The following is a 114345-nucleotide window of genomic DNA, read 5'->3' on the forward strand; positions in this document are numbered from 1 at the left end:
GTACTCTCGAAAGAGAGCGGGGATTGACCCCAGCCCGTTGACGCAGTCCAAGCCCAAAACCCCGGATGAGTGGGACGCGGTGCGCCTCGCTTTTACTAGTTTCGGATGAGACGTTCCGCGTCCCACTCCCGCTCTGTCGCAAACCTCGGAGGCAAAAGCCTGCCGGGCCTGCTGCGGTGGAAGGCTGCACCTCCTTGTGCTGTCCCGGCCGGCCCGCCGGCGCGAGGCAGAGAATGATCCGGGACCTCCATGCCAAATGCGAACAGGCCCCGGATCAGCCCACCGGCGCGAGGTAAAAAGCGTCCGGGGCGGCCCGGGAGGATGCACCCCCGAGCCCTCACCCTGAGCTTGTCGAAGGGCGAGGGCCTGAGGCGAACGCCTAAGCGGCCAGCGTGTCCTTCCGTGCGGACGCCACCCGGTCAGGCAGCGCGCCCGGATTGGGGCGGGCGCGGATGATGAGTTCGGCGATCACGATATTGATCGTCCAGCAGCCCCAGGCAGCAATCAGGTAGCCCTGGGCGAAGGAAAGACCCGCAAGCCCGCTGATCGGCAGGATGAGCCTCAGGGTGATGGCGGCTGCGGTCAGGGCATAGGAGCGGATCATCCAGCGCCGGTGGCGGGCGAAGTCCCGGTTCCGGGCGAAGCGATAGGCATTGTAAGTGGCGGCGAACCACAAGACCGCGAGAATGGCGAAACCGGAGCCTACCAGCGGGCCCATGGTGGTGGTGAAGGCGATGCCGAGGCCTGAAGCCGCGCCGAGCAGGCAGAGCAGCACGTAAAGCCGCCCCGACCAGCGGTGCCAGGCCGTTCGCCGTGTCGCCGGCAGGAACTGGAAGACGCCGAGCAGCAGAGCAAAGGGCGAAACGGTTGTGTGCAGGAAGAACAGGAGCGGATTGCCCAGGAGGTTGGCCCTCAGCTCTTCTGCCAGAACGCCCGGATCGAATGTCAGGAAGCGCATGGAAACAAGGGAAATTGCAACCGCCAGAAAGGCGAGCGCGAAATAGCCAATTCGATTGAGAACCAGGGTCCCCTCCACGTGCCGTTCGGATATGTCCGGGTCGGAAATATGCCAGCCGAGTGGCAGGGCACCCTGCCCCGCCATCAATGCGGAATATGTGAGCGTGCGCCAAAAGTCGCGCAAGCGCGAAAAACCATGGTCACGCGCATTTTCACGCTTGCCCGAGGCGGCCGCGCTTCCCATTTGCGGGAGTTGCTCCGGTGAAGGGGGACGCTTTACGCCTCGAAATCATTGTCGCTGATCGCCGGCAGGCCATAGAAATTCTGCACGACTTCCCAGCCCTGCTTGGCGCTGTCGACGATGGTGAAAAGATCCGGATCGGAAGGCGAGATGGTGCCTTCTTCCGCCAGCGCTTCGAGATTGATGACCCGCTCCCAGAACTGCCTGCCGAACAGAAGCACCGGCACCGCTTCCATGCGACCGGTCTGGATGAGCGTCAGGGTTTCGAAGAATTCGTCGAGCGTGCCGAACCCGCCAGGGAAGATGGCCACGACCTTCGCCCTGAGGAGAAAATGGATCTTGCGGGTCGCGAAATAATGGAAGTTGAAGCACAGCTCGGGGTCGACATAGCGGTTGGGCGCCTGCTCGTGCGGCAGAACGATATTGAGCCCGATGGACGGTGCGCCATATTCGGATGCGCCGCGATTGCCGGCCTCCATGACACCCGGCCCGCCGCCGGTGACCACGATGAATTCCTTGTATTCAAGCGCTTCGGCGGTGCGCGAGGCGTAGCGCGCGAACAGCCGCGCCTCGTCATAATATTTGGAATTGCGCTCGAGGTTCTTCTTGGCGATCGGGGTCAGGGCCGCCCAGGCTTCCTCACCCGGCGCGGGGATGCGCGCGCCGCCGAACAGCACCACCGTCGAATTGATGCCGCGTTCCCTCAGCCACATTTCGGGCTTGAGATATTCGAGCTGGAACCTGACGCCGCGCAAATCCTGCGAGGTCATGAATTCCTCGTCGGTGAAAGCCAGACGATAGGCGGCGGCTTCGGTCTGCGCGGTGCGCGGCACGTGCCGGGTGGTCTCGATGTCCTCGACCGAGCTTCTGAGCGATGTGTGCCGGCGTTTCACCATTTGGCGGTCTCCTTTGCGCGGGATGCCTTTCCCTGCATCATGGCAGCGACAAGTTAAAGTCAAATGCGCGATATCCCCGATCAGTGCTGCAATGTTGACAGGGGGGGCGGGCCCGGTAATGTCGCGCGCAATCCAGCCCAATGCCTATTTTCGGAGCAGACCATGAGCCATGCCAACCTCGCCCAGGCGATCGACACCGCCTTTGACAATCGCGAGAGCGTGACCCCCGCCACCACCGGCGACGTGCGCGACGCCGTCAATGAAGCGCTGGCGCTTCTCGACAGCGGCCAGGCCCGTGTTGCCGAAAAGGCCGCCGACGGGAACTGGACGGTCAATCAGTGGCTCAAAAAGGCCGTGCTTCTCTCCTTCCGCCTCAACGATATGGAAGTGATCGAAGGCGGCCCCGGCGGCGCGGTGTGGTGGGACAAGGTGCCCTCGAAGTTTGTCGGCTGGAACGAAGCCAATTTCCGCGAGGCCGGTTTCCGGGCCGTTCCGGGCGCCATCGTCCGGCACTCGGCCTTTATCGGCCGCGGCGCCGTGCTGATGCCGAGCTTTGTCAATCTTGGGGCCTATGTCGATGAATCAGCGATGATCGACACCTGGGCGACCGTCGGCTCATGCGCCCAGATCGGCAAGAATGTACATCTGTCCGGCGGGGCGGGGATCGGCGGCGTGCTCGAGCCGCTGCAGGCCGGGCCGGTGATCATCGAGGATCACTGCTTCATCGGCGCGCGCGCGGAAGTCGCCGAGGGCGTGATCGTGCGCGAAGGCTCGGTCCTGTCGATGGGGGTCTATCTCGGCGCCTCGACCAAGATCGTCAATCGCGAGACCGGCGAGACTTTCCGGGGCGAAGTGCCGCCCTATTCGGTGGTGGTGCCCGGCTCCATGCCCGGCAAGCCGCTGCCCGACGGCATGCCCGGCCCTTCGCTTTATTGCGCTGTGATCGTCAAGCAGGTCGACGAACGCACCCGTTCAAAGACCTCGATCAACGAATTGCTGCGGGACTGAAGGAGAGCCCTTGGAATACCGTTGCGGTCAGAAACGATCTACCCAAAAGCCATCTGTATTCCGGGACTCGGTCTCTCCACTAGGTTCTGCTTCGTCCCGACTGGACTTCAATGGTCGGGGCGGAGAGGCCTGCCAAGCCCTGAGGTGCTGGCCGGCCATGTCGTAAAAATCTGGAACCACACACTCCAAGTCTTCAATAAAGGTCCTTCTGCCCGAGAACCTTTTCCCCAGTGTTTCAATCATCAAAACCTCAAATGAATGAGGCGCAGCCTGAGAATTGTCGACCTGGAGCGCATCGGGTCGATCTCGCAAGACGTTCAGGAATTCTTGGGTGGGGGAGGTACGCCCCGGCCAGTGGGCTCTGACAACCAGCCGGGGGTCATCGTCTTTGAGCATCCGCAATAACCAGTTAACGCGTGCCTTGGTTGACTTCCGGTCAGTTGGTGCCTTCAGCCGCATGCCGACTGAGACAGATCGGCGAGCAATGTCTGCAATTATTTCGAGGTCCGCTGCGCCATCCGGAATTCGCAAAACACTCTCCAAGACAAAGTCTTCAACTAGGCGTGACGCTCCATTTCTCAGCCTGGCGGAGGGGTCATCCTTGAACTTCCTTTCGACAACCGTCTCGATTTCCCGACCAACGTGTCTCGCCAGTTGAAGACAGAGATCTCTCTCCTCCTCAAACCAGGCAGCCACGCCTTCTTCGACTTCGGGCGATGTCTTCTTAAGGTTGCCTTGGTGCGCAACAGCTCGGACAAGGTCGCTCCAATCCTTGTTCATCTGAGTGAACCGCTCAACGCCGGTGCCACTATGGCGCAACAACCTGATGAACTCTGACAATAGATACTTCTGCTCGTTATCCTCGATCCGCTCTTGATGGGCCATAATTTCGCTTTGAGTGAGAATGGACACCCAAGACCAATGATAGAGATTGCAGCGCCGAAGAAGGGACTTCGGCACTTCGACCGGAGATTGTTCTGCGGTCCTCACGAACTCGTTGGAGATCGTAATAACCGCATCGATCCCGTTAAGTTTTGCCAGTTCGAGGTATCGCTCAACCTGCCCCGCATCAATTTGAGCTTTTCCGATTTTCGCCTCTATCAAGGCACTCCAACTGGATTTTCCGTTTGAAATGACCAGCAAACCATCTGGTCGCTCCTTTATGCTTCCTCGCTGTTTGAAAACGACCTCGGTGAAGGTGGCAATTTGGGCCCTTTTTCCAGCATTCTGTCCCACCGACCCAAGCATGGCCTTGGCCAACGGTCTGACTTGGGTGAGCAAGGCCAGAAATATGGATGCCATGCGCATTTCACGGCTGGTGTCGGCTAAAACGGGAAACAGACGAGCCGTTTCACCGCGTTCGAGCATCTCTGGTAGTTCGGCCATCGCTTCTCCCCTAATCCCATTGCAATGCTAGACAACACCCAAGAACCTGGTCATCCGGATTTTCCGAATCCTATGCCTTTCAAACCAGCTTACCAAAGCCTGCAATTCCCGTCTCAACTGCATCATTGACTCGCGCACCCGATTATGTAACTTCTGGATTACCGTAATTCTCATGTTACCAATGGAATCGCCATTGCCCACCGCCGCCGCACACCGCCTCGCCCCTGCCGAGACAACGCTCGATGCGCTGGGCAACCCGGTGCGGCGGGAGATTCTTGGCATGCTGATGGATGAACCGCAGCCCGTCGGTGAGATCGCGGCGCGGTTCCCGATCAGCCGGCCGGCGATCTCCAAACACCTCAAGCTGCTCGAGCAAGCCGGGCTGGTCGCCCATGAGGCGCAGGGCACGCGGCGGGTCTACCGGCTCGAGGCGACCGGTTTCGAGGCGGCGCGCGTCTGGCTCGATACATTCTGGGCCGAAGCGCTCCACCGGTTTCGCCTTGTGGCCGAAAACACGGCACCAACAAAAGACGCCGGGAGCACCGATGACTGAGGCGCTGACCCGTTCAATCACCGTCGATTGCCCGCTCGAACACGCCTTTGATGTGTTTACCGGCAAGATCGATCTGTGGTGGCCGAAAGGGCATCGCCGGTTCGAGGCCTCGACACTGACGCTCGAGCCGCGTGCGGGCGGCCTCTTTCTCGAACGGGCGCATGACGGGCAGGAGGCGGTGCTGGGCACCGTGATCGATTGCGATCCCCCGCATGGGATCCGCTATTCGTGGAACCCGGGAAAGATCACCGAACCGACGGTGGTCGCGATCCGGTTCGAGCGAGTGGCCGAAGGCACACGGGTCGATGTCGAACACAGTGCGGCGGCCAATGCGGTCCCCGGCGAGTGGAGCCAGCGGGTCGCGTTATTCGAAAAGGGATGGGCCACCATCCTGCCCGCCTTCAGCGAATTTGCGGCACCATCTGACAAGGGAAGGTCAAACCCGTGAACATCGATTTTGCGTCTTTGAACTGGCTGGCGGTTCTCGTCAGCATCGTCGTCGGCCAGGCGTTTCTGACCGTCTGGTTCTTTGTGCTGTTCGGCGAGCCCTGGGCGCGGGCCTATGGCGCAGCGAGCAAACAGGAGCACACCAGCCAGGTTCCCGGCTACACCTATGGCATCGGGGTCGCCTGCATGGCGTTGCTCACCATCGGCCTGGCCGTCAGCCAACGAGCCTTCGGGGTTGCCGGCATCGCAGACGGCATCGTGTTCGGTCTGGTCTTCGCGGTATGTTTTGCCGTCGCGACCGCCCTGCCCGGCTATGCCTTTCTCAAGCGCTGGCAGGCAGGGGTTCTCGCCATTGGCAGCCAGAGCGTTCTGATCCTTGTTCTTTCTCTGATCCTTGCCCTCTGGCAGTGACTTGACGGTTATCCCCCGGTCTTGAAGGGATGCGCTGACGCGGAACCGGGAATCCGTTAATCTTCTTGGCGTGGCGCAACAGGCGCCATGCTGCGGAGGACGAATTAATGGATTTCAAATCACTCTACACATCCTATGACGGCCGGATCGGCCGGCAGAAATTCTGGATCGGGGTCATCATCCTGATCGTGGCGGCGATCATCGTCGGCGCCATCGTGAATGCGATCCTCGGGGTCAACATGTTCGGTTATCCCGAAATCGGCAGCACCGATCCGCAAGACTATGTGGATCTCATCATGGGGCTGGCACAGAAGGCGGCCTGGGCCAACATCATTACCTTCGTGATCTTCGTGGTGCCCTGGACTGCGTTGATGATCAAACGGGCTCATGACCGGGATTCGAGCGGCATGTTGGTCTGGGCGGCAGTCGGGATCTCGGCCATCACTCTTCTGATGCAGGCCTTCGGCCTTTATTACACCATGATGGATATGGGTGGCGGCATGGTCATCCCCGCTCCGAATGTGGTGGGCTGGGTGCTGGGCCTCGTGTCCTTCATCATCGGCGTCTACCTGCTGATCGTGCTCGGCTTCCTCAAGGGAACCCAGGGCCCCAACAGCTATGGCGAAGACCCGCTGGCCTGAGCCCCGCACCCCTCCTTGGAATAGCATTCCGTCTGCAAGTCGAAATGCCGCCTTCACTGGCGGCATTTCTTGTTTCACCGCGATCAAACAATCCTCACCTTTGCGCGATGCGCTATTCTTCAAGCTGACGTGAGAACGTCCCCGGGCTAGTCTTTGTTGCTGCTGAACGCACAGAAGTTTATCGGTTGAGATCGCAAAATGTCACCGCTATCGCTTTACACATCCTATGGCGGGCGCATCGGACGCCGCACTTGGTGGATTTACACGCTGGTGCTGGGTGTCGCCGTCGTCATCGTCGCTGTCGTACTGGCGCTGACCATCGCCAATAATGACCCGGCAACCACATTCATCGAGCCGGACGCTGCGATCGCCTATGCGCTGAGGCATGTTTGGGTGAACGTGATCGTGTTCGTGTTGTTCCTGGTGCCGTGGACGGCGCTCGCGGTCAAACGCCGGCACGACCGGAGTGCCAATGGCTTACTGGTCTGGATCGCGGCGGGGCTGACCGCAATCTTTCTGGGCATGCAGGTTACGGGCCTGTTCTACACCACAACCTCACTTGGCGATGGTTTCGTCGCCGTGCCAACGCTTGCGGGCAGCATCGTCTCGGGTGCCGTGGTGGTCGCCGACTTCGTCTTGCTGGTCGTTCTGGGTTTTCTCAGAGGCGATCCCGGCCCCAATATGCATGGTGCAGACCCGCTAGGCTGACCGTTTCAACTGACGAACATTGCAAAGCTCAAAGGCCGACTTGCATAAACCCCTAATCCATTTGCACTACATATATATTTCAACATTCGGTCGTTTACTTGCAATTTTCCTTTTCAACACACCAAAGCGAAAGACTTCCCCCTTATTCCCGACGACAACATCTGCAGATCGGGAGAAACGGGAATGCGCTCCATCATCTATTGGCTGACATCGTTCGAGGGACGGATCAGCCGAAAGGAATTCTGGCTGGCCAGCTTGACGCTGGGACTGCTCGGCTTTGTCTACGCAATTGCGGTATATGCGGGGGTAGTCTTCGTGGTCGGCAGCGCCGGCATTCCCGACGCACCGGCAAACATGCGCGGGATCATGCCATTGTCCGACATTCCTCAGGCTCTTGCGGTTCTGGAGTGGAGTGGCTGGATCGAGTTCATCATCGCGGCACCCTTGCTTGTGCCTCATGCAGCGATCATGATCAAACGGGCCCAGGACCGGGACTCCTGGGGGCCGCTGATCTGGACAGCACTCAGCGTTACTGGCCTTGTCCTGATCGCCAAGCCATTGGGCCTTCACTACAGCTATGTCGAGATCGCACCGGGCCAGGCCATGGTTTCAGTCGGGATGGTCGGCATCGCGCTCCAGATCATCTCCGGTTTGATCTTCCTTGTGCTGCTCATCCCGCTCGGCTTTCTGCGCGGCACCGACGGTCCCAACATCTACGGCCCCGATCCGCTGACCGGCGAGGACATCAAGTTCGCCTACTAGGGCCAACTCACTCCCTCGGGCGAGTTGCATACCGGCGCGCTTCCGCGTATCGCCTTTCCTCCAAAGACAGACTGCAATGGCGATACGGGGAGCAGGGCATGGCACAGAAACAGGGCAATCAGGGCGAGGTGGCTGTTTCCCTGCTGAAAGATCTGATCCGTTGCCCCACGGTAACGCCGGATGCGGGCAGCGCGCTCGATGTGACCCAGCGCTTCCTCGAGGGTCTCGGTTTCACCTGCACAAGGCTGACATTCGAGGGTGACGGCTCCTATCCGGTCGACAATCTGTTTGCGACGCGCGGCTCTGGCGGCAAGCACCTCTTGTTCTGCGGCCATGTCGATGTGGTCCCGCCGGGCGACGAAGGCGCATGGACCCATCCACCCTTCTCCGCCGAGGAAGCCGACGGCACTATCTGGGGGCGCGGGGCAGTCGACATGAAATCGGGCGTCGCGGCATTCTGCGCAGCGTTGGCCGATATCCCCGAAGGCGCAGGCACAATCTCGCTGGCCATCACTGGCGACGAGGAGGCTGACGGCATCAATGGCGTCAAGAAGCTGATGCAATGGGCCGATACCCAGGGCCATCGCTTCGATTTCTGTCTGGTGGGCGAACCGTCAAGCGTGGCCGAGATGGGCGACATGATGAAGATCGGACGCCGCGGCTCGCTGAGCGCCATCGTCACCGTGACGGGCGTGCAGGGTCACGTTGCCTATCCCGACCGGGCCCGCAATCCGCTGCCGCTGTTGGCGCGCATCGCCGATGCCCTCGATGCAGCCGAACTCGATCAGGGGACCACGCATTTCCCGCCGACCAATCTCGAACTCGTCTCCATCGATACGGGCAACACCGCTTCTAACATCATCCCCGCCTCGGGAACCCTGCAGTTCAATATCCGGTTCAACGACACCTGGACGCCGGACAGCCTTGCCGAATGGATCAGGGCCGAGATCGCCGCGGTGCCGGCAGATGAATGCGAAGTTTCCATCACGATCAAGCCGGGCACCTCGCCGGTATTCCTGAGCGCCGACGCGCCGGCAATCGACATGCTGGCCAACGCCGTCACACGTGGTACGGGGCGCGAGCCGGTGCGCTCGACCACCGGCGGCACTTCGGACGGGCGCTATATCGCGCCCTATTGCCCGGTTGCCGAGTTCGGACTTGTCGGCGCCACCATGCACAAGGTGGATGAACGGGTGCCTGTTGCCGAGGTCGTGACCCTCACCGGCATCTACACCGACTTCACCCGGACGTTTCTCTCGGATGAGCGCGCATGACGCTTCTTGAAGAGGCGCTGCTGGCAGCCCGGGGCTGGCTGGCCGTCTGGCGCCGTGATTCGCAGGCGCGGGCGTTTTTCGGTGACGGGCAACGAGCCCTTGTCACCTCGCTGATCGCGGTCGTGGTGCTGCATGCGGTGACCGTCACCCTGGCAATGGCCGCCGGCGAGCCCGATGCCACTTTGCGCGCCTATACCGATGTCGCGCAGTTCGCCGGAGTCGTTGGCGGGCTCTACCTCTACATCCGTGCCATGGGCCGGGAACCGGATTTCCTCCAATACCTGACGGCCAGCAACTGGCTTTCGGTGTTCCTGGTTCCGGTGAATCTGGGGTTGGTCGCGCTTCTGGTTCACGGCAGCGCCGCCCCGCCAGCCAACGCCGGGATGGCGGATCTGCTGGTACCCCTTGTCAGCCTGACCGTCGTGCTCCTGATCACCATCGCGCTGATCCTCATTCAATTCCGCGCCACGCGCCTGTTTCTCGATTTCGGTGTGCTCAAAACCATCGGCTTGCTGCTTGCCGGGCTGATCGGCGGCGTGGTGGGCGCGATCCCTTACTGGCTGCTGGCCGGGCCGGTGGCTTAGGCTGCCACTGCTTTGACTTTGCACCCAACAATTCGATCCATGCTTTTCACACCGATCTTACGGGCGGTAGACTTCAACAGTAGCGTGTGGGGGATGGGCGCCAACCCATTGTCAACTCTGCCGCAGCCGAAGTGGTTGATCTCGCCGCCGAAAATGCCCACCTTGTCCCCATTCTAGGTGTATTGTGCGGCGAATGACCTTTTCAGAAGAAATCCAGTCTGCCTTGCGCGGCTGGTGGGCGGTCCTCCGAAACGACCGATCCGCTCCGGACCAGTTCGATCTTTCCCTTCGGGGCTTCGTGACCTCCCTGATCCCGGTGGTCGCGCTGATGGTGTTCGTGCAGCCGCTCAATCTCGGCGAAACCGCCGAGGGCGTGTTTATCGTGCCCGCCTATGCGCTCGTCATCCTGCAGGCCTATCTCTATGCGGCCCGGGTGATCGGGGTTTACGCATTCCTGCGGCTGGTCAAGCGCGAACGGGCGCTGGTGCCGCTCCTCACCGTTTGGAACTGGAACGATGTGATCGTGACCGCGGCCGCGCTGGTCCTCACCCTTGTGGGGCTCAACGGCATGTTCTTCATCGTGGTCGTGTATTCGGTGCTGCTGTTCTATTTCGTGCGTTCGAGCCAGATGATCGCAGGGCTCGACGTGCCGATGATCCTGGGCATGGGGATTGCGATGTTCGCCGCAATGATGATCGCCATGATGCCCTTCGCCCCGTTCATCGCCGAGCACATGGCCGCGCTCGGAAACATGCAGACGCAATAGGCGCTCAGGGGTAATCGACGCGGATGAGATATAGGCCGTCGGGCGGGGCAACCGTACCGCAACGGGTCCTGTCGGCGGCGTCAAGCGCTGCGCGCATCTCCGCAATCGGCCATTTGCCCTCGCCGACCAGCTTGAGCGAACCGGCAAGCGAACGCACCTGGTTGTGCAAAAAGCTCTGGGCCGAGGCGCGGATCACCACCATTTCCCCTTCCCGCGAAACATCGAGCCGGTCGAGGGTCTTGATCGGGGATTTCGCCTGGCACTGGGCGGCGCGGAAGGTGGTGAAGTCGTGCTTGCCGAGGATGGTCTGCGCCGCCTCATGCATGGCGCCGGCATCGAGCGGTTGAGGCACCTGCCATACCCGGTTGGCCTCAAGCGCGGGGCGGGCGCGACGATTGAGGATCAGGAATTCATAATGCCGGGCGGTGGCAGAAAATCGGGCCTCGAAGGTTTCTTCGACCTGCTGGCAATCGATGATGATCACCGGATCGGGCTTGAGGTGGTGATTGATCGCTTCGGCGACGCGAAACGGGTCCCACTCGCGGGTGAGATCGATATGGGCGACCTGGCCACGCGCATGCACGCCCGCATCGGTGCGACCCGCCGCCTGGCTCGTCACGTCCTCGCCCGAAAAGCCGAGCACCGCCTCCTCGAGCGCCTGCTGGACGCTGGGCCCGTGCGCCTGGCGCTGCCAGCCCATGAAGGGCGTCCCGTCATATTCGATGGTCAGCTTGTAGCGGGGCATGTAGTTTTCTGTTCGACTCACGGAGGGGAACGGGAATGGCACTCATTCGAAAATTCGAGCCGCTCTCATTGCAGAGAAACAGCCTTCATGACGAGATTGAAGCGCGATATGCGATTTTGGAGCAAGATGGCAAGGCATTGGTGCAAATAAACACCGTCGGACGGAAGACCCGCGAAATGCCCGGTAAAACCAGTCAGTCACTGCAGCTAGATCGGCAGAGTGGGAAGCAACTCTACGACATCCTGAAAAAGGCGTTTCAATTCGACTGATGCCTTCTGGAATCACCTCAGATTACGTCTCGCCCCTCTGGGCCCGGCCTTTCTTCATCATCATCGTCGTTGCGGCGGTTACCGCCTTCAAGATCTGGCTGGCCGGCGCGACCAATCTGGTTGCCGATGAAGCTTATTACGCCATGTGGGCCGAGTATCTTCAGCCCGGCTATTTCGACCACCCGCCCATGGTGGCGCTGTTCATCGCCGGCGGACAGGCACTCGGCATGGAAGGCGAATTCGGGGTGCGGCTTTTTGCTGTCGGCGCGGGGGCGCTGGTGCCGCTCCTTCTCTATCGCATGGCGGTGGCGCTGTTTGCCGACGCGCGGGTCGGGGCGCTGGCCGCCATATGGTCCCTGTTCACGCCATCCTCGGCGCTGGGACTGTTCCTCACTACGCCCGATGCGCCCTCGATCCTGTTCTGGACGCTCGCTCTGTGGGCGGTGGCCGAACTCGCCCAGTCACGGCATCCGCGCTGGTGGTATGCGGTGGGGCTGTTTGCCGGGCTCGGGGTTCTGTCGAAATACACCAACCTGTTTTTCGGTGCGGGCCTTGTCCTGTGGATCCTGATCCGCCCGGCTCGCTGGGGCTATCTAACCCAAAGGCAACTCTGGCTCGGCGGATTGCTGGCCGGGTTGGTGGTCGCTCCGCATCTCCTGTGGAGCGCGGCGAATGATTGGCCGAGCTTCACCCTGCAGTTCGGGCGGTCTGCCGACCTCATCGACGGCCAGGGGCCACCGGCCAATCTCGGCGAGTTCCTCGCCAGCCAGGTGTTGATCGTCGGCCCGTTCCTGTTCGTGCTCATCGTGCTTGGTTATGGCCTGCACCTGCTGCATCGCTGGCGGATGGATCGCGAGGGCACTTCCCTCCTCGTCTGGAGCAGCCTGCCGATCCTTGTCTATTTCCTGGTTCATGCCGCCGGGTCGCGTGCAGAAGCGAACTGGACGCAACCAGTCTGGCCAGCGCTCACCCTGCTCGGCGCATGGACGGCCGTCACCATAGCGGACAGCCGCGGTTTCCGCGCGCTCGGCCAGATCCTTATCGGTGGGCGCACCATCGCCGGCATCGCACTGGTGGGGTTGATCTATGCCCAGGCCAGCCTGCCGCAGGTTCGGGTGGCGGGGACCGACCGCACCGATGAATTGCATGGCTGGGAGGCAGCTGCCGCGCGGATCGATGAGCTGGCGGAAAGTCAGAATGCAAGCTGGATCGGGGTCAGTGGCAGCTATGGGCTGACCGGTCTTGTGCGATTCTACGTCGGCGGGGGTGAGGGCCGGCTGGTCCTGCCGGTCGATGACGGCGCGCGCTATGGCTTCCTGCCCAAGCTGGACCTGCCAGGCGGACCGGCCCTTTTGGTGGTCGATGCCGATGCTGACCGGGCGCCGCAGCTCCCGGCTTCACTCGCCAACCGCGCGCGGTTGATCGAAATTGTCAGCCGCGACTGGGGCGGAGAGCCCCGCGATTTCTATGCGGTGTTCCGAGTGGAAGACGGGGCCTTGGCCCCGGCGCGGCGATGAAGCTGGTCAGGACACGACTTTGGCGATCCTGAGCCCGCGGGCGAACTCACTGGCCTGCATCGGTTTCGAACCCGCGCGCTGAAGTTCGGTGATGCGCACTGCGCCCTCCCCGCAGCAAACAGTGACACCCTCGGCGTCGATGACCGCGCCGGGTTCGCCATTGCCATCGACCGTGACGGCGCGCAGCGCCTTGATGCGCTGGGGTTTGCCCCCCTTGTCCCCTTCCGCCTCGAACCAGGCGCCGGGAAAGGGCGAGAGACCGTTGATATGCGCCCGGACCGCGTCTGCAGGCTGCGCAAAATCGATTCGGGTCTCGGTCTTGTCGATCTTTTTGGCGTAGGTTGCGCCATCCTCAACCTGCGCGGTGAAACTCAACCCGCCACGCTCCAGGGCGGCAAGGGCCCGCCCCATCATGTCCGCGCCGAGCACCATCAACTGATCATGGAGTTCACCGGCCGTCATTTCCGGTGTGATGGAGACGCGTTCGATCAGCCCTACAGGCCCGGTATCGAGCCCCTTTTCCATTCTCATGACCATGATGCCGGTTTCGGTGTCTCCGGCCATGATCGCCCGCTGGATCGGCGCGGCGCCGCGCCAGCGCGGCAATAACGACGCGTGCAGGTTCAAGCAGCCATATTCGGGGGCGTTGAGCACGGCTTCAGGCAACAAAAGCCCGTAAGCGACAACCACCGCCACATCAGCATCGAGCGCGGCGAAGGCCTCGCGGTCCTGTTCCGCCTTGAAATTGTCGGGGGTGCGCACCTCGATGCCGAAGCCTTCGGCGGCCTCGTGCACCGGCGATTTTCGTTCGCCCTGCCCGCGACCCGCCGGGCGCGGCGGCTGGGTGTAAACCGCACACACGTCATGGCCGCGCGCCACCAATTCGGTCAGCGTCGGCACGGAAAATTCCGGCGTGCCCATGAAGATGATGCGCATATCGACTTTCGGCTTTCGCCGGCGCGCTAGCTGGCGCGCTTGGCGAGCTTGTTGAATTTCTTGATGACGCGGTCGCGTTTCAGCCGCGAGATATGATCGATGTAAAGCACGCCGTTGAGATGGTCGATCTCGTGCTGGACGCAGATTGCCAGCCGGTCGGTACAATGCCGGGTGACGGTTTCACCGTTCTCGTCGGTGAATTTGACGGTCACCTCGGCCGCGCGCTCGACATCGTAGTAGATCTCGGGAATCGACAGGCACCCCTCCTCGGACACAACGCGATCCTCGGATTCCTCGACAATCTCGGGATTGATGAGCGCGATCGGGCCGGTCTGCGGGTCGTCCTCGCGCTGGATATCGATCACGACGATGCGTTCGAGCACACCGATCTGGGGTGCCGCCAACCCGATGCCAGGGGCGTCATACATGGTGTCGAACATGTCCTTGATGAGGGTCCTGGTGTCCTCATCGATCGTCTCCACCGGCTTGGCGACTTCTTTCAGTCGCGGATCGGGGATGACGAGTATTTCGCGTAGGCTCATCGTGTCCATCCTTTGCGATTGTGCAATATGGGCATTCAACCGGTTTGGTCAACCGCTCAAACCCCGGCGCAAGCGCGGCGAATCGGCTAGTTTCACGCGATGGATTACGAAGTGTTCGTTTTGGGCGGGACCCCGGTCACCGTCGCTCATCTCACCATTGCCGGGGTGGCGCTGGCGCTCGTGCTGTTGGCGGCGATCATCGTCATCATCACGCGCAGTTCGCGCCAGCGTACCGAAGAGGCCGCGCAGGCGGCCACCGATGCGCTGCGCACAAGTTTCAATCAGCAGATCGCGGAACGCGATACGCGGCTGAGAGAAGCCGCCGAACGGCTCGACGACCAGTTCACCCGCATCACCCAGTTGGAAGCGGCCAAGGCCACGCTCGAAACCCGCCTGGTCGAACAGGCCCGGCACAACGAATCCGCCGAAAAGCGCAACCAGCAGGCGCTGGAAGAGATGTCCGAGCGCTTCAAGGCGATCTCGGGCGAAATCCTCACCCAGCACGGGGAGACCTTTTCTCGCCAGAACCGCGAACAGGTCGATCTGCTGCTCAAGCCGTTGCGCGAGAAAATCACCCAGTTCCATGAGGGCCTGTTGAAAGACCGTGCGGCGCTTGGGGCAGAGATCAAGTCGCTTACCGAACGCACACTGCAAATATCGTCCGATGCAAACAACCTCACCCGGGCCCTCAAGGGCAGCGCCCAGACCCAGGGCGCCTGGGGCGAAATGATCCTTTCGACCATTCTCGAACGGTCCGGCCTGCGCGAAGGCGAACAATACCGCATTCAGCAGTCCCATACGGCGGAAGGTGGCGGTCGACTGAGGACCGATGTCGAAATCCTGATGCCGAACGACGATGTGCTGATCATCGATTCCAAGGTCTCGCTGACCGCGTTCGAGACCTTTACCAATGCCAGCGAAGACCATGACCGGCAGGCCAGCCTCAAGGCGCATATCGATTCGATCCGCACCCATATCCGCACCCTTTCGGACAAAGAATATCAGCGCCACACGGGCTCTGGGCTCGACTATGTGGTGATGTTCGTGCCCATCGAGGCGGCGCTTGGCGCTGCGGTGGGGGCAGATCGTGATCTTATCGAATTCGGTATCACCCGCGGCGTGATGCTGACGACGCCGACCACGCTCATGACCATATTGCGCACGGTGCGCAATCTCTGGGATGTGGAGAAGCGGCACCAGAATGCCGAGGAAATCGCCAACCGGGCCGGCAAGCTCTATGACAAGGTCGAGGGCTTCCTGACCAATATGGACAAGATCGAAAAGGGCCTCGAAAGCGCCATGAAAGGCTACTCGGATGCCCGCAGCCAGCTTGCCGAGGGGCCGGGCAATGTCCTCAGACAGGTCGAGATGCTGCGAGAGCTGGGCGCCAAGACCAACAAGCAATTGCCGCCCAAATGGTCCGTGGAACCGGATTCGCCGGCCGAGGACCAGACGCGTCGAATCGACCCGCCCGCCTCCGATAAAACTGAGCGCGAAGACATCGGGTGAGCGACCAGTCAATCATCGTTGTTCAACGATGTGAAACAGCGCGATCCTATATTTCGCCCTTCAGAACGAAACCGGAAGCGCCATCTATGCGTAGTATGGTTAGGTTGCATTGGAGGTCGCGATGGCTCAGCGCGCATATCCCGGCACGAATCCGGCACGCCAGCATGGCGGGTCCGCCGATCCGGACGCCCTGATCAGGCCGATCCGGCAGGCAGAAGTACGTGACCTGCTCTACAATACCGACCGGCCGTTTTCGGAGCGATTTGAAGCTCTTATGTCGTTGCGCACAGAACTGAACGCCGCTGTGAATGGCGATGGCGACGGTGAAATCACTCAGAAACTGGGCGAAATCGATGTTGCCTTGGCGCTGATGGAGCGGACCCGAGGGGTGATGATGCCGCCGGGTGCGGAACCGCGTCGACCGCGCCAGTGATTGCGCATTCACTTCAGGATTGACGCGCACAATTTTTCCACGCGCTTCCCAATTTTTCCACGCGCTTCCATTGTATCGCCCTCACCGAGCCCCATCTTGGTCATACTCGATGGCTAGTGTCCGACACGTCCGGCACAGTCGAACGCCGGCCAGTTATTGATTGAAACGGGCGACGCAAGACTCGCGCGTTTGTGCATTTCGTTTTACTTTCCTGCGTTCCTCGTCATGGGGGGAGACATTTCATGACGGACCAATCGAATACTGAGAATTCACCGCGCATCACTCAGGAGATGATAGCGCTTTACGACGATTACACGCATCTCTCGCTGGATCGGCGCAAGTTCATGAACCAGCTTGCAAGGCTTGCAGGGTCGGCCACCGCGGCCACCACCGCTGCAGCAATGATGGCGGCGGATGCGCAGGCCGAATCCATGGTATCGCACGCCGATCCGCGGCTGGAGACGGACACGATCCGTTGGGGCGTGCCAGGCGGCGACATGCAGGGATATTGGGCCCGGCCGGTCGACGCTCAGGGTCCTCTGCCTTCAGTGATTGTGGTGCACGAAAACCGGGGCCTCAACGAACACATCAGGGATGTGGCGCGCCGCGTGGCGCTTGAAGGCTTCAACGCGCTGGCGCCCGATTTCCTGTCACTTCAGGGTGGCACACCCGATGATGAACTCGCCGCCCGCGGCATGTTCCGCGATCTCGATCCGCATCAGACAACCAAATCCGGCGTGGCGACGGTGATGTTTCTCAAGGACCATCGGCTCGGCAATGGCAAGGTCGGTGCCATGGGGTTTTGTTGGGGTGGCGGCACGGTCAATCAGATCGCGGTGAATGCCGAAGGTCTTGATGCCGGGGTTGCCTATTACGGTGCCCAACCCGCTGTTTCCGATGTGCCGAATATCAAGGCGCGGATGCTTTTGCATTATGCGGGGCTCGACGGGCGTATCAATGCGGGAATCGAACCGTTCCGGCAGGCGCTCGATGCCGCCGGTGTCGACTACGCCCTGCATGTTTATGAGGGCGTCAATCACGCCTTCAACAATGACACGTCGGAGGCGCGCTATGACCCGGAGGCGGCCGATCTCGCCTTCATGCGCACCATCGACTTTTTCAACGAATCGCTGCGCTAGCAGCCTACAACCGGCAGGGTCGCGCTCCGTGGGGGCGGCGCGGCACTGCAAGCCCAGGAAAGGCCCCCACCATGACCATGATCGTTGCCGGCAAGCTGTTCGTGCCCCAGGGCCGCGAAGACGAGTATATCCAAGCGCATAAGGGGATGGTCGAGCGCGCGCTCTCGCAGCCGGGATGCCTTGAATTCTTCCTCTCCAAAGACCCTGTCGTGCGCGGGCGGATCAATCTGTTCGAGCACTGGCAGAGCCCGGCCGATTTCCATGCCTGGAAGGCGGAGACCCAGCCACCGCAGGTCGATATCGACATTCTCGATGCCGAGGTCGCCCATCAGGTGATCGAAGATCCGAGGGTTGCGGCGGACTAGGTGCGTCGGGGTTGGAGGGCGGTTGCACGCTTGTCAGAACGTGCCGGCACACTCTCCCCGGTCATTGCCCGACTTGTTCGGGCAATCCAAGTTGGACCACCCGGACAAGCCGGGTGGTGACGACGGTGTGTGAGATTCGATCGCAAGACGGCATTCGGATTGGCGCGGACTACGCGGCGCGCTTGCGAGCCAGCAGCCAGATGGAATCATCTGCAGCCAGCTCCGAATAGCTCTGCATCTCGATGATCTCGAAATGCGGCTCGAAGACCTGCCTCAAGCCGTCCTCGGTCCAGTAGACCGAGGTCACGCCGTGATGGTTCTCGATCCCCTCACCGCGCCAGAAAGTATGAAACACATAACCCGGCGCGTTCAGAAGCGCCGGCTGGCGGGCGACCGATGCTTCAAGCTGATCGGGCAGCAAATGGATCAGCACCTTGTTGGTGAACAGGGCGTCGAAGTTCCGGTCGGTCTCAAGCGTCACCGCGTCGAGCTTCAAGAGGTCGGCGTCGGGATGGGTTTTGCGGTAGAAATCGAGGAAAGGCTGGGCGCCGTCGGATCCGGTGACCGTGTAGCGCTTCGACAGGATGTCGAGGTCGATGCCTGGCCCCATACCCAGTTCAAGAATGCTGGCCCCCTCTGGCAACACGGTCTCGAGGATCGGGATCAGGTCCCGCCCGTCATAGCCCTCGGCCATGCGGATATAGGCGCGGGCGTTCTTCTCGTCGTTGAAATAATCCAAGGCTGCTCTCCGTCATGAGGGAGACCGAAGATACCGGTGCAACGGTGGCTTGGCTAAGTGTTTTGGTCCCCGAAGCGGGTGCGGGCCTTGAGCGCCTGGGACAGCGTGCCCTCGTCGAGATAGTCGAGTTCGCCACCCACCGGCACGCCATGGGCGAGCCGCGTGACATTGACACCGAAAGGCGCCAGCCGGTCGGTGATGTAGTGGGCCGTGGTCTGGCCTTCGACAGTGGCGTTGACCGCCAGCACCACTTCCTTGACCTCACCGGTCTCGACCCGTTTCACGAGCGCATCGATCGAAAGGTCTTCGGGGCCGATGCCATCAAGCGGAGACAAAGTGCCGCCCAGCACGTGATAGAGCGCCATGCCGATGCCGGCACGCTCCATGGCCCAAAGGTCGGCTACGTCCTCGACCACGATCAGCAGCCCCTGCTCCTTGCGGCGCGGGTCGGCACAGATGCCGCAAGGCGAGACCGTGTCGACATTGCCGCAGATCTCGCAGGTCTTGACCGCATCGACCGCCCGCGCCAGGGCGGCGGCGAGCGGGGACATGAGGCTGTCTTTTTTCTTGATGAGGTGCAGCGTGGCGCGGCGCGCAGAACGGGGGCCGAGCCCGGGCAACCGGGCCAGCAATTGAATCAGCTGATCGATTTCCGGCCCGCCGGTGCGCGCACTCATGTGGCGTGACCTAGAACGGCAGCTTCATGCCCGGCGGGATGGGCAGGCCGGCTGTCAGCTCTCGCATCTTTTCCTCGGCCGCCTGCTCGCCCTTCTGGCGCGCGTCGGCGTGGGCGGCGACGATCAGGTCTTCAAGAACCTCGACATCGTCCTCCTTGAACATGGAGGAGTCGATCTTGACGCCGCGCATGTCACCCTTGGCGGTCAGGGTCACCGAGACCATGCCGCCGCCGGCGGTACCGGTGACCTCGGTGTTCGCCAGTTCGTCCTTCATCGCTTCCATTTTTTGCTGCATTTCCTGGAAGCGGCCCATCATGCCCATCAGGTCTTTCATCAGTCATCCTCTTGAAAATCGTCAAGGCCGGGGTCGGCCTCCGGCGGGTTGCCGGGATCCATCTCGTTTTCGGCTTCGGCGGATACCGCATAGGGGCGGATATCGACAAGCCGGGCGCCGGGAAACAGGTCGAAGACCTTTCTGACCACGGGGTCCTGCCGCGCCTCGTCAATCTCGGCCTGCCGTTTCGCCTCGTGCTGCTGTTTGATCGTGGTGATCGGCGCGCTGCTCGAGACCGATATCATCCAGGTGCGGCCGGTCCATTCCTTCAATCGGGCGGATAGTGCCTGAATGATGTTGGGGTCGGCATCCGGGGTCAGCGCCACCTCGATCCGGCCGGTCTCGAAGCTGACCGGGCTGACCTGGGCTTCCAGCGCATGCTGGAGAAGGATTTCGCGCTTATCGCGCGCCAATGCAACAAGGTCGGTGAAGCTCGATAGCTGAGGACCGGCCTGTGCTTGGGGGGCACTTGACGGCGCCGGCTGGCGCGCCAATGACGCACCACCGCGATAGCTCGCGGATGGCCCGGACGGCGCCTGTGCGTGCCCGGCCATGGCCGGCGTTGCGCCATGGGCCACTCCCTGCGCCGACCCATGCGGCTCGGCATTGAGCTTTTCGATCAGTTCATCGGGCGACGGCAGATCGCTGGCATGGGCGATGCGGATCAACACCATCTCGGCTGCCGCCAGCGGATCGGGCGCGGTCTGGACTTCCTGAAGCCCTTTGAGAAGCATTTGCCAGGCGCGGGAGAGAATGCGAATGCCCAGCTTCTTGGCGAATTCACCGCCGCGGTCGCGTTCATCGGGGGTGAGGCCCGGGTCCTCCGCAGCGCGGGGCACGACTTTCAGCCGGGTCACCAGATGGGTGATGTTGGCAAGGTCGGAAATCACGGTTACCGGGTCGGCGCCGGCGTCATATTGGGCGCGCAGCGCCTCGAGGGCTTTTTCGATTTCACCCTTCATCAGCGCCTCGAACATGTCGAGGCCGATGGCGCGGTCGGCGAGCCCGAGCATGGAACGCACGGCCTCTGCATCGATCTTGCCGCCGCCATGGGCGATCGCCTGATCGAGCAGGGAGAGCGCGTCGCGTACCGAGCCTTCGCCCGCGCGCACCACAAGGGAGAGCGCATCGGCCTCATAGCCGATACCTTCCTTCTCGAGGATACCGCCCAGATAGGTCGTCAGCGTATCCGCCGGCACCCGGCGCAGATCGAAGCGCTGGCAGCGGCTGAGGATGGTGACCGGCACCTTGCGGATTTCGGTGGTCGCGAAAATGAACTTCACATAGGGAGGCGGCTCTTCCAGCGTCTTCAGCAGGCCGTTGAAGGCGCTTTTGGACAGCATGTGCACTTCATCGATGATGAAGATCTTGTACGGCGCTGAAACCGGACCATAGCGAGTCGAATCGATGATCTCTCGGATATCGTCGATCCCGGTATGGGAGGCGGCGTCCATCTCGACCACATCGACATGCCGGCTTTCGATGATCGCCCGGCAATGCGTGCCTTCTTTTTCAAGGTCGAGGGTCGGATGCGGCCCGCTCTCATCGGCATAGTTGAGCGCGCGGGCGAGAATGCGGGCGGTCGTGGTCTTGCCGACCCCGCGCACGCCGGTGAGCATAAAGGCATGGGCAATGCGGTTGGCCTTGAAGGCGTTGGTGAGGGTCCTCACCATCGCGTCCTGGCCGATCAGGGTTGAGAAATCCTGTGGGCGATATTTGCGCGCCAGCACCAGATAGGAAGATGTGCCGGTCTCGTTCGCTGCCATTCGCTCTCGCCTGGTGATCCCGCCGCGCCGGGCATCGGGCCCGTTCCGCTCTTTACTCGAGCGATTGCGCCTTGCGTAAGGCGGGAGGCTGAACCGACCCGTGTCGAAACTCGTTAGGGCTGCTTCCTTCCGGACCTGACCCGGTTGGCGAGGAACACGTCCGGCCAACCTCCCTGGCCCCTATGTGAGCCATCGCGCCACGATATGCAAGGGGGCGGCGGCCCTGCACTGTCACTGCCCACAAGGGCCCGCGCCCGGGGGGCATTTCCGGGGTTGCTCATGCATCCGCTGCATCTGCCGACGGCGCAGGCATGTCGATCACCACGCTACCGGTCTTGTGCCGGGTTTCAACCCGGCGATAGGCGTCCACGATATCGGCCAACTGGTAGCGGCTGTCGATGATGGCGCGGATTGCGCCAGAAGCGGCAAGATCGCGAACCGCTTCGAGATCGGCCTGGCTGTCGCCATTGACCCGCAGCAGAAGTTTCTTGCCGCCAAAGACCGAAGTCCAAAGCGCGGCAAACGCGTCGGCAATGCCGAATTCGAGGGGCAGAAAGATGCCATCGGACTTGAGGATGCGCCTAACCGCACCGAATTTCAGCGTGCCGGCGGTATCGAATACCAGATCGAACTCCTTGCCGCCGCGGGTGACGTCCTGCTTGCGGTAGTCGATGACGTGATCAGCGCCGAGCGATTGCAGCAAATCGTGGTTTCGGGCGCTGGCGACCGCGGTGACTTCGGCACCGAAATGCTTCGCGATCTGCACCCCATAGACACCAACCCCACCCGAGGCTCCGCCAACCAGTACTTTCTGACCGGGTTGGACCGGCGCGAAATCGCGCAGGAAAACCAGGGCACACACCGCGCCGAACGGCAGGGCCGCAGCATCAGCGAAGTCGAGGTTCTCGGGCATGTGGGCGATCGCACCGGTTTCCGGCACAGCGATATATTCGGCATGGGCACCGAATTTCGGGCTCATTCCGAACACGCGATCGCCGGGCTTGAAGCGGCTGACATTGGCGCCAACAGAGTCAACCTGACCGGCGAACTCGGAGCCGAGCACCTTTCGGCGCGGCGCCAACGGGCCCGCCATCAGGCGCCCGGGCAGCCACAAGGCACCGGGGAAGGCAGAGGCGCGAAAGCGCCAGTCTGCGGTAGTGACGGTGCCGGCGGCGGATCTCACCAAAACCTCGCCCTCACCGATCTCCGGGCGGGGCATGTCGCGGATCTTTACGACATCCGCGGCGCCATAATTTTCATAATGAGCGGCCTTCATGAATAGGGATCCCTGTGCGGTTCAGCCATGCCTTTTGGGCCGAGTATGCCGCATCCGGGCGCAACGCGGGAGTGAATTGACTGATTTCGTTGGCTTTCCTTGCGTTTTCACAAGGATTTACGGCAGAAACGGCCGCTACCGCACCGGTGAAAAGGCAGTGCTCGCCGCCGGGCAGACGCGGGCTTCGGGCACGGATTATCCACTGCCGGGGCTTTCCCGCGTCGCATCCCCCTTGCCGCCCAGCGCCCTGATGACCTCGGGCAACAGCTTTACAGGCAGGCTCGGATTGCTCCGCCAGGGTGCATAACCAAGCGTCAAGACCACACCGAACAGCGCCAGCATGAGCGTTGGCAGGGCCGCTTCAGCATTGAAGTCCCCATGCCGCATGACGCCGAAAAAGAACAGCGCGAGCGAGCCCGCCAGGCTGAGCGCGCCGATGACGAAGATCGCGATCTTTGCGCCGCCATGCTCGCCAATCGTCACCGGCAGGTCCGGATTGATGTCGGCAAGGTCCTCGCCCACGGCCTCGAGCAAGGCGAGATGGGTGGTTTCCGCCTCGCCGCCCGGCAAGATGTCGGCGGTGCTGTTGATCCCGATATGGTGCTTTTGCCCCTTGGCGATCAGATCGAGCCGGCGGTAGCGCACACCGCGCACGGTCTGATCGACGAGCGCTGCACGGGTGACCCCGCGGAGATCGAGTGTCCAGTTGACCTGTCCACCTGGCCGGTAGCAGGTGAGCGCATGATCGGCGAGCACGAAGCGGATGGCTGCGGCAGCCATCGCAGGCTTGAAGGTGAATTCTCTTGTGTCCCGCTCAGCGGCCATTGTTCCCCGGCGCCGGCGCTTCGGGATAAACGCCGAGGATCTTCACGAAGTCGGTGAAAAATCCGAGTTCCTCAAGCGCCAGATGAACGCCGCGATCTTCCGGGTGCCCCTCGATATCGGCATAAAACTGTGTGGCGTTGAAGGAGCCATCGACCATGTAGCTTTCGAGCTTGGTCATGTTCACGCCGTTGGTCGCGAAGCCGCCCATGGCCTTGTAGAGCGCGGCTGGCACGTTGCGCACGCGGAAGACGAATGTCGTCTTGACCGGGCCATTATTCGCAGGCGCCTCGTCCTTTTTCGGTGACATCACCAAAAAGCGGGTGGTGTTGTGGCTTTCATCCTCGATATCCGGGGCCAGGACCTCGAGCCCATAAGTCTCTCCAGCCAGCCTTGATGCGATTGCGGCGACCGACTTGTCGCCTTTCTCGGCGACAATGCGCGCCGACCCGGCTGTATCGACGGCATTTATGGTGGTCAGTCTGTGCTTGTTGATGAAACGTCGGCACTGGCCGAGCGCCACGTTGAGGCTCATGACCGATTTGACGTCTTCCAGACTGGTCCCCGGCAAGGCCAAAAGGTTCATGCGGACCCGGTGGTAATGCTCGCCGATAATGAAGAGGCCGCTCTCGGGCAGCAGGTGGTGGATATCGGTGATGCGGCCATAGAGCGAATTTTCCACCGGAACCATGGCGAGATCCGCCGCCCCGGTCTGGACCGCTGTGATCGTCTCCTCAAAGGTCACGCAGGGAAAGGGCTCGTCCTCGGGAAACCGTTCGGCGACCGCCGAATGCCCGAATGCCCCCAACTCGCCCTGAAACGCGATCTTGCGCATAGCCTACATCCTGATCATCAAATGGCGCGGCACTATTGACGGGCGGCCCACGCCAAGTCAATTGCGGCCAACGCGGCCAGGTCAATCGCGCCCTGATCGGGTGCAGGCTTTGCAAGGGCTGGAAAATCCGGGGGAATTGTCGCACCCTCGGGGCGGGATATTGCACCGCTCAAGGCTTGACTATATGGTCCGCGCGCGGCGCGAAAGCCCCGCAAACAATGGCGCTTGCCTTGAGGTGAGTCGCTGCTTAGGCCGACACTCTCCGGCAATCGGACAAATTGGGTTGGGAGAAACCGCGAAAATGGATTCCTTTGAGTGGAACAAGATCATCGGCGCTGTTCTTGGCACGCTGCTTTTCGTGATGGGGGTCGGCTTTATCGCCGAAGCCATCTACCACCCGATTGAGGACCGGGGCGTGGGCTACGCGCTGCCGGGCGAAGAAGAGGGCCATGGCGGCGAGGCCGTCGAGGAAGAGCCCGAGCTTCCCCTGCCGGTTCTTCTGGCGAATGCCGATGCCGGCGCTGGCGAACGCCAGTTCGCCAAATGCAAGAGCTGCCACGACCCCGCCGAGGGCGGCGCCAACAAGGTTGGCCCGGGCCTGTGGGATGTGGTCGGCCGCGAGATTGCGAGCCATGAAGGCTTCTCCTATTCGACGGCCATGGTCGAACATGCCAATGACTATCCGGCATGGACCTATGAGGCGCTCGACGAATTCCTGGCCTCGCCCAAGGATGCTGTTCCGGGCACCAAGATGAGCTTTGCCGGCCTGTCGGACCCCGAAGATCGGGCTGATATGCTGGCCTATCTGCACACGCTGTCGAACAATCCGGTCGCCTTCCCCGAACCCGAGGCCGCGCCGGCCGAAGAGGGAGCGGCCACGGACGAGGCTGCGGCCACTGAAGACACTGGTGACGAAACCATGCCTTCCGAGACCAGCGAACAGATGGCTGAGGAATCCAGCGAAGCGTCGGCGGAAGATATGGCCGCCGAAGAGGAAGCCGAGCCTGCACCGGCAGATGTCGTGACCGAGTCGCCCGCCTCGACCGAGCCCACCGAAGGTGAAGCGGTGAGCGAGGAAGTGGACGCAGCCGGTGAAGCCGCCGACAGTGCGGCTGCCGAAGAACCTGCGATGGCAGAAGAACCGGCGATGGCAGAAGAGCCCGCAGCCGCTGATGATGCCGCCATGGCTGAAGAGGCGCCCGCTGAAGACGCGGCGGCTCAAGACACGGCAACCGAAGCACCTGCTGCAACCGAAGCACCTGCTGCAACCGAAGCACCTGCTGCAGCTGACGACGCTGCGATGACTGAAGAAGCCCCTGCTCAGGCAACCGGGCTCGCAGCTCAGGTCGCCAGCGCTGATGTCGCCGTTGGAGAGCGGCAGTTCGTCAAGTGCAAGGCCTGCCACGATCCTTCGCAGGGTGGCGCCAACCGCGTCGGCCCGCCGCTCTGGGACGTTGTCGGCAATGAAGTTGCCTCGCATGACTATGCCTATTCGAGCGCAATGAGCGACTATGCGTCCGAGCAGGGCACCTGGACCCTTGAAGCGCTGGATGCCTATCTGACCGCGCCGCGTGATGTGGTTCCGGGCACCAAAATGACTTTTGCCGGGCTGAAGAAGGAAGATGAGCGGCACGCCGTGCTGGCCTATCTCCACTCGCTCTCGGAGAACCCCGCCCCGCTCGAATAGGGCTGGCAAATCCTCTCCCGATCTGGTTTCAAGGGCCGTGGCGACACGGCCCTTTTGTTTTGCGACAGGGGGACCATGGCGCCGATCGAGGTCCAACGGAATAAAGGGATGCCCATGAGTCTGCTTCTCTGTCTTGGTGATATCGATCCGGTCAATTGGCGGAAGGCATTCAAGGCGGCCCTGCCTGATCACGTGGACGTCGTGACCCGCGACGATGCCGATTTCGACCCGTCGGCCGTGCGTTACATGTATGTCTGGAAGCCGGCAGCGGACGCCTTCGACGGGCTCGACAATCTCGAGGTGATCTTTTCGCTCGGTGCCGGGGTTGACCCGATCGTCGCGCATCCGAAACTGCCGCGGAACGTCCCGCTATCGCGCTTTGTCGACGAAGACCTGACGACACGGATGACCGATTACGTGGTCGCGCAGGTGACCCTGCATCAACGTCAGACCACCTATTATATGGCGCTGCAGAAGGCGCGCGAATGGGTGCAGTATTACCCGCCGGCGGCCAATGAATGCCGCGTGGGGATCATGGGACTGGGCGCGCTCGGCGCAGATGCCGCCGAGAAGCTTGTCGGCCTTGGTTTCACGGTTCTCGGCTGGTCGCGCAACCACAAGGATCTGCCGGGTGTTGAAAGCTTTGCCGGTCCCGGTCAGCTCGACGCGTTTCTGTCAAAGACCGATATTCTGGTTTGCCTGTTGCCCCTCACCGAAGATACCCGCGGCATGCTCGACTATGAGCTATTCACGAAACTGCGGCGGGATGGTCTCAAGACCGGGCCAGTGGTCGTCAATGCCGCGCGCGGAGGGCACCTGATCGAAAAGGACCTGGTGCGCGCGCTTGAGGACGGCACGCTCGGAGCGGCCAGTCTCGATGTGTTCGAGGTTGAGCCGCTGCCGGGTGACAGCCCGCTCTGGGCAATCGAAAACTGCCTGATCACCCCGCATATCGCCGCCATCTCGTCGGTGCATCGCGGGGTGCGCTTCGTGGTCGACGGCATCGCCCGGCACGAGGCGGGCGAGCCGCTTGAAAACCTTGTCGACCTCGATGTCGGCTACTGATCCCTAACTGGCGGGATAGCGCTCCTTGAGCACCTGGTAGGCGGCGCGCAGGCCCTGATCCATGCCGCCGACCGTGCGCCCGGCACGCGGTTCCGGGGTCCACGAATAGATGTCGAGATGGGCCCAGGCCGGGGTGTTCTTGACGAAGCGCTTGAGGAACAGCGCGGCAGTGATCGCGCCGCCATAGCCTCCACCACCGGAGATGTTGTTGGTGTCTGCAACTTTGGACGCCAGCAGCCGGTCATAACCCGGCCAAAGCGGCATGCGCCACAGCGGGTCGTCGACATCGAGGCCGGCTGCCATCAACTCTTCGGCAAACACGTCATCGGTCGAGAACAGGGCGCCGATATCGGGACCGAGCGCCACCCGGGCCGCGCCGGTCAGCGTTGCCATGTCGAGGATCAGCTCGGGAGATTCACTGTCGGCCAGCGTCAGTGCATCGGCGAGGACCAGCCGCCCCTCGGCATCGGTATTGCCGATCTCGACGGTTTGCCCGCCCCGTGCCGTCAGAATGTCCCCGGGCCGGAAAGCGTTGCCCGAGATCGCGTTCTCGACCATTGGCACCAGCACCTTGAGCCGAAGCTTCAGACCTGCCTGCATAATGGCCTGCGCCAGTCCCAGGATATTGGCGGAGCCACCCATATCCTTTTTCATCAAGAGCATGTTGGCGGGCGGTTTGATGTCCAGCCCGCCCGTATCGAAGGTCACACCCTTGCCCACCAGGGTGACCTTGGGATCGCTTTCCTGACCCCAGGTCAATTCGACTAGCCGGGGCGCTTCCGCAGATGCCTTGCCGACGGCATGGATCATCGGGAAATCCTCGGCCAGCAGATCTTCGCCCTTGATCACCCTGATGCTGGCGCCGCAACGCTTGGCGAGCTTGCGGGCTTCGGCTTCGTAGTTTTCGGGGCCAAGGTCATTGGCCGGGGTGTTGACCAGATCGCGGGCAAGGGCCGCCGCGTCATAAAGCCGGTTCACTTCATCGGCGTCCGCGCTGTCGGGCAGATCGAGCTCGATGGCCCCCTCACCCTTCTTGTAGCGCTCGAAGCGATAGGCCCCGAGCCTGAAGGCGAGTGCTGCCTGGGTGGCATCGCCGATATCGCCATCAAGCGCATAGCGACCGGGCTGCAGATTGAGCGACGCCAGGCCAGCGACCATAGGGCCGCGCTCCTCGGGCTTGCCGATGCCGAACAGATAGCCTGCGCAGTGCCCATTCGCATCCGGCAGAGGCAGGAGCCGCCCGAACTGGCCATCGAATTTGAGGCGGGCCGCCCACAGTTTTTGCGCCTCGCTGAGACTCGAATCGGCAAGGTCGCCAGCGGCGACAAAATGAATAGGCAGGGCTTCGGGCGTGTCGGGCATGAGGGGACTCGCTAAGGGATAAGGGGGAACAGGCGGGGTTGAGATGTAACGCCGCTGGAGGGCCGAGGCAAGCCGGCGCAAGATCGCGGGCAAGCCCATTTAACCGAGTGTTAGGGTTAATGATCTATTGCTGGGTGATGCCGGCGATCCTGCCGGCGCGTTGGTATCGAGGCCCAAGTGCTGAGCGTAAAACCCTTCCCCAGGCATAGCCTGCGCGCCATGGTTCTGGCCGGTGTTGCCGCCGTGGCGCTGAGCGCCTGTGCCAGCAATCGCAGCCAGGTTGCGTCCCCCGATTTCTCCGGCATCAGTGCCGAACAGGCCCGCACAAGCGTTGCCCAGCTACAGCAGCAATACGAGGCCAACCCGCGCGACAAGCGCGTGGTGATTTATTACGCAGCGGCTTTGCGCGCAGCCGGACAGCCAGGTCAGGCGGTTGCCGTTCTCCAGCAGGCCACGCTGCAGCATCGCGGCGATACCGATATCGCTGTCGCCTATGCCAAGGCGCTGGTGGCCGCTGGCAATTTCCAGCAGGCGCTCGAAGTGATCGACCGCGCCATCCGGCCCGAGGCACCCGACTGGAACGCGCTCAGCGTCAAGGGCGCAGTGCTTGACCAGATGGGTCGGAATGAAGAGGCGCGCGCGCTTTACCAGCAGGCGCTGGTCACGGCGCCGAATGAAGCGTCGCTCTATGCCAATCTCGGACTTTCCTACGCCATGACCGGCGACCTCGTCGCCGCGGAGCGCAATCTGAGGAAAGCCGCCTCCATGCGCGGTGCCAGCACCCAGGTGCGCCAGAACCTGGCGCTGGTCGTCGGGCTCAGCGGTAATTTCGAGGAAGCCCGTTCACTTTATGCGCGCGAGCTACCGCCCGAACAGGTCGAAGCCAATATGGCCTATATCCGGGCGCTGCTGACCCAGCAGAACCGTTGGGACCTGATCAAGGGCGAAGGCTGAGCGTCAACCTCCCCTTACCTCGGCAATGCACAAGTTACCTCGGCAATGCACAAGGCGCCGCAAGCGGCGCCTTTTTTGCGTCAGGATCGCCAGGGGTGATCCGCGTCAGCCGAGATAGCCGCGGTTGACCAGGTCGATCATTGCCGGGGCAATGATGACGATGAACAATACCGGCAGGAAGAACAGAATCAGCGGCACGGTGAGTTTCGGCGGCAGTGATGCTGCCTTCTTTTCAGCTTCCGACATGCGCATTTCACGGCCTTCTTCGGCCATCACGCGCAGCGCGGTGCCGATGGCCGTGCCGTAACGGTCGGCCTGGATAAGGCTGGTCATCACTGTCTTGACGTTGTCGATACCGGTACGCCGTCCAAGGTTCTCAAAGGCGCGAGTCCGGTCTTCGAGAAAGGACAGTTCTGCAGTGGTGAGGGTGAGCTCTTCGGCCAGCTCCGGGCTCTCGAGGCCGATCTCCTTGGAGACGCGCTTGAAGGCGTGCTCGATCGACATCCCGGCCTCGACACAAAGCAGCATCAGATCGAGACAGTCAGGCCAGGCCCGTTTGATCGATTGCTGGCGCTTGATGATCCGGTTCTTCAGCAGGATGCCGGGCAGGTAATTGCCCAGAAGGCCGATCCCCAGCGCGTAGAGCAGCACGATGAACAGCGCTGCATCGCGCAGCACAAAAAACTTGAGGTAGACGAAAGACAGCGCGAACAGCGCCAGCGGGGTGACAGAGCGCAGGAACAGGAACGTGGTCAACGGCCCCTGCCCGCGCATGCCGGCATTGGCCAGCTTGTCGGCCGTGGTCCCATCATCGAACGCTTTTCTCAGCGAGAAGCGCTCGACCACCTGCTTCATGTAGCCGCGAGAATCGGCGTTCCGGACGCTGCGCTTTTGCTGGTTCTCGCCGCGCAGGCGCGCGATTTCCTGACCGCGCAGGCGTTCGCGTTCGAGCGCGACCTTGCGAATGCGGCCCTTCATGTCGGAACGGTCGAAGAACTGCGCTCCGAAGGTGAAGACGACGGCTGCCGCGGCAATGGCGGCGAACAGGGCAACCAGAAAGTCAGGATCGGTCAGACGGTCGACAATGCTCATGGGGTCCCGCCCTCGCCCTTACACATCAAACTGGATCATGCGGTTCATCACGAAGATCCCCAGGGCCATCATCACGGCGGCAACACCGAGCCAGAGATAGCCGAGTGTGGTGGAGATGAGTGGCGCCATATAACCGGGAGACACCAGCGACACGAGGCCCGCCACAACGAAGGGCAGTGCGCCGATGATCATGGCCGAGGCCTTGGCCTCGGAAGACATGGCCTTGACCTTGGCGTGCATCTTCTTGCGGGCGCGCAGCACATTGGCGAGGTTCGACAACGCTTCGGAGAGATTGCCGCCGGCCTGTTGCTGAACGGCGATCACCACGACGAAGAAATTTACCTCAGGCAGCGGCACCCGGTCATAGAGGATCTCGATCGCCTCGCTCATGGGCTTACCCACCGACTGCTGATCGAGAATGCGGGCGAATTCGGTCTTCACCGGTTCGCGGGTTTCCTTGGCCACGACCTTGATCGAATCGTTCAGCGGCAGGCCCGATTTCACGCCACGCACGATGGTTTCCACCGCGGTCGGCAATTCATCGAGGAATTGTGCCTGGTAGCGCCGGGTCTGACGCTTGAGGAACCACATGGGACCGAGATAACCCCCTGCCAGGCCGAAAACCGGCACGAAGTAGAGCGGAATTTCGATAAACCAGGCGATGACGCAGATGACGAGGCCGAGGATGACGGCATTGCGCACAAAACTGCGGGCCCGGATCTTCATGCCGGCCTGATAGATGCGCTGCTGCAGGCCCGCTTTCTTGCGCTTCTTCTCAAGCGCCTCATTCTGGGTCTTGAGCGCCTGCTGAACGGTGCGCCGACGGGTATCGCGCTGTTTCAGATTGGCCTGGGCCTGACGCAGGTCCCCGTTATCGCGCTTGAGCGCTTCCTTGCGTTTTTCAGCCCGGGAATCGCCCACCAGTCCCGGCACCAGCGCAAACGCCAATGCGCCGATGGAAACGGCAGCGAGGAGGGCGAGAACAAGGGGCGACATGAGGGCGGTATCCGATCAGGCGATGTTCTGCTGGTGTTCGATGTTCGAGGATTCGAGCGCTTCGACGAGCGCCGCTTCCTCGTTGAAATAGCGAGCTTTTTCGGTGAAATGCGGCTTGGTGATACCGGTCGAGTGGTGATAACCGGTCAGGTTCGAGTTCTGGTCCTCGCCGGTGATCTTGTAGAGGAACACGTCCTGGGTGACGATCACGTCCCCTTCCATACCCAACACCTCGGAGATGTGAGTGATGCGGCGCGACCCGTCACGCAGGCGAGCGGCCTGAACGATCACGTCGATCGAAGAGACGATCATCTCGCGAATGGTGCGTGAGGGCAGCGAATAGCCACCCATGGTGATCATGGATTCAAGGCGGCTGAGGGCCTCGCGCGGGGAGTTGGCGTGCAGCGTGCCCATGGACCCGTCATGGCCGGTGTTCATGGCCTGCAGAAGGTCAAACGCTTCCGGGCCACGCACCTCGCCGACGATGATGCGCTCAGGACGCATACGCAGGCAGTTCTTGACGAGGTCGCGCATGGTGATCTCGCCTTCGCCTTCGAGGTTGGGCGGGCGGGTTTCGAGGCGAACCACATGGGGCTGCTGCAATTGCAGTTCTGCCGAGTCTTCGCAGGTGATGACGCGCTCGTCCTTCTCGATGAAGGCGGTCAGGCAGTTGAGAAGCGTCGTCTTGCCCGAACCGGTACCGCCCGAGATCAGGATATTGGCGCGGACCCGCCCCAGCACGCGCAGCACCTCGGAGCCTTCGGGTGAGATCGAACCGAACTTGACCAGCTGATTGAGGGTCAGCTTGTCCTTCTTGAATTTACGAATGGTGAGCGCGGGACCATCGATCGAAAGCGGCGGCGCGATCACGTTGACACGAGAGCCGTCCGGAAGGCGCGCGTCGCAGATCGGCGAGCTCTCGTCGACCCGGCGGCCGACCTGGCTCACGATGCGCTGACACACATTCATCAGGTGAGAGTCGTCGCGGAAGCGCACATTGGTCAGGCGCACGCGGCCGCTGACTTCGATGTAGCAGCGCTGGGACCCGTTGACCATGATGTCGGCGATGTCGTCGCGCGCCAGCAGCGGTTCGAGCGGCCCGTAGCCGAGAACATCGTTACAGATATCCTCGAGCAGGTCCTCCTGCTCGGCGATCGACATGACAATCGATTTGAGCGAGATGATCTCGGCGACGATGTCGCGGATTTCCTCGCGCGCGGATTCGGAATCCATCGTCGCGAGCTGACTCAGATCGATCGAGTCGATCAGCGCGTTGAAGATCGAGGACTTGGTCTGGAAATACTCGGCATCATGCGAACGCTCGGGACCGGAGACGTCGACAACGTCCTCCGATTTCGGCTTGCCGGTGGCGGGCTTGGCGGCCGCCGGGTCGGCGGCGCCGGGTGCCGGGGTTTTTGCAGCGGGGGCCTTTTCCGCAGGCGGCTTCATGGGCGCCGGTTTGGGCGCGGCCGCATTCTGCGTGTTGCCTCCGAAGCTTGTGCGTTTGCCGAACATTTGAACTCGCTACTCGCTTGTGTGGATCAGGCCAGCTTCAGCTTCTTGAGGAAGCCGGGGAGCTTGCGGCCGGACCGTTGATCGGCGGTGCCTGCGGAACGGCCGGCCACGCGCATCGCAATGGTGTTGAACGTGTCGTTGATCTTGTGGCTCGAGGAGACCTCGGCAATCATCTGCCCATTATTGGCGGCGGTGCCGAACAGGGCCGGCTCGAACGGGATGGTGCCCACGAGCTGCACGTCGATCGAGGACGCGAATTCCTTGGCCGAGATTTCCGGCCGTTTGGGAATACCGGCCTGGTTGATGACCAGGGTCGGCTCGGTCTCGGTCGGGCGCATCGCCTTCAGGATGTCGACCAGGTTCTTGGCGTTTCTCAGATTGGCGAGATCCGGCTCGGCCACGATGACCACTTCATCGACAGTCGAGAGCGTGTAACGCACCCAGGCGTTCCAGGTGTGCGGCAGGTCCAGAATGACGGCAGGCACCTGCCGCTGTGCGATCTCTACAATGTGCTCAAAGTCCCGCTCTCCGAAATCATAGGTGCGGTCCAGCGTGCCCGGAGACGTCAGCAGATTGATGTGATTGGCGGCCTTGGACATTAGCCGGTCGATCATCACATCGTCGATCTTTTCCTGTGCGAACACTGCGTCAGCCAGCCCGTTGGGCGGATCCTGGTTGAAGTTCAACCCCGCAACGCCGAACGGAAGATCCATGTCGAGGATCAGAACATCCTGCCGCACGGTCTGGGCCAGCGCCCAGGCGGTGTTGTGGGCAATGGTCGAACAACCCGAGCCGCCCTTTGCGGAGACGAAGGCGATCGTGCGGCCGATCGGGGATGCCCCGTCGGCGACGAACAGATCGGCGATGGTGTTCACCAGCGTCGCCACATCGGTGGGCATGACGAGGTATTCGGAGACCCCCGAGCGCACCAACTCGCGATAGAGCATGACATCGTTGGTGTGGCCGATGACCACGACCAGCGTATTGGGGTCGCAGACCTCGGCAAGGCGCTGCAGCGCACCGAGGATTTCGGCTGCGGGCAAAGCCGTCTCGAGGATGATCAGGTTGGGCGTGGGGTTGGTCTTGTAGACCTCCACGGCCGCATCGATGCCCCCGTTGTGGGTGGTCAGCGCCACTTTCGACATGCGGCGGTCATGGGCAGCGGATTCGACCAGCTGCGCGGTCTGCGAATTCTGGCAGAACGCCTGGATGGTGATCCGCGGCACAAGCCGTGCGCCGGTTGTCATTTCTGCCTGGTTGGGGTCGTTCGGTGATCCCTGCATCGCGTCCGTACTCTCGTTCCTGGTCCTGTGGTCGGGGGGGTCTGTGCTCAGTCGAGCACGAAGCCGACCTGACCCTGATAAACTCCGCTCTTGGTGCCCTCGATGCCGTAGACCGATTCAATGTGCCCGAGGAAAGCCGCTTCCGCATCGCCGGCCAGCTGCACCTGCTCGGTGGGCAGGGTGAAGTCTTCGCGCCGGCCCGGCTCGGTCAGATAGGGGGTCACAAGGATCAGCAGTTCGGTCTGCGAGTGCACAAAGTCACGCGAGCGGAATAGCGCCCCAAGGATCGGAATACGCCCGATACCGGGAAGCTGGTTGAGCTGCTGGCGCACCTTGTCCTGGAACATGCCGGCGATGGCCAGCGTGCCGCCTGAGGGCACCTGCACACTGGTCTTGGCCCGACGTTCCTTGGTTGCGGGGATGGTCAGCGCCCCGGCAGAGAAACCGCCTTCGGTGGTGGGTTCGGAAACCGAGGTATCCACCTCAAGCGAGATCATGTTGTTGGTCTCGACCACCGGCGCAAATTTCAGTTTGACCCCGAATTCCTTGAATTCGAACAGGATGTCATTGCCGTCGACACCGGTCGGCACGGGGAACTCGCCACCGGCGAGGAATTCGGCCTCTTCGCCCGACTTCGCGGTCAGGGTTGGAGAGGCGAGCGTGCGCACCGCGCCGTTCCGCTCGAGCGCCTTGAGGGTCGCTTCAAGCGTGAAATTGCCGATGCCGAGATTGGCCGACAGGGCGTTGGAAGTGACGACATTCGAGGCACCGCCAAGACCCGGGGTGGAGACAAGGCCCGTCGTCAGCGCGCCGGCATTGACCGAAGCGTCGAGATTGATACCGAGCTGGCGGATTGCTTCACGCGAGACCTCGGCGACCATGACCTTGAGCATGACCTGCTGCGAGCCGTCCACCGAGATCACCGAAACCACATTGTCTTCGCTGCCCGCGAACTGGGCGGCGATCTTGATGGCCTGGGATTCGTCATTGGTGGTGCGGGCGCGCCCGGACAGAACGATGCGATTGTCGAAGGTGTCGACGCGCACCTGAACACCGGGCACCAGCCGCTGGATCGTGGCGGCGAGCCCGGTCGCATCCTGGCCCACGCTGACATCCACAACGGCGATCGTGTTGCCGGCTCCATCGAGGAAGAACACATTGGTTTCCCCGATCGAGTTGCCCTGCAGGATGGCGCGGCGCTTGGAGCGCATGATCGCGCCGGCGACCTGCGGCTGGGAGACAATCACCTCCTGCGCACTGACCGGCAGGTCGATGATCACCGATTTATTGAGCGGTACATCCACACGGTGCTGACCACCTGTATTGGCGACCCGCAGATGGCTCGAACTGGCTTCAGCCGGCACAGTGGCGACGATGCCCGTGGCGGAAAGGCCCAGAATGAGGGCCGCTAGGGTTCCGCGCGCGGGCCGCAGCAGCGGCCGGATGAGGCTCGAAATGGAAGGAATACGCATCTTCATTTTTCGTGCTCCTGCCCGATCACTGCAAGGCCGGGGGTGGTGGCGTTTCGTTGCCGGCTGACGACGGCGGAGGCGGCGGCGGGGGCACATCGCCCGAACTGCCGCCCGGTGCGCCGCTTGCAGGCGGGGACGCGGGATTGAAGATCTGCGGCGCGATGGATTCGTCCTGCGGCGCCTGTGTCGTGGTCTGCTGTTCGGCGCGGGTGTCGGCCTGGATGGCCTGCTCGACGCCGTAGCGGATCAGGCGGATGGCGGCACCGCTGCCATTGGCGCGGTTCAGTTCGGTCGGCTCGCCGAAATCGACCACCGAGCGCAGGACCAGCGATAACGTACCGATCGAGCGGGCATTGATGATCACCTCGGCCTGGCGGGGGTCGAGTTCGAGGGTGGCGATGGTGGTCTCCGAGAAACGGCGGCTGCGCGGCGTTTCGGGATCTTCTTCATCGTCGACCGTGCCGGTGGCCCCTGCCTCACCGAGGCGGGACCCGATGGCCATGACGCGAACATTGGCGAGAATGGTCTCGGAAACTTCGCCATTCGGCGTGCCGCGGGTCAACACAACGTCGACGCGGTCATTGGGCACCACGAAGCCGCCCGAGGCAGAATCGGCGCGCACGGGCACCGAAACCCCGCGCATACCCTTTGAGATGACGGCAGAGAGATAGCCCTGGCTGGAGCGTACCAGCTTGGCTTCCAGGATCGGTTCGCCGCGGAAGATCTCGAAACGGGCAACGGTGCCCACGAGCTGTTCGGGCGCGTCGGGCAGCTCGGAGTTGGTCGTATATTGCGGCTGAACACCGGATTCGGGCCAGTTCTGCCAGGCAGTGTCCTCCAGGCCAAGGCGTTCGCCGACACCGATGGTGCGGGTGGCAACCAGCACCTTTGCAGAGGGCGCCTCGATGGATGTCACGATCTGTTCGGGTGCAGGCGGCTCGCCACGCGTGGCAAAATACGCTGCCAGTCCCCCTGCTGCGATGGCGATGACGAGAAGCAGAATACGCGCCGGCTTCATGACCCTACCCTAAACTTGTCGCTGCACGGCTTTCGCGCAGCTTGGCTTGGGGCCAGTTTCGGGCCAAAGCGTCAAAACTTGGTTAATGCTAGGTTTTTCAACAAAGTTAACCGATTACTACAAATGCGACCGGTCAGAGGCCAAGTGCCTTGAAAATCGGCAGTTGCGGGAACAGCAGCAGCGCTGCGGCTGCCAGCGCAATGCCGTAGGGCACGCCGGTCTTGGGGTCGTGCAACCGGGCGATCCACTCGATGCGGATCAACCCGACCGGAAGCGGAAACCGCCGAACGCCCAGCAGCAAGAGAGTGAGAACACCGCCCAGGATTCCGGCATAGGCCAGATAGGGCAAAGTCATCGGCCAGCCCATCCACAGCGCGGTCGCCGCCGCGAACTTGGCATCACCACCGCCGATCCAACCAAAGGAGAACAGAACGAAGGTGATGACGAGTACCCCGAAGCCTGTCGCCAGGTGCATACCCCATTCCTCGAGCGGAAATCCTGCCGCCAGGGCTGCAACCACAAAACCGAGTGCGGTCACCAGCACCAGCCAGTTCGGAATGCGCATGGTCAGCAGGTCATAGGCCGCGGCAAAAGCCATGCACATGGGGAAGATCAACAGGATGACGGAGTTGAGCATAGGACCGCGGATCCGGATCGCTGGTATTGATGGAGTCGGAGCGGCGGGATCCCAGAGGTCTCACCGTTGCCACCAGTGTGGAGCGGTTATGGTTAGTCAAAGGTAAACCCGGCGCATGAGCGCACGAAAAAGGGAGGCTTTCGCCTCCCTTTCAAGCGGATAAATCCGATTTCCGGTCTGAGACCGGCAGGTGCCTCACGGCAGCAGCGATTATTCTTCTGCCGTACCCAGTTCACCAGCAGCAGTATTCATCTTGCCGCCGAGACCGTTGAATAGGTTGCCCAGGCCGTCACCAAGGGTGGTGGCGGCTGCAATGATGCCGACGCTGATCAGGGCCGCAATAAGCCCGTATTCGATCGCGGTAGCACCGGACTCGTCCTTAAAGAAACGGGCCATGGTGGTCATTTGCTTGCTCCTATAACTCCACGTCGTCGTATGACTACAGTTCGACTGTCACGCATCGAACGTGGGGCTCACGCTAGTCGTGGTTCCTTGAGATAGGGTTAATTCGCAAGCCGCGAAATCAATCACACCAAATGAAATCACTTATGCTTATCAGAGTATTAGCGGGAAATCTAAAAGGCGACACATCAGCAGGCGGGGATTCGGCACCCTTCCCCCTCACGCGTGCGCGATAACTAATAAAGCAAACCTGGCACCCCGAACCCGACCGGAATCGAGGGGCAAATGCCGCCTTTGCGATTTATTCACCATTCCGGTTCAGGATGCCCCGGCGTATCAGTGGGATCCGGGAAGAGTATCATGTCGCCCAGAGCCGTTTTCATCAGTGCCGTCGCCGCGTTGGCCATCTCGCTTGGAACACCGGCCGTACAGGCCGCCGGACCAAGTGGCGAACTCAATGTGATGATGAACATGGCCAGGGTGCTGCGGCTGCCCAGCGCCGCCACCACGGTGATCGTGGGCAATCCGGGGGTGGCCGACGTCACCATCCAGGATCCGCAGACACTGATCCTGACAGGCAAGAGCTATGGGCGCACCAATCTGATCGCGCTCGACGAGGTCGGCAACCCGATCGCCGATCTGCAGCTCGAGGTCGTGCGCGGGGATACCGAGCTCGTGACCGTGTTCCTGGGCTCCGCCCGCACCACCATGGCCTGCGAGCCCGACTGCCTGCCGGTGATCATGGCGGGTGATGATTCCGGCTTCACCGCGGCAACCATCAGTTCCTCAAAAATGGTCGAGCAGAACGCACGCTAGACCGGTTCAGCGTCAAGCGGAATCGCTGCACGGGTCCAGCCCATGTCCTTATTGCGTTTACGCCCGGTTAACCAAGCCAGCCGACGCCACGCAATTGCGTGCCGTGCCGCAAGGCCCGCTTAAGCATTAAACCCTTACATTGCCCGGCAAACAGCTTGTGGACGCAAGATGGCATTGCCCCGATTTCTCAAGAGCTTCTCTGCGGGTCCGAAGGCCCGGGCGCTCGCGCGCGAGGACAGCGGTGCGACCGTCATCGAGTTCGCCATCCTGGCGGTGCCCTTCTTTGCCCTGATCGCGGCGATCCTCGAGACCGCCTTCGTCATGCTCGCCAGCCAGGTCCTCGACAGTGCGGTAAATGATTCAACCCGGCTGATCCGCACGGGCCAGGCCCAATCCGCCGGCTTCACCATCAACGAATATCGCGATGCGGTGTGCGAAGGCACGTTCGGGCTGTTCGACTGCTCGAAACTCAAGATCAAGGTGCAAAAGATCACCAGCTTCACCAATGTCGACGATTATGCGGACAGCCCGGTCGACGAGGACGGCGAGTGGACCATCACCGAGAGCTATGCCGCCGGGCAGCGCTTCGACATCATCTATGCCCAGGTCTATTACAAGTGGCCGACGATCTTCGATTTCCTCAGCTTCAATCTCGCCGACCAGCCTGACGGCACCCGTCTTCTGGGCGCCGCCCGCGTATTCAAGAACGAGCCGTTCTGATGCTGACCCGCGCACCCAAAACCGAACCGCTTCTCAAGCGCATCCGCCGCTTCTTCAAGCAGTCGCATGCGGTGGCCGCGGTCGAATTCGCGCTCGTCTTCCCGTTCATGCTGTTCCTTTATGTCGGCACGTCCGAACTCGGTCAGGCGATCATCGTCGACCGCAAGGTGACCGTGGTTTCTGCGGGGCTTGGCGACCTTGTGGCGCGGGTCAATTCCAGTTTCAGCATGGCCGAGTTGAACGACTATTTTGCCGCCGCAGAAGCGACCATGGCGCCCTATGACGCCACCGATCTGAAACAGGTGGTGACCTGTGTCTATGTGAACGCCTATGGCGCGACCAATATCGTGTGGAGCAAGGGCTATAATGGCGGCACCCCGCACACCAAGAACACCACCTACCCGCTCTCAACCGAGATGAAGAACATCTCCAAGGACGGCTATGTGATCGTGGCGGAGACCGAATACGAGTATGTGCCGCTTCTGGGATATGTCTTCGAAGACGGGTTCACGCTCTATGAAGAGAGCTTCTTCGCCCCCCGCTACGGCAAGAAAATCAACGAGCCGAGCTGACGGCATCGCCCCGTCCGACAGGCCTGACGGCTGTCAAGAGAGTTTCACTTTCCGATCCGCCGCGGCTGTGTCATCACATAGATCATGACAACTCCCCTGATCCCGGTTTTCGATCTTGGCGGCGTGTTCGTCGATTGGAGCCCGCGCCACCTCTACGAGAAATTCTATGGCGACGCCGACAAGGCGCGCTGGTTTCTCGCCCATGTCTATTCGGACAAGTGGAACCTTGAATTCGACGCCGGCAAGCCGTTTGCCGAAGGCGTGGCCGAACTGTCGGGCCGGTTTCCCGAACACCATGAAGCCATCGAGGCGTTCGACACTCAGTGGCGCGACACGGTGGGCGGGTTCTATCACGATACCATCGCCTTGCATGCGGAGCTGGTCGAGGCGGGCTTGCGGACCTATGCGATCACCAATTTCTCGGCCGAGAAATTCGCCATCGCCATGCGCGAATGGACGTTTCTGAGGCAGTTCGACGGGATCGTGGTGTCCGGCACCGAGCAGTTGGTGAAACCCGATTATCGCATCTATTGGCGGCTGACCGACCGGTTCGGACTCGATCCTGCGCAATGCGTGTTCATCGACGACAGCTATCCCAATATCGCCGCCGCCGAGAAGATCGGCATGAGGGCCATCCACTTCACCGGCGCCGCCGATCTGCGCGAACGGCTGCGGGACCTAGGCCTGCCGCTGTCAGCGGCGGCCGCGGAGTAGCTGTCTCACACGCACAGCGTCAGACGGAATCGCCGAACCGGAACCAATCCCCGTCCAAGCCGGGGACATGCTTCACCTGGGAATGCGCTAGCGTGTCCCGTACATGCGGTCACCCGCATCCCCGAGGCCGGGCACGATATAACCATGCTCGTTGAGATGGCTGTCGATCGAGGCGGTATAGACCGGCACATCCGGATGCGCCTCGGTGAAGCGCTTGAGCCCTTCAGGAGCCGCCAGAAGGCACTGGAACCTCAGATTGTTGGCGCCACGGCGTTTGAAGCGATCAACGGCGGCGATGGCCGAATTGGCGGTCGCCAGCATCGGGTCAACCACGATCACCAGACGGTCGGCAATGTCGGAAGGCGCCTTGAAATAGTATTCAATGGCTTCGAGTGTCTCATGGTCGCGATAGAGCCCGATATGGGCGACGCGGGCCGACGGGACCAGATCGAGCATGCCCTCAAGCAGCCCGTTGCCGGCCCTCAGGATGGAAGCGAAAACCAGCTTTTTGCCCTTGAGCTTGGGCGACTGCATCTCGGTGATCGGCGTTTCGATCTCGACATCCTCGACTTCTAGATCGCGGGTCACCTCGTAGCACAGCAGCAGGGAAATCTCCCTCAACAGCCGGCGAAAGCTCGCGGTCGAGGTATCCTTGTTGCGCATCAGGGTCAGCTTGTGCTGCACAAGGGGGTGATTGACGACGGTGACGTTGTTCATGAAGCGGATCCCCTTCGTGCGGCTTTCAGGAAGTCGGTGCCGTGGCGTCCGGGCGCGAGCCCGAGCCAGGCGGCGACGCTCTCACCAATATCGGCAAAGGTGCTGCGCGCGCCAGCGCTACCGGTCATCAATTGGCCGCTCATACACAGAACAGGCACCTGTTCGCGGGTGTGATCCGAACCGCGCCATGTCGGATCATTGCCGTGATCGGCGGTCAGGATGACGAGATCATCGTCCCTGAGGACGGCAAACAGTTCGGGAAGGCGCGCATCGAACGCTTCGAGCGCACCGGCATAGCCCGGAACATCGCGGCGATGGCCGAAATCGGTGTCGAAATCGACGAAATTGGCAAAGACGAGATCGCCGTCATGGGCCATCTCCACCGCTTCGAGAAGCTTGTCGAACATCTTCATGTTCCCCGGCCCCTTGAGCTTGTGGGTTATGCCGTGGCCAGCGAAGATGTCGATGATCTTGCCGACGGCGAAGACATTGCGCCCTGCGTCCACGGCCCTGTCGAGCACGGTCGGTTCGGGCGGCGGCATGGCGAAATCGCGCCGGTTGTGGGTGCGCTCGAAGGTCTCGGCCGTTTCGCCGACAAAGGGGCGCGCGATGGCGCGTCCGACATTGAGCGGATCAACCAGTTCGCGGGCGATCTTGCACAAATCATAAAGCCGCTCGAGGCCGAAATGAGTCTCGTGCGCGGCGATCTGCAGGACCGAGTCGACGCTGGTGTAGACGATCGGCTTGCCGGTTCGGATGCTTTCCTCGCCCAGCTCCTCGATGATCGCGGTGCCCGAGGCGTGGCGATTGCCCAGGATCCCCGGCAGATTGCCGCGCTCGATCAGGGCGTCAGTGATCTCTTTGGGGAAAGTCGGTTCGGTATCGGGGAAATAGCCCCATTCAAAGGGCACGGGAACACCGGCGATTTCCCAATGACCGGAGGGAGTGTCCTTGCCCATCGAGACCTCGCGGGCATGGGCCCAGACGCCGCCGAGCTGATTGCGGGACAGGCCTGGCGGCAAGGTGCCGGTGGCGCCTTCGGCGGCAAGGCCAAGTCCGAGACCATCGAGATTGGGCAAGGTGAGAGGACCGGCGCGCAGACCGTCGCGGTCGCCTTTGCCGGCGGCACAGGCTTCCGCAATATGACCGATGGTTGCCGCGCCCTCATCCCCGAACTTGTCCGCATCCGGCGCGCCGCCAATGCCGACGCTGTCGAGAACGATGAGAATGGCGCGGGGCATCAGCTTTTCGCCTCCGGATAGATCTGGCCAAGAATGAGCGGGGTGACGGGCGCCGCATCGCCGAGCTGATAGGCTTCGCGCAGGCGGCGGGCGGCCTCGCTGGCGGTGGTTTCGTCGCGGGCATGGATGCGCGCGATCGGGGTCTTGGGCCCGAGCCTTGCGCCGATGGGCTGCAGCCGGTCGAACCCGACGGCATAGTCGACAGGATCGGACGGCGCGCGGCGGCCGCCGCCCAGAACGATCACGGCCATGCCGACAGCCTTGGTGTCGATACCGGTCACGACGCCCTCGCCATCGGCATGCACATCACGGATGATCGGGGCTTCCTCGAGGTGGTCATCGAAACGCTCGATGAAATCGGCCGGTCCGCCCAGTGTCGAAACCATGTGACCGAAGATCTCTGCTGCCTTGCCGCCATCCAGCGCGAGGGACGCCTTCTGGCGGGCTTCCTCGACATGGCTTTCGAGCTTGCCGAGAACCAGGGCGTGGGCACAAAGGTCGAGCACCACGTTGCGCAGCCGCTCGTCCTGATGCGCACCCGTGAGGAACTCGACCGCATTGACGACTTCGAGCGCATTGCCGGCGGCGCTTGCCAGCGGCTCGTTCATGTCGGTGATCAACGCGGCAGTCGCAACGCCTGCGCCATTGGCGACATTGACCAGGCTTTCGGCAAGGCTCTGCGCCTCGGTGGCGGTCTGCATGAAGGCGCCGGTGCCGGCCTTGACGTCGAGGATCAGCGCGTCGAGCCCGGCGGCGAGTTTCTTTGACAGGATCGAGGCGGTGATCAGCGAGATATTCTCGACCGTGGCCGTCACATCGCGGATGCCATAGAGGATCTTGTCGGCGGGTGCGAGATCATTGGTTTGCCCGATAATGGCGCAACCGACTTCCTTCACCGTCTTGCGGAACAAGGTGTTGTCCGGCGCGGTCTGATAGCCGGGGATGGCGTCGAACTTGTCGAGCGTGCCGCCAGTGTGGCCGAGCCCGCGCCCAGAGATCATGGGCACGAAGGCCCCGCAGGCGGCGAGGATCGGCGCCAGCATCAAGGAGACATTGTCGCCCACCCCGCCGGTCGAATGCTTGTCGAGGGCCGGGCCGCCGAGGTCGGACCAGTCGAGCACGGTGCCGCTGTCGCGCATGGCCGTTGTCAGGGCAATGCGTTCGTCGAGCGTCATGTCGCGGAAATAGACCGCCATCGCAAAGGCCGAAGCCTGTTCAGGCTTCACCGAGCCCGCAGTCAGCCCGTTGATGAAGTGGCGGATTTCAGCTTCGTCGAGCTCGAGACCGTCGCGCTTCTTGGCGATGACCTCCTGGGGCAGAAACACCATAAATTCAGGCTCCGTATGGAACCCAGACATTCTTGATCTGGGTCGCCTTGGCGAGGAAATAGTCGCCGGCGAGTTGGTCACTGTCGAGCCAGTCAAAGGCCTTGCCCTTGCTGGTCCAGGTCTGTTTGAGATTGTCGATGGAGCTTGCTTCCATCTTCGCACTCCACTCCGCATCACCCACGAACCACAGTGCGTCGACCCCGTCATGCTCGGCCATGACATGGGCCAGGGCGGGCTTGTCGCCTGTCACCACATTGACGACGCCTGCAGGCACGTCTGAGGTTTCGAGCACCTGATAGAAATCGGTCATCGAGAGCGGGTGACGTTCGGAGGGGATCAGCACCGCCGTGTTGCCCATGGCGATGGCCGGGGCGAGCAGCGAAACGGCGCCCAGAAGCGGGTATTCGTCCGGCGCGGCAATGCCGAGAACCCCGATGGGTTCGACCATGGCAACGGTCATGTTGCGCACCGGCGGATTGTGGACCGCCCCGTCATATTTGTCGGCCCAGCCGGCAAAGGCGAACAGCCGCTCGATGGCGAGCCCGACTTCGAGGTCGGCCTGTTCGGCATTGACCCCGGTCTGGGAGCGCAGCCGGTCGGCGAATTCCTCGCGGCGATAGTCGAGATTTTCGCCGAGGAAATAAAGGATTTGCGCCCGCAGATGGGCGGTGGCCGTCGACCAGCCCAAGGCTTTGCGCGCCGCTTCGACCGCGTTGCGGATGTCCTTGCGGTTACCGTCCGCGACATTGCCGATAAAGGCGCCCTGCGGACCATAGATGCGGCGGGCATAGCCCGAATCCCCGCGCGCCTGCTTGCCGCCGACATACATCTTGGCTGTGCGGTCGACCCCGCCGGAGTCATAGGGCATTTCGTCGACCGCGGTCTGCCAGGCGGCCTGGTGCGGCTCGAGCGCCTTTTCCCAGGCGGGGCGCAGATAGGCGGCCATGCCTTCCTTGCCGCCTTCGCGGCCGAACCCGCTTTCGCGATAGCCGCCAAAGCCGCAGGCGGCATCGAACTGGTTGGTCGAGTTGATCCAGACGACGCCGGCCTTGATGCGCGGCGCGATGTCGAGGGCGAGGTTGATGTTTTCAGTCCACACGCTCGAGGCGAGGCCGTAGCGGGTGTTGTTGGCGAGCGCCACCGCCTCATCGGGGGTGCGGAAGCTCATCGCCACCAGCACCGGGCCGAAGATCTCCTCGGATGCGATGGTGGAGGCGGGAGATACATTGGTGAACAGGGTCGGCTTCATGAAGCAGCCCTGATTGGGCAGGCTGCCATCGGGCTCGTAGCGGACCGCGCCTTCCTTTTCGCCGATGCGCATGAGTTCGGCCACGCGCTCGACCTGCACCGGCGCAACCATGGCGCCGATATCGATGGCCTTGTCGAGCGGATCACCGACCCGAAGGGTCGCCATGCGCTTTTTGAGCTTCTTGATGAAACGCTCTTCGACGCTTTCCTGGATGAGCAGCCGGGAACCGGCGCAGCACACCTGCCCCTGGTTGAACCAGATGGCGTCGACCAGCCCTTCCACGGCGCTGTCGAGGTCGGCATCCTCGAAGACGATGAAGGGCGACTTGCCGCCGAGCTCAAGGCTCAGCCCCTTGCCGGAGCCTGCCGTCGCCTTGCGGATAGCCTTGCCGACATCGGTCGAGCCGGTAAAGGCGACCTTGTCGATGCCGGGATGATTGACGATCATCTCGCCCACGCGGCCGTCGCCGGTGACGATGTTGACCACGCCCTTGGGCAGGCCGATATCGCGGCAGATCTCGGCAAAGAACAACGCGGTCAGCGAGGTGAATTCGGCGGGCTTCAGGACTACCGTGTTACCGGCGGCGAGCGCCGGGGCGATCTTCCAGGAGAGCATCAGGAGCGGGAAGTTCCACGGGATGATCTGGCCGCACACGCCATAGGGTTCATGCCCGGGGAACTCGCGGTCGCGGTGCTGGGCCCAGCCGGCGTGATGATAGAAATGGCGGGCCACCAGCGGGATATCGAGATCGCGGCTTTCGCGGATCGGTTTGCCATTGTCCATGGTCTCGAGCACGGCAAAAAAGCGCGAATGCTTCTGCACCTGCCGGGCGATGGCATAAAGGTATTTCGCCCGCTCGAAGCCGGAGAGCGCCTGCCAGGGATCGAGTGCCTCGCGCGCCGCTTTCACGGCCTTGTCGATTTCGGGCTTGGAGGCCTGGGAGATCTGCGCCAGTTCCTCACCCGTGGCGGGATTGGTGGTCGCGAAGGTGTTTTTCGACTTCAGGAACTCGCCGCCGATGAACTGGCCGAACTTGCGGGCATAGGTGTCGAGCCACTCATTGACCGGGGCCGCGCCCTCGGGCGCCGGGCCATAGTCGAGCGATTTGAAGATCTGCGGGATATTCATGGCTTCCCCCTACGCCATCGGATGGCGGTAATCGGCCGAATAATGGCCGGTGGCAGCGTGTTCGAGCTGCCGTTCGATATCGGTGAGCAGCGACGAGGCGCCGAAACGGAACAGGTGCGGATCGAGCCACGCATTGCCCAACTCGTCCTTGATCAGCGCCAGATAGGTCAGCGCGTCCTTGGCGCTCGATATGCCGCCGGCGGGCTTGTAGCCGATGGCGATGCCGGTTTCCTCGTGGAACCAGCGGATCATTCGGATCATGGCGAGCGAGACCGGCAGGGTGGCGTTGACCTTTTCCTTGCCGGTCGAGGTCTTGATGAAATCGGCCCCGGCCTGCATGCACACGAGCGAGGCGCGGGCGACATTAGTGAGCGTTGCCAGATCGCCGGTGCCGAGGATGGTCTTGAGGTGGGCGTCACCGCAGGCGGCGCGGTAGTCACGCACCTCCTTGTAGAGCCCCTTCCAGTCGCCATTGAGCACCTTGTGACGCTCGATGACGATGTCGATCTCCCTGGCGCCGTCCTTCACCGAGGCCTCGATTTCCGCGAGCTTGGTCTTGTGCGGCGCGAGCCCGGCGGGAAAGGCGGTCGAAACCGCGGCGACCGGGATGCCGGAGCCCTTGAGGGCGTCAACGGCGGTCTTGACGAAGGTGTGGTAGACGCAGACCGCGGCCACGGTCAGGTGCAGTTCCTCGGCGCCAAGCGCCTTGAGGATATCGCTCCTGACGGGATGGCGCGCCTTGGCGCAAAGCCGTTCGACCCGGCCGGCCGTATCGTCCGAATTCAACGTCGTCAGGTCGATGAGCGAGATGGCCTTCAAGAGCCAGGCGGCCTGCCATTCCTTCTTCACCGTGCGGCGGGTGCCGATGGTCGCCGCGCGCCTTTCGAGAGCGGAGCGATTCATCCGGATCTGCCGCAGCCAGCCGAGATCGAGATCGAAGCCGGGATTGCGCGAATTCGAACGCCCGGGAGCGGACGCGCTTACTGCCTGAACACTCATATTCTGCCTACCAGTCCCGTGATCAGGCGCTCGAGCTTTTCAGCGCCGATCAGGGCCATTTGCTTGGTCTGGGTGTGGGAGATGGTCTCCGCCGCCATGCCGGCACCCATATTGGTAATGGAGGAGCAGGCCCAGACCTTCAGGCCCAGGAACCGCCCCAGAATGGTTTCGGGCACGGTCGACATGCCCACCGCATGCGCGCCAAGCGATATGGCGAGGCGGATTTCCGCCGGCGTCTCGAAGGTCGGGCCGGAGAACCACATATAGACGCCCTCGCTCAGATCGACGCCCTCTTCGGTGGCAACAGCCTTGGCGGTGTCGCGCAGACCGGGGTCATAGGCGTCAACCATGTTAACGAAGCGCGCGTCTCCCTGTTCCCCGATCAGGGGATTGGTGCCGGAGAAATTGATGTGGTCGGTCAGCATCATCACCTCGCCCGGTTTGACGTCGGGCACCAGCGATCCGGCCGAATTGGTCAACAAGAGCGTCTCGGCGCCCAGTCCCGCCATGGTCTCGAGCGGGATGCGCATGGCGGCCGCATCGCCATGCTCGTAATAGTGCTGCCGCCCGGTCAAAATGGCAATGCGCCGGCCCGACAGGGTGCCGATCAACAGTTCGCGCCCATGGCCGGACACTCCGCCGCCAGGAAAGCCGTCGAGATCGGCGTAGGGGATGACCGTCTTGTCCGCGAGCCGCTCACCGATCCCCGAAAGCCCCGAACCCAGCACGATGGCTGCCTCAATAGGCGTCTTGCCGGCCCGATCGCGGATCAATGTCACATTGGCCGGTGCGGTCACGACTTGTCCTCCAGGAATTCGGGCCCGAAGCTGTCGGGCAGGATCTCGTTCATGGTGTATTTGACCGGCTCCCCGTCGTCACCCGCGCAGAAAATGACGGTATCGGCGCCAGCGAATTCGCGGATGCGCTGGCGGCAGCCGCCACAGGGGGTCACCGGTTTGTCGCCGTCCCCGATGACGAAAATGCGGTGAATGCGGGTGCCACCGCCTGCAACCATGGCGGAGATGGCGGAGCCTTCCGCGCAAGCCCCGAGAGGATAGGCGGCGTTCTCGACATTACACCCGGCATAGACATTTCCATCATCGGCCAGGATCGCCGCGCCCACAGGGAAACGCGAATAGGGCACATGCGCTTTCTTGCGCACTTTCTGGGCTGCCTCGTAAAGGGCCTGGTTGACCGCATCCATTGTTCCGTCTCCATTCAACGCGCCGGCAATTGCCAGCCTATTCCCATGCCGTGCGGCATGGCTCTTCGCGGGCGGAAATCGCCCTCAGCCGCGGCTCGGGCGCAAAGGCGGAGGCCGACCGGCAACTGCGCGGTCAGCGCTCCTTCACATAGGGCTGGCCGATAGATTTGGGCGGGATTGCCCGGCCCACAAAGCCGGCCAGCAGAATGACCGTCAGAATGTAGGGCAGCGCCTGGATGGCCTGAACCGGCACCTCGCCGATCAGCGGGAACTCCACGCCCTGCAGACGGATCTGCATGGCCGAGAGGAAGCCGAACAACAAGCAGGTGAACATCGCCTGCCAGGGCCGCCATTTGGCGAAGATCAGCGCCGCCAGCGCAATGAAGCCACGCCCGGCGGTCATGTTGTCTGTGAAGCTCGCGCCCTGGGCGGTCGAGAGATAGGCCCCGCCCGCACCACACAGAATGCCGGTCACAAAGATCGCCTGATAACGCAGCCAGCCCACCGACATGCCGGCGGTATCAAGCGCGGTGGGGTTCTCGCCCACCGCCCGCACACGCAGGCCAAAACGGGTATGGAACATGACATAAGCCGTGATCGGCACCGCCAGGAAGGCGAGATAGACCAGAATGTTGTGCCCCGAGATCAGCTGGGCATAGATCTCTCCGACAAAGGGGATATTGGCCTGCGCCTCGGCGGCGAAGGGCAAATCGATCGAGCCGAACCGCTGGTCGCCGGAGAGATTGGGCGTGTTGCCGCCACGCCTGAACCAGGCTTCGGCCAGCACCACCGTGACCCCCAAGGCGAGGAAGTTGAGCGCCACGCCGGAGATGATCTGGTTGCCGCGCATATTGACCGAGGCGAAGGCGTGGATCATGGCCATCGAAATCGAGACGACAATACCCGCTCCAAGCCCGATCCAGGCCGAACCGGTGACTGCCGCCGCCGCGGCGGCAGCGAAGGCCGCGCCCAGAAGCTTGCCTTCGAGCCCGATATCGACGACGCCGGAGCGCTCCGAATAGAGCCCGGCCAGCGCCGCGAACAGCAGCGGCACCGCAAGGCGCACGCTCGAATCGAGAACCAGAATGATATCCGAGAAATCCATGGCCCTACCCCGATCCGCTTTCTGACGCCGCCTTGGCGGTCTCCGCACCGGGACTTCGGGCGGAGAAGACCCGCTCAAGCGCCGGACGGAAGAGTTCCGACATGGCACCGGTGAACAGGATCACAAGGGCCTGAATGACGACAACCATGTCACGGCTCACCGAGGGCATCTCGAAGGCCAGTTCCTGTCCGCCCTGATAGAGCGCGCCGAACAAAAGTGCCGAGAGCGCCACACCGATCGGATGCGAGCGCCCCATGAAGGCCACCGCGATGCCGACAAAGCCGGCGCCGTTGACATAGCCGACGACCAGGCGCTTTTGCACACCCACCGCCTCATTGACCGCGACGAGCCCGGCGAGCGCGCCCGAGATCATCATGGTGATGATGATCACCGTGACCGCCGAGACCCCGGCATAGCGCACCGCATTGGGATTGTGGCCCAGCGCGCGGATCTTGTAGCCGAACTTGGTGTGCCACAGCAGCCAGTAGACGAAGAAGCCGGCGGCGATGGCGAGGAAAATCGAGACATTGACCGGGGAGAAACCAAAGAATTCAAGCCCTGGAATGTCGCGCAACAGCGGCAGGCGGCCGACCGGGTCGATGGTTTCGGTTTCCGCATTGGCGCCCGGACGGGTGATCACCTGGCCGAGCATGTAACTCATCAGCGACGAGGCGATGAAGTTGAACATGATGGTGGTGATCACGATATGGCTGCCCCGCTTGGCCTGCAGATAAGCCGGGATCAGCGCCCACATGGCGCCCAGCACACCCGCCGTGATGATCGAGGTGACGAAAACCACCGTCCAGTGGGTCTGGTCGAAAGCCAGCGCCACCATGATGGCCAGCCCGGCCACATAGGCCTGGCCTTCCACCCCGATATTGAACATGCCCATGTGGAAGACGAGCGCCACAGCGAGACCGGTGAACATGAAGTTGGTGGCAAAGTGGAGCGTGTAGCCCCAGCCCTCACCATAGCCGAACGCGCCGTAGATCAGCACCGAGACGGCCTCGAGCGGGTTTTCGCCGATGGCCAGCACCACCAGACCGCCGATAACAAAGGCCAGCGCGACGTTGAGCGCCGGCATCAGGAAGGCTGTGACCCAATGGGGCAAAGGCTGTCTTGCACTCATGGTCTTGCAATCACTCCGCTGCCGCCGGTTCGTTGACGCCGGCCATATAGAGCCCGAGCGTGCGCTCGTCGGCTTCGCCTTCGGCGACTTCGGCGATGATGTGTCCATCGAACATGACGAGAATCCTGTCGGACAGCGACCGGATTTCGTCGAGCTCGACCGAGACCAGCAGGATCGCCTTGCCTTCGTCGCGCATGGCGATGATCTGGTTGTGAATGAATTCGATGGCGCCAATATCGACACCGCGGGTCGGCTGGCCGACAATCAGCACCTCGAGATCGCGGTCCATCTCGCGGGCCAAAACGATCTTTTGCTGATTGCCACCCGAGAAATTGGCTGTCTTCAACCGCGGATTGGTCGGGCGAATGTCGAATTTCTCGATACGGCGCACAGCCTCCTCGCGCGCTGCCTTGATGTCGAGCTGCAGCCCTTTGCCGTAGCGGTCATCATCCTGATAGCCAAGGATCGAGTTTTCCCATTCCTCGAAGGCGGTAACCAGACCGAGCCGCTGCCGGTCTTCGGGAACGTGAGCAAGGCCAGCGCGCCGCAGGCGCGCAGCGCCATCGTCGCCATGGAAGGTAACGGGATTGCCCGAAATCTTGATTTCGCCCAGCACCGGCTCGCGCATGCCCGAAATCGCTTCGAGCAATTCGGACTGACCATTGCCCGCCACGCCGGCAATGCCGACGATCTCGCCGGCGCGCACGGTGAGGCTCACATCCTTGACCCGGGGCACACCGAGGTCATCCTTGACGGTCAGGTTGTTGACCTCGAGGCGAATGTCGCCGGGATTGGCCTTGTCCTTCTCCACCCGCAGAAGCACGTGCCGGCCCACCATGGCTTCGGCCAGTTTGTCGGGGCTGGTGTCCGCGGTGCGCACGGTCGAGACGATCTCGCCCTGGCGCATGACCGAAACATTGTCGGTAATGGCCATGATCTCGCGCAGCTTGTGGGTGATCAGGATGATGGTTTTGCCCTGTTCGCGCAGTTGCTCGAGAATGCGGAACAGGTGATCGGCCTCGGCCGGGGTCAACACACCGGTGGGCTCGTCGAGAATGAGGATATCGGCGCCGCGATAGAGCGCCTTGAGGATTTCGACGCGCTGCTGCTGGCCGACCGAGACATCGCCGACAACCGCATCTGGATCGACGGTGAGCGAATAGTCTTCGGCGAGGCGCTTGAGTTCGGCCCGTGCGCGCGCAATCGAGGTTTCAAGGATCGCCGAATCCTCGGCGCCCAGAATGATGTTTTCAAGAATCGTGAAGGGTTCGACCAGCATGAAGTGCTGGTGGACCATGCCGATGCCAAGCTCCAGCGCGTGCTTGGAATCGGTGATCGTCACCTTCTGGCCGTTGACGAAGATCTCGCCACTATCGGCCGTGTAGAAGCCGTAAAGGATCGACATCAGCGTCGACTTGCCGGCACCGTTTTCGCCGACAATGCCGTGCACTGTCCCCTTTTCGACCTTCAGGTCGATATTCTTGTTGGCGCGGACCGGCCCGAAGCTCTTGTTGATGCCTCGAAGCTCGATCGCGACCTCGCGACCTTGTGGGCGGTCAGCGGCCGCATCGGGCCGCTGACCGTTCGTGTCGGTGGATTCACTCACCAGACCTGCTCCCGGGTTCGATTAGGAGACCGGGCAGGAATTGTCCGAGCGATAGTCGTGGACTTCGATTTCGCCGGCGATGATCTGGTCACGCAGTTCGTTGACCTTGGTCATCATTTCGTCGGTGATGAGATCGGCATTGTATTCGTCCATGGCAGCGCCCACGCCTTCTTCGGCAAGGCCCAGCACTTCCACGCCCGAGGTCCATTCACCGTTCATTTCGTCGGTGAAGGCGTCGGACACGGCCACGTCAACGCGCTTGACCATCGAGGTCAGCATGTTGCCGGGGAACAGGTAGTTCTGGTTGCTGTCAACGCCGATGCCGTATTTGCCGGCATCCGCAGCAGCCTGCAGCGCACCTTCGCCCGCAGCACCTGCCGCGGCGTAGATCACGTCGGCGCCGCGCTCGAGCTGGGAGATCCCCACTTCGCCGGCGGTGTTGACATCGTTGAAGGCGGCAAAATCGGTGCCGATGAAGTTATAGAGCACTTCGATATCCGGGTTGATCGCCCGGGCGCCCTGGATGTAGCCGCAGCCGAAAGCCTGAAGAAGCGGGAAATCAAAGGCGGTGACGTAACCGATGGTGCCGGTTTCGGACTTCATCGCCGCCAGTGCGCCGACGAGGAACGAACCTTCCTGCTCCTTGAAAAGCACCGAGCGGACATTGGGCTGCTCGACCACGGCATCGATGATGGCGAAGTGGGTGTCAGGGAATTCCTGAGCCACAACGTTGAGCGGCTCGGCCCAGGTGAAGCCCGGCACAACCACCGGCGAGGCGCCGCGGCTGGCGAAGCGGCGCAGCGCCTGTTCGCGCTGGCTGTCTTCCTGGATTTCGAGCTCGGAGTATTCATTGCCCGTGGCTTCCTTGTACATTTCTGCACCGCCAAAGGCCATCTCGTTGAACGACTTGTCGAATTTGCCGGCCGCGTCATAGATCAGCGCGGGTTCGGCAAATGCGGCAGTGCTGGCCACTGCGACCATGGCGATACCGCCAGCAAGCGCAGTCATATGTTTCTTGATGGACATTAATGTCTCCCTGTTCTCCCCACCGGCCCTGCAAGGGCCGCGTTCTGGTCGCGCGAATTCAAGCGCGTTCGGCACTGTGCCGCAAGAGCAATTCTGCCTAATTTGAACAGTTGGTCAAATTTTTTGGGACAGTTGTGCACCGGGCCTGCGCCAAGGTCATCCGGCCAGGGTGATCGCACCGCCCGCGGCCTCCGCATCGTCCCGGTCATGGGTGACCAGAAGGACGGGGAGATCGCGTTTTCTGGCGCAATCGAAGACGAATGCCCTCACCGCAGCCCGGCGTTCAGCATCAAGGCGGGAAAAGGGTTCGTCAAGCAGCAAGGCGTGAGGCTCGGCGAGCAGCACGCGCAACAGCGCCACCCGCGCCTTCTGACCGCCCGACAGGGTCGCGGGATCACGCGCGCCAAGCTCGGCCATGCCCATTTCGTCGAGAAATGCCCGCACCTTGTCGCAACGGGCGCGGCGGGACCCGCCGGGGGGCAGCGCATAAAGGAGGTTGGATTCGACCGAAAGGTGCGGAAACAGCAGCGCATCCTGAAACAACAGGCCCAACCGGCGCCTTTCGGGGGGCAGATGGGTGATGTCCTGCCCGTCGAGCAAGATCTGGCCCGAAGCCTCGAAGGCATCGGGCAGAAAGCCGGCAATCAGGTTGAGCAAAGTCGATTTGCCCGAGCCGGACGGTCCCATGACCGTCAACACCTCGCCGGGCGCGACATGGGCATCGAGCGCGATCACCGGCTCGCCCTTGAGGCGGATGTCGATCTGCTTGAGGGTCAACCCCCTGTCAGCGCGCACCGTCGTGCTTGTGTCGGTCACCGTGTCATCCATCCTGGTCAATGTTGCATGCCGCGGCGGTGCCGGAACAGGAGCGCCGGGACCAGGGCGGCAAGGCCAAGCGCAATCGCGGGCAGGAGCGACTGGATAAGGGCCAGCGAACCGATGACGCGGCGATCGTTGCCCGCTGCGAGGGCGACCGCCTCTGTGGTGACCGTCGGCCAGCGCCCGGCGCCGATGAGCTGGGTCGGCAGGTATTGGGCGATCGAGATGGCAAATCCGATCGCGAACGCGGTCAGTACCGGGCGCAGCATCAGCGGCAGGCGGATGGTGAAGAACACGCGCGCCGGCGATTTGCCCAGCGACCGCGCGACGGCGAAATAGCGGCGGTCGAGTGCCTCGTAAGGATCGGCGAGCGAAAGGTAGACATAGGGCGTCACAAAGACCAGATGCGCCAGCGCCACGGCCCAGAACTGGCCGGCAAAGCCGAGCCACAAGGCGAGGATCAGGAGCCCGAACACAAAGGCGATCTGGGGCACGATCAGCGGAAGGTAAAGCAGCGTCAGCGCCCGGGTCGAGGCGGTGAGGCCGCGCCGGTGGCCGTTCTCGAGACTGGCCAGCACCAGCACCATCGCCCCGCCGGCGGCGGCCAATCCGATCAGGCTGGCATTGAAGACCGGCTCGGCGAAAAGCGGCGCCCGCTCGACCCAGCGCATCAGGTCGAACCGGTCGGGCAAGGCATCGGGGAAGCGCCAGAAGCCGGCCACCGACCAGACGAACAGCGCGATAAGGCCGAGCAGAACCGTCAGCGCGATGACGGCAAAGCCGGAGAAACCCAAGACGCGGAAAACGCTGTCGCGGCGATAACGGCGCCCCATGGTGATCGCCTTGCGCCCGAGCCAGGCCACCGCCTTTTCCCCCAGCCACCAGGTCAGGAGCGCCGCAGCGGTCACGCCAAGCTGGCAGACGGCGGCGGCGGCCGCGACGAAGCGCATGTCGAGATCGGGATCGTTGTGCCAGCGCAGGATCTGGACCGCCAGGGTCGGCGGGGTGCCGGGCCCGAGGATCAGCGCCATGTCGACGACAGAGGTCGAAAAGGCGATGACCGCATAGACCGGCAGGCGGATCTGGGCATAGACGCCGGGAAACACTGCGGTCAGGAACCCCCACACCCGGCCATAACCCATGGCGCGGGCCGCGTTGAGCCGGGCAGCCGGGGCGGTTTGCGGGATCGCGGCCAGGGCCATCAGCAGAAGGTAGGGCATCTCCTTGATGACGAGCCCGGCCAGCAGCGCCCAGCCGGCGGGATCGTTGACGATCAACCAGTCGGGCGGGCGGTCTAAGCCCGTCGCCCAGGGGGAGATGAGCCGCATCAGCCAGCCCGACGGCACGATCAGGAAGGCGAGCCCGAAGGCCGTGGCGGCATGGGGAACGGCCATGAGCGGGCTGGCCAGCGCCGCGATTGGTGCGAACGGCCTTGTGCCCCACCAGCCGGCGAGAAACAGCGCCAGCACCAGGAGCCCGATGGCGGTGGCGGCCAGCCCCACCCAGTAGCCGAGCCAGGCGGAGCGGGCAAAGCCGGGCGCAGCCATGGCCTCGGCAAACGCATCGAGCGAAAGCGCCGTGCCGCCCAGCGCCGGGAAATAACCGAAAGCCAGCGCCAGAACGCCGATCAGCCCGGCAAGGACCGGGCCGATCAACAGCGTCAGGGTCAGCGGTGGCGCAAGGCGCAGCATGGCCGGCGGCCTAGCCGCCCGCCCCGAAACGGCGCATCCACCCGGCTTCGAGCGGTTCGGTCCAGCTGGCGTCGGGTTCGCGCAAGGTCTCGCCGAACTGGTCCGGCGAGAGCGTTGCGGGCCCGCGGTCGAGCGCATCGAACAGCGCCCGATCCTCGGGGTCGAGCGCATCGAGGTTGAGAACCGTGGGGTCACCCCACACGGTTTCGTCGGCCTTTTTTGACTGCGCAAGAGGCGAAAGCAGGAAGTTGGCGACTACCATCGCGCCGGCCTTGGCATTGGCGTTGAAGGGGATGGTCACGAAATGCGCATTGCCCATGGAGCCATAGTCGAGAACGAAGGAGCGCACCGTGCCGGGCAATTCGTCCGCGCGGATGGCGGCAGAGGCCTCGCCGGGATTGAAGGTCATGGCGATATCGATCTCGCCGTCCGCCAACAGGTTCTTGAGTTCGCTGGTATCGGCCGCATAGGCGCGGCCTGAACGCCAGAGATGGGAATTGATGTCTTCGAGATAGGCCCAGAGCGGGGCAGCCACCGCTTCGAAGTCGGCGTCCTCGACCGGTCCCGCCAACACTTCAGGATCTTCGATCACCCCGTAAAGCACCTGTTTGAGGAAGGTTGTGCCGATGAAATTGGGCGGTGCCGCGTAGGTGAAGCGGCCCGGATTTGCCTTTACCCAGTCGGCCAGCGACGCAAGGCTCGTGGGCGGCGTGTCGAGCACCGCGCTGTCGTAGTAGAACGTCAGCTGCGCCGTGCCCCAGGGGCTTTCCTGCCCGTCGACCGGCACGGTAAAATCATAAATGAGGGTCGGCTTGTTGGCGGTGTCGGCCAGCGCATAGTTAGGGAGTTTTTCGGCCCAATTATCGGCAATCAGCAGACCCTGGCGCTTCATCGAGGCGAAATTCTCGCCATTGATCCAGATGAGATCGACGGCCCCGCCTTCGGTCCGGCCGGCGGCTTTTTCGGCAATCACGGTCGAGACAGCCTCGGCGGTGTCGGAAAGCTTGACGTGGTTGAGGGTCACGCCATAGCGCGCAGCAACCTCGTCGCCGACCCAGGCGATATAGTCGTTAATGTCGGTCGCCCCGCCCCAGCTGTGCCAATAGACGGTTTGTCCCTTGGCCATTTCAAGCAGCGCCGGCCAGTCGGCAGGATCAGGCGAGGACTGCGCAATGGCAATGGATCCCCCAGAAACGGCAGCGGTGAAGGTTGAGACGGCGAGCGCAAAGGCGCGGGCAAAGCGGCGCATGGGAGTTCCCTGTTCTGAATATCGCCCCAGTGGCACCCAATGGGGCACTCGGGTCAAGACACAAGGAAATCAAGCAGTTGTGAGGGATCGACGCAATGGCTTGGTCGGCGGTCAGCCTTCACCGCGTCCGGGGTCCGGCACCTCGATGGCGGTGGACGTGGCGCCAATCTGGTCGGCAAACCGCTCGAAGAAGCGGTCGATTACCCCTTGCGCGCTGCGCCCGACAATGGCGCTGCCAAGCTTGGCGAGCCGACTATCGACTTCCCCCAGCGCGGAAAAGGCCAGCGTGGTGCCCTCGATATGGTCCTCGAGCACGATGTCGGCGCGGCCACGGGCCCAGCCCAGCAGGCCGCCGCGCCCCTTGCCGGACAGGGTGTAGCGTTCGGCGACAATGATGTCGGAGAGTTCGAGATCGCCGGTGAATTCGGGCTGGGCAACGCCGAGATTGACCTTCATCGCCGCTTCGAGCGCGGTTTCAGATACCCATTCGATCCGCGAGCAGCCCGGAATGCAGGCCTTGAGCGTCGCGGTATCGTTGAGCGCCTGCCACACACGCATGCGCGGCGCAGTGATCAGATAGTATCCTGCAAAGTGCATGCCCGGTTCTTTGCCGGACTGGCGTTCCGCCACATGCGCCTCCTGCAACTTTTTTGCATCAATATCAGCGAAATAGTGATTGCGACACCCCGGCGCAATTGCACGTGGGGGAATTCGGGGGAATCATGGATAGTGGACGCGGTTGTGTTGGAGGTCAGGACCTATGGCGAACGAGATTATGGACAAGCCCTTGCAGTATCTCGACAAGGCGGTCGCTGCCGTCAGGGATCTGGGATTGTGGCCGGAAACGGTAGATGAAGCGCCCATCACCGGCCTTCTGGAAGAAGTTACCGGTCTCGACGAGACACGGGTGATCCTGATCGGGCGGACGCTCAACCAGGCCAGCGTCTTCAACGATGTGGTGCGCGAGCAGGTCGCCGCGATGAATATCGGCGAGCGCTACGAGGACATCACCAAGAGTTTCAATTCGATTCGCGACGATGCCAAAGGCATGGTCGACCAGCTCGATGACGGCAAGCTCGACATTCTCGAACGCGCCTCCAATGTCTGGATGAAGGTCAGCCGCGGTGATATCGCCTCGCGCTTCAACAAGATCCGCGACACCTATCTCGAGGTGACCCGCGACACCAAGGACCAGATCGACCGCGAGCGCACCATCCTTGAGGCCTATCGGGATTTCCGCGGCGCGCTCAAACAGTCCGAGGTGATGGCCCTTGAAGTGCTCGAAAAAGCCGAGGCGGCGCTCGATGCCCGCCGGCAGGCGCTTGAAGCAGCGGCAAACGAACTGGCCGCCTTCTCCGAAGGAACACCGGCGGACCGGGCACGGCTCGAAATGGCGCGCGACGAGCGCATGCGCGAGATGCAGAACGAGGAGCGCCGATACCAGATTGCCAAGGACCTTTCGGACAATCTGACGATTTCCTACAACACGTCCGAAGTCATCATGGCGCGGTTGATGCAGACCACCAACGCCAAGGAGCGGGTCTATCAGCAGTCGATCTCGTTCTTCTCGACAAATGAAACCGTCCTGACCGCCCTGTCGGCCTCCTTCACCGGCATGTTCGGCCTGCATGAATCGACCGAAACCCTCAACGCGATGAAAGAAGGGGTTTCGAAGTCACTCGAGACCCTGTCCGAGATCGGCGACAAGGTTCATGAAGAGGCGCTCAAGGCCGGGTATGGCCCGACCATCCGCGCCGATGCAGTCAAGAAGCTCGTTGACAGTGTGGTCAATTTCCAGGAGCGCTCGCAGACCATTATCGCGGAAATGCGCAAGCTCTCGACCGACAATTCGGCGGAGATCCGCGACGCGGTCGAAGACGGCAAGGAGCGGCTGGCCAAGCTCGCCGCGGAAGGCAATGCGCTTTTGCTCGAACAGCGCAATGGTTAGTCCGACAAACCGACCGGGACTGGCTGAAAGGCGAGGATGACGGACCCATCGACCAAGGGCAAGGTGCCGCTTGACGACATCATGATGGCGATGGATGTGGTTGACACGTTGCGCCATCGCGAAGATCTCGTCGAACGCGAGCTGGATGCGGACAAACGCAGCGACCGGCTGGTTGAAAAGCTGCGCGGCGTTTATGCCGAGCAGGGCATCGAGGTGCCCGACCGCATTCTGGCTGAAGGCGTTTCTGCGCTGGATGAAAGCCGCTTTGTCTACACCCCGCCCAAAGGCGGGCTCGGATTGGCGCTCGCCCGGCTTTATGTCTCGCGCGGCAAATGGGGCCCGCTGGTCGCAGGCATTGTGCTGGCCCTGGTGCTCGGGGTTGCTGCCTATCAGTTTGCCTACAAACCCTATGTCGCCTCGCAGGAAGCCGCGCTCGAACGCCAGCTTTCAGTCGAGCTGCCCGCTGAATTCGACGCGGTCTATGACGCGATCTACACCGAGACAAAAGAGCAGCGCGCAGTGCGCGAGGCCGAGGATCTGGTCACCCGGGGCAAAGGGCTGGCCGAAGAAGGCGACCTTGAGGGCGCCCAGGCTGCCCTCAGCGATCTCAAGGACATCCGCGACACGCTGCGGCTCGAATACAAGGTCACGATCGTCAACCGGCCGGACACCGAGACGGGGGTATGGACCTTCCCGGAAGTGAACACCGAGGCGACCAACTACTACCTGATCGTCGAAGCGCTCAACGATGATGGCGAGGCCCTGACCCTGCCGATCCAGAACGAGGAAAGCGGCGAGATCGTCCGAACATCGATCTGGGGGCAACGCGTGCCCGAAGCCGTCTATAATGCCGTTCGTGACGACAAGCTCGACGACGGGATTATCCAGCGCAACGTGCTGGGCGTGAAGACCTATGGTTTTCTCGAGGTGAACTACGCGACAACCGTGCTCGACGGCACGATCACCGAATGGTAGGCGGCAGGCGATGATTTCCGGACCCCAGGCCCTGCAGTCGCTGCATGACGCGCTCGCCGAGATCCGCGCCGAGGAGCGCGCGATCACCGAGCGGATGGCGCGGGCCACGGACAAGATCGCGAGGCTGCGCGCCACAGAGGCGGAGCATTTCGCCTCGCTCGCCGAAATCCGGCTGAGCCCCGAGGCCCAGGCGGACATGAAAGGCCGTCTCAACACCGCGGAGACCGAAGCCCGCCAGTTGATCGCCCAGCACGCTGCCGAAATCGAGACAGCCCAGGACGAGTTGGGCAACATCGAGGCGCGGCTTGCCGAACTGGCTGACCGGCGCGCCCAAACCCTTGAGGCTCTTGAGGTCTCGCACAGGGCACTCGACGATCTGTCCGACGAGGTCGCTGACCGGCTGGAAAAGGACGAAGCCTTCGTGGCGCGCCGCGAGGCCGTGAAACACGGGTTCGAGATCGCCGACCGCGCCAATGAGAAAGCCGAACAGGCCGAGGCTGACCGAGAGGAAAAGGGCAAGCCTTATCGCGAGGACCCGCTGTTCATGTATCTGTGGGAGCGCGGTTTCGGCACGCGCAACTACAAGGCCACCAATCTCATCCGGTTTTTTGACGGCAAGGTCGCGCGGCTCGTGCGCTACGATGATGCGCGGGCGAATTTCGCCATGCTCAACGACATTCCCCTACGGCTGCGCGAACATGCGGACCGGCTGATGGAAGAGGCCGAAGACGCCGGCGAAGCGCTCGAGGCGGAAGAAATCGCCGCGGTCGATGCCGCCGGTGGCAAGCCGGCACGCGAGGCCGTCGAGGCGGCGCAGTCCGAGATCGATGCCATCGATGCCGAGATCGTCGAGCTCGAGGATGATCGCGACGAGCAGGCGCGGCGGCTGCGCAAGCTGGCCCAGGGCAGCGATCCGGCGTTCAAGGACGCCGCGAGCCTGTTGGCGAAAAGCCTGATGCGCGAGGACGTCGATGTGCTGCTCGCCGATGCGCGGGCCACCGACACGGGTGCCGACGACTCTCTGGTCGGCATGATCGATTCCCTGCGGGCCACCCTGGTCGAGGATGAGACCGAGGTGCGCGAAGACAAGGAACGGCTGAAGGTGCTGGCGTCACGCCGGCGCGAGCTCGAAGACATCGAATGGGAGTTCAAGAAGGCCCGCTTCGACGATCCGCGTTCGAGCTTCTCCAAGGACGATCTTGTCGGGGACATGCTCGGGGAGTTCCTGCGCGGCGCGATCACTGCCAGCTCCTATTGGGGGCAGTGGCGCGACGCGCAGAAGTGGCGCTCGGGCACCAGCCGCCCCGGCGGTCGCATCGGCCTGCCGCGTGATAATTTCCGCCACAGCAATTGGCGCGGGGGCGACCCGTTCTCCTCTGTCCTCAAGGGCGCGCTGGGTGGCGGCTCGTCGTCCTCATCGGGCGGCAGCTTTTCCCGCCCACGTTCGGGGAACAAGGGCTCCCGCCGGCATGGCGGGTTCAAGACCGGTGGCGGGTTCTAACCTTCCGCCGCCAAATGGTTCAACCAAACACGCTCGCGCCTTCATCGGCCCGGCCAACCAGTGACCGGAAGCCGGCGAAGAGTTCGCGACCCATATTGATGTGCTCGGCGCTCAGATCGCAGGTCGCCGGTTCGCGGGCCGCGAACTCAGCTTCATCGACCAGCACGTCAAGCGTGCCCTTTTCGGCATCGAGCCGGATCATGTCGCCATCGCGCACCTTGGCCAGCGGCCCGCCTTCATTGGCTTCGGGGGTCACGTGAATCGCAGCTGGCACCTTGCCCGAAGCGCCCGACATGCGCCCGTCGGTGACGAGCGCCACCTTGAGCCCGCGATCGAGCAGCACCCCGAGCGGCGGGGTGAGCTTGTGCAGTTCGGGCATGCCCTGGGCCTTGGGACCGGCAAAGCGCACCACGGCAATCGTGTCCTCGGTCAAAAGATTATGCTTGAAGGCGCGCTGCAGCTCTTCTTGTGAGGTGAAGACCCTTGCGGGGGCTTCGATCACCCGGTGCTCGGGCTTGACGGCCGAGACCTTGATCACCGAAGCGCCGAGATTGCCCTTGAGCATCATCAGCCCGCCATTGCTGGCAAAGGGCTTGGCGACGGTGGCAAGCACCTTTTCGTCGCCCGAGGTTCTGGGTGCATCCTCGAAGACCAGCTCGCCGTCCTTGAGCCTGGGCTCGGCGACGTATCGGCCGAGACCCTTGCCCTGGATGGTCAGCACGTCCTCATGCAGCAAACCGCCTTCGAGCAATTCGCCAATCAGATAGCCCATGCCGCCGGCGGCATGGAAGCGGTTCACATCGGCAAGGCCATTGGGATAGACACGGGCGATCAGCGGGATGATGTCGGAGAGGTCCGACATGTCTGCCCAGTTGATCCTGAGCCCGGCGGCATTGGCCATGGCGATCAGATGCATGGTGTGATTGGTCGAACCGCCGGTGGCGAGCAGGCCGACCATGCCGTTGACGATGGCCTTCTCGTCGATGATGTGTCCGGCGGGGATATATTCATTGCCGAGATCCGTAATCTCCAGCGCCCGTTCGGTCGCCCGCCTGGTCAACGCGTCGCGCAGATCGGTGCCCGGATTGACGAAGCTCGAACCGGGCAGGTGCAGACCCATGATCTCCATCAGCATCTGGTTCGAATTGGCGGTGCCATAGAAGGTGCAGGTGCCGGGTGAATGATAGGACTGGCTTTCGGCCTCCAGCAGCTTGTCACGACCGATCTTGCCTTCCGCAAAGAGCTGGCGCACCCGCGCCTTTTCGTCGTTCGGCAGGCCTGACGGCATGGGCCCGGCCGGCACGAAGACCGACGGCAGATGCCCGAAGCTGAGCGCCGCGATGGCAAGGCCGGGCACGATCTTGTCGCAGATCCCCAGGAACATGGCAGAATCGAACATGTTATGGCTCAGCCCGACTGCCGCGGCCATGGCAATCACGTCGCGGGAAAACAGCGACAGGTCCATGGAAGGCTGCCCCTGGGTGACCCCGTCGCACATGGCGGGCACACCACCGGCGACCTGGGCGGTGCCGCCCTTGAGGCGGGCCGCCTCGCGGATCAGCGCTGGATAGGTCTCATAGGGCTGATGGGCCGAGAGCATGTCATTATAGGCGGTGATGATGCCGATATTGGGCGTCACGTCGCCCTTGAGCGCTTCCTTGTCGGACACGCCGCAGGCGGCGAAGCCATGGGCGAGGTTGCCGCAGCTCAATACGGCGCGGTTGACCCCGCTGCGGCGCTGCCCCTCGATCCGGTCGAGATAAGCGCTGCGGGTCTTTTCGGAGCGTTTGGCGATACGGTCGGTCACCGCTTCGATGGTGGCGTTCATGCCCATGGCATTCTCCCGGCTCGGAGCTTTGCGCGGCATCGTTCGGGCCGCTTGTGAAACGGGTGTGTCACACCTGCCTTGCAGTGCATGACCATTCGGGGTGCATCGCCCTGCCCGTTGCCGCATGGCGCTCAAGGGTGGCGCGCAGGGGCGTGAGCGGGCGTGCCGGTGCCCCTATGGGCACCAGTAGATGGACAGGGGCGTGAGCGCCTGGCGCAGCACCGCCCTGACCGGCATCTCGGCGACCGGACCCTCGTCCAGCGCCTTGTCGAGTGTATCGCGCTTTGACGCGCCTTCAATATGCAGCACCAACAGGCCGGTATCGAGCAGTTCGCGCAGGGTGAAGGTGATGCGCGGCTCCCCTGCCCCTTCGGCCTCGATCGCGATCAGGCTGGCCGGGTTCTCGAGGTCGAGCGCGGCTTCAAGCTGATCCCCGCCGGGGAAGAAGCTCGCGGTGTGACCGTCATTGCCCATGCCCAGGATCACCGCATCGAAGGGACGGCGGATGGCCGTCACCCGGGCCGCATCCTCTGCGCCTTCGGCGGCAGTCAGCCCATCGACGAACAGCGGCACGAATTTCGCCCGGCGGGCCTCGCCCTGCATCAGGTTCTCGGCGACCAGCCGGGCATTGGAGCGCTCCGAGCTGTCCGGAACCCAACGCTCATCGACCAGGGTAATGGTCACCCCCTCCCAGTCGACAGGGCGTTTGGACAATTCGGCGAAGAATTCCTTGGGCGTCGAACCGCCGGAGACCAGCAGGCTCGCCTCGCCATGGGTCACCAGCCCGGTTTCAAGCGCGGTCGCGACCTTGTCGGCCAGGGCGACGGCGAGATGGACCGGGGTGTCGAACTCCTCAAGGGAGACAGTGTCAGGGCGCTTCGGGGTCGTCATTGTCCTCGTGCCAGGTTCGGCCGTCACGTTCGATCAGGGCGATGGCGCTGGTCGGGCCCCAGGTGCCGGCGGTGTAGCTTTGCGGGCGGTCATGGGCGGCGTCCCATGCTTCGCGGATCGGGTCAACCCAGCGCCAGGCCGCTTCGAGTTCGTCGCGACGCATGAAAAGGGTCTGATTACCACGGATAACGTCGAGCAGCAGGCGTTCATAGGCCTCGGGCATGCGCTCTTCGAAGGTTTCGGCAAAGGAGAGGTTCAGCGGCACGGCGCGCAGGCGCATGCCGCCGGGGCCGGGATCCTTGATCATCAGGAAAAGCTTCACGCCCTCATTGGGTTGCAGCCGGATAACGAGCTGGTTCGGCCGCGGGCTGCCCTGGGCATGTTCGAATATCGAGTGCGGAATCGGGCGGAACTGGATGACGATTTCAGACATCCGGCGCGCCAGGCGCTTGCCGGTTCTCAAGTAGAAGGGCACGCCCTTCCAGCGCCAGTTCTCAATCTCCGATTTGATGGCGACAAAGGTCTCGGTATCGGTGTCGTGGCCCAGTTCCTCGGCATAGGACGGCACCTTGGTGGTTTCGGACTGCACCCCGGCATATTGGCCGCGCACGGTGTGGGTCGCCACATCCGGACCGGTGATCGGCTTGAGGGCGCGCAGCACCTTGAGCTTTTCGTCGCGCAGCGCATTGGCCTCGTCCGAGGCCGGTGGCTCCATGGCCACAAGGCACAAAAGCTGGAGAATATGGTTCTGCACCATGTCCCTCAGCGCACCGGCCTTGTCGTAATAGCCGCGGTCGCCCGAGCCGATGGATTCGGCCACCGTGATCTGGACGTGATCGATATGCGCGGAATTCCAGATCGGCTCGAACAGGGTGTTGGCAAAGCGCAGGGCCAACAGGTTCTGCACGGTCTCTTTGCCGAGATAGTGGTCGATCCGGTAAACCTGGTCCTCGGAAAAAACCCGGCCAACCGCGTCGTTGATCTTCTGAGAAGACTCAAGGTCGTGACCCAGCGGTTTTTCGAGCACCACTCGGGCGTCGGGCCGCCAATAATTCTTCTGCGCCAGATACTCGCAAATCGGCTCGAACAATGACGGCGCAACCGCCAGATAGAAGGCCCTGACAACCTCGTCGTCGTCGCGTAGCGATGCGCTCAGTTCCTTCCAGCCTGTCTTGTCGGTCACATCGTTGGCGATGTAGCTGAAGCAACTCGCGAAGCGCTTGAGCTCGGCCGCATCGACCGGTTTGGCCCCGAGATGGGTCTTGACCGCGTCACTGGCGAGTTTCTGGAATTCGGCGTCGGTCATTTCCGAACGCGAAACGCCGATGATGCGGGAGTTCTCGTCGAACTGGCCATCCATGAAGCGATGGAACAGGGCCGGAATGAGTTTTCTCTTGGTCAGATCCCCAGTGGCCCCGAAGACCACATAGTCGAACGGGGGTACGGGAATGATGCGGCTCGATACCATCGGTTTCCTCGCAGCTAGGCGGTCATGGGCGGGCGGTTGGCCCGGCGGGGTCAGTTGTCAGAAAAGCGGGCACGCGCCAGAAGCAGCGCCCCGTGCTGGGCGTCCGCCTTGGGGCGGGCCATGAAATCGTTCCCATACCGTTCATCCAAAACGGGATGCAAGCGTTCCCCAAGCCCGCCTACCGTGCACAGCTTTTTCACGCCGCGTACGCGGAACCAGTTGGCGAACACATCCACGGATTTGAGTTGCATGGTGATCATCTCGAAGGCGATGGGGTCATTGCGTTCGAGATAATCAAAGATCATCGGCACGAGCGAGGCAAAATCCTTGGGCCAGGCATTGAACGACCAGTCCATCGCTGTCTCGCAACTGCCGCCAAGATGGTCGATCACGGCGCGGGTCAGAGGCGAACCGGGCACCAGGTCATCTTGTGCAAGCACCGCGTAGCGGGCGAGTTCGCGCCCCAGGATTGCGCCGGAGGCAAGGTCGGAGATGTGGTATCCCCAGCCCGCAACCGGCAGCAATTTGCCGTCGACCTGTGCAAGACCGGAAGACCCGGTTCCCATGATCAGCACAGCTCCGTCCGCCCCTTCATGGGCGCCGGCGCGTGCGGTTTCAACATCGTTGTAAACGATCACGCCCGCGAAGGGGTAATCTCGGGCGGCGAATTCTTCCTTGGCGGAGGGCAGATGTGCGCCGGCCATGCCGAAGCCGGCATAGATGCGGCCCGCAGCGTCTTCCCCGAGCCCGGCCTTGTCCAGGAGCGGCGGCACGAGCTCGAGAATGGCGCGATAGGCGGGTTCTCCACCTTCGAGATTGATGTTGGCGGCACCGCCCTGGTGTTCGGCCAGGGTGTTGAGATTTTCGTCCGCCAGCCGGGCCCGGCATCGGGTGCCCCCGGCATCGATCCCGAGATAGAGTTTGTCCTGCAAGGCCTGCCTCCCCATACTGCATGCCCGTTCACTGAATCGCGGCGGACCATATAGGCGTTCTGCTAAATGTGAAAGATGCTAGGTGGCGGCGGGTGGGATCGGGTTCGACTCCATCCGGAAAACAGGCAGGGGAGCAACAATGAGCGGTCACTATCTCATTCTGGGCGGCGCGCGCTCAGGCAAGTCGGCCTATGGCGAAAAGGTTGCGCTGACACTGGGTTCGCGCCCGGCCTATCTCGCGACCGGGCAGGCCCGCGATGCTGAAATGCGACGGCGGATCGCCGAACACCAGCATGTCCGCGATCCGCGCCTGACAACCATCGAGGAACCGCTGGCCCTGATCTCGACGCTGCAGGAAACCGGGGTCGATCATGATCTTGTGCTGGTCGACTGCCTCACCCTGTGGATCACCAATATGATGATGGCGGACGAGGATGTGGCCGAAGCGATCGTCGCACTGACAGAGTGGATGAACCATCATTCAACGCCCAAGCTGGTCCTGATCTCGAACGAGGTCGGGCTCGGCGTGGTGCCGGACAATCGCATGGCGCGGCAATTCCGCGACCTTGCCGGCATGGCGCATCAACGCATTGCCGAACAGGCGGACACGGTGGCCTTCGTCGCCGCCGGTCTGCCCATGGCTCTCAAAGGCACGCTGCCGGTTTAGGGTAAGCTATACTCGAACCTAATCCCGAGGTGGGAGCGCCATGGGGTGGGGATTTTGGTGGCCCTCCTCGACCCGCTCCCTCTCCCCGCCTGGGGAGAGGGCTGGGGTGAGGGGTTTCGTCCATCGATACCAAAGGCCCCCTCACCCGATCCTTCGGATCGACCTCTCCCCCAAGGGGAGAGGTGACATCCGTGCCCAATCCCGGCAGAGGGGGAGGGTCTGGAACCAGACTGCCCTCAGAACCGCCAGAAGATCAGTGCAAAGACGGCGAGAAGGCCGAGCATGACGGCGAGCGCGGATCGATAGAGGTAAAGCGCGGTGTCGATATCCTCGGCCCGCAACTCCTCGCGCCCGTCGCCCATCCGGGCCAGTTCGACCGTCTCGCCGCGATAGGCCCGGGGGCCACCGAGCGTGATACCGAGGGCACCGGCCATCGCCGCTTCGGGCCAGCCGGCATTGGGCGAGACATGGTGGCGTGCGTCCCGCTGGGTGGCGCGCCAGGCTCCTTCGCCGTCAAAGCGCGAGAGCATTTGAGCGGTCAGCGCTATCAGCGCGGCGGTAATCCGCGCGGGAATGAAATTGACCACATCGTCGAGTTTTGCGCTGAACCAGCCAAACTGTTCGTATCGCCGATTGCGATGTCCGACCATGGAATCGGCGGTATTGATGAGCTTGTAGAGCGCGATGCCCGGCAGGCCGAACAGGAGGAGATAGAACACCGGCGCGACGACACCATCAGAGAAGTTTTCCGCGAGGCTCTCAATCGCACCCCTGGCGACACCGGATTCATCGAGTTCGTCTGGGTCGCGCCCGACGACATGGCTGACCGCCTCGCGGCCTTCGCCAAGCGAAGTGCGCAAACCATCGGCCACACGGCCCACCGCCGCGCCGAGTTCCTTCTGCGCGATCAGGGTCGAGGCGAGTGCCGCTTCGAGCACCCAGCCGAGAGGATAGGACCGCATCATGGCGCTCAACGGGATGGTGACAATCAGGATGCCGGCCCCGAGGATGGTGAGCATGATGATGCCGTTGCGGCGGCGCTCTTCCGCCAGGATCGCCTCGTCATTCATGGCGTGTTCGAGATAGGCAATGGCCTTGCCCGTCCAGATCACTGGATGACCGACATGTTTCGTCAAAACCGGCGGGTAGCCGACAAAGCGCTCGACAAGCGCTGCCACAAGGCTGACCAATGCGTTCATTGTGCCCCCATAGAGCCCGGCTCACGGGCCAGGGCCAAAATCATATCGAGATCGAGATGTCTGTCGAGATGCGCCGCGAGCCCGTCGAGTGCCGCTTCGACGCCGCTCTCGTAGTCGAAACCGCCCGCGGCGGCGCCGAGGCGTTCGAGATAGCCAGCGCGGAACCCGTCGCCCGCAAACAAGCCATGCAGATAAGTGCCCGCAACCCGGCCATCGGGCGCCCGCGCGCCTTCATCGCCCTCTTCTCCGGTCGAAAACGGCCTTGCCGTATCCGGGCCGGTGGTCTCGCCCATATGCATGCGATAGCCGGTCAGCTCGAGGCCGCTTCCCGCCTCGGCGGTGTTTTCAAGCGTCAGGCGTTTGTGCGGTCCAAGTTCGGTGTCGACATTCAATAGACCCAGCCCCCGTGCCCTGCCGCCGGCAGGACCTTCGACCCCGTCGGGATCTGCGATGATCTGGCCAAGCATCTGATAACCGCCGCAAATGCCAAGCACATGCCCGCCGGCGCGGTGATGGGCGGCGATATCGATGTCCCAGCCCTGCGAACGGACGAAGGCCAGATCGGCCAAAGTCGCCTTGGAGCCGGGCAGGATGACAAGGTCCGCATCGCGCGGCAGAGGCTCACCGGGCTGAACAATGGTCAGTCGCACATCCGGTTCGGCGGCAAGCGGGTCGAGATCGTCGAAATTGGCAATCCGCGCCAGCCGGGGCACGGCGATGTGGAGCGTACCGTCGCCGCCTGCGCGGCGGGTATCGAGCGCCAGCGCGTCTTCCGCCGGCAATCTGCCTGCATCAGGGAAATGCGGGATCGGGCCGAAACAGGGCCGGCCTGTCCTGTCCGCGATCAGCCTGAGCCCGTCGGCGAACAGTGCCGGATCGCCGTGGAATTTGTTGATCATCGAGCCAACGATCAGATCGGCATCCTCGGGCGCAATGATCGCAAAGGTGCCGACGATCGAGGCGATGACCCCGCCGCGATGAATGTCGCCCAGCAGCATGACGGGAACATTCGCGGCGCGGGCAAAGCCGAAATTGGCAAGATCACCATCGCGCAGATTGACTTCGGCAGCGCTGCCCGCCCCTTCGATGATCACGAGGTCGGCCTCGCGGGTGAGTTCGCCGAAGGCGCCCAGGACCTCGGGCATCAGCTTTTGGCGGGTTGCGAAATACTCCCGCGCCGGCAGCGAGCCGTGGCGGGTCCCACGCACTATCACTTGCGCGCCGGTTTCCTGTTCGGGTTTAAGGAGCACCGGGTTCATCGCGGTGGTCGGCGCCGTGCGGCAGGCGCGCGCCTGCAGCGCCTGGGCCCGGCCGATCTCACCGCCATCGGCGGTGACGGCCGCATTGTTGGACATGTTCTGCGGTTTGAACGGCCTCACGGTCAGCCCGCGATTGGCAAAGGCGCGGCAAAGCCCGGCGGCGATCAGCGATTTGCCGACATCCGACCCGGTGCCCATAATCATCAGCGCCCTGGCGGTCACAGCCCCTCCCTTGCCGCGTCGATGACGTGCAGATAGGAACCGCAAACGCGCCCGTCCACCCCGCCATGAGACCGGGCGTCATTACCGGTGGCATCGGTTGCCGTGAAAAGGGCCGTTTCCGCGCCTGGGGACGATTCACGGGAATAATGGAATTCGTGACCCATCAGCGCTTCCCCCCAATGCAACGGCCCCCGGTGGGTGATGCGGCGATAGCCGAGAATGCGGCGCGGCGCGTCGATGGCTGTTTCGTGCGGCAGCAGTCCGGTCATCCCGAAGCGATTGCCCGCGCGGTCGATGATGGCCCTGCCGAGCACCATATAGCCCCCGCACTCGCCATAGATCAGCGCGCCCCGGTCCCGCGCGGCCATAAGGCCTTGCCGGAACCCGGTTGCCGCTTCGAGCGCTTGACCGTGCAATTCGGGATAGCCGCCGGGAAGATAGATTGCATCGGCGTTTGCCGCGGGCGCCTCGTCGGCCAGCGGCGAGAAGAAGCTCATCTCCGCGCCCCGAGCCCGCCAGTCCCTCAGCCAGTGCTCATAGGTGAAGGCGAAGCAGGCGTCGCGAGCGATGGCGATGCGCTGTCCCAAGGGAGGGAGCGATTTTGCCTGCCCATCGGGCACCGGCGCGGCCAGCGCCTCAAGCCTATCGAAATCCAGGCCGCCTTCGACCGCATCCGCTGCCGCCTCGATGATCGCCTCGATGCCCTCGACCTCACCGGGCAATATCAGCCCCAGATGCCGGTCGGGCACGGTCAGCCCGTCATCGCGCCTGACGACGCCGATCACGGGCATGGCAATTTGGTGGAGCGCCCCGCGCAGCATGGCTTCGTGCCGGTCGCTGGCGACCTTGTTGAGAATGACGCCGGCCATTTGCACATCGGCACGCAGCCCGGCAAAGCCCTGGGCGATGGCAGCAACGGACTGCGCCATGCGCGCGCAGTCGATGACGAGGACCACAGGCAGACCGAGCGCTGCCGCCAGGTCGGCGGTCGACCCACCGCCGCCCGCCGCGCCATCGAACAGCCCCATCACCCCTTCGACCACCAAAAGCTTGGCATCGCGCGCCGCGCTTCCGGCCAGCGCTTTGAGCCTTGGCGGCGTCATGGCGAAAGGATCGAGATTGACGGTTGGTGTTCCCGCCGCGCGGGAAAGAAAAGCCGGGTCGATATAGTCAGGGCCGGTCTTGGCCGGCGCCACGGCGACACCCCGCCGCGTGAGCGCGCGCAACAGGCCGAGCGTGACGAGCGTCTTGCCGCTGCCCGAATGCGGCGCGGCGAGAACAAAGCCCCTGGCCAAGCCTGCCCATTCAGCCAAGCGTCGCCTCCCCGCCGAGCTGCTCGCGCCAGGCGAACACGTCGCGATAATTGACTACAGGCCCGGCGACGACGATGGCCGGGGTCGGCAGTTCGCCGCGTTCGGCCAGCCCGCCGACGCCGCCGAGAGTTGTCACGACCACCGATTGATCCGCATGGGTGGCCTTCGCCACCACCGCCACGGGGTCGCTTGCCGGCCGGCCGCCCGTCATCAGCTGATCGGCGATCGCGGCCATGTGCTTGACGGCCATATACATCACGATGACCGGGGCCGCTGTCGCCACAGCCTGCCAGTCAACGCCGTGCGGCACCGCGCCGGTCTCGTCATGACCGGTCAGAAAAATCACCGCGTGATTGGTGTCGCGATGGGTCGCGGGGATACCCGCATAGGCCAGCCCGCCGATCCCCGCGGTGATGCCCGGCACGATGCGGAACGGTATGCCATTGTCCGTGAGCGTCTGGCATTCCTCGCCGCCGCGCCCGAACATGAACGGGTCGCCACCTTTGAGCCGCAGAACCCGCTTGCCTTCGCGGGCCCATTCGACGAGCCGGGAGGAGATCGCTGCCTGTTTGGGCGACGGTTTGCCGCCGCGCTTGCCGGCATAGATCTTTTCGGCGGCCGGGTTGGCCCAATCAAGGATCGCCTCGCCCACCAGCGCGTCATAGACGATCACATCGGCCTGACCGAGCGCATAATAGCCGAGCAGCGAAAGCAGCCCGGGCGCGCCGGGGCCGGCGCCGACCAGCCACACCGTGCCGGCCGCAAAGCGGGGGAACCCGGCGCCGTCGAGCCGGGCAAAATGGCCGGTGTTGGGTTCTGGGTCAGCCATAACAGATCTCGTTTCGGCTTTGTCTATGCCAAATCGCGGCGGCCCGATATAGATCGGGCCCATGAGCGAGATTGCGCCCAAGACAAGGGAAGACGGCACGCCGCTGCGGCGCGGCTGGACCACGGGTGCCTGCGCGACCGCGGCCACCAAGGCGGCGCTGTCGGCGCTTCTGGGGCACGGCTTTCCCGATCCGGTCGAGATCGCCCTGCCCGGCGGGCAGACCCCGGCCTTCGCCCTGGCGCATGAAGAGGTCGGCGAAGGATTCGCCGAGGCCGGCATCATCAAGGATGCCGGTGACGATCCGGACGTCACCCATGGCGCGCTGATCATTGCGCGGGTCGCCCGGGGTAAGCCGGGCAGCGGCATCCGTTTTCATGCCGGGCCGGGGGTCGGCACCGTCACCAAGCCCGGCCTGCCGCTCGCCGTCGGCGAACCGGCGATCAACCCGGTGCCGCGCGAGATGATCAGCGGCGTTATCACCACGCTGTGCGACGCCGCCGGTATCCCCGCCGATATCGATGTCACCATCTCGGTGCCGAATGGCGACAAGATCGCCCAGAAAACCTGGAATCCGCGGCTCGGGATTCTGGGGGGCATTTCGATCCTCGGGACGACCGGCATCGTGATCCCCTATTCCTGCGCCGCGTGGATCCATTCGATCCAGCGCGGGGTCGATGTCGCCCGGGCCCTGGGGCTCACCCATGTGGTCGGGGCCACCGGCGATGCCAGCGAAAAGGCGGCGATGGCCGCGCTCGAGCTTCAAACCGAGGCCTATCTCGATATGGGTGATTTCGTCGGCGGGCTCTTGAAATACCTCAAGGCGCATCCGGTGCCCGAGGTCACGATTTGTGGCGGGTTTGCCAAGATGAGCAAGCTGGCGCAGGGCATGCTCGATCTGCATTCGGGGCGCGGTACGGTCGATATGGCGTTCCTTGCCGGACTGGCCCGGCGGGCGGGCGGCGATGCCGATCTCAGCGCCGCGATCGAAGCCGCGAATACCGGCAAAGAGGCGCTCGATCTGGCGCTTGCCGCGCAGATCGATCTGGCCGGCGAGGTCGCCCGCGACGCGCTTCAAATCGCCACGCGGGCTCTTGGAAATGCCAAGGTAACGCCGCATATCCTTGTTACCGATCGTAACGGAAAAATCATCGCTCAGGCGTAGCGTTTTATCATGCGTATTCTCATTCTCGGCGGCACCAGAGAGGCAAGGGAGCTGGCGGGCGCACTCACCGCCCGGCACCATACCGTCACGACCTCGCTTGCCGGGCGAACCAGCCAGCCGGATCGCCCGCCCGGTCGCGTCATCACCGGCGGTTTCGGCGGCGCCGAAGGGCTGGCCGACTATATCGAGCGCGCCCGCATCGACTATCTGATCGATGCGACACATCCCTTTGCGGCGCAGATCTCGGCCAACGCGGTCGCCGCCGCCGAAGCGACCGATATCGAACTGTTGCGCCTTCGGCGACCGGCCTGGCCTGTGCCCGAACCCAATGCCTGGGTCGAGGCGGAAAACGCTCAGGCTGCCGCGGGCGTCCTGCCGCCCGGGGCGACCGTGTTTCTCACCGTGGGGCGGCAAGGACTTGCCCCTTTCCTTGCCCGCAAGGATTGCCGGTTTCTCTTGCGTTCCATCGAGCCGCCCGAAGAGCAATTGCCCGGTTTCGTCACAGCCATCGAGGGGCGCCCCCCCTTTTCGCGCAATGACGAACTGGCGCTGATGCGCCGCCGCCGGATCACCCACCTGGTGACGAAGAATGCCGGCGGGCGCGACACCTATGCCAAGATCGAGGCGGCGTTCATTCTCAAGATCAGAGTGATCATGATCGAGCGCCCCGCCCTGCCCAAAGCCCCCGAGGTCGGCAGTGTCGCCGCAGCCATGGAGATCCTCTCTCAACTCCCGGCCCCCAAACGCTTCGTCTTCTTCTGATCGGCGGTGTCGTGGTCCTTCTTCTTGCCCTTGTTCTTCTTGCCCTTGTTTCTGAGCACATGGGCATAGGCCGCATCGTAAAGCCGTGAATCGATGAAATGCGCCTCCCCGAACACCGGGCCGACAAAGATCAGCGCGGTGCGGGTGATCTTTTCCGCGCGCACGGCCTGTTTCATTTCGGCGAGCGTTGTCCGGATATATTTCTCGTCCGGCCAGGTGGCGCGATAGGCGATCACCACCGGACAGTCGGCGCCGTAATGGGGCGTCAGCGCCTCTTCGACATAGGCAAGATTGCGGATCGAGAGGTGAATGGCGAGCGTCGCCTTCGAGGCACCCAGCACTTCGAGGCTTTCACTGTCGGGCATGGATGACGCCTTGCCCGAGGTCCGGGTGATGATGATGGTCTGGGCGATCTCGGGCAGGGTGAGTTCGGTTGCGAGCTTCGCCGCTGCCCCGGCAAAGGCGGGCACGCCGGGCACGACTTCATAGTCGATCCCGAGCGCGTCCAGCCGGCGCATCTGTTCGGCCACCGCGCCATAGATGGACGGATCGCCCGAGTGGACCCGCGCCACATCCTCGCCGCGCTCATGCGCCGCCTCGATCTCGGCGATGATCTCATCGAGATGCATGGGCGCGGTATCGCGCACCAACGCAGTTTCCGGCGCCGCGCGCACCACCTGTTCGGGCACCAGCGACCCCGCATAAAGACAGACCGGGCAGCGTTCGATCAGCCTGAGGCCGCGCACGGTGATGAGATCGGGCGCGCCGGGTCCAGCGCCGATAAAATAGACGGTCATAAATTTCCTCCGACCTCATCCTGAGCCCGTCGAAGGACGGGCCGGATGCTCAGCCCTCGCCCTTCGAGGCTCAGCCTCCGGCTTCGCACCTCAGGGTGAGGGCTTCTAAGGGCTTGCCCAATATCTCCACTAGTCGCCATCATCCCTTCTCGGCCTTTCTGGCGTAGCCGCGGGGGGTGAAGGCCACGGTTTTTCCGTCGCCACGCGTGAAACAGCGCGATTGGGACGAGCCGATCAGCACCACGGTCAGCATGTCGATCTCGGTCACATCGAGCTCACCGAGCGGCACGATCCGCACATGCTCCTCGGGCCGCCCAAGGCTGGAGGCCAGGATGACCGGCGTGTCCTTGGCGCGATGCTGAAGAAACACATCGCACGTCTCCTCGATCAGATCGGTGCGGCGCTTCGAGCGTGGATTGTAAAGCGCGGTGACGAAATCGCCGGATGCGGCGGCGCGGATGCGCTTCTGGATGTCCTCGCGCGGGGTCAAAAGATCCGACAGGGAAATGGCGCAGAAATCATGCCCGATCAGTGCACCGGCACGGGCCGCCGCGGCCTGCAGCGCCGAAATCCCGGGCATGACCGTCACTGCCACCCGTTTCGCGGGCTCACTCAGTTCCCGCTCGCCGGTCGCCTCGAGCAATTCGAAAACCAGTGCCGCCATGGCGTAGATGCCGGCATCGCCCGAGCAGACCAGCGCCACGCGCTTTCCAGTCGCGGCAAGTTCGAGCGCATGACGCACCCGGATTTCCTCGGCCCCGAGATCGAAACGGTGTTCGGTCTGATCGCGTTTGAGATCGGAAACGAGATCCAGATAGAGCCCGTAGCCGACCCAATCCTCAGCCGCCCGCAAGGCCCCGGTCACTTCCGGGGTGCGCATTGCGGCGTCCCCCGGCCCGATGCCGACCACAGCGACATGGCCCGGCGCGCGGCCCAAGGCGGAAGGATCAACCGGCGCGCCCGCCTTGCCGATGGCGCAGGTCGCGCGTTTCGATTTGTGCTTTTCGACCACCAGAGCACCGGCCTTGAGCGCCGCCGCCTCCGACACGCCCGGCGTGCCGACTTCTGCCTCAACCACCGGGGAAGGATTGGGCAACCGGTCGCGTTCTTCAGCCAGTTCCTCGGCCGTGAACAGCCGCAGCGGCACGCCGAAATGCTCGGCCGCTGCGATCAGACCGGCCTCGTCCGCTTTCACGTCAATCGTTGCGATGGCCGCCAGCGCCAGATGCGACAGCCCTTCTTCCGCCAGCGTGTCCTCAACCAGCGCGATGATTTCGCCCGCCTCGGTGCCGCGCTCGCAGCCCACGCCGACCACAAGTGTCTGCGGCACATAAACAAGTCCGTCGCCCTTGCCGGCTTCCGAGACCGTCACCATCACGGTGCCCGTCTCATCGCAAAGCGGCGCCAACCAGGGCGCATGCCCCTCAAGTTTGATCCGCTCGCCCGTCAGCAGCCGCGCGGCCAAGGGCTTGATGTCCTGCCCCGGCGCCAACACCCAGCCCGCGGGCGGTTCATCCAGCGCGATGCCTAGTACCTTGTCGCTGGCGGTGGTTACCGCCGCAACGCCATTGAGCGCTGCGGCAATTGCTTCGGCCATGCGATTGGCTCCGTGATGCCCGCCGAGGAGCGGCACAACATGCGCACCGTCGGGCGAGACCGCGATCACGGGCGGCTCGGCATGCTTGTCGCCCAGATGGGTTGCCAGCAGGCGGATGAGGATGCCCGCCGCGCAGACCCCGATCACCGGACGGCCCACCTTGAAGGTGTCCGCAATGGCCTCTTTTACCGCGGCCCGCGATCCGGCGAACAGTTCCGCGCCGATAGCGCCGGCAATCCGGCTGGCTGTGGCGTCGCCTGCGGCCGAGAGCGAAATGACGAGCGGCGTCAGCCCCATGCTTCGTCTCCCCGATAGGTGAGGATGGTCGAGAAATAGGGCCTCTCATCCTCGCCATAATCAGCAAGCATCGAGACCTTTTGGCGGTCATGGGTGGCGTATTCAACGATCATCGCGCTTTGGGCGTGGCCGGTCCTTTCAAGCAGTGCCTTGATGCGCGCGAAATGCCGCCCGACCTTGATAATGGCCACCGCTTCCGCCCCATCGAGTTCATGGCGCAGCCGCGCATCGTCGAGGGTTGCAGGCAGCACCTTGATGACATCATTGCGCCCGGCCAGCGGACGTCGGATGGCGGCCGCCGTCGCGGTAAGTGAGGTAATGCCGGGCACGATCTCGATCTCGGCATCATCGGCCAGCCGGTCGATCAGATACATGGCCGAGCCATAGAACAGCGGGTCGCCTTCGCACAGATAGGCCACCGTCTTGCCCTCACGCAGCAGCGGCAGCAATTCGCCTGCCAGCGCATCATAGGCCGCCTGCCCGGCAGCGCGCGCGGTCTCCATCGGGATATGGATCGGGATGCGCCGGGTCGCGTTCGGCACATGCGCCTCAGCGATACGATAGGCCATGCCCGGTTCGTCTTCCGTGCCCGGATAGGCGACGACATCGGCCCCGGTGATCACGCGCACGGCCTTCAGTGTCATCAGTTCGGGGTCGCCGGGTCCGGTACCGACGAGGGTGAGTTTGCCGCTCATCAATCTTGATCCTCTGATTGGTGAGGTTTGCTGACTGCCCACTGAGTCACCGCCATGCGCGGGCGGAAGGCGCGATATGGGCCGACCGTGTCGAGATGCGAGATGGCGAGCCGCGCGAGGTCGCCGCCGAGTTTAGCATGCCGCGCGATCAACGCGGCCTCAGCCTCCAGTGTCACCCCGTTGGCGACCAGCACCCCGCCGGGTTTGAGCGCACGCCAGCACGCTTCGAACAGATTTTCATTGGCGACATCGCCGCCCAGGAACAGCGCGTCGGGCGCGCCGAGTTCGACAAATCCGTCCGGCGCCAGCCGCGCCATCACCTCGAGCCCGGGCACACCGAGTGCCAGGCGGTTCTGTTCGATCATTGTGCGCCGCTCGGCATCCTTTTCGAAGGCAACCGCCCTGGCACCCGGCGCCCCACGCATCCATTCAATGCCGACCGAGCCGCACCCCGCACCGATATCCCAGAGGGTCAGGCCCGGCGCCGGTGCGAGCTTGGCGAGTGTTGCCGCGCGGACCTCGCGCTTGGTCAACTGCCCATCATGCACAAAAGCCTCGTCGGGCAGGCCCGGCACCGCCGGGCGCAACAACGCATTCGGCCCGGCCACGCAATCGATGGCGAGCGTGTTGAAGTCGGCGATCCCGGTCTCGGCCATCTGATCGGCGCTGAAACTCACCCGGCTTTCCTCCGAACCGCCCATATGGTTGAGCACGGTGAGCTGGGACCCGCCGAAGCCCCGTGCCTCCAGCAGCGCGGCCGCGCCGCGCACTGTCTCCGCATCGCCCGTCAGCGCCAGAATGCGAAGACCCGGCTGGATATGCGGCTCAAGGGTTTCGATGCGCCGGCCGTGCAGCGAGATCGCCGCGCAGTTTTGCAGCGGCCATTTGAGCCGCGCCGCGGCGAGCGAGAAGGCGCCGGGGGCCGGGATCACCTCATACTCGTCAGCGGCCAGATGCCGGGCGAGAGTTGCGCCCATGCCGAACCACATCGGATCGCCGGTTGCGAGTACTACGGTCGACGTGCCCCGCACCGCCATCAGTTGCGCGATCATCGCTTCGAGCGGTGTCTGCCAGGCCTCTGCCTTTTTGCCCTCTGTCAGGAGGGGTCCAATTGCTCGAGCCGGGCCGAAGATGTGCTCGGCCGCCTCGATGGCCGCCCTCGCCTCGGGGCCGAGCGCGTTTGTCCCCGCCTCGGTCACGCCGATGACGGTCAGCCATGGCGTCGTCGCCGTTTCGCTCATTCGCCCGCTCCCATGGTCACGGCGTTTAAGGCAGCGCTGGCAATCGCCGATCCGCCGCGACGGCCTTTGACCGCCACAAAAGGAATGCCGAGATTGGCGTCGATCAGCGCCTGCTTGCTTTCTGCTGCCCCAACAAACCCGACCGGCGCCGCGATGATCGCCGCAGGGCGCGGCCCGCCCGCCTTGATGATTTCGATCAGCCGGAACAACGCTGTTGGCGCATTGCCAATGATAATGACTGATCTAGTCATTTGGTCACTGACCGTTGATTCCGGCCGATTGCCCAAAAGGCTGGTGTTCAAAAGGGTGGCGTTCGAAGGGCTGGTGTTTGGAGGAGAGCTGGCCAAGCCGGACAGGGGATGACCGGCAAACAGATCAAGGGCAGCGGCAGAACGCGTGGTGCCCAGATGTTCCGCCAAAGGACGTGTGCCTGGATCGTTCAGCGTGGTCACGACGTCATTACCGTGTTTGAGGCCGCGGCGGACAACGCCGGCAGCGACCATCTCGGCATCGCACCAGATGGGTGCGCCTGCCGCCAGCGAAGCCTCGACAGCATCAACGAAATCGCCCGTTCCAACAATGTCTTGCGCCAGATCGACCATGCCGCAGGCATGGATCATCCGGATGGCGACCTTGTGCAGGCTTTCGAGCAGTCTGGAAAGGTCAGCTTCGGCGCGAATGATGGCAAAGCTCGATTGGTAGATGTCGTCAGGACGTTTGAGATAGGTGGTCGCCGGCTCGCAGCGTCTTTGTGCCCGCGCCACCAGTTCGTCATGGCCCACACCCAATATCCAGCCTTCTTCCGCCAACACCGTTTCTCTCTCGCTTTCCGAGAGATCGTCCGGCGCGCCAAGCAGCCGTTTCATCTCGCCCGCGCCATCGATGTCGGCCAGCCAGTCGGCATAGGCCTCCACCTGAACCTTATCCGGCACCTCGCCCGCACCGATCTCGGGCTTAAGCAGGGACGGGTAGATTTCCGCAATCACGATGGACGCATCCAGCGCCTCGGCAAAGCGGGTTTCGAACGGCCAGATTGCCAGATCTCCTGCAAAATCAGGATCGCGGCGCAGGGTCTCAAGACGGGCGATGCCAGTCATGGCCTGGCTGCCGACAGCGCCCGCCCCGGTCAATTGCCAGACCGGTTTGGCGCGGCAGCGCTGCTCAGCCAATCGGGCGGCCGGAACCGGATCGCCGTCCCGCGTGACGCTGGTTGCCGTCAGGTCATCATAGCTGTGCTGGTGCGGATGGCCCCAGAAGCGGGGCGTACCGTCCGCGGCCTCGCGGTTGAACCACGCTGCCACCTCAAACCTGTTGGAGGCGTTTGTCTCGCTGTCCTCGATCCGCTCCCCGAGCGTATGCCACACCGCCTGCCAGCCGGGCGCGCCGAGCACGGCTTCGGCGCCGCCCTCGGGCCAGCCGAAGGCGAAGTCGAAACCGATGAGCACGCGTTGCCGCGCCGCCCTCAGGCGGCGAAGCAGGGCGCGGATCTCGATCATCGCCTCGTGCCGGGTGGCGGGATTGGAGATGGCGGTCTGCCCACTCCTCTCCCGCGCCGCAATCCAGATCGAATCCTTGCCGCGTTTTGGCGTGTTGGCAGCCGACCAGTCCACCGCGACATAGGCGTCGAACAGCGGGGTGGCGGAGGGCATCGCCCCTATCCCTTCTTCATCGATTTTGGCCCCAGCGGGTGGTCGGCATGGGGATAGGGATGGTGGTGATGGTCATGCCCGTGATCGTGGTGATGGTGGTGCCCGTCGCCGTGATCGTGGCCATGGTCATGATGGTGGTCATGACTGTGATCATGGGTGTGCAGGGGCGTGAAAGGCAGGCCGTGCTTCTTGCAGAACTCTTCGTCCCGGCAGGACGCATCGCAATCCCCACCGCAGGGGCAGTTCTCAAGCCCGCCGCCAATGCCCTCGACATGGTGGTGATGGCTTTCCTGCGCCGCGCCCACCTCGTCCTCGAAGCCCAGCACCTGCTCTCGATATTTGCACATCTGGCAGTTCATCAGATTGGCGCCTTCAAGGATCTCACCAAGGCGGTCCATGAATGTTTCCACGACCTGCGGGTGGTCGTTGAGATAGCCGGCCTTGACGAATTCGATGTCCGGGTGCCGCGCCGCCACCTCGTCGGTGTAGCGGTAGATGCGCTTCACCAGAACGCCGGTGAACAGGAAATAGGGGAAGACGATGATGCGCTTGTAGCCAAGCTTCACCGCGTGTTCGAGCGCGGGTTCGACCAGCGGGAAGGTGACGCCCGAATAGCAGACCTCGCCCCAGCCCAGGCCCAGCCCTTCCCAGAGCATGCGCATGACCTTGTTGACGTTGGAATTGGCATCGGGGTCCGAGGCCCCGCGCCCGACCACCATCAGCAGCGTTTCATGGCGGCCAACGCCGTCGCCGGCCTTTTCGATGGCCTCGTTGATGCGGTCGCCGGCAGCGCGGATCATCTTGAGGTCGACGCCGAGCTCGCGGCCATAGTTGATCTCGAGGCCGGTCTTTGCGGCATAGGTGTTGAGTACCGAGGGGATGTCGTTCTTGGCGTGGCCGGCGGCGAACAACATGCCAGGTACGGCGAGCACACGCTTGACGCCTTTCTCGCGCAGCCGGTCGAGGCCGAGATGGATCACAGGATCGGCGAATTCGAGATAGCCATATTCGACCGGTACTTCGCCCAGCCGCTCCTTGAGGACGCGGGAGAGATTGGCGAATTCGTCAACGGCGAACTGGTTGCGGCTGCCATGGCCGCACAGCATCACGCCAGTATCGGCGGGCAGGGAAATCGGGGCGCTCACTGGGCACCCCCGGTCGCACGGGAAATATCAAAGGAGATCATGTCCACCTCTTGTTTTTGAGACACAGAGGCAGAGTTCGCATCAAAACATCGAGCAGCCCCGGACTTGGTCCCCTATTTGGGTCGACCGCACCGGAATCGCTTTCAGTTCCTAAACGGAACGCTGCAACCCGGTTCTAGGCCGGGCAATAGAGCGGGTCAATCGGCGGCCGAAATCAGAGTTCAAATCTCTTGCAGCATGTCGCGGAGAATAAGCGTGGTGCGCCAGTTGCGCATGGTCATCAGCGGCAGGCCAAAGCGCTTCTGGTTCATCTTGTCGGCCATTTTCGAGCGGCCCAGCCCTTCTGGTGCGAACATGTAGAGCGTGGTGCCGATGGCCGTGATCTCGTCTCCGCCGGATTCGATTTCATTGACCGCGGCGATGGCCTCTTTGGCGGGCGGTTCGGCGCAAAAGCCCACATGCAATTGCTTGTGGTCGTCCGTCCGCCCGGCATAGGGCGATTGGGCAATCGCGGTCTCTATTTCACCGCGGTCGCGCAGCATGACCTTCGAGACATAACCGAAGCTCTTCTCGAACCCTGCCTCGATGGCGGCGGTGACGTTGGCCGCATCGTCATCACTCGCAAACACCGCATTGCCGGATTGGATATAGGTTTTCACGCCCGTATAGCCCAGCCGATCGAGCATCTGGCGCAGTTCAGCCATGGGCGCCTTGCGGCCGCCGACATTGAGGGCGTGGAACAAGGCGATATAGGCGGTCACGGCAGATCCCTCAAAACAGCTTCATCCATTTGAACAGCACCACCTGCAACCCCGCAACCGCCAGCAGCACAAGGCAGGTGACGATGAAACCCTCGCCCCAGCCTTCGCCAGGTATACCGCCGACATTCATGCCCAGCATGCCGGTGACGAGCCCCAGCGGCAAAAAGATCGCCGCCACGATCGAGAGTACCAGCATGCGCTGGTTCATCTGTTCGGCGCGCTTGTCCATGATCTGGTCGTGTACCAGTTCGGCGCGGTCGCGAATGGCGTCGAGTTCCTCGGCCAGCCGGATCACCCGATCGGCGGCGTCGCGGATATGACTGCGGTCAAGCTCGTTGAGCCAGTCGACGTCCTCGATCTGCAGGGTTGTCAGTGCATCGCGCTGAGGAAACATGAACCGCCTCAGATCAATCGCCATCGCCCGGATATCGGCCAGCTCGGCGCGAAGGGGCTTGTCCTCTTCCTTGAGAAGGGATTCCTCGAGCGCATCCAGCCTCTCGTTGAGCGAGGCCGTCACCGGCTCGGCGTGGTCAGCGAGGCGAAGCACATATTTCGAGACGAAGTCTCCCAGCGTGGCCGGACCCTTGCCGCGGGCCAGCGCGTCACGCATGTCGCCGGTGGCCGCCAGCGGGCGCAGCCACACGCCGATCACCAGCCTGTCCTCGATCCAGAGCCTGAGGCTGACCATGTCCTCGGGCTCGGCACCGGGATTGAGATTGACGCCCCTCAGATTGAGGATCACGCCCTCCCCGATCACCGTGCAGCGTGGGCGGGTCTCATCCGCGAGCAGCGCCTCGTGCACGGTTTCATCGAGGTCGAACCGCGCCAAGCCGGCCTTTGATTGCGCGACCGAGCGCTCCACGTGAAGCCAGGCGAAGCCCTTGTCGAGGTCCTTGAGCACATGGCGGTCAAGCGCGCCGGGGTCGCAAGGCGTGGCACCGCCCGCTCCGTCGAGCAGATAGGCAAAGGCCGGCGGCTGATCGCCGGCGGTGGCGTGCGCGGCTCTCATGTCAGCTATCGTATTCGCCTTTTTCGACCGGGGCGCCGGCCTCGGCCCATGCAGAGAATCCGCCGGCGATGTGGGCGACGTTGGGATAGCCCATATCCTGCAGAGACTTGGCGGCCAGCGCCGAGCGGCCCGCCGCGGCGCAGAACAGGACCAGCTTCTTGCCCGTTGCCAGCTCCGGCTTGTGATAGGGGCTCTGCGGATCGATCCAGAATTCGAGCACCCCGCGCGGCACCGACAGTGCCCCCGGCACCTTGCCGTGATGCACGCGTTCCCCGGATTCGCGGATGTCGATCAGCACCGCTTCACCCTTGTCCTGCAGGCTGCGCGCCTCGTCGACGGAGATCGTCTCGATCTCCTGCATCGCTGCGTTGACGAGATCACCGGCAGTCTTCTTCTCGCTCATGGCATATTCCTTGATTTTCTTGATATCGGGGCTATTTCGCGGCACCGCCGAGCACGTCTTCCCATTCGGGATGGCGCTTGAACTGGGCGGCGGCAAAGGGGCAAAGCGGGATGATCTTGAGGCCTTTGGCGCGTGCATCCTCGACCGCGCGCACGACCAGCGCCTTTCCGATGCCCTGGCCCTTGAAGGCGTCTGGCACCTCGGTGTGGTCGATGATGATGCGAGTTTCTCCAGCGCGGGAATAGGTCATCTCCGCCTCCTCGCCCGTCGGCGCAGTCACGGCATAACGGCCCTTGGTGTCATATTCCTCATGGCGGATGTCGAGTTCGCTATCGGGCATGCGGTTCTCCGAACAGCTTGATGGATCATTCTAATCTGATCCGGGGTGGGCCGAACATCAACCGGATAGATGAGGGGAGGGCGTGGGGTGGGGCTTAACGCCAGCTCCAATCACCTCGTCACCCTTGGGCTTGACCCGAGGGTCCATGAGGCGCAGCAACGCGTGCCGTGGTTGTGAATAGTTGCGACGGATTCCCGCTCATCACCTCATCATAGATTCTCAGGTCAAGCCCGAGAATGACGAAGGAGGAACCAGGTGGTTTCGTCCCGCTCTTCCTTCATCCTGAGCCTGTCGAAGGATCGGCCGGAGCCTCCCTAGAACTCGATCCCCTTTTGCGCTTTCACGCCGGAGCGGAAGGGGTGCTTGATCTGGGTCATCTCGGTGACGAGGTCGGCAAAGTCGATCAATTCGTCCTTGGCGTTCCGCCCGGTGATGATGACGTGCTTCATCTCGGGCTTGGCCTTCAAGACCTCTATGACCTCCTCGATCGGCAGATAGTCGTAGCGCAAGACGATATTGAGCTCGTCGCACAGCACCACGTCGTGCTCATCATCCATGATCATCTGCTTGGCCTTTTCCCAGGCGGCGCGGGCGGCGGCGATGTCGCGCTGGCGGTCCTGGGTTTCCCAGGTGAAGCCCTCGCCCATGGTCTCCAGCGTCACCTGATCGGGAAAGGCGTCGAGGACCCGGCGTTCGCCGGTCTCCCACTTGCCTTTGACGAACTGGACGATGCCAACCTTCATGCCATTGCCGATGGCGCGGAAGATGACCCCGAAACCGGCAGTCGACTTGCCCTTGCCCTTGCCGGTATGGACCATGACGAGGCCCTTCTCGATGGTCTTGGTGGCGATGATCTTGTCGCGCGCCGCCTTTTTCTTTTTCATCTTCTCGGCGTGGCGGGCGTTGAGCTCGTCCTCGCTCATCGTATCGGTTTTCTTGCTCATTGGGCCTCTCCCTCGAGAAAAGCATAGGCGGAGTTGCGTTTGGGGGTCCAGAAGCCGCGGGTGCGGGCCTCGTTGAACTTGTCGATCAATTCGTCATAGCCGAAGCGGTTGTTGGCCTTAATGAAGTCGCGGGTTTCATCGTCCATCACAAAGGCCTCGAAAGCGAGGTCGAAATGATGGGTCTTGACCGCGCCGGTGGTCGCGGCAAAGGCGAACATGTAGTCGACCGTCGCAATGATCTCGAAGGCTCCCTTATAGCCATGGCGTTTGACGCCATGGATCCATTTGGGATTGACCACGCGGGAGCGCATCACAAAACCGATCTCTTCTTCCAGCGTGCGGGTGACCGGGCGTTCGGGCCGGGAATGGTCGTTGTGGTAAGCGCGTGGGCGGGTGCCGTTCAGCGCCTCAGCCGTCGCCACCAGCCCGCCTTCGAACTGGTAGTAATCGTCGCTGTCGAGCAGGTCGTGCTCGCGGTTGTCCTGATTGTGGACGATGGCCTCGGCAGCCTTCAGCCTTGAGGCCAGCCGCGCCCGTTCAGGGACGCCCTTGGCTTTGGCGCCATAGGCATATTGCCCCCAGTTCATGAAAGCTTCGGCGATGTCGGAGATATCGGTCCAATTGCCGGTGTCGATCAGGCCCTGCAGGCCCGCGCCGTAGGACCCGGGCTTGGACCCGAACACGCGGTAGCCGGCGCGCTCGGCGGCTTCGGCCTCTTCGGCCCCCTCGCCCATCATCTCGAGCGCGTCGGCGCGCATGCGATGGGCGATAGGGTTGAAATCCTCGGGTTCGTCAAGCGCGCCAATGGCGCGGATGGCGCGATCGAACAGATCGATCTGGGCAGGAAAGGCGTCGCGGAAAAATCCCGAGACACGAAGGGTGACATCAACACGCGGCCGGTCGAGTTTGGGGAGCGGGATGATCTCATAGCCCGAAACCCGGAAACTGCCTGGATCCCAGACGGGCTTGGCACCGATCAGCGCCAGCGCCTGGGCGATATCGTCGCCGCCGGTGCGCATATTGGCCGTGCCCCAGACCGAAAGGACCATTGAGGAAAGCCAGGTGCCGGTCTCCTGAAAATGGCGTTTGACGAGGTTTTCGGCGGACTTCTTGCCCAGCTCCCAGGCGGTAGCCGTCGGCACGGCGCGATTGTCGACGGAATAGAAATTGCGGCCTGTCGGCAGCACACCGAGCCGCCCCCGGGTCGGAGCACCGGAGGACCCCGGCGCGATGAAGCGGCCCGACAGCCCCTCGATCAGTGCGTGACGCTCGCTCGGGCCACAGGCCTCGAGTTTGGGCCGGATCGCTGTTTCGATCTCGGCGAGCACCGGGCGGGTCGCCGACCAATCGACCTCAGCAATCGCCTCGCCGTCCACCAGTGCGGCAGCCAGCGCTTCGAGCGCCTCGACCATGTCGCCGGTCGAGCGCAGCACAGCCGGGCCGTGGGCGCTCAGATTCTCCGGTATTGGTCCAGTCCAGGCCTCACCATGCCTGGCATCGAGCGGGTCGAAACCCAGCGCCAAATCGTCGGCCAGTGCGCGGATCAGCGAGGCGTCTTGCAGCCGGTCGCCGCGCGGTATGCGGGCCATGGCGATGGTCAGATCGCGGGCAAAACGACCCTCAGGCGACTGCCCGAAAATGTGCAACCCGTCGCGGATCTGAGCTTCCTTGAGGTCACATAAAAACGTGTCGATCTGCCCCAGCGCCTCATCGTCGTCGCGGCCTTCGATCCCTGCATCCTTGTCCAGCCCCGTGTCGCGGCTCAGATCGAAAATGCGTTTCCTCAGATCTTTAAGCCGCCGTTGGTCCATGCCCGAGGCAGCGAAATATTCGTCGGCCAGCGCCTCGAGGTTTTTGAGCGGGCCATAGGTCTCGGCGCGGGTCAGTGGCGGCACCAGATGATCGAGGATCACCGCGCCGGTGCGGCGCTTGGCCTGGGTCCCCTCACCCGGATCGTTGACGATGAAGGGATAGAAATGCGGCAGCGTGCCCCAAAGGGCCAGCGGGTAGTCGGCGCTATCGAGCGCCGTCGCCTTGCCCGGCAGCCATTCGAGCGTGCCGTGTTTGCCATTGTGCAGTAGCGCATTGGCGCCGAACTCATGCCTCAGCCACAAATAGGCCGCCAGATAGGCATGGGGCGGCACGAGGTCCGGATCGTGATAGGCCGCCTCGAGATCGCGATCATAGCCGCGCGCGGGCTGAAGCATGACGCAGGCCTTGCCGAACATCAGCGCCGGGAGGTGGAAGTCGTCCTCGCGGCAGAAAGGGTCGTCGGCGGGATCGCCCCAGCGGGTGGCGACCGCCTTGGTGATGGCATCAGGCAGCGTCGCCAACAATTCGCGATAACGCTCCAGCGGCAGCACCGCCGGGCTGGCGCCCCGCGCCGGTTCGGTGTTGGTCGGGCCCGCCTGCAGTGCGTCTATGAGCGCATTGCCGTTTTCCGGCAGGCCTTCGAGCGCATGGCCGGCGGCCTGCATGAGCTTGAGAATTTCCACGGTCGATTGCGGTGCGTCATAGCCGACGCCATTGGCGAGGCGTCCATCCCGGATCGGATAGTTGGCGAGCACAATGGCCGTGCGTTTTTCAGCGGCCGGCGTTTGGTGCAAGCGCACCCAGTTCGCCGCCAGCTCGGCAGCGGCCTTGATGCCCGGCTCATGCGGCGCATAGGCGGATAGCGGGCATTGGGTCGCCGTGTGCCACTGCGCTTCGGATTTGTGACCGATCAGCAGCCCGCCGATCCGCCCGTCGAGTTCGGGCAAAACAATCTGCATGGCGAGGTCGCGGGGCGAAAGACCCTGCGGGTCGGCCTGCCACAACGCTTCGGGGCGACCGGCCTGCACGAGCTGAATGACCGGTGCATCTGTGCCGGCAAAGGGATTGTCGTCGTCCCCGAGCCCATCGAGCCCCAGCGCGAAACCGGTCAGGTTGAGGATCACCTCGGGTGGAAAACGGTCGAAAACCTGTTTGACGAAGTCGACGCCCGAACGCTGCTTGAGCGAAGAGACAAACACCGGCACCGGCCCCAACCCCTTGGTTTCGAGCGCAGCGACCAGTCCGGTTACCGGGTCGGTGCCTGCCCCTTCGAGCACGGCGCGGTAAAAGAGGATCGGGACGACAGGGCGATCGGCGGCGTTCGCCAGATTGACCGCAAACGCATCGATATCCATGGCGCCCTTGCCGGGCCAATAGAGCCCCTGCGGCGCGAACGGTTCGGGTCTGGACGCGGGTGTGTCGTCGCCCTGCGCCAACGCCTGCATCAGGCGGAGCGCGGCATCGACATTGTCACCGCCGCCGGCCACCAGCAGGGCATGCAGGGAGTCCCAGGCCTCGCCCGCCACGGTGGAGGCTTCACGCAGAGCCGGATCGGGATTGGCATCGCCAGGCAGCAATGCGAGTTGCACACCTTTGCGGCGCGCCAGCGCGACAAGCTGGTCGGTGCCGTAGGTCCAGTAGGCCCGCCCGCCCAGGAGCCGCGCGACAATGAGCTTCGCGTGCTGCGCCGTTTGTTCGATCCAGAGATCGACCGACATGTTGTGGGAAAGCCGCATGGTCGAGGCGAGGCGGACATTGTCTGCCCCCGCCCTGTCGACCGCTGCGGCGAGCATGGCCAATTCGCTATCCGCCGCCGACAGAAAGGCAATATCGCCCGGGGTCTGGCCGAGGTTGATGGCCTCGCCGTCCTGCTGGATCTGACCGGCCTGCGCCGCCAACAGATGCATCAGTCGGGGCTCATTTCCGCGGCATACTGAGCTTCGCGCATCCGCACCTTGAAGGGCACGAAGTTCTCGACATCGTCGACCATGTCCGAAAAGGCATGGCGTACCGGTGCCTGATAAAGCCTTGTGCAAGCAACCGCCTTGGCGTGGCGCACCAGCACCCAGTCGACATGGCCGAAGCGGCGCGGGAGATGGCCGATATTGTGCAGCGCTGCCGCGGCAACCCAGGGGTTGCGATCATGCAGCGCCGCGCGCGCGGTTGACACCACCTCATCATAATCGGGCGAATAAAGCCCGATGCCGATCAGCCATTGGGTCTTGCGTTCGGATTGCGACAAGGCCATTTGCGCGTCTCCCGCGTTTCAATGCTCAGGCGGCGAGTTCGCCGAGCCTGAGCGCCTCGGAAATTGCCGCCCGGTCGAGCGGGCTTTGCCCTATCACGACCAGCGACGTTTCCCTGGTTTCATCTGCCGCCCAGGGGCGGTCGAAATAGGCTTCGATGCGCGGGCCAACGGCCTGCACCGCCAGCCTTGCCCCGGCCCCTTCAAGAGCGATAAAGCCCTTCAGCCTGAGGATATCGAAACGCTTGATAACATCGGTCAGCCTTGCGACCGCAGCCTCGCGGTCCGCCTCGGCAGGCAGGCGCAGGGTGAAACTGTCGAAATCGTCATGGTCGTGGTCGTGATGGCCATGCTCGCGCTCGTGATGCGAGGCACGGGTTTCCATATCGGCTTCCGACCCGGCCTCGACGCCGAGCAGCGCCGCCATGTCGATGACACCTTTCGATGTCCGCACCAGTGTCACCCCGTCGCGCAGATGGGTCTTGAGGTCAGCCTCGACGGCATTGAGCCGGTCTTCATCAACAAGGTCGGTCTTGTTAAGCAGCACCATATCAGCACAAATGAGCTGATCCTCGAACAGTTCCCCCAGCGGGGTGTCGTGGTCGAGCATTTCGTCAGCCTGGCGCTGGGCGTCGACCGCCGCTTCGTCACCTGCAAACCGGCCGTCGGCCAGCGCTGCCGCATCGGCGACGGTGATGACGCCATCGACGGTGACCTCGGCGCTGATTTCAGGCCAGTTGAAGGCCCGCACCAGCGGCTGCGGCAGGGCGAGGCCCGAGGTTTCGATGACGATGTGATCGGGCCGGTCTTCACGCTCGAGAAGCGCGGTGATGGTGGGGATGAAATCCTCGGCCACGGTGCAGCAGATGCAGCCATTAGCCAGCTCCACCATGTCGGCTTCCGCACAGGCTTCGTCACCGCATCCCTTCAAGATGTCGGCATCGACCCCGACATCGCCGAACTCGTTGATGATCAGCGCGATGCGCTTGCCCGCGGCGTGGTTGATGACGTGGCGAATAAGCGTTGTCTTGCCCGCGCCGAGAAAGCCGGTGATGACGGTGGCGGGGATTTTCCGGGACGCTGTCATGCTGCGCCTCCTTTCGAGAAACGATCGAGAAGCCAGCCCTGAAGCGGGCCGAGAATGAACCAGAATATGGCGCCCGTGCCCAAAGCCGCTGCCGCATAGGCGGAGGCGAGATGGGCGGGCACATCGGAGTGATCGCCGGCGGGCGGTTGCGGCGCACCGATCACATGCGGCGCGGCAATAAGCGCAACACATGCGATGATCGCCCACAGGCTCCTGAACTTGGCGAGAATGGCGATGCCGAGGCCGGTTGCGATCACCGTCGACCACCACCAGGCTTGGCGCGCCACCAGATCGGCGGCGGGCATGCCCGGCAGTTCCGGCGCCAGCCCATAGGCAGGGGCAAACTGGAAGGCAGCAAAACCCGCGAGGCCCCACAATATGCCGTTGGCGAGTGTCAGCGGAATCTCGGCAAGCACCGATACCGCGCCGATGACCAATGCAAAGCCGATCGCGATCAACACATTGGATAGGACGGTATAAAAGATGCGCTCGAAACCGTCCGCAGGCGCCCAGGCGTTCTCATCATGGGTGTGCGCCGGGGTGCCTTCCTCATGGGCGTGATCGGCCACTGCCGCCTCCTTGCCATGCGAATGGCCTTCGCCCTCATAGGTCTCGGCTTCGAGAATAAGCGGGATCACGCGCCATTGCTGGATGGCGGACATCACCAGCCCTGCGGCAAGGCCCGCCAGGACCGCCGCGAAAAACAGATTGCGAAACATTTTTGTGTCCTTGTCGCGTGTCCCTTAGTGACAGGGGAAACCGGAAGCGTGGCGCGCGTCGTGTGCACCATTGTGCACGGCCATGTTGGCGGCAAAGCCAACGCCGCCGATCAGGGTCAGCCCCATGAACAGCGCCAATGCGCCAGCCAGCAGCCGGTTGGACAAGGAAAGAGATTGGGTTTTGGTCGTCAGGGTATTGGACGTATTGGTCATGTGCGGTCACCCTCCGTGTGCACGTTTGCGGGCCGGCACAATTGCCGCCCTCATCGTGTGGCAGGTCTCCTGGCTTACGGGTTGTCGCCTTGCCCGACCTTCCCGACCCTGATGGGCCAGTGGTCAATCATGGGCGCGGCTCGCCGCTCACAGTTGCGGGGGCAGCCACGGTCTCGGTCCCTGATGGGTACGCCTCACCGTGTTCCCTTTTCATCTCCCGCCCTCTCGGGCCGGAAAAACCACAGTTCAGTGATGCCACGCGGCGCGGGCGGGGTCAATGAGAGGAAGGGTGGCACGACCTGCCGACACCTCCGTCATTGCCCGACTTGTTCGGGCAATCCAGTCTGGACCACCCGGACAAGTCGGGTGGTGACGCAGAAATCAAGTCCGAGGCTGTGCGACAGACCCTTTGCAGCTACCTACCTAGTCCCGCCACCCGACGCACATGTCACGTTTGCCGGCGTGGCCGGGGCGTTTCTCGACCGTGAAGCCTGCGGCCATCAGGTTCCGGCGCACCCAGCCGGCTGCGGTATAGGTGGCGAAACTGCCGCCGGGTACCGTGTGGTCGAACACGGCCCGCATCAGGGTTCCACTCCACAAGTCGGGGTTCTTCTTCGGTGCAAAGCCATCGAGGAACCAGGCGTCGGCCCGCCCGTCCCATCGCGAAAGCCGGTCTTCGGCCTCCCCGACCAGGAGGCACAGCGTGGTCGAATCATCGAGATCGATCTGTTGCCCTGCCATGAGCGCGGGCCAGTGCCGTATCATCGCCTCGCGTTCAACAGCGAGTTCGGGCCAGGCGCCGAGCGCCGATGCAGCCGCCTCGGCAGCGAGCGGATACGCCTCGATGCTCACAAGGCTGAGCGCCTGGCCGGGCTGACGCACCGTCTTCCAGAGCCGCCAGGTCTCGGTCATGTTGAGACCGGTACCGAAGCCCAGTTCGCCGATCACGAACCGCTCCCTGTCCCGCCAGCGGGCGGGCAGGTCATTGCCGGCGAGGAACACATGGGCGCATTCGGCGCGTCCGTCATGGCGGGAATAATAGTGATCGTCAAAACGCGTGGAGAAGGGCGGTTCGTCGCCCCGCCAGCGCAGTGCGCTTGACGGTCCGCCCCGGCGTCTGTCATCGCTCTGTGCGTCACCGGCCATCAGTTTTCCGATCATGTCCTTGCCGACCGCCCAAAAAGCATATTCGCCAGACCTTGTCGTCATCGGCGCCGGAATCATGGGGCTGTGGTGTGCCTATGAAGCTCTCAAAACCGGTCTGACCGTCACGGTGATCGACAGGGACAGTCCCGGCGCCGGGGCCAGCGGCGGCGTGCTCGGCGCCCTGATGCCGCATATGCCCTCGCGCTGGAACGCCAAGAAGCAGTTCCAGCTCGAGGCACTGATGGCCCTTGAAGAAGCCGCTCATGCGCTCGAGGAGGAAACCGGTCTGTCCACGGGGTACCGCCGATGCGGTCGGATCGTCCCGCTCACTGCCTCTCATTTGCGCGAGCATGCGGAAATCCGCGCCGAAGGGGCGCTGGATTTCTGGCCGGAGCGCTTTTCGTTCGCCGTCATGGACACCTCCCCCTATACGGGCTGGCCCGGCGCAGGGCGGGCACCCCACGGGGTCAGCCTCGACACCTTTTCGGCCCGGGTCATGCCGCGCGCCTTGCTGGAAACCCTTGTCGCGGCCATCGAAAAGCGCGGCGGAACCATCATCAGCGGGGAAACGGTGACAGCGATTGGCGGAGACGGCTTGGTCACAACATCGAGCGGGCAAAGTCACTCGGCCGGCGCGGTCGTGATCGCTGCAGGTGTCGAAAGCTTCGACCTGATGGAACAGACCCCTCGTGCCGTGCCGGGATCGGCGATCAAGGGTCAGGCGGCCCTGTTCGCTGCCAATGCACCTGCAGACCTGCCAATTCTTTATGATGATCGCTTCTATCTCGTTGCGCATGACAATGGCGATGTGGCGGTGGGTGCGACAAGCGAAACCGCCTATGGCGATCCTTTCACCACAGACGACCAGCTCGAGGCGCTGATTGGGAAGGCACGCGCGGCCACCCCGCTGCTGGCCGATGCGCCGGTGATTGAGCGTTGGGCGGGGCTTCGCCCGCGATCTGTGATGCGCGAACCGCTTGTTGGTCCGTTGGGCGGACGGTTGTATGCGCTCACCTCAGGGTTCAAGATCAGTTTTGGTATTGCGCAGCTCGCAGCGCATGCGCTGGTCGCAAGCCTTGGCAATCCGGGCAAAATTCTTGCGGTGCCGGAAGGTTTTTTGCCGGACCGTCATTTGAGCTTGATCAAGGACAGACAAGACAAAGTATCTTGATATGTAATGGGCGGGCAGACCATGAGGGGGCTGGCCCGGCCAGGGAGAACGTCATGAAACTCATTTCGACAAGATTTGCGCTCGGACCGCTTTTGGCGGTTCTGGCCGGACTTGCAGTGCTCGGGCTGAGCGGCGCCGCCATCGCGCAGAACGCCGAGAGCCTCGAATTCGGCGAGGACTTCTACACCTCGGGCCAGAACGCCAATAGCGGGCGGCTGGTGCCCGGCGACGTGTTCGCTGCCGGCTTCGATGTCACCATAAACGGCCCCGTGCAGGGCGATGCCCATGCGGCGGGTTTCAATGTCAATCTCAACTCGACCGTTCTGGGTGATGCCTATTTCACCGGTTTCTCGGTCAGTGTGAACGAGCGGATCGGGGACGACCTGACCGCAGCGGGCAATACCGTCACCATTCGTGGCGACGGCATTGCAGGCAATCTGCGCGCCGGCGGCAGCACCGTGATCGTTGGCGCACCGGTCGGCGGATCGGCGCTGCTGGCGGGTGAAACCGTTGAACTCGACAGCACTATCACCGGTGATGTTCGGATCGCAGCCAACTCCATCCGCTTCGGGGATGGCGCCAAGGTTGACGGCACGCTCCTCATCGAAACGCCCAATGAAATCGAGGTGCCGGAGAGTGTCGCAAGCGCCGACCGGGTCACGGTCAGCAAGCTGGATGTCCGGACCACGGCAGGCGATGCGCAGTCGATCATACAGGATGCGACGCGCGGATTCTGGCCGGAATTCACGGGCTGGCTGTTCGGGTTCCTGTTCCTGTTCGTGGTCGGCGCGCTCGTTATCCTGCTGTTCCCGGTCAATACCCATCGCGCCTATCTGATATCGGAAGCCAAGCCCTTCAAATCCATGCTGTTCGGGCTTCTGGCGCTCGGCATGCTGGTGGGTCTGGTGCCGGTGCTCGCAGCATCGATCATCGGCCTTATCCTGGTTCCCGTGATGGTCGTGATTGCCGTCCTCGCCTGGCTCGTGGCCTATGTGCTCGGCGCCTATATGGTGGTCCGCCGGATCGTGTTGCTGATCCGCGAAGTGGAGATCAACCGCGGCACGCGCATTCTGTTCCTGGCGATTGGCCTGGCGCTGTTGCCGCTGTTGCACTTCATCCCCTTTGTGGGCTGGATCCTCAACATGGCCGTGGTGCTGCTCGGCCTCGGCGCGCTGACGCTCAATACACTTGGGCGCTGGATCGACAGTGAATTCCATGCTCTTCTGGCTGAGAAGGTCCCAGCCTGAGGCATGAGGGAATGCATGCGATAAAGGTACTGGCTGCCGCCCTTTGGGCGGCAGTTGTTTTTTGTCACGGTGCGCTGGCGCTCGATTGCCCGCCTGCCGAAGGGCGCAGCACCGTGCAATTTGCCGGTGAAGTGGCTGGCAAGAACGCGTTCAATCGCGGCTTCGGGCCGGGTTGGACCTTTGTGCTCGAAGTGGCCGAGAAAGGCTGGAACATCCGGGTCATGGACCGGGACTGGGCGGATTTGAGCGCCCTGAGCCCGCCGCGCATTTCCCCGCATATGCGTGAAATCTATGGCTGGCATTTTCGCAATGCCGCCAATTCAGGTCCCAATACTGGCGAGATCAACGCCCCGCAAAGCCAGCGCTTCTTGTCCTTTGCGACAGATGCCGGGATGACCGATCCCGCCGGCCCGATGCCGGGACGGCTGATGCTGGAACTGCAGGATTTCGGGCTAGCCGACCTCGAACCCGGCGAACAGGCGCGCATGGTCTATGCGCAATTCGCCGTGTGTATCTCGTGGCCCGAGGCTGCGAATATCATGCCGGTGCCACCGGCGGTTGAGGGCCAATTCAGGGCCTGCGGGCTCACGGCACTCTACCGGCTTGAGGGCTGGGCCCAGCCGGTCAACCTCGATCTCGATATTGACGGGGATGGACGCCCCGACGCCGCAGCCCTGGCCGTACGCGATACAGACGGGAAGCACGGCGTTGCAATCTGCCGGCGCGACCAACTGAGCCTGATCGGGTTCGATGCCGAGATCGGCGAACTGCATCCGGGCTATTTCGAATCGATGACCGATTGGTGGGTTGTGCCGCGTGGGCCGGTCGGGACCGGCGCAACCGGGGAAGCACCGCCCGAACTGGTTGGCGATGCGATCCTTCTGGCCAAGGCGGAATCTTCTTCGGTTCTGCTCTATTGGACGCAGAACGGTTTTCGCAGCTATTGGCAGGGGGACTGAGTAATGATGCGAATGATCGTATTCGGGCTGGCGATCTTGTGGGTGATCCTGGTGGTCATCTCGGTCGTCGCCTTTCAGGTCACGGCACCGACCGATTTCGGGCTCACCCGCGGGCTTAACCGGGTCACGGTGTTTTTCGGCTGGCAGATCGGGGCACTGGTCACGGCACTGATCGCCGCAATTGCCTGGTTGAGCGCCAAACCGCCCAAGGGCGGGCTGATGCGAGTTGCCGGTTTCGGCCCCATCGTTCTCAGTGGTGCGCTGGTGCTGGTGGTTGTGGGGCTGGTGCTCTATTTGCGGCTCGACAGGCCATTGCCTGCCGACACGGCGCCGAGCGATCCCAAGCCGGTTACCGCGCCTGCCCAACCGGTGCCAAATGCGGTTGATCCGACAAGCGACGCACCCGAAGCGGACTAGGCATGACAAGCTCCGGGTGCGGTCGCATGCCAAGGGGACGGTGAATAGGCATGATCCGCCCCCGCAGCCTGATTGAGGAAGCTTCCTATTCAAAAGCTTCCTGATCCTGTGGCGTCCCCGCTATCGGCGTATGCCCCTCGGGACGTCCATTCTTGCCGGACGTCAGACGCCCGGTCTTTCTCCCGATGGGAGCGGGAGAAGCTCTCTTTTTTCGCTTCGCCTTGTCCAAAAAGTCTGCAACTTTTTGGGGCTCAGCCCTGTGTTCTGACCCTTCGAGCGGCCTTTCGAGCGTAGCTCTCAAGGCGTTCGTTCGTTCCGAAAGGTCCACCGGACCTTTCGGTCGTGCCTGCCCGAACACTCCTCACTCTCAGGGTGTTCGGTGTTCACTGCGACCCTTCGAGCACAGCTCTCAGGGTGTTCGTCGCTCGATTTGATTCACCGGATCAAATCCTGCCTGCGGCAACGCTCCTCACTCCGCTGCCTCCTGATAGTCCTCAAGCGGCGGGCAGGAACAGACAAGGTTCCTGTCACCATAAACATTGTCGACACGGCCGACCGGGGCAAAATATTTGGACCCCGCTTCCATGCCGCCCGGCAGGCATCCGAGAGAGCGCTTGTATGGCCGGGTCCAATCGTCCTCAGCCATGTCCTCGACCGTATGGGGGGCGTTGCGCAGCGGGCTTTCCTCGATCGAATAGCTGCCCTTCTCCACCTCTTCGATCTCCGCACGAATGGCAATCATGGCGTCGATGAAGCGGTCGAGCTCGCGCTTGGATTCGCTTTCGGTCGGCTCGATCATCAGCGTGCCCGGTACCGGGAAGCTCATGGTCGGGGCGTGGAAGCCGAAATCGATCAGCCGCTTGGCAATGTCGTCGACGGTCACGCCGGCGCTCGCCTTGAGGGCGCGCGGATCGATGATGCATTCATGGGCCACGCGGCGCTTTTCGTTGCGATAGAGAACCGGGAAATGGTTCTCCAGCCGCTCGGCGATGTAGTTGGCATTGAGGATGGCAATTTCGGTGGCGCGTTTGAGGCCGTCGCCGCCCATCATCTTCGCATAGGCATAGGAAATCGGCAGGATCGACGCCGAACCGAAAGGCGCCGCGGAAACGGCCCCGACCGGGCTGTCGCCGCCATCGAGCGCCGGATGCCCGGGCAGGAAGGGGATGAGATGTTCGCGCACCCCGATCGGGCCCATGCCCGGCCCGCCGCCACCATGGGGAATGCAGAAGGTCTTGTGCAAGTTAAGGTGCGAGACATCGGCGCCATATTTGCCCGGCCGGGCGATGCCGACCTGGGCGTTGAGATTGGCGCCGTCGAGATAGACCTGTCCGCCATGGTCGTGAACGATGGCACAGATCTTGACGATCTCTTCCTCGAACACCCCATGGGTCGAGGGATAGGTGATCATGATCGCGGCGAGGTCGTCCTTGTGGGCCTCGGCCTTCTTTTCGAGATCGGCGACATCGACATTTCCCGCCTCATCGCAGGCGACGATTACCACGTCCATGCCCGCCATCTGGGCGGAGGCGGGGTTGGTGCCATGGGCCGAAGACGGGATAAGGCAGACCTTGCGGTGCCCTTCCCCGTTGGCGCGGTGAAAGGCACGGATCGCCAGCAGGCCGGCATATTCGCCCTGGGCGCCCGAATTGGGCTGCAGCGAAATCGCGTCATAGCCGGTGATCGCGCATAGCGCGTCGGACAGCGCCTCGAACATCTCACTGTAGCCCAGCGCCTGATCGGCGGGGGCGAAGGGATGCAGCTCGGCGAATTCCGGCCAGGTGATCGGCAGCATCTCGGTGGTGGCGTTGAGCTTCATGGTGCAGGAGCCCAAGGGGATCATGGCGCGGTCGAGTGCCAGATCCTTGTCCGAAAGCTTGCGCATATAGCGCAGCATATCGGTTTCCGAGCGGTGCATATGGAAGACCGGATGCGTGAGGTAATCGCTGCGCCGCTTGAGGTCGGCGGGCAGGCCCTCGCCAGCGTCACCGGCGAGTTCGGCCACCTTGGCATCGCTGCCGAAGGCGGCGAGCACGGCCTCTATGGTCGCATCGGTCGTGGTCTCGTCGAGCGCGATGCCGATGCGCCCGTCGCCGAAATCCCTGAGATTGATCCGCGACTTGCGCGCCGCTGTGAGAATGTCGTTAGCCCGGTCGCCGGCACCCACGGTCAGGGTGTCGAAGAAAGTTTCGTTGAGCGGTGCGAAGCCGGCCTGTTTCAGCCCGGCGGCGAGGATGGCGGTCCTGGAATGCACTTCGCGGGCGATGCGGCGGATGCCGTCCGGCCCGTGATAAACGCAATACATCGAAGCGATCACCGCCAGCAGCACCTGGGCGGTGCAGATGTTCGAGGTCGCCTTTTCGCGCCGGATATGCTGTTCGCGGGTCTGCAGCGCCAACCGGTATGCGGGCTTGCCGCGGGCATCGACGGACACCCCGATCAGACGGCCCGGCAGCACGCGCTTGAAGGCATCGGTCGTGGCCATATAGGCGGCGTGCGGGCCGCCATAGCCCATGGCAACGCCAAAGCGCTGGGTCGAGCCGATGACGATATCGGCGCCCATTTCACCCGGCGAGGTCAAAAGCGTCAGGGCCAGCGGGTCGGCGGCCACAGCTGCCACGGCACCGGCGCCTTTCAGACCCTTGATGATGCCGGTCAGATCGCGCACAGCGCCCGAAGTGCCCGGATAGCTGAGCAGCGCGCCGAAAACCTCTTCGGGGTTCAGTTCGGTTTCCGGATCGCCCACGACCACGTCCCAGCCGAGCGGTTCGGCGCGGGTGCGGATCACGGCAATGGTCTGGGGGTGGGTATCGGCATCGACAAAGAAAGTGTCGGGTTTGTTCTTCGACACCCGTCGCGCCATCGCCATGGCTTCTGCGGCGGCCGTCGCTTCGTCGAGCAGCGAGGCATTGGCGATCTCGAGCCCGGCCAGATCCGCCATGGCGGTCTGGAAGTTGATCAGGGCCTCGAGCCGGCCCTGGCTGATCTCCGGCTGATACGGGGTGTAGGCGGTGTACCAGGCCGGGTTTTCGAGGATATTCCGGCTGATCACCGGCGGCAGCACCGTGCCGTGATAACCCTGTCCGATCAGCGAGGTGAACCGCTCGTTCTTGCCCGCAATCGCCTTCATATGGGCGATCACGCCGGTCTCGGAGAGAGCGGGGCCGATCTCGAGCGCGTTCTTCTGGCGGATGGATTTGGGCAAGGTCTCATCGATGAGCGCATCAAGGGTATGCGCCCCGACCTCCTTGAGCATGTCGGCGACTTCATTGGGCGAAGGGCCGATATGCCGGGAGACGAAGGCAGCGCTGGGACTATTGGACGGCGCGGTGTTGGACGCGGTCATTAACGAGAACTCCGAAAGTGATTAGTCGAGAAGCGCCTTGTAAGCGGCTTCATCCAGAAGGGCATCGGTCTCACCGGTATCGGCGAGCTTGATCTTGAAGAACCAGGCACCGGATTCGGGCTCGTTATTGACGAGCTCGGGGGCGTCGCCGAGACCCGAATTGACCTCGGTGATTTCGCCGGTCAGCGGCGCATAGACATCGGAAGCGACCTTGACGCTTTCGACGACGGCGATGGCATCGCCTTTTTTCACTTCAGTGCCCGCTTCGGGCAGTTCGACAAACACCACATCGCCCATCTGTTCCTGGGCGTAGTCGGTGATGCCGACCGTCGCGACGCCGTCGGCGATGTCGATCCATTCATGGTCTTCGGTGAATTTCCTGGTCATGGGCGAATTCCGTTAGTTTCAGTTATTGGTTGCGCTGTTCAGCGTTTGAAATTGGCAGGCACGAAAGGCATGGGGGTCACGGTGACCGGCACCCGGCGGCCGCGGACTTCAGCGTAAAGCACCGTGGCCTTGGCTGCGAGCGGGGTGATCACATATCCCATGGCAACAGGCGCGCCGTAATTGGGCCCGGGGCTGCCCGAGGTGACATGACCGACAGCCTTGGTGGCCTCTTCACTATCGAAGAGCACGACACCAGCCCGGATCGGCGCCTTGCCTTCGGGCACAAGGCCGACGCGCTTCTTGAGTGCACCGGTCGCGATTTCGCGCTGGATGATCCCGGCGCCGGGGAAACCGCCTTCCTCGCGGCGGCGCTTCTGGATCGACCAGATCAGCCCGGCCTCGATGGGGGTCGTTGTCGTGGTGATGTCATTGCCATAAAGGCAGAGCCCGGCTTCAAGCCTGAGAGAATCCCGCGCGCCAAGCCCGACAGGCTCGACCCGGTCGCTGGCGGCGAACCGGTTCCACAGTGCTTCCGCCTTGTCGGCAGGTACCGAGATCTCGTAGCCGTCTTCACCGGTATAGCCGGAGCGCGAAACCGTCATCGGGGTACCGTCGATGGTCACCACCGCGACCTGCATGAAGGCCATGTCCGCGACTTCGGGAGCGAGCTCGGCGAGCACCGCTTCGGCGGCAGGCCCCTGCAGGGCGATCAGCGCCAGGTCTTCGCGCTTGGTGAGGGTGATGCTGTCCGGCAGATTGGCCTCGATGCGGGCATAATCGATGTCCTTGCGCGAAGCGTTGACGACGATATTGACCTGGCCGGGTTTGCCCTCGCCTTCGGGAAGCTTGGAGACCATCAGATCGTCGATGATGCCGCCGTCTTCGGTGAGCAACTGGGTGTAGCGCTGCTTACCAGCGCCGAGATTGACGATATCGGCCGGCACGAGGCTTTCGAGAAAGGCCGAGGTCGTTTCATCGTCCGGCCCGTGCAGCTCGGCCTGTCCCATATGCGAGACGTCGAACAGTCCGGCTTCTGCCCGGCAATGGAGATGCTCCTTGAGGACGCCGAGCGGATACTGGATCGGCATATCGTAGCCGGCAAAGCCGACGAACTTGGCGCCGGCAGCAGCATGAGCGGCGTAGAGCGGGGTCTTTTTGAGATCGGTATCGGTCATATAGTCTGGCCTCAGCACTCGGTGACGTTGAGGGCTAGGCCCCCTTTCGAGGTTTCCTTGTATTTTGCCCGCATATCGAGCCCGGTCTGGCGCATGGTCTCGACGACCTGGTCAAACCGGACCTTTTGTTCGCCCTTGCCGCGCATGGCGAGGGAGGCAGCGTTGATCGCCTTGATGGCGCCGAAGGCGTTGCGCTCGATGCAGGGGATCTGCACCAGCCCGCCGACCGGATCGCAGGTGAGCCCCAGATGGTGCTCCATGGCGATCTCGGCGGCGTTTTCGCACTTCTCGTTGCCGCCGCCCAAAGCAGCGACAAGCCCCGCGGCTGCCATCGCCGATGCGGTGCCGACTTCGCCCTGACAGCCGACTTCCGCTCCGGAGATGGAGGCGCGGAGCTTGACAATGGATCCGATAGCGGCGGCGGTCAGCAGCATGCGGCGCATGCCCTCTCTATCCGCGCCGGCACAGAAATCCCGGTAATAGCGCAACACGGCGGGGAACACCCCGGCGGCGCCGTTGGTCGGGGCGGTGACCATCCGCGCCCCGGCCGCATTCTCTTCATTGACCGCCATGGCGAAGGCGGACACGTGGTCCATGATATCGGTGGGCAGGCGCTCATTGCGGGCGGCGCCTGCCTCGAGCTCGGCGAACAGGGTCTTGGCGCGGCGCTGTACTTTCAGCCCGCCGGGCAGGATGCCCTCGGCATTGAGCCCGCGCTCGACGGTCTCGAGCATCACATCAATCAACAGATCGATGCCCGAAGCGACCTCCTGGGGGCTGCGCACAGCCTCCTCGTCGGCAGACATTATCTCGGCGATCGAGAGGTTTTCGCGCTTGCCGATTTCGATGAGTTCGGCGCCCGAAGAAAAGCCAAAAGGCAGTTCCACCGGATCACCCGTGGCCGTTTCGGCATAGCCCTGACCCTCGGGGGCGACAAAGCCACCACCCAGTGATAGCCAGGTCTCGGCAAGCACCGCATTGCCTTCACCGTCAAAGGCGGCGAAGCGCATGGTGTTGGGGTGCTTGAAGCTGCGGTCCTTCTTGTCGAGCACGATATCGCTGTCGAAATCGAAGGCGATGCGGTCGGCACCGGGCAAGCGCAGGGTGCCGGTCTGACGCGAGATCTCAAGGGCGCGGTCGGCCTCGTCGATTTCGACGGTTTCGGGCTCGAAGCCCATCAGCCCCAGCGCCAGCGCGCGGTCGGTGCCATGCCCCTTGCCGGTCCAGGCAAGCGAGCCCAGGGCACGCGCCTCGATGCGGAGCGGGGCGGAAGAAAGCGCGGCTGCCTTGTGGGCAAACCGCGCAGCGGCAACCATCGGTCCCATGGTGTGGGAGGAGGACGGACCGATGCCCACCTTGAACATGTCGAAAAGGGAGATCGGGCCGGCTGGGGCCTGCACGCGTTCGGACGCGCTGCGCTTGCTCGCCGCATCGCCGGACACAGGTTTTCCACCCGGCAATTGCGGGCCGGCAGAACTGGCATTGAGTGCAGTGCCTTGCGGCATTGGCGATCTCTCCCCGCGGATGGCGGCATGCCATCCGTTCCGATCGCCCCGTCTGTATTTTTGCCTGAGAGAATTACACCTTCGGCGGACGCTTCAAGAGCGCCTCTTTCCAGACGTTAGCTGTGTCACGGTCCTTTTGCCTGAGAGATTCCGGGGCGGTTGCTCCTTCGGCGCCTGCTATTGCAGGTCTCTCCCGCTGACACGGCGGGGAGATTGCTGTCAGAGTAGCCAATTGTCAAGCCGGGCAATTTTCGAGCCTGTGGGCATGATGTGGTCAAAGCCGGAATTTTTGGATACGGATTCGCCATCGGCCGCGCGCTCACAGGCGCCGCCGGACAGGGCAAGGGACAAAGCATATGCAGGATTTCGACCGTCACGTCGAAGCCATACTCTCCGACATTGAAAGCCAGGGGCTCTACAAGCGCGAGCGCCCGCTGACCGGGCCTCAAGGCGGGCGCATCAATGTCGAGACGGACAAGGGCACACGCGAATTCATCAATCTGTGTGCCAATAATTATCTCGGCCTCGCCAATCATCCCGAGATCGTTTCAGCGGCCCATTCGGCGCTCGACGAATGGGGGTTCGGCATGGCCTCGGTGCGCTTCATCTGCGGCACCCAGACCCTGCACCGGACGCTTGAAAAGCGCATCGCCGATTATCTCGGCAAGGACGATGCGATCCTGTTCGCGGCCTGCTTCGATGCCAATGGCGGGGTGTTCGAAACCCTCTTGGGCCCGGAAGATGCGATCATCTCGGACGCGCTCAACCATGCCTCGATCATCGACGGGGTGCGCCTTTGCAAGGCGAAACGCTATCGCTATCCCACAAGCGACATGGATGCGCTCGAGGACCAACTCAAACAGGCCGAAGCCGATGGCGCGCGGTTCAAGCTGATCGCCACCGATGGCGTGTTTTCGATGGATGGCTATGTCGCCAAGCTCACCGAGATTTCTGCCCTGGCCGACAAATATGGCGCCTTGATCCTGGTCGATGATTGCCATGCCACAGGGCATCTTGGCGACAAGGGCCGGGGCACACCGACGCTCACCGGTGCCGGCGACCGGATCGACATCATCACCGGCACTTTCGGCAAGACGCTGGGGGGCGGTATGGGCGGGTTCATCGCCGCGAACCAGAAGATCATCGACCTGTTGCGCCAGCGCGCCCGGCCCTACCTGTTCTCGAACGCGCTGACCCCCAATGTGACCGCCGGGTCGCTGGTCGCCATCGATATTGCCGAGAAGGCGGACGATCTGCGCGCCACGCTTGAGCGTCACACCACAAGGTTCCGCGCCGGGCTCAGCGAGGCCGGTTTCGATCTTTTGCCCGGCGACACCCCGATCATCCCGGTTATGCTCTATGATGCGCAAAAGGCCCAGGACATGGCCAAAGCACTCGATGAGCGCGGCATCTATGTCGCCGGGTTCTTCTATCCGGTGGTGCCGCAGGGCAAGGCGCGGATCCGGACCCAGATGTCCGCCGCGCTGACGGATGCGGATATCGATGAAGCCATTGCCGCCTTTGCCGATGCCGGCAAGGCGATCGGCGTGATCTGAGGAGACCCGAGACATGAAAGCACTTGCCAAGACCAAGGCCGAACCGGGCATCTGGATGATCGAGGCGCCGATGCCCGAACCCGGCCCCGAAGACGTGTTGATCAAGGTCCACAAGACCGGGATCTGCGGCACCGATGTGCATATCTACAAATGGGACGACTGGGCGGCGGCCACCGTGCCCGTGCCGATGATCACCGGGCACGAATTTGCCGGGGAGATTGTCGAAACCGGCTCGGATGTGCGCGGCTTCAAGCCCGGCGACCGGGTGACCGGCGAGGGCCATCTCGTGGGCATGAACTCACGCGCCAGCCGGGCCGGGAAATATCATCTCGATCCCGATACCAAGGGAGTCGGGGTCAATGTGCCCGGCGCCTTCGGCGAATATGTCGTCATCCCTGCCTTCAATGCGGTCAAACTGCCCGACGGCGTGTCGGACGATATGGGTGCGATCCTCGACCCGCTCGGCAATGCGGTGCATACCGCCCTCGCCTTCGATCTGGTGGGGGAAGACGTGCTGATCACCGGGGCGGGGCCGATCGGCATCATGTCGGCGGCGGTCGCGCGGCAGGCCGGGGCGCGGCATGTGGTGATCACCGATGTCAATGTCGACCGCCTGCATCTCGCCAGCGAAGTCGCCCCTGATGTCACCCCGGTCAATATCGAGCAGGATGATCTTGCCGCGGTCATGGCCCGGCTCGGCATGCGCGAAGGCTTCGATGTCGGGCTCGAGATGAGCGGGGCGCCGCAGGCCCTCAACCAGATGATCGACCACCTCGTCATGGGCGGCCGTGTTGCGCTGCTTGGCGTGCCGGCCCGGCCCTTCGTGTTCGACCTGTCGAAGATCGTCTTTCGCATGGTCACGCTCAAGGGCATCTATGGCCGCGAGATGTTCGAGACCTGGCACAAGATGCTGGCCATGCTCGAAAGCGGCCTCGACGTCGAAAAGGTCATCACCCACCGCTTGCCGGCCGACGATTACCAGAAGGGCTTCGAGATCGCGGCGGACGGCAAGTCCGGCAAGGTCGTGCTCGACTGGCAATAGCCGGCGCTTTTCCCCAAAATGCGGGCGGCGGCGGCATGCTGCCACCCCATCCGATCCCATTTTCGTGGAGGCACCCCATGTATCAGATGCTCGATCCTCACGAGCTTGTCGTTTTCATCACCGGGGCCACCTCGGGTTTTGGCGAGGCCACAGCGCGCCGCTTCGCCCAGGCGGGGGCGAAAGTGATCGCGACCGGGCGCCGCCGCGAGCGGCTGGAAGCGCTGCAGGCAGAGCTTGGAGCCGAAAACTGCCATATCGCCGAGCTCGACGTATCGGACAATGCTGCTATCGAGGCGGTGGTGAATGCGCTGCCTGCGGGCTTTGCCCATGTGAATGTTGTGGTTGCCAATGCCGGTCTGGCCCTCGGTCTGGCGCCAGCGCACGAGACCGATTTGAGCGACTGGCAGACCATGATCGACACCAATGTGACCGGGCTTGTTCAGACCGTGAGGGCATTGCTGCCGGGCATGATCGAGCGCGGCGAAGGCCACATCGTCACCATGGGATCGGTAGCCAGCGACTACCCCTATCCGGGCGGCAATGTCTATGCGGCGACCAAGGCCTTCGTGAAGCAGTTCGCGCTGGCGCTGAGGGCCGACATCAACGGCAAGAATGTGCGGGTGACCAATATCGAGCCGGGCATGACCGAGACGGAGTTTTCGGTGGTGCGTTTTGAGGGCGACCAGCAGGCGGCCGACAAGGTCTATGAAGGCATGACGCCGATGACCGCCGAGGACATTGCGGAATCGATCTTCTGGGTCACCACGCTGCCCCGGCATTTCAACGTCAACCGGCTGCAGATGATGCCGGTCGCCCAGGCCTTCAGCCCGTTCGCGGTGCATCGGGGCGAATAGCGTTTCGATCACGCCTTTTGCCGGCCCGGCCATATTCCCGGGGCCAACCAACGAAAAGCCCTCGCCCGGGCCTTTGAGGAAGCCGAGGCGAGGGCGGGGTCCGGCCGCCAATCGGGACGTTTCGCAGCGGCTCCCGGAGGGGGCAAGCGGCCGGGGGGTTGGTCAGTCGAGCTGTTTGCGCGCCTCGATCAGCCTGTCGACAACGCTCGGGTCAGCCAGGGTCGACACATCGCCAAGGGCGCCATATTCGCGCTCCGCGATCTTCCTCAAGATGCGCCGCATGATCTTGCCCGACCGGGTCTTGGGCAGGTCCGCGGTGAACTGCATGATATCCGGCGTGGCGATGGGGCCGATCTGGGATCTCACCCATTGGCGCAATTCACCGGTCAGGTCGGCCTCTCCGTCCGCGCCGGCCATCAGGGTGACATAGCAATATATGCCCTGACCCTTGATATCGTGCGGTACGCCGACGACAGCCGCCTCGGCGACCAGTTCATGGGCGACAAGCGCGCTCTCGATCTCCGCGGTGCCCATGCGATGGCCCGATACATTAAGCACATCATCGACCCGGCCCGTGATCCAATAGGCGCCGTCGGCATCGCGCTTGCAGCCATCGGAGGTGAAGTATTTGCCTTTGTAGGCCGAGAAATAGGTATCGACGAAACGCTGGTGGTCGCCGTAGATGGTGCGCGCCTGGCTCGGCCAGCTGTCGAGGATGACAAGGTTTCCCTCGGCCTCGCCTTCGAGCACCTCGCCCTCGGCATCGACGAGCTGCGGCTGAATGCCGAAAAAGGGCTGGGTCGCGGCGCCCGGCTTGAGATCGGTCACACCCGGCAGGGGCGTCAGCATCATGCCGCCGGTCTCGGTCTGCCAGTAATTGTCGATCACCCGGCAACGGCCATCGCCGACCACATTGTAATACCACAGCCAGGCTTCCGGGTTGATCGGCTCGCCGGCGGTGGCCAGGAGTTTCAATGAGGCGCGGGAGGTGCGTGTGACGTAGTCGTCGCCCGCCCCCATCAATGCCCGGATCGCGGTCGGGGCGGTGAAGAACTGGTTGACCTGGTATTTGTCGATGATCTGCCAGTAGCGCGAGGCATCAGGGTAATTGGGCACCCCTTCGAACATCAGGGTCGTCGCGCCGTTCGAAAGCGGCGCATAGAGCGTGAAACTGTGCCCGGTGATCCAGCCCAGATCCGCCCCGCACCAGTAGATGTCGCCCTCGTGATAGTCGAAGACCAGCTTGTGGGCGAGCGAGATATAAGTGAGATAGCCGCCCGAAGTGTGGACCATGCCCTTGGGTTTGCCGGTCGAGCCCGAGGTGTAGAGAATGAACAGCGGGTCCTCCGCCCCCATGGGTTCGGGCGGGCAATCGGCGGGCGCATTGTCCATCGCCTCGTGCCACCACACATCGCGCCCGTCCTCCCAGTCGATCTCGCCGCCGGTATGGCGGACCGTCACGATGGTATCGACAATGCCGGCGAGTTTCGCGGCGGCGTCCACATTGGCCTTGAGCGCGATCGGCTTGCCGCCGCGCCGGCCCTCATCGGCGGTGATGATGATGCGGGAGGCGCAGTCGGTAATGCGCCCGGCCAGCGCCTCGGGCGAAAAGCCGGCAAAGACCACCGAATGCACCGCGCCGATGCGGGCGCAGGCCAGCATGGCGATGGCGATTTCGGGGATCATGGGCAGATAGATGGTGACCCGGTCGCCGCGTTCGACGCCGAGCTGCCTCAGTGCATTGGCGCAACGCGAGACTTCCTCGTGCAATTGCGCATAAGTGAGGGTGCGGCCCTGGTCCTCGGGATCGTCGGGCTCCCAGATGATGGCGGGCTGGTCGGCGCGCTGATCGAGATGCCGGTCGATGCAGTTGGCCGCGACATTGAGAACCCCGTCCTCGAACCATTTGATCGCGACCGGGTCGAAACTGGTGTTCTTGACAATGGTCGGCGGTTCGATCCAGTCGATCCGCTCGGCCTGCTCGGCCCAGAACCCGTCCGGGTCCTCAATCGAGCGCCTATAGGCCGCCTCATATCCGGGCTTGTCCATATGGGCGTTGGCCGCCCATTCCGCAGGTACGGGAAAAATTGTTTGAGCCATGTCTCCCCCCAAACCAAGTCACGCCACGCCTTGCCGCAATGCCGCAAGCCGTGGCCTCCCAAGGGCACGCCCCCTGCGTGCCCGACACCCCGTTTGACTGTGGTGGCGACGGCAACCCGATCTCGCCGGGCCGGCCATCGATGGTGCCACCGATCCCTGCCTGCCGGCGGGCCTGCCCGCCGGTTGCGGATCAAACGGCCAGATATTCCTGGCGCAGATCCTTGTTCTCGAGCACTTCGGCGGCGGAGCCGGCAAAGGCAACCTCGCCGGTGTCGAGAATGACGGCATCGTCGGCGAGCCTGAGCGCGGCAATCGCGTTCTGTTCGACGATGATGGTGGTGATGCCGAGCGCCTTGATCTCCTGGAGGATCCGTTCGATCTCCTGGACGATCACGGGGGCCAGCCCCTCATAAGGCTCGTCGAGCAGCAACAGCTTGACGTCCCGTGCAAGCGCGCGGGCGATAGCCAGCATCTGCTGCTCGCCGCCGGACAGGGTTACCCCTTCCTGCTTGCGGCGTTCGGCGAGGCGCGGAAAGTGAGAATAGATCCGCTCAAGCTCCCAGCCATGTCCCGGTGCCACCTGGGCGAGGGCGATGTTTTCCTCCACCGTAAGCCCGGAAATGATGCGCCGATCCTCGGGCACCAGCTGCACGCCCGCCAGCGCCGCCTGGTGCGCGCGCATGGTATGGAGCGGCTGGCCATCGAGCCATATTTCGCCACGGCGCAGCTGGGGGTCGTCAGTTCGCGCAATGGTTCTCAAGGTTGAGGTCTTGCCCGCCCCGTTGCGCCCCAGGAGCGCCAGGATCCGGCCATGGTCGACTTTGAAGTCCACGCCCTGCACGATGTAGCTTTCGCCGTAATAGGCGTGCACATCCTCGATCCTGAAAAAGGCGTCGGTGGCGGGGGCTGCCTCGGCTTTGTTTTCGGTTTCAGCTTGCATGGTGACCGCGTTCATCAATGCGCCCCTCCCAGATACGCTTCCTGCACCTTGGGATTGGCCCTTACTTCCTCCGGTGAACCTTCGGCGATGATCCGGCCCTGCGCAAGCACCGAGATCTTGTCGGCCAGCGAAAACACGACATGCATGTCATGTTCGATGATGATCTTGGTCATCCCCCGCTCCTTGATGCGCTTCAACAGGTCGATCGTGGTATTGGTGTCGTGGCGCGACATGCCGGCGGTCGGCTCATCGAGCAGCAGAAGCCGCGGGTGCTGGATGAGACACATGGCCAGCTCCATGCGCCGCTTGTCCCCGCGGGACAACGAGCCGGCGTGCACGTCCTTCTGGGCGACCAGACCGACATCCTCGAGCACGCTTTCAGCCTCCGAGCGGATATCCGACTGGGTGTCGAGATGGCGCATGAAATTCAGGCTGAACGACCCGTCGCGCTTGGCGAAGGCCGGGACCATCACATTGTGCAACACGCTCAGTTCGGGAAAGATCTCGGGGGTCTGAAACACCCGCGCCACCCCGACCTGATTGATCTCGTGCGGCTTCTTGCCGGTGAGGGTGTGGCCATCGAAGATGACCGCACCGCTTGTGGGAGCCAGGCGGCCCACACACACATTGAGCAATGTCGACTTGCCGGCCCCGTTGGGGCCAATGATGGCATGGGTCTTGCCCTGTTCGACCTGGAGGTCGATATCGCTCAAGGCGTGCAGGCCGCCGAAGGTCTTGTGCACATCGGCAACGTGCAGAACGATGTCCTTGTCGTTGGTCGTCATCGGTGCGCTCCTACTCGGCCGGTTGCTGTTTGGCGCTGACCGCGCTGCCGTCACTTGTGTCTGGCCTTCGCCGGAACAGGGTTCCGATACGGCGCACCCCTTCCATGATGCCGCCAGGCAGGAAGATCACGACGATCATGAACAGCAGCCCCAGGGTGAGGTGCCAGCCCTCACCAACGAACAGGGCCGCGACCCAGACAAACGGTTCTTCCATCCCGTCGGGCAGGAAGGAGAAGAAGTTGTGCAACACGCTTTCGTTGAAGGCCGAGAAGATGTTCTCGGCATATTTGACGAGCCAGGCACCGATCACCGGGCCGAACAGTGTGCCCGCGCCGCCCAGAATGGTCATCAGCACGATTTCGCCCGAGGCCGTCCACTGCATCCGCTCGGCACCGGCCAGCGGATCGGTCACGGCTAGAAGGCCGCCGGCGAGACCGGCATACATGCCCGAGATCACGAAGGCCGCGAGGGTATAGGGCCGCGTATTGAAGCCGGTATAGTCCATCCGGTTCTGGTTCGACTTGATCCCCTTGAGGGTCATGCCGAAGGGCGAATTGGTGATGCGCTGGGCCAGAAAGAAAGCCAGCACAAGGATCACCGCGCAGAAATAGAATCCGGTCAGGCCCGTCATGGGCAGGCCGAACAGATTGGGCACCGGCAGGCCGGAGCCGCGTTCGGTAAATGCCAGGTCGATGACCCGCGGGTCCTGCAGAGTGAGCTGCAGGCTGGTTTCACCATTGGTGATCGGGGTGAGCACCGAATAGGCGAGCGAGTAGCACATCTGGGCAAAAGCGAGGGTCAGGATCGAGAAATAGATCCCCGAGCGCCTGAGGCTCACATAGCCGATGACCACGGCGAACACGCCGGAAAGCAGCACCGCGAACAGGAGCGCGGGGATGGCGTTCATCGTCAGGAGCTTGAATGACCAGACTGCCGTATAGGAGCCGACGCCGAGAAAGGCGGCGTGGCCGAATGACAGGTAACCGGTCAGCCCGAACAGGATATTGAAGCCGATCACCATGATCCCGTAGATGGCGAAAGTCTGCATCAGGGCCGGATAGGCCGCACCGGTTGGCGTGAGCCAGATCGGCATGGTCAGCACCAGGATGGTGAAGCCGGCAAAGACAAGTATGTCGCGACGATTCATGAAAAACATGGCTTAGTTCTCCATCACGCCGCGCCTGCCGAGAAGGCCGCGGGGCCGCGTCAGCAGAACGATGACGGCAATCAGATAGACGATGATCTGGTCGATGGCCGGAATGATTGCCTTCACCTCTGTCATCGAGGCGAATGATTGGACGATGCCAAGCAGGAAGCCTGCGGCCACAGCACCGGGCAGAGAGCCCATGCCGCCAACGACGACGACCACGAAGCTGAGCACCAGAAAGTCCATGCCCAGATGGAAATTTGGCGGCAGCAATGGCGTGTACATCACCCCGGCAAGCCCGGCGAGGATGGCGGCGAGACCGAACATGATCGTGAACCGCCGGTCGATATTGATGCCCAGAAGGCCCACTGTTTCGCGGTCAGCCATGCCGGCGCGCACAACCATGCCGAACGTGGTGAATTGCAGGAAGGCAAAGACGCCCCCGATCACCACCACCGAAAACAGCAGGTAAACCAGGCGCCACCAGGGATAGACAACCTGGTTGGCCTGCATGCCGAGCCAGGAGCCGACATCGGCCGCACCGACAAGGCTCGAGGGGATCGGCTGGGGAATGGGGTTGGCGCCGAAGAACGAGCGCACCACTTCCTGCAGAACGATGGCGAGACCAAAGGTCACCAGGATCTGTTCAGCGTGCGGGCGCTTGTAAAAATGCTTGATCAGGCCACGCTCCATGGCGACGCCGATGATGAGCATGACTGGTATGGCCAGAAGGATCGAGAATGGCACCGAATAGTCGATCAGGACCTGACCGAAATCACCGAACCACTGTTCCGCGTATGGCACGCGGATTTCCAGCGGGCTCCCCCAGGGGGTCAGTTCGGTTTCGCTGACGGTGACCTGTTCAAGGGTGAGCAGGCGGCGAAAGGTGACTGCGCAAAATGCGCCCAGCATGAACAGCGCCCCGTGGGCGAAGTTGACAACACCCAGCGTGCCGAAAACCAGTGTGAGCCCGAGAGCGATGAGCGCATAGGCGCCACCCTTGTCGAGCCCGTTCAGAAACTGTGCGAATATCGCTTCCATTCCGATAGGTCCTTTGACCGGAAAAGGCCCGGCCACACGTGGCGGCCGGGCTGTTGACGCAATGGGCCGGGATTAGCAGGCAGCCGCGTCGTACGGGCCCAGCTCGCCGCCAAAGAGCGAAGCGTCGAAGTCCGCGACGTCGCGCTCGACCACGGCCACTGTCTCCAGACGGTCGAAGTTCGACTGCGGGTTCTCGCGGCCCTGAACGGCGTGCACGCGCTTGAGGCACTGATGGTCCTCCGCACGATACAAGGTCTGGCCATTGCCCATGCCGTCGAACTCGAAACCTTCCAGCGCCTTGATGACTTCAGGCGGATAGAAGGTGCCGGCGCGTTCGACCGCGTCCGCATAAAGCAGGGTCTGCACATAGCAGGTGTGTGCGGCCTGGCTGGGCGGCTGGCCGAACTTGGCCCCGAAGGACTTGGTGAAGGCCTGGCTGGCCTCGTCAGGGGACTGCCAGTCCCAGTTCGAGGTGCCGTAAATGCCCTTCATGGCATCGCCTGCACCCTGGGCCATCAGATCCGAAACCAGCGGTGTCACGATCTGGAAATCCTGGCCATTGGCCTGGCGATCGCGAAGACCGAACTGCACCGACTGGGTCAGCGAGTTGACCATGTCGAAGCCGTAGTGGTTGAGGATCAGGACGTCAGCACCCGAGTTCAGAACCGGGGTGATGTATTGCGAGAAGTCACCCGCACCCACAGGGGTCAGCACGGTTTCGACAGTTTCCCAACCGAGGGCTTCGGTTGCGTTCTTGATCGATTCCTGCTGGGTCCAGCCCCAGGTGTAGTCCGAGGTCAGATGGTAGGCCCGGCGCTGGGTGCCATATTGCTCGCCCAGGATCGGCGCAAGCGCGGTACCGGACTGATAAGCGTTGAAGAAGTGCCGGAAGCCATAGCGCTTCTTGTCCTTGCCGGTGGTGTCGTTGGAATGGGTCAGGCCGGCCATGAAGATCACGCCGCGTTCCTGACACAGACCCTGCACGGCGATGGCCACGCCCGAGGACGAACCGCCCGAAAGCATGATCACGCCATCACGTTCGATCATCCGGCGTGCGGAATCGCGAGCAGCGTCGGAGCCGGTCGCGGTGTCGCCGGTCACATAGGTGACCTTCTTGCCCAGAATCCCGTTGCCGGTGGCGGTCTTGGAGCTGAACGTGTTCAGCATGCCGCCATCGCCTCCACCATTGAGGTGCTCGACAGCGAGCTCGAAAGCGCGCTGCTCGTCAGCGCCCTCGTCAGCATAGGCGCCGGTCAGCGGCATGTTGAAGCCGAGGGTCACCGTGTCGCCGGTGGGGTTGTTGCAGAACTCCTGTGCCCAGGCGCCCCGCACGAAAATCGACGGTGCCACGCCAGCGGTAACAAGGCCGGCGCCGGCCGTCTTGAGCACTTTGCGGCGGCTAAGGCCACCCTTCAGTTTGCTCATAGGTCTCCTCCTTTGAAATTTGGCGGGCGCGCCCTCTCCTCCTGGCACACCACGCCGTTGCACAGATTACCGGCAGCCAGAAAACAAACGCAATAAGTTGTTGTTATATATAATTTATTTTGTAAAAGCTTGAACCATAATTTCTGTATTATTGTAAATCCTTTTACAAGCCGCTATCATCAACCGGACCAGATCCAGGGACCGACCATGCGCGCACCGATCGGACAAAAGATCCGCAATCTGAGAAAGGCGCGCGGTTTTTCGCAGTCCGGCATGGCCCGGTCGGTGGGCATTTCACCGAGCTACCTCAATCTCATCGAAGCCAATAAGCGCGATGTCGGTGGGGCGCTGCTTCAGCGCATCGCCGCTCAAATGGGGATCCCTCTCGACGAACTGACCGGCGATTCCGAGCAGCGGATGATCGCCGATCTGACCGAGGCCTTTCTTGATCCCGCGCTGGGCGGCACCGGTTTGAGCGAAAGCGATGCGCGCGATCTGGTCGCCGCGCAGCCGCAAGCGGCGGCGGCGTTGCACGCTCTTTATCGGCGTTATCTCGATGCGCTGGCCAGCGCCGAGGTCTATGCCAACCGGCTAAGGGCCGATCCGCTCCTGGCCGAATTGCTGCATCAGATGCTCTCTCACATCACCGCGGTGCGTTCCTCTGCAGAGATCCTCAATGACGAAGCCGATCTTTCCGAGCCCGAACGCCAGCGATTCGGCGCAGCGATCAGCCGGGAGAGCCGATCCCTTTCGGATGTGGCGATGACGTTGATCCGTCAGTTCGACCGCGAGGCGGTGTCGCACCGCTCGGTCACCCCGATGCGCGAGGTCGATGACCTTATCAACGATGAGCAAAAC

109 protein-coding genes, 1 other RNA gene and 2 riboswitches (1 of these 112 cut by a window edge) are annotated in these 114345 nt (G+C 63.0%); of the genes, 37 read left to right on the forward strand and 73 right to left on the reverse strand.

Annotated features, from left to right (window positions below; all coding sequences use genetic code 11):
• Positions 1 to 379: 379 nt before the first annotated feature.
• The gene (locus tag G489_RS20640; protein ID WP_051332654.1) at positions 380 to 1201 is read right to left on the reverse strand and encodes a DUF2306 domain-containing protein; all 822 of its coding nucleotides are present in this window, start codon (positions 1199 to 1201) and stop codon (positions 380 to 382) included.
• Between the two features lie 32 nt (positions 1202 to 1233).
• Positions 1234 to 2094, reverse strand: coding sequence for an LOG family protein (locus G489_RS0113685; RefSeq protein WP_029042003.1), 861 nt, complete (start codon positions 2092 to 2094; stop codon positions 1234 to 1236).
• 162 nt (positions 2095 to 2256) lie between these two features.
• On the opposite strand from G489_RS0113685, the gene dapD reads away from it, so the two are divergent.
• Complete coding sequence (gene dapD / locus G489_RS0113690; protein ID WP_029042004.1) at positions 2257 to 3102, forward strand: 2,3,4,5-tetrahydropyridine-2,6-dicarboxylate N-succinyltransferase; 846 nt, start codon at positions 2257 to 2259, stop codon at positions 3100 to 3102.
• A gap of 27 nt (positions 3103 to 3129) precedes the next feature.
• Here the strand turns inward: dapD and G489_RS0113695 are convergent, their stop codons facing one another.
• Entirely contained in the window at positions 3130 to 4488 is a 1359-nt protein-coding gene (locus G489_RS0113695) for a hypothetical protein (protein WP_029042005.1), read from the reverse strand.
• Positions 4489 to 4681: 193 nt separating this feature from the next.
• Here G489_RS0113695 and G489_RS0113700 point away from each other — a divergent pair, with 193 nt between their 5' ends.
• The 9 genes from G489_RS0113700 (at position 4682) to G489_RS0113740 (ending at position 10634) form a co-directional block, all read left to right on the forward strand.
• Complete coding sequence (locus G489_RS0113700; protein ID WP_051332718.1) at positions 4682 to 5041, forward strand: ArsR/SmtB family transcription factor; 360 nt, start codon at positions 4682 to 4684, stop codon at positions 5039 to 5041.
• Positions 5034 to 5489 carry an SRPBCC domain-containing protein gene (locus tag G489_RS20645; RefSeq protein ID WP_051332655.1) on the forward strand — a complete coding sequence of 152 codons (456 nt, stop codon included), beginning with the start codon at positions 5034 to 5036 and terminating at the stop codon, positions 5487 to 5489. Before G489_RS0113700 ends, G489_RS20645 begins: the two co-directional genes overlap by 8 nt.
• Entirely contained in the window at positions 5486 to 5899 is a 414-nt protein-coding gene (locus G489_RS0113710) for a DUF1761 domain-containing protein (RefSeq protein ID WP_029042007.1), read from the forward strand. The genes G489_RS20645 and G489_RS0113710 overlap by 4 nt, the downstream gene beginning before the upstream one ends.
• A 107-nt stretch (positions 5900 to 6006) precedes the next feature.
• Entirely contained in the window at positions 6007 to 6540 is a 534-nt protein-coding gene (locus G489_RS0113715; RefSeq protein ID WP_029042008.1) for a DUF805 domain-containing protein, read from the forward strand.
• A 198-nt stretch (positions 6541 to 6738) separates the two neighbouring features.
• The gene (locus G489_RS0113720; protein ID WP_029042009.1) at positions 6739 to 7248 is read left to right on the forward strand and encodes a DUF805 domain-containing protein; all 510 of its coding nucleotides are present in this window, start codon (positions 6739 to 6741) and stop codon (positions 7246 to 7248) included.
• 183 nt (positions 7249 to 7431) lie between these two features.
• Positions 7432 to 8010 carry a DUF805 domain-containing protein gene (locus G489_RS0113725; RefSeq protein WP_029042010.1) on the forward strand — a complete coding sequence of 193 codons (579 nt, stop codon included), beginning with the start codon at positions 7432 to 7434 and terminating at the stop codon, positions 8008 to 8010.
• A 98-nt stretch (positions 8011 to 8108) separates the two neighbouring features.
• Positions 8109 to 9284, forward strand: coding sequence for a succinyl-diaminopimelate desuccinylase (dapE, locus tag G489_RS20650; protein ID WP_035872805.1), 1176 nt, complete (start codon positions 8109 to 8111; stop codon positions 9282 to 9284).
• Entirely contained in the window at positions 9281 to 9868 is a 588-nt protein-coding gene (locus G489_RS0113735; RefSeq protein ID WP_029042011.1) for a hypothetical protein, read from the forward strand. The genes dapE and G489_RS0113735 overlap by 4 nt, the downstream gene beginning before the upstream one ends.
• A 193-nt stretch (positions 9869 to 10061) precedes the next feature.
• Positions 10062 to 10634, forward strand: a complete 573-nt coding sequence (locus G489_RS0113740) for a hypothetical protein (protein ID WP_029042012.1) — start codon at positions 10062 to 10064, stop codon at positions 10632 to 10634.
• A gap of 4 nt (positions 10635 to 10638) precedes the next feature.
• On the opposite strand, the gene truA is transcribed toward G489_RS0113740, so the two are convergent.
• Positions 10639 to 11379, reverse strand: coding sequence for a tRNA pseudouridine(38-40) synthase TruA (gene truA / locus G489_RS0113745; RefSeq protein WP_029042013.1), 741 nt, complete (start codon positions 11377 to 11379; stop codon positions 10639 to 10641).
• 35 nt (positions 11380 to 11414) lie between these two features.
• Here truA and G489_RS0113750 point away from each other — a divergent pair, with 35 nt between their 5' ends.
• Positions 11415 to 11648 (forward strand): hypothetical protein, encoded by a 234-nt coding sequence (locus G489_RS0113750; RefSeq protein ID WP_029042014.1) that lies wholly within the window; start codon positions 11415 to 11417, stop codon positions 11646 to 11648.
• Entirely contained in the window at positions 11648 to 13165 is a 1518-nt protein-coding gene (locus tag G489_RS0113755) for a glycosyltransferase family 39 protein (RefSeq protein WP_029042015.1), read from the forward strand. The genes G489_RS0113750 and G489_RS0113755 overlap by 1 nt, the downstream gene beginning before the upstream one ends.
• A 6-nt stretch (positions 13166 to 13171) precedes the next feature.
• Here G489_RS0113755 and fmt read toward each other — a convergent pair whose 3' ends face one another.
• On the reverse strand, positions 13172 to 14101 hold the full coding sequence (gene fmt, locus G489_RS0113760) for a methionyl-tRNA formyltransferase (RefSeq protein ID WP_029042016.1): 930 nt from the start codon (positions 14099 to 14101) through the stop codon (positions 13172 to 13174).
• A 26-nt stretch (positions 14102 to 14127) separates the two neighbouring features.
• Entirely contained in the window at positions 14128 to 14643 is a 516-nt protein-coding gene (def, locus tag G489_RS0113765; RefSeq protein ID WP_029042017.1) for a peptide deformylase, read from the reverse strand.
• A gap of 111 nt (positions 14644 to 14754) precedes the next feature.
• Here def and G489_RS20655 point away from each other — a divergent pair, with 111 nt between their 5' ends.
• From G489_RS20655 to G489_RS20660, 4 genes are all read left to right on the forward strand, one after another.
• Entirely contained in the window at positions 14755 to 16152 is a 1398-nt protein-coding gene (locus G489_RS20655) for a DNA recombination protein RmuC (RefSeq protein WP_162142437.1), read from the forward strand.
• Positions 16153 to 16273: 121 nt separating this feature from the next.
• Positions 16274 to 16585 (forward strand): hypothetical protein, encoded by a 312-nt coding sequence (locus G489_RS0113775; RefSeq protein WP_029042018.1) that lies wholly within the window; start codon positions 16274 to 16276, stop codon positions 16583 to 16585.
• Between the two features lie 242 nt (positions 16586 to 16827).
• The gene (locus G489_RS0113780; protein WP_029042019.1) at positions 16828 to 17724 is read left to right on the forward strand and encodes a dienelactone hydrolase family protein; all 897 of its coding nucleotides are present in this window, start codon (positions 16828 to 16830) and stop codon (positions 17722 to 17724) included.
• A 71-nt stretch (positions 17725 to 17795) separates the two neighbouring features.
• Positions 17796 to 18089: a putative quinol monooxygenase gene (locus G489_RS20660; RefSeq protein ID WP_051332657.1), complete on the forward strand. Its 294-nt coding sequence runs from the start codon at positions 17796 to 17798 to the stop codon at positions 18087 to 18089.
• A 169-nt stretch (positions 18090 to 18258) separates the two neighbouring features.
• Here the strand turns inward: G489_RS20660 and G489_RS0113790 are convergent, their stop codons facing one another.
• The 8 genes from G489_RS0113790 to G489_RS0113820 form a co-directional block, all read right to left on the reverse strand.
• Entirely contained in the window at positions 18259 to 18828 is a 570-nt protein-coding gene (locus G489_RS0113790; protein ID WP_029042020.1) for a class I SAM-dependent methyltransferase, read from the reverse strand.
• Positions 18829 to 18881: 53 nt separating this feature from the next.
• Positions 18882 to 19505, reverse strand: a complete 624-nt coding sequence (gene recR / locus G489_RS0113795) for a recombination mediator RecR (RefSeq protein ID WP_029042021.1) — start codon at positions 19503 to 19505, stop codon at positions 18882 to 18884.
• A gap of 10 nt (positions 19506 to 19515) precedes the next feature.
• Positions 19516 to 19839 (reverse strand): YbaB/EbfC family nucleoid-associated protein, encoded by a 324-nt coding sequence (locus tag G489_RS0113800; protein ID WP_029042022.1) that lies wholly within the window; start codon positions 19837 to 19839, stop codon positions 19516 to 19518.
• Positions 19839 to 21605 (reverse strand): DNA polymerase III subunit gamma/tau, encoded by a 1767-nt coding sequence (locus tag G489_RS0113805; protein ID WP_029042023.1) that lies wholly within the window; start codon positions 21603 to 21605, stop codon positions 19839 to 19841. The genes G489_RS0113800 and G489_RS0113805 overlap by 1 nt, the downstream gene beginning before the upstream one ends.
• Before the next feature lie 77 nt (positions 21606 to 21682).
• Positions 21683 to 21781, reverse strand: an RNA gene (gene ffs, locus G489_RS22300) — signal recognition particle sRNA small type.
• A 101-nt stretch (positions 21782 to 21882) separates the two neighbouring features.
• A complete protein-coding gene (locus G489_RS0113810; RefSeq protein WP_029042024.1) occupies positions 21883 to 22881 on the reverse strand; it encodes an NAD(P)-dependent alcohol dehydrogenase in 999 nt (332 codons plus the stop codon).
• Between the two features lie 195 nt (positions 22882 to 23076).
• Positions 23077 to 23706, reverse strand: a complete 630-nt coding sequence (locus G489_RS0113815) for a hypothetical protein (protein WP_029042025.1) — start codon at positions 23704 to 23706, stop codon at positions 23077 to 23079.
• Positions 23696 to 24538: a prephenate dehydratase gene (locus G489_RS0113820; protein WP_029042026.1), complete on the reverse strand. Its 843-nt coding sequence runs from the start codon at positions 24536 to 24538 to the stop codon at positions 23696 to 23698. The genes G489_RS0113815 and G489_RS0113820 overlap by 11 nt, the downstream gene beginning before the upstream one ends.
• A gap of 301 nt (positions 24539 to 24839) precedes the next feature.
• Between G489_RS0113820 and G489_RS22610 the strand changes: the two genes are divergently transcribed.
• A complete protein-coding gene (locus tag G489_RS22610) occupies positions 24840 to 26225 on the forward strand; it encodes a c-type cytochrome (protein WP_081691588.1) in 1386 nt (461 codons plus the stop codon).
• Positions 26226 to 26339: 114 nt separating this feature from the next.
• Positions 26340 to 27290, forward strand: coding sequence for a 2-hydroxyacid dehydrogenase (locus tag G489_RS0113830; protein ID WP_162142438.1), 951 nt, complete (start codon positions 26340 to 26342; stop codon positions 27288 to 27290).
• A gap of 3 nt (positions 27291 to 27293) precedes the next feature.
• Here the strand turns inward: G489_RS0113830 and G489_RS0113835 are convergent, their stop codons facing one another.
• Complete coding sequence (locus G489_RS0113835; RefSeq protein WP_029042028.1) at positions 27294 to 28652, reverse strand: leucyl aminopeptidase family protein; 1359 nt, start codon at positions 28650 to 28652, stop codon at positions 27294 to 27296.
• Between the two features lie 177 nt (positions 28653 to 28829).
• Between G489_RS0113835 and G489_RS20670 the strand changes: the two genes are divergently transcribed.
• Entirely contained in the window at positions 28830 to 29606 is a 777-nt protein-coding gene (locus G489_RS20670; protein WP_155889408.1) for a tetratricopeptide repeat protein, read from the forward strand.
• 105 nt (positions 29607 to 29711) lie between these two features.
• On the opposite strand, the gene G489_RS0113845 is transcribed toward G489_RS20670, so the two are convergent.
• The 8 genes from G489_RS0113845 to G489_RS0113880 form a co-directional block, all read right to left on the reverse strand.
• Complete coding sequence (locus tag G489_RS0113845; RefSeq protein ID WP_029042029.1) at positions 29712 to 30698, reverse strand: type II secretion system F family protein; 987 nt, start codon at positions 30696 to 30698, stop codon at positions 29712 to 29714.
• An 18-nt stretch (positions 30699 to 30716) separates the two neighbouring features.
• On the reverse strand, positions 30717 to 31694 hold the full coding sequence (locus tag G489_RS0113850) for a type II secretion system F family protein (protein WP_029042030.1): 978 nt from the start codon (positions 31692 to 31694) through the stop codon (positions 30717 to 30719).
• Between the two features lie 15 nt (positions 31695 to 31709).
• Complete coding sequence (locus G489_RS0113855; RefSeq protein ID WP_029042031.1) at positions 31710 to 33209, reverse strand: CpaF family protein; 1500 nt, start codon at positions 33207 to 33209, stop codon at positions 31710 to 31712.
• A gap of 26 nt (positions 33210 to 33235) precedes the next feature.
• Positions 33236 to 34492, reverse strand: a complete 1257-nt coding sequence (locus tag G489_RS0113860) for an AAA family ATPase (RefSeq protein WP_029042032.1) — start codon at positions 34490 to 34492, stop codon at positions 33236 to 33238.
• A gap of 47 nt (positions 34493 to 34539) precedes the next feature.
• Positions 34540 to 35970, reverse strand: coding sequence for a type II and III secretion system protein family protein (locus tag G489_RS0113865; protein ID WP_051332658.1), 1431 nt, complete (start codon positions 35968 to 35970; stop codon positions 34540 to 34542).
• A gap of 19 nt (positions 35971 to 35989) precedes the next feature.
• The gene (gene cpaB / locus G489_RS20675) at positions 35990 to 36982 is read right to left on the reverse strand and encodes a Flp pilus assembly protein CpaB (protein WP_051332659.1); all 993 of its coding nucleotides are present in this window, start codon (positions 36980 to 36982) and stop codon (positions 35990 to 35992) included.
• 133 nt (positions 36983 to 37115) lie between these two features.
• Positions 37116 to 37619, reverse strand: coding sequence for an A24 family peptidase (locus G489_RS0113875; protein WP_029042034.1), 504 nt, complete (start codon positions 37617 to 37619; stop codon positions 37116 to 37118).
• A gap of 210 nt (positions 37620 to 37829) precedes the next feature.
• Positions 37830 to 38024 (reverse strand): Flp family type IVb pilin, encoded by a 195-nt coding sequence (locus G489_RS0113880; protein WP_029042035.1) that lies wholly within the window; start codon positions 38022 to 38024, stop codon positions 37830 to 37832.
• Between the two features lie 357 nt (positions 38025 to 38381).
• On the opposite strand from G489_RS0113880, the gene G489_RS20680 reads away from it, so the two are divergent.
• The 4 genes from G489_RS20680 to G489_RS0113900 all read left to right on the forward strand — a co-directional run bounded on the left by G489_RS20680 (position 38382) and on the right by G489_RS0113900 (position 40843).
• Positions 38382 to 38837 (forward strand): pilus assembly protein N-terminal domain-containing protein, encoded by a 456-nt coding sequence (locus tag G489_RS20680; protein ID WP_051332660.1) that lies wholly within the window; start codon positions 38382 to 38384, stop codon positions 38835 to 38837.
• Positions 38838 to 39005: 168 nt separating this feature from the next.
• Positions 39006 to 39557: a TadE/TadG family type IV pilus assembly protein gene (locus tag G489_RS20685; RefSeq protein ID WP_051332661.1), complete on the forward strand. Its 552-nt coding sequence runs from the start codon at positions 39006 to 39008 to the stop codon at positions 39555 to 39557.
• A complete protein-coding gene (locus tag G489_RS21980; RefSeq protein WP_051332662.1) occupies positions 39557 to 40129 on the forward strand; it encodes a TadE/TadG family type IV pilus assembly protein in 573 nt (190 codons plus the stop codon). The genes G489_RS20685 and G489_RS21980 overlap by 1 nt, the downstream gene beginning before the upstream one ends.
• An 84-nt stretch (positions 40130 to 40213) precedes the next feature.
• A complete protein-coding gene (locus tag G489_RS0113900; protein WP_029042036.1) occupies positions 40214 to 40843 on the forward strand; it encodes an HAD family hydrolase in 630 nt (209 codons plus the stop codon).
• An 87-nt stretch (positions 40844 to 40930) separates the two neighbouring features.
• Here the strand turns inward: G489_RS0113900 and upp are convergent, their stop codons facing one another.
• The 15 genes from upp to G489_RS0113975 all read right to left on the reverse strand — a co-directional run bounded on the left by upp (position 40931) and on the right by G489_RS0113975 (position 57964).
• Positions 40931 to 41560, reverse strand: a complete 630-nt coding sequence (gene upp / locus G489_RS0113905) for a uracil phosphoribosyltransferase (RefSeq protein ID WP_029042037.1) — start codon at positions 41558 to 41560, stop codon at positions 40931 to 40933.
• Complete coding sequence (locus tag G489_RS0113910; RefSeq protein ID WP_029042038.1) at positions 41557 to 42801, reverse strand: phosphopentomutase; 1245 nt, start codon at positions 42799 to 42801, stop codon at positions 41557 to 41559. Before G489_RS0113910 ends, upp begins: the two co-directional genes overlap by 4 nt.
• A complete protein-coding gene (gene deoA / locus G489_RS0113915; protein ID WP_035872810.1) occupies positions 42801 to 44129 on the reverse strand; it encodes a thymidine phosphorylase in 1329 nt (442 codons plus the stop codon). Before deoA ends, G489_RS0113910 begins: the two co-directional genes overlap by 1 nt.
• Before the next feature lie 4 nt (positions 44130 to 44133).
• Complete coding sequence (locus G489_RS0113920; RefSeq protein ID WP_029042040.1) at positions 44134 to 46506, reverse strand: aldehyde dehydrogenase family protein; 2373 nt, start codon at positions 46504 to 46506, stop codon at positions 44134 to 44136.
• 9 nt (positions 46507 to 46515) lie between these two features.
• On the reverse strand, positions 46516 to 47505 hold the full coding sequence (deoC, locus tag G489_RS0113925) for a deoxyribose-phosphate aldolase (protein WP_029042041.1): 990 nt from the start codon (positions 47503 to 47505) through the stop codon (positions 46516 to 46518).
• A complete protein-coding gene (locus G489_RS0113930; protein ID WP_029042042.1) occupies positions 47502 to 48302 on the reverse strand; it encodes a purine-nucleoside phosphorylase in 801 nt (266 codons plus the stop codon). The genes deoC and G489_RS0113930 overlap by 4 nt, the downstream gene beginning before the upstream one ends.
• Positions 48299 to 48709, reverse strand: a complete 411-nt coding sequence (locus G489_RS0113935) for a cytidine deaminase (protein WP_029042043.1) — start codon at positions 48707 to 48709, stop codon at positions 48299 to 48301. The genes G489_RS0113930 and G489_RS0113935 overlap by 4 nt, the downstream gene beginning before the upstream one ends.
• A gap of 133 nt (positions 48710 to 48842) precedes the next feature.
• Positions 48843 to 49814, reverse strand: coding sequence for an ABC transporter permease (locus G489_RS0113940; protein ID WP_029042044.1), 972 nt, complete (start codon positions 49812 to 49814; stop codon positions 48843 to 48845).
• A 4-nt stretch (positions 49815 to 49818) separates the two neighbouring features.
• Positions 49819 to 50943: an ABC transporter permease gene (locus G489_RS0113945; RefSeq protein ID WP_029042045.1), complete on the reverse strand. Its 1125-nt coding sequence runs from the start codon at positions 50941 to 50943 to the stop codon at positions 49819 to 49821.
• Between the two features lie 10 nt (positions 50944 to 50953).
• Positions 50954 to 52474 carry an ABC transporter ATP-binding protein gene (locus G489_RS0113950; protein WP_029042046.1) on the reverse strand — a complete coding sequence of 507 codons (1521 nt, stop codon included), beginning with the start codon at positions 52472 to 52474 and terminating at the stop codon, positions 50954 to 50956.
• Between the two features lie 96 nt (positions 52475 to 52570).
• Positions 52571 to 53575 carry a BMP family lipoprotein gene (locus tag G489_RS0113955; RefSeq protein WP_210162613.1) on the reverse strand — a complete coding sequence of 335 codons (1005 nt, stop codon included), beginning with the start codon at positions 53573 to 53575 and terminating at the stop codon, positions 52571 to 52573.
• Between the two features lie 156 nt (positions 53576 to 53731).
• On the reverse strand, positions 53732 to 54391 hold the full coding sequence (locus G489_RS0113960; protein WP_245578924.1) for an ATP-binding cassette domain-containing protein: 660 nt from the start codon (positions 54389 to 54391) through the stop codon (positions 53732 to 53734).
• Between the two features lie 17 nt (positions 54392 to 54408).
• Positions 54409 to 56085 carry an ABC transporter permease gene (locus G489_RS0113965; protein WP_029042049.1) on the reverse strand — a complete coding sequence of 559 codons (1677 nt, stop codon included), beginning with the start codon at positions 56083 to 56085 and terminating at the stop codon, positions 54409 to 54411.
• Positions 56086 to 56095: 10 nt separating this feature from the next.
• Positions 56096 to 57334 (reverse strand): ABC transporter substrate-binding protein, encoded by a 1239-nt coding sequence (locus G489_RS0113970; RefSeq protein WP_029042050.1) that lies wholly within the window; start codon positions 57332 to 57334, stop codon positions 56096 to 56098.
• Between the two features lie 111 nt (positions 57335 to 57445).
• Positions 57446 to 57964 carry a CoxG family protein gene (locus G489_RS0113975; RefSeq protein ID WP_051332664.1) on the reverse strand — a complete coding sequence of 173 codons (519 nt, stop codon included), beginning with the start codon at positions 57962 to 57964 and terminating at the stop codon, positions 57446 to 57448.
• Between the two features lie 130 nt (positions 57965 to 58094).
• Between G489_RS0113975 and G489_RS0113980 the strand changes: the two genes are divergently transcribed.
• Genes G489_RS0113980 through G489_RS0113990 form a run of 3 tightly spaced genes read left to right on the forward strand, consistent with a single transcriptional unit; the run spans position 58095 to position 61758 of the window.
• Complete coding sequence (locus tag G489_RS0113980) at positions 58095 to 59282, forward strand: hypothetical protein (protein ID WP_029042052.1); 1188 nt, start codon at positions 58095 to 58097, stop codon at positions 59280 to 59282.
• Between the two features lie 36 nt (positions 59283 to 59318).
• Positions 59319 to 60257, forward strand: a complete 939-nt coding sequence (locus tag G489_RS0113985; RefSeq protein ID WP_029042053.1) for a DUF6384 family protein — start codon at positions 59319 to 59321, stop codon at positions 60255 to 60257.
• A gap of 10 nt (positions 60258 to 60267) precedes the next feature.
• The gene (locus G489_RS0113990; protein WP_029042054.1) at positions 60268 to 61758 is read left to right on the forward strand and encodes a coiled-coil domain-containing protein; all 1491 of its coding nucleotides are present in this window, start codon (positions 60268 to 60270) and stop codon (positions 61756 to 61758) included.
• A gap of 19 nt (positions 61759 to 61777) precedes the next feature.
• Here the strand turns inward: G489_RS0113990 and edd are convergent, their stop codons facing one another.
• The 4 genes from edd to G489_RS20695 all read right to left on the reverse strand — a co-directional run bounded on the left by edd (position 61778) and on the right by G489_RS20695 (position 66877).
• A complete protein-coding gene (edd, locus tag G489_RS0113995; protein WP_029042055.1) occupies positions 61778 to 63592 on the reverse strand; it encodes a phosphogluconate dehydratase in 1815 nt (604 codons plus the stop codon).
• A 168-nt stretch (positions 63593 to 63760) separates the two neighbouring features.
• Positions 63761 to 64477, reverse strand: a complete 717-nt coding sequence (gene pgl, locus G489_RS0114000) for a 6-phosphogluconolactonase (protein ID WP_029042056.1) — start codon at positions 64475 to 64477, stop codon at positions 63761 to 63763.
• Entirely contained in the window at positions 64455 to 65945 is a 1491-nt protein-coding gene (zwf, locus tag G489_RS0114005; protein ID WP_029042057.1) for a glucose-6-phosphate dehydrogenase, read from the reverse strand. The genes pgl and zwf overlap by 23 nt, the downstream gene beginning before the upstream one ends.
• A gap of 50 nt (positions 65946 to 65995) precedes the next feature.
• Complete coding sequence (locus tag G489_RS20695) at positions 65996 to 66877, reverse strand: BadF/BadG/BcrA/BcrD ATPase family protein (protein ID WP_162142439.1); 882 nt, start codon at positions 66875 to 66877, stop codon at positions 65996 to 65998.
• 139 nt (positions 66878 to 67016) lie between these two features.
• Here G489_RS20695 and cobU point away from each other — a divergent pair, with 139 nt between their 5' ends.
• Positions 67017 to 67544, forward strand: coding sequence for a bifunctional adenosylcobinamide kinase/adenosylcobinamide-phosphate guanylyltransferase (gene cobU, locus G489_RS0114015; protein WP_029042058.1), 528 nt, complete (start codon positions 67017 to 67019; stop codon positions 67542 to 67544).
• A 236-nt stretch (positions 67545 to 67780) separates the two neighbouring features.
• On the opposite strand, the gene cbiB is transcribed toward cobU, so the two are convergent.
• Genes cbiB through cobA form a run of 4 tightly spaced genes read right to left on the reverse strand, consistent with a single transcriptional unit; the run spans position 67781 to position 72366 of the window.
• A complete protein-coding gene (gene cbiB, locus G489_RS0114020) occupies positions 67781 to 68743 on the reverse strand; it encodes an adenosylcobinamide-phosphate synthase CbiB (protein ID WP_029042059.1) in 963 nt (320 codons plus the stop codon).
• The gene (locus G489_RS0114025; RefSeq protein ID WP_035872955.1) at positions 68740 to 70206 is read right to left on the reverse strand and encodes a cobyric acid synthase; all 1467 of its coding nucleotides are present in this window, start codon (positions 70204 to 70206) and stop codon (positions 68740 to 68742) included. The genes cbiB and G489_RS0114025 overlap by 4 nt, the downstream gene beginning before the upstream one ends.
• A 14-nt stretch (positions 70207 to 70220) precedes the next feature.
• Complete coding sequence (locus G489_RS0114030; RefSeq protein WP_029042061.1) at positions 70221 to 71537, reverse strand: cobyrinate a,c-diamide synthase; 1317 nt, start codon at positions 71535 to 71537, stop codon at positions 70221 to 70223.
• A complete protein-coding gene (gene cobA, locus G489_RS20700; protein WP_035872812.1) occupies positions 71530 to 72366 on the reverse strand; it encodes a uroporphyrinogen-III C-methyltransferase in 837 nt (278 codons plus the stop codon). The genes G489_RS0114030 and cobA overlap by 8 nt, the downstream gene beginning before the upstream one ends.
• A gap of 61 nt (positions 72367 to 72427) precedes the next feature.
• Between cobA and G489_RS0114040 the strand changes: the two genes are divergently transcribed.
• Positions 72428 to 73528 (forward strand): cobalt-precorrin-5B (C(1))-methyltransferase, encoded by a 1101-nt coding sequence (locus tag G489_RS0114040; protein WP_035872813.1) that lies wholly within the window; start codon positions 72428 to 72430, stop codon positions 73526 to 73528.
• 9 nt (positions 73529 to 73537) lie between these two features.
• Positions 73538 to 74290 (forward strand): cobalt-precorrin-6A reductase, encoded by a 753-nt coding sequence (locus tag G489_RS0114045; protein ID WP_035872814.1) that lies wholly within the window; start codon positions 73538 to 73540, stop codon positions 74288 to 74290.
• Here the strand turns inward: G489_RS0114045 and cobM are convergent.
• The 17 genes from cobM to mnmD all read right to left on the reverse strand — a co-directional run bounded on the left by cobM (position 74254) and on the right by mnmD (position 92405).
• A complete protein-coding gene (gene cobM, locus G489_RS20705; protein ID WP_051332666.1) occupies positions 74254 to 75087 on the reverse strand; it encodes a precorrin-4 C(11)-methyltransferase in 834 nt (277 codons plus the stop codon). The two genes, G489_RS0114045 and cobM, sit on opposite strands and share 37 nt — an antisense overlap.
• 139 nt (positions 75088 to 75226) lie before the next feature.
• Complete coding sequence (gene cobJ, locus G489_RS0114055) at positions 75227 to 76981, reverse strand: precorrin-3B C(17)-methyltransferase (RefSeq protein ID WP_029042064.1); 1755 nt, start codon at positions 76979 to 76981, stop codon at positions 75227 to 75229.
• Positions 76972 to 77676, reverse strand: coding sequence for a precorrin-2 C(20)-methyltransferase (gene cobI, locus G489_RS0114060; RefSeq protein ID WP_029042065.1), 705 nt, complete (start codon positions 77674 to 77676; stop codon positions 76972 to 76974). Before cobI ends, cobJ begins: the two co-directional genes overlap by 10 nt.
• Positions 77676 to 78917 carry a precorrin-6y C5,15-methyltransferase (decarboxylating) subunit CbiE gene (cbiE, locus tag G489_RS0114065; protein WP_029042066.1) on the reverse strand — a complete coding sequence of 414 codons (1242 nt, stop codon included), beginning with the start codon at positions 78915 to 78917 and terminating at the stop codon, positions 77676 to 77678. Before cbiE ends, cobI begins: the two co-directional genes overlap by 1 nt.
• The gene (locus tag G489_RS22805; RefSeq protein WP_035872816.1) at positions 78914 to 80566 is read right to left on the reverse strand and encodes a precorrin-8X methylmutase; all 1653 of its coding nucleotides are present in this window, start codon (positions 80564 to 80566) and stop codon (positions 78914 to 78916) included. Before G489_RS22805 ends, cbiE begins: the two co-directional genes overlap by 4 nt.
• A 5-nt stretch (positions 80567 to 80571) precedes the next feature.
• The gene (locus tag G489_RS0114080) at positions 80572 to 81672 is read right to left on the reverse strand and encodes a sirohydrochlorin chelatase (RefSeq protein ID WP_035872817.1); all 1101 of its coding nucleotides are present in this window, start codon (positions 81670 to 81672) and stop codon (positions 80572 to 80574) included.
• Positions 81673 to 81932: 260 nt separating this feature from the next.
• Positions 81933 to 82472 (reverse strand): DUF1697 domain-containing protein, encoded by a 540-nt coding sequence (locus tag G489_RS0114085; protein WP_029042068.1) that lies wholly within the window; start codon positions 82470 to 82472, stop codon positions 81933 to 81935.
• A gap of 10 nt (positions 82473 to 82482) precedes the next feature.
• Entirely contained in the window at positions 82483 to 83481 is a 999-nt protein-coding gene (locus G489_RS0114090; RefSeq protein WP_051332667.1) for a zinc transporter ZntB, read from the reverse strand.
• Position 83482: 1 nt separating this feature from the next.
• Positions 83483 to 83884, reverse strand: coding sequence for a rhodanese-like domain-containing protein (locus G489_RS0114095; RefSeq protein ID WP_029042070.1), 402 nt, complete (start codon positions 83882 to 83884; stop codon positions 83483 to 83485).
• A gap of 31 nt (positions 83885 to 83915) precedes the next feature.
• On the reverse strand, positions 83916 to 84224 hold the full coding sequence (locus G489_RS0114100) for a GNAT family N-acetyltransferase (protein WP_029042071.1): 309 nt from the start codon (positions 84222 to 84224) through the stop codon (positions 83916 to 83918).
• Positions 84225 to 84538: 314 nt separating this feature from the next.
• A complete protein-coding gene (cobO, locus tag G489_RS0114105) occupies positions 84539 to 85168 on the reverse strand; it encodes a cob(I)yrinic acid a,c-diamide adenosyltransferase (RefSeq protein ID WP_035872818.1) in 630 nt (209 codons plus the stop codon).
• Positions 85165 to 88887 (reverse strand): cobaltochelatase subunit CobN, encoded by a 3723-nt coding sequence (gene cobN / locus G489_RS0114110; RefSeq protein WP_029042073.1) that lies wholly within the window; start codon positions 88885 to 88887, stop codon positions 85165 to 85167. Before cobN ends, cobO begins: the two co-directional genes overlap by 4 nt.
• Positions 88887 to 89228 (reverse strand): hypothetical protein, encoded by a 342-nt coding sequence (locus tag G489_RS0114115; RefSeq protein WP_029042074.1) that lies wholly within the window; start codon positions 89226 to 89228, stop codon positions 88887 to 88889. The genes cobN and G489_RS0114115 overlap by 1 nt, the downstream gene beginning before the upstream one ends.
• Positions 89229 to 89253: 25 nt before the next feature.
• On the reverse strand, positions 89254 to 90312 hold the full coding sequence (cobW, locus tag G489_RS0114120; RefSeq protein ID WP_029042075.1) for a cobalamin biosynthesis protein CobW: 1059 nt from the start codon (positions 90310 to 90312) through the stop codon (positions 89254 to 89256).
• Positions 90309 to 91031: a CbtA family protein gene (locus G489_RS0114125; protein ID WP_029042076.1), complete on the reverse strand. Its 723-nt coding sequence runs from the start codon at positions 91029 to 91031 to the stop codon at positions 90309 to 90311. The genes cobW and G489_RS0114125 overlap by 4 nt, the downstream gene beginning before the upstream one ends.
• A 24-nt stretch (positions 91032 to 91055) precedes the next feature.
• Positions 91056 to 91244, reverse strand: coding sequence for a CbtB domain-containing protein (locus tag G489_RS20715; RefSeq protein WP_035872819.1), 189 nt, complete (start codon positions 91242 to 91244; stop codon positions 91056 to 91058).
• A gap of 42 nt (positions 91245 to 91286) precedes the next feature.
• A riboswitch (cobalamin riboswitch) is annotated at positions 91287 to 91502 on the reverse strand.
• 165 nt (positions 91503 to 91667) lie between these two features.
• Complete coding sequence (gene mnmD / locus G489_RS0114135) at positions 91668 to 92405, reverse strand: tRNA (5-methylaminomethyl-2-thiouridine)(34)-methyltransferase MnmD (protein WP_245578925.1); 738 nt, start codon at positions 92403 to 92405, stop codon at positions 91668 to 91670.
• Here mnmD and G489_RS0114140 point away from each other — a divergent pair.
• Genes G489_RS0114140 through G489_RS0114155 form a run of 4 tightly spaced genes read left to right on the forward strand, consistent with a single transcriptional unit; the run spans position 92404 to position 96184 of the window.
• Positions 92404 to 93561 (forward strand): NAD(P)/FAD-dependent oxidoreductase, encoded by a 1158-nt coding sequence (locus tag G489_RS0114140; RefSeq protein WP_081691593.1) that lies wholly within the window; start codon positions 92404 to 92406, stop codon positions 93559 to 93561. The two genes, mnmD and G489_RS0114140, sit on opposite strands and share 2 nt — an antisense overlap.
• Positions 93562 to 93614: 53 nt before the next feature.
• On the forward strand, positions 93615 to 94808 hold the full coding sequence (locus G489_RS0114145; RefSeq protein ID WP_029042079.1) for a hypothetical protein: 1194 nt from the start codon (positions 93615 to 93617) through the stop codon (positions 94806 to 94808).
• 11 nt (positions 94809 to 94819) lie between these two features.
• Positions 94820 to 95767: a hypothetical protein gene (locus G489_RS0114150; protein WP_029042080.1), complete on the forward strand. Its 948-nt coding sequence runs from the start codon at positions 94820 to 94822 to the stop codon at positions 95765 to 95767.
• A 3-nt stretch (positions 95768 to 95770) separates the two neighbouring features.
• Positions 95771 to 96184 carry a hypothetical protein gene (locus tag G489_RS0114155; RefSeq protein ID WP_029042081.1) on the forward strand — a complete coding sequence of 138 codons (414 nt, stop codon included), beginning with the start codon at positions 95771 to 95773 and terminating at the stop codon, positions 96182 to 96184.
• A gap of 469 nt (positions 96185 to 96653) precedes the next feature.
• Here the strand turns inward: G489_RS0114155 and gcvP are convergent, their stop codons facing one another.
• From gcvP to G489_RS0114175, 4 genes are read right to left on the reverse strand one after another with little or no spacing between them, the layout of a single operon-like run.
• Positions 96654 to 99530 carry an aminomethyl-transferring glycine dehydrogenase gene (gene gcvP, locus G489_RS0114160; protein WP_029042082.1) on the reverse strand — a complete coding sequence of 959 codons (2877 nt, stop codon included), beginning with the start codon at positions 99528 to 99530 and terminating at the stop codon, positions 96654 to 96656.
• Between the two features lie 21 nt (positions 99531 to 99551).
• Entirely contained in the window at positions 99552 to 99917 is a 366-nt protein-coding gene (gcvH, locus tag G489_RS0114165) for a glycine cleavage system protein GcvH (protein WP_029042083.1), read from the reverse strand.
• 38 nt (positions 99918 to 99955) lie between these two features.
• Complete coding sequence (gene gcvT / locus G489_RS0114170; RefSeq protein WP_029042084.1) at positions 99956 to 101092, reverse strand: glycine cleavage system aminomethyltransferase GcvT; 1137 nt, start codon at positions 101090 to 101092, stop codon at positions 99956 to 99958.
• Between the two features lie 11 nt (positions 101093 to 101103).
• Positions 101104 to 102597, reverse strand: a complete 1494-nt coding sequence (locus G489_RS0114175; protein ID WP_281173318.1) for an L-serine ammonia-lyase — start codon at positions 102595 to 102597, stop codon at positions 101104 to 101106.
• A gap of 118 nt (positions 102598 to 102715) precedes the next feature.
• A riboswitch (glycine riboswitch) is annotated at positions 102716 to 102804 on the reverse strand.
• Between the two features lie 149 nt (positions 102805 to 102953).
• Between G489_RS0114175 and G489_RS0114185 the strand changes: the two genes are divergently transcribed.
• The 3 genes from G489_RS0114185 to G489_RS0114195 all read left to right on the forward strand — a co-directional run bounded on the left by G489_RS0114185 (position 102954) and on the right by G489_RS0114195 (position 106049).
• Positions 102954 to 104153, forward strand: coding sequence for a glycine C-acetyltransferase (locus G489_RS0114185; protein WP_029042086.1), 1200 nt, complete (start codon positions 102954 to 102956; stop codon positions 104151 to 104153).
• Between the two features lie 13 nt (positions 104154 to 104166).
• On the forward strand, positions 104167 to 105195 hold the full coding sequence (gene tdh / locus G489_RS0114190; protein WP_029042087.1) for an L-threonine 3-dehydrogenase: 1029 nt from the start codon (positions 104167 to 104169) through the stop codon (positions 105193 to 105195).
• A gap of 77 nt (positions 105196 to 105272) precedes the next feature.
• A complete protein-coding gene (locus G489_RS0114195; protein ID WP_029042088.1) occupies positions 105273 to 106049 on the forward strand; it encodes an SDR family oxidoreductase in 777 nt (258 codons plus the stop codon).
• 162 nt (positions 106050 to 106211) lie between these two features.
• Here G489_RS0114195 and acs read toward each other — a convergent pair whose 3' ends face one another.
• The 6 genes from acs to G489_RS0114225 form a co-directional block, all read right to left on the reverse strand.
• Positions 106212 to 108149, reverse strand: coding sequence for an acetate--CoA ligase (gene acs, locus G489_RS0114200; protein WP_029042089.1), 1938 nt, complete (start codon positions 108147 to 108149; stop codon positions 106212 to 106214).
• Between the two features lie 190 nt (positions 108150 to 108339).
• Positions 108340 to 109104, reverse strand: a complete 765-nt coding sequence (locus tag G489_RS0114205; RefSeq protein WP_029042090.1) for an ABC transporter ATP-binding protein — start codon at positions 109102 to 109104, stop codon at positions 108340 to 108342.
• Positions 109104 to 109874, reverse strand: coding sequence for an ABC transporter ATP-binding protein (locus G489_RS0114210; protein WP_029042091.1), 771 nt, complete (start codon positions 109872 to 109874; stop codon positions 109104 to 109106). The genes G489_RS0114205 and G489_RS0114210 overlap by 1 nt, the downstream gene beginning before the upstream one ends.
• Before the next feature lie 10 nt (positions 109875 to 109884).
• The gene (locus tag G489_RS0114215) at positions 109885 to 111030 is read right to left on the reverse strand and encodes a branched-chain amino acid ABC transporter permease (protein ID WP_029042092.1); all 1146 of its coding nucleotides are present in this window, start codon (positions 111028 to 111030) and stop codon (positions 109885 to 109887) included.
• 3 nt (positions 111031 to 111033) lie between these two features.
• Positions 111034 to 112062: a branched-chain amino acid ABC transporter permease gene (locus G489_RS0114220; protein ID WP_029042093.1), complete on the reverse strand. Its 1029-nt coding sequence runs from the start codon at positions 112060 to 112062 to the stop codon at positions 111034 to 111036.
• A 72-nt stretch (positions 112063 to 112134) separates the two neighbouring features.
• Positions 112135 to 113487: a substrate-binding protein gene (locus G489_RS0114225; protein ID WP_029042094.1), complete on the reverse strand. Its 1353-nt coding sequence runs from the start codon at positions 113485 to 113487 to the stop codon at positions 112135 to 112137.
• A 207-nt stretch (positions 113488 to 113694) separates the two neighbouring features.
• Here G489_RS0114225 and G489_RS0114230 point away from each other — a divergent pair, with 207 nt between their 5' ends.
• Positions 113695 to 114345: the 5' end (the start) of a helix-turn-helix domain-containing protein gene (locus tag G489_RS0114230; protein ID WP_029042095.1), read on the forward strand. It continues 1035 nt past the right edge of the window; only the first 651 of its 1686 coding nucleotides appear in the window; the start codon lies at positions 113695 to 113697; the stop codon falls past the right edge of the window.

The sequence above is a fragment of the Cucumibacter marinus DSM 18995 genome (assembly GCF_000429865.1).
GTDB lineage: Bacteria > Pseudomonadota > Alphaproteobacteria > Rhizobiales > Devosiaceae > Cucumibacter > Cucumibacter marinus.

Bases quoted from the DNA above. Each gene is read 5' to 3' on its own strand.
- G489_RS0113855 (WP_029042031.1), bottom strand. From the start codon at position 33,209: ATGTTCGGCAAACGCACAAGCTTCGGAGGCAACACGCAGAATGCGGCC.
- G489_RS0113980 (WP_029042052.1), top strand. From the start codon at position 58,095: ATGGCGAACGAGATTATGGACAAGCCCTTGCAGTATCTCGACAAGGCG.
- G489_RS0114090 (WP_051332667.1), bottom strand. From the start codon at position 83,481: ATGAGAGCCGCGCACGCCACCGCCGGCGATCAGCCGCCGGCCTTTGCC.
- cpaB (WP_051332659.1), bottom strand. From the start codon at position 36,982: ATGAAGCCGGCGCGTATTCTGCTTCTCGTCATCGCCATCGCAGCAGGG.
- zwf (WP_029042057.1), bottom strand. From the start codon at position 65,945: ATGGTATCGAGCCGCATCATTCCCGTACCCCCGTTCGACTATGTGGTC.
- deoC (WP_029042041.1), bottom strand. From the start codon at position 47,505: ATGAGTGTTCAGGCAGTAAGCGCGTCCGCTCCCGGGCGTTCGAATTCG.
- cobM (WP_051332666.1), bottom strand. From the start codon at position 75,087: ATGACCGTCTATTTTATCGGCGCTGGACCCGGCGCGCCCGATCTCATC.
- fmt (WP_029042016.1), bottom strand. From the start codon at position 14,101: ATGCGCATCATCTTCATGGGCACGCCGGAATTTTCCGTGCCGACGCTG.
- G489_RS0113755 (WP_029042015.1), top strand. From the start codon at position 11,648: ATGCCTTCTGGAATCACCTCAGATTACGTCTCGCCCCTCTGGGCCCGG.
- cobA (WP_035872812.1), bottom strand. From the start codon at position 72,366: ATGGCTGACCCAGAACCCAACACCGGCCATTTTGCCCGGCTCGACGGC.
- G489_RS0114080 (WP_035872817.1), bottom strand. From the start codon at position 81,672: ATGCTGTGCGGCCATGGCAGCCGCAACCAGTTCGCCGTTGACGAATTC.
- G489_RS0113985 (WP_029042053.1), top strand. From the start codon at position 59,319: ATGACGGACCCATCGACCAAGGGCAAGGTGCCGCTTGACGACATCATG.
- G489_RS0113805 (WP_029042023.1), bottom strand. From the start codon at position 21,605: ATGGCAGCGAACGAGACCGGCACATCTTCCTATCTGGTGCTGGCGCGC.
- G489_RS0113875 (WP_029042034.1), bottom strand. From the start codon at position 37,619: ATGCTCAACTCCGTCATCCTGTTGATCTTCCCCATGTGCATGGCTTTT.
- G489_RS0114145 (WP_029042079.1), top strand. From the start codon at position 93,615: ATGAAACTCATTTCGACAAGATTTGCGCTCGGACCGCTTTTGGCGGTT.
- G489_RS0113965 (WP_029042049.1), bottom strand. From the start codon at position 56,085: ATGCTGCGCCTTGCGCCACCGCTGACCCTGACGCTGTTGATCGGCCCG.
- G489_RS0114150 (WP_029042080.1), top strand. From the start codon at position 94,820: ATGCATGCGATAAAGGTACTGGCTGCCGCCCTTTGGGCGGCAGTTGTT.
- G489_RS0113715 (WP_029042008.1), top strand. From the start codon at position 6,007: ATGGATTTCAAATCACTCTACACATCCTATGACGGCCGGATCGGCCGG.
- G489_RS22610 (WP_081691588.1), top strand. From the start codon at position 24,840: ATGGATTCCTTTGAGTGGAACAAGATCATCGGCGCTGTTCTTGGCACG.
- truA (WP_029042013.1), bottom strand. From the start codon at position 11,379: ATGCCCCGCTACAAGCTGACCATCGAATATGACGGGACGCCCTTCATG.
- G489_RS0113830 (WP_162142438.1), top strand. From the start codon at position 26,340: ATGAGTCTGCTTCTCTGTCTTGGTGATATCGATCCGGTCAATTGGCGG.
- cbiB (WP_029042059.1), bottom strand. From the start codon at position 68,743: ATGAACGCATTGGTCAGCCTTGTGGCAGCGCTTGTCGAGCGCTTTGTC.
- G489_RS0113685 (WP_029042003.1), bottom strand. From the start codon at position 2,094: ATGGTGAAACGCCGGCACACATCGCTCAGAAGCTCGGTCGAGGACATC.
- G489_RS0114045 (WP_035872814.1), top strand. From the start codon at position 73,538: ATGCGTATTCTCATTCTCGGCGGCACCAGAGAGGCAAGGGAGCTGGCG.
- G489_RS0113735 (WP_029042011.1), top strand. From the start codon at position 9,281: ATGACGCTTCTTGAAGAGGCGCTGCTGGCAGCCCGGGGCTGGCTGGCC.
- G489_RS0114225 (WP_029042094.1), bottom strand. From the start codon at position 113,487: ATGAGCAAACTGAAGGGTGGCCTTAGCCGCCGCAAAGTGCTCAAGACG.
- G489_RS0114040 (WP_035872813.1), top strand. From the start codon at position 72,428: ATGAGCGAGATTGCGCCCAAGACAAGGGAAGACGGCACGCCGCTGCGG.
- G489_RS0113945 (WP_029042045.1), bottom strand. From the start codon at position 50,943: ATGAGTGCAAGACAGCCTTTGCCCCATTGGGTCACAGCCTTCCTGATG.
- cobJ (WP_029042064.1), bottom strand. From the start codon at position 76,981: ATGGGGCTGACGCCGCTCGTCATTTCGCTCTCGGCCGCAGGCGACGCC.
- G489_RS0113970 (WP_029042050.1), bottom strand. From the start codon at position 57,334: ATGCGCCGCTTTGCCCGCGCCTTTGCGCTCGCCGTCTCAACCTTCACC.
- tdh (WP_029042087.1), top strand. From the start codon at position 104,167: ATGAAAGCACTTGCCAAGACCAAGGCCGAACCGGGCATCTGGATGATC.
- G489_RS0113780 (WP_029042019.1), top strand. From the start codon at position 16,828: ATGACGGACCAATCGAATACTGAGAATTCACCGCGCATCACTCAGGAG.
- cobU (WP_029042058.1), top strand. From the start codon at position 67,017: ATGAGCGGTCACTATCTCATTCTGGGCGGCGCGCGCTCAGGCAAGTCG.
- G489_RS0114175 (WP_281173318.1), bottom strand. From the start codon at position 102,597: ATGCCGCAAGGCACTGCACTCAATGCCAGTTCTGCCGGCCCGCAATTG.
- G489_RS0113990 (WP_029042054.1), top strand. From the start codon at position 60,268: ATGATTTCCGGACCCCAGGCCCTGCAGTCGCTGCATGACGCGCTCGCC.
- G489_RS0113955 (WP_210162613.1), bottom strand. From the start codon at position 53,575: ATGTCCATCAAGAAACATATGACTGCGCTTGCTGGCGGTATCGCCATG.
- G489_RS0114195 (WP_029042088.1), top strand. From the start codon at position 105,273: ATGTATCAGATGCTCGATCCTCACGAGCTTGTCGTTTTCATCACCGGG.
- cobO (WP_035872818.1), bottom strand. From the start codon at position 85,168: ATGAGCAAGAAAACCGATACGATGAGCGAGGACGAGCTCAACGCCCGC.
- gcvT (WP_029042084.1), bottom strand. From the start codon at position 101,092: ATGACCGATACCGATCTCAAAAAGACCCCGCTCTACGCCGCTCATGCT.
- deoA (WP_035872810.1), bottom strand. From the start codon at position 44,129: ATGGTGTTTCTGCCCCAGGAGGTCATCGCCAAGAAGCGCGACGGTCTC.
- G489_RS0114185 (WP_029042086.1), top strand. From the start codon at position 102,954: ATGCAGGATTTCGACCGTCACGTCGAAGCCATACTCTCCGACATTGAA.
- G489_RS20680 (WP_051332660.1), top strand. From the start codon at position 38,382: ATGTCGCCCAGAGCCGTTTTCATCAGTGCCGTCGCCGCGTTGGCCATC.
- G489_RS0114025 (WP_035872955.1), bottom strand. From the start codon at position 70,206: ATGATTATGGGCACCGGGTCGGATGTCGGCAAATCGCTGATCGCCGCC.
- G489_RS0113750 (WP_029042014.1), top strand. From the start codon at position 11,415: ATGGCACTCATTCGAAAATTCGAGCCGCTCTCATTGCAGAGAAACAGC.
- G489_RS0113935 (WP_029042043.1), bottom strand. From the start codon at position 48,709: ATGGATGCGGTCAACCAGGCCCTTTACGAGGCAGCCCAGAAAGTGCGC.
- G489_RS0114220 (WP_029042093.1), bottom strand. From the start codon at position 112,062: ATGGAAGCGATATTCGCACAGTTTCTGAACGGGCTCGACAAGGGTGGC.
- G489_RS0113835 (WP_029042028.1), bottom strand. From the start codon at position 28,652: ATGCCCGACACGCCCGAAGCCCTGCCTATTCATTTTGTCGCCGCTGGC.
- G489_RS20645 (WP_051332655.1), top strand. From the start codon at position 5,034: ATGACTGAGGCGCTGACCCGTTCAATCACCGTCGATTGCCCGCTCGAA.
- G489_RS0113820 (WP_029042026.1), bottom strand. From the start codon at position 24,538: ATGCGCAAGATCGCGTTTCAGGGCGAGTTGGGGGCATTCGGGCATTCG.
- mnmD (WP_245578925.1), bottom strand. From the start codon at position 92,405: ATGATCGGAAAACTGATGGCCGGTGACGCACAGAGCGATGACAGACGC.
- G489_RS0114205 (WP_029042090.1), bottom strand. From the start codon at position 109,104: ATGAACGCGGTCACCATGCAAGCTGAAACCGAAAACAAAGCCGAGGCA.
- G489_RS0113720 (WP_029042009.1), top strand. From the start codon at position 6,739: ATGTCACCGCTATCGCTTTACACATCCTATGGCGGGCGCATCGGACGC.
- G489_RS0113865 (WP_051332658.1), bottom strand. From the start codon at position 35,970: ATGAAGATGCGTATTCCTTCCATTTCGAGCCTCATCCGGCCGCTGCTG.
- G489_RS0113845 (WP_029042029.1), bottom strand. From the start codon at position 30,698: ATGAGCATTGTCGACCGTCTGACCGATCCTGACTTTCTGGTTGCCCTG.
- G489_RS0114210 (WP_029042091.1), bottom strand. From the start codon at position 109,874: ATGACGACCAACGACAAGGACATCGTTCTGCACGTTGCCGATGTGCAC.
- G489_RS0114140 (WP_081691593.1), top strand. From the start codon at position 92,404: ATGTCCTTGCCGACCGCCCAAAAAGCATATTCGCCAGACCTTGTCGTC.
- edd (WP_029042055.1), bottom strand. From the start codon at position 63,592: ATGGGCATGAACGCCACCATCGAAGCGGTGACCGACCGTATCGCCAAA.
- G489_RS0114100 (WP_029042071.1), bottom strand. From the start codon at position 84,224: ATGCCCGATAGCGAACTCGACATCCGCCATGAGGAATATGACACCAAG.
- recR (WP_029042021.1), bottom strand. From the start codon at position 19,505: ATGAGTGCGCGCACCGGCGGGCCGGAAATCGATCAGCTGATTCAATTG.
- G489_RS20685 (WP_051332661.1), top strand. From the start codon at position 39,006: ATGGCATTGCCCCGATTTCTCAAGAGCTTCTCTGCGGGTCCGAAGGCC.
- G489_RS0113880 (WP_029042035.1), bottom strand. From the start codon at position 38,024: ATGACCACCATGGCCCGTTTCTTTAAGGACGAGTCCGGTGCTACCGCG.
- cobN (WP_029042073.1), bottom strand. From the start codon at position 88,887: ATGCATCTGTTGGCGGCGCAGGCCGGTCAGATCCAGCAGGACGGCGAG.
- G489_RS20640 (WP_051332654.1), bottom strand. From the start codon at position 1,201: ATGGGAAGCGCGGCCGCCTCGGGCAAGCGTGAAAATGCGCGTGACCAT.
- gcvH (WP_029042083.1), bottom strand. From the start codon at position 99,917: ATGACCAGGAAATTCACCGAAGACCATGAATGGATCGACATCGCCGAC.
- G489_RS0113725 (WP_029042010.1), top strand. From the start codon at position 7,432: ATGCGCTCCATCATCTATTGGCTGACATCGTTCGAGGGACGGATCAGC.
- G489_RS0114095 (WP_029042070.1), bottom strand. From the start codon at position 83,884: ATGAGCGAGAAGAAGACTGCCGGTGATCTCGTCAACGCAGCGATGCAG.
- pgl (WP_029042056.1), bottom strand. From the start codon at position 64,477: ATGACGACCCCGAAGCGCCCTGACACTGTCTCCCTTGAGGAGTTCGAC.
- G489_RS0113920 (WP_029042040.1), bottom strand. From the start codon at position 46,506: ATGAATATCCCGCAGATCTTCAAATCGCTCGACTATGGCCCGGCGCCC.
- G489_RS0113695 (WP_029042005.1), bottom strand. From the start codon at position 4,488: ATGGCCGAACTACCAGAGATGCTCGAACGCGGTGAAACGGCTCGTCTG.
- def (WP_029042017.1), bottom strand. From the start codon at position 14,643: ATGAGCCTACGCGAAATACTCGTCATCCCCGATCCGCGACTGAAAGAA.
- G489_RS0113910 (WP_029042038.1), bottom strand. From the start codon at position 42,801: ATGCCCCGCGCCATTCTCATCGTTCTCGACAGCGTCGGCATTGGCGGC.
- G489_RS21980 (WP_051332662.1), top strand. From the start codon at position 39,557: ATGCTGACCCGCGCACCCAAAACCGAACCGCTTCTCAAGCGCATCCGC.
- G489_RS0113800 (WP_029042022.1), bottom strand. From the start codon at position 19,839: ATGAAAGACCTGATGGGCATGATGGGCCGCTTCCAGGAAATGCAGCAA.
- G489_RS0113775 (WP_029042018.1), top strand. From the start codon at position 16,274: ATGGCTCAGCGCGCATATCCCGGCACGAATCCGGCACGCCAGCATGGC.
- G489_RS0113850 (WP_029042030.1), bottom strand. From the start codon at position 31,694: ATGTCGCCCCTTGTTCTCGCCCTCCTCGCTGCCGTTTCCATCGGCGCA.
- G489_RS0113740 (WP_029042012.1), top strand. From the start codon at position 10,062: ATGACCTTTTCAGAAGAAATCCAGTCTGCCTTGCGCGGCTGGTGGGCG.
- G489_RS0113860 (WP_029042032.1), bottom strand. From the start codon at position 34,492: ATGCAGGGATCACCGAACGACCCCAACCAGGCAGAAATGACAACCGGC.
- G489_RS20715 (WP_035872819.1), bottom strand. From the start codon at position 91,244: ATGACCAATACGTCCAATACCCTGACGACCAAAACCCAATCTCTTTCC.
- G489_RS0114125 (WP_029042076.1), bottom strand. From the start codon at position 91,031: ATGTTTCGCAATCTGTTTTTCGCGGCGGTCCTGGCGGGCCTTGCCGCA.
- cobI (WP_029042065.1), bottom strand. From the start codon at position 77,676: ATGAGCGGCAAACTCACCCTCGTCGGTACCGGACCCGGCGACCCCGAA.
- G489_RS0114115 (WP_029042074.1), bottom strand. From the start codon at position 89,228: ATGGCCTTGTCGCAATCCGAACGCAAGACCCAATGGCTGATCGGCATC.
- cobW (WP_029042075.1), bottom strand. From the start codon at position 90,312: ATGACAGCGTCCCGGAAAATCCCCGCCACCGTCATCACCGGCTTTCTC.
- dapD (WP_029042004.1), top strand. From the start codon at position 2,257: ATGAGCCATGCCAACCTCGCCCAGGCGATCGACACCGCCTTTGACAAT.
- G489_RS0113940 (WP_029042044.1), bottom strand. From the start codon at position 49,814: ATGGATTTCTCGGATATCATTCTGGTTCTCGATTCGAGCGTGCGCCTT.
- cbiE (WP_029042066.1), bottom strand. From the start codon at position 78,917: ATGAGCGAAACGGCGACGACGCCATGGCTGACCGTCATCGGCGTGACC.
- G489_RS0114215 (WP_029042092.1), bottom strand. From the start codon at position 111,030: ATGTTTTTCATGAATCGTCGCGACATACTTGTCTTTGCCGGCTTCACC.
- upp (WP_029042037.1), bottom strand. From the start codon at position 41,560: ATGAACAACGTCACCGTCGTCAATCACCCCCTTGTGCAGCACAAGCTG.
- G489_RS0114155 (WP_029042081.1), top strand. From the start codon at position 95,771: ATGATGCGAATGATCGTATTCGGGCTGGCGATCTTGTGGGTGATCCTG.
- dapE (WP_035872805.1), top strand. From the start codon at position 8,109: ATGGCACAGAAACAGGGCAATCAGGGCGAGGTGGCTGTTTCCCTGCTG.
- G489_RS0113900 (WP_029042036.1), top strand. From the start codon at position 40,214: ATGACAACTCCCCTGATCCCGGTTTTCGATCTTGGCGGCGTGTTCGTC.
- G489_RS20660 (WP_051332657.1), top strand. From the start codon at position 17,796: ATGACCATGATCGTTGCCGGCAAGCTGTTCGTGCCCCAGGGCCGCGAA.
- G489_RS22805 (WP_035872816.1), bottom strand. From the start codon at position 80,566: ATGCCCTCCGCCACCCCGCTGTTCGACGCCTATGTCGCGGTGGACTGG.
- acs (WP_029042089.1), bottom strand. From the start codon at position 108,149: ATGGCTCAAACAATTTTTCCCGTACCTGCGGAATGGGCGGCCAACGCC.
- gcvP (WP_029042082.1), bottom strand. From the start codon at position 99,530: ATGACCGCGTCCAACACCGCGCCGTCCAATAGTCCCAGCGCTGCCTTC.
- G489_RS0113810 (WP_029042024.1), bottom strand. From the start codon at position 22,881: ATGAAGGCCGCTCATTATGAAAATTATGGCGCCGCGGATGTCGTAAAG.
- G489_RS0113815 (WP_029042025.1), bottom strand. From the start codon at position 23,706: ATGGCCGCTGAGCGGGACACAAGAGAATTCACCTTCAAGCCTGCGATG.